The organism is Halomonas aquatica (genome assembly GCF_040196335.1).
Classification (GTDB): domain Bacteria; phylum Pseudomonadota; class Gammaproteobacteria; order Pseudomonadales; family Halomonadaceae; genus Halomonas; species Halomonas aquatica.
This window is the reverse complement of record NZ_JBEGCJ010000004.1, coordinates 227146-337548: the sequence shown is the minus strand read 5'-3', so window position 1 is coordinate 337548 and position 110403 is coordinate 227146. Positions and strand designations below refer to the sequence as shown.

The following is a 110403-nucleotide window of genomic DNA, read 5'->3' as shown; positions in this document are numbered from 1 at the left end:
GGGTCTGGACGTTGCCGCGCAGACTGAGGACCTCGAGGTCCGGGCGCGCCTCGCGCATCTGCAGGCCGCGGCGCAGGCTCGAGGTGCCGATGCGTGCCCCTTCGGGCAGCTCATCCAGGGAGGCGTAGTGGTTGGAAACGAAGGCATCGGTGGGTTCGGCGCCCTCGAGGATCACGGATAGCCCCAGGCTCTCGGGGAAGTGCATGGGCACGTCCTTCATGGAGTGCACGGCAATGTCGGCGCGACCGTCGAGCATCGCTTCTTCCAGCTCCTTCACGAACAGCCCCTTGCCACCGACCTTGGCCAGCGGCGTATCGAGGATCTTGTCGCCGCGGGTGGACATCGCCACCAGCTCCACCTGCAGGCCGGGATGCGCGGCCATCAGGCGATCACGGACATGCTCGGCCTGCCACATGGCCAGTTGACTCTTTCGGGTGGCGATACGCAGGGTGTTGATGGCTTGCACGTGGTTCTCCCGTACCGGTTGGCCTGCCGATGGCGCACATGGCGCCGGCGCCCGGTGATGACATTGATGTGCCTCATCATAAAGCACCGCACGAGGCAGGAAAAATCGTGTCGTGCCGCGACGACGTTGCACTGCCGGCCCTCGCCAGTCCGGCGGACTCTGGTACACTTTCCGCCATGTGAAGACAGCACCGCCCCGGCGGGGCTGCGGCCGGTCCGCCGGTCGTCACCCACCCCTATCGTCAAGCAGGATGCCCAGTCCGATGAGCCCGAGTCCTTCCAACCCCGGCACCAATCAGTCCTGGGGGGGCCGCTTCAGCGAGCCCACCGACGCCTTCGTCGAACGCTTCACCGCCTCGGTCGACTTCGACCAGCGCCTCGCCCTCCACGACATCCAGGGCTCCGTCGCCCACGCCACCATGCTGGCCAGGGTCGGCGTGCTGACCGACGCGGAGCGCGATGCCATCATTGAGGGCCTGGGCGAGATCCGCGGCGAGATCGAGCGTGGGGAGTTCGAATGGTCGGTCGCCCTGGAAGACGTGCACATGAACATCGAGGCGCGGCTCACCGACAAGATCGGCATCACCGGCAAGAAGCTGCATACCGGCCGCTCCCGCAACGACCAGGTGGCCACCGACATCCGCCTCTTTCTGCGTGACGAGATCGACGTGGTCGCCGCCGAGCTGTCGCGCCTTCGCGAGGGGCTGATCACGCTGGCCGACCGCGAGGCCGACACCATCATGCCCGGCTTCACTCACCTGCAGACCGCCCAGCCGGTGACCTTCGGCCATCATCTGCTGGCCTGGCAGGAGATGCTGGCCCGCGACCATGAGCGCCTGCTCGACTGCCGCAAGCGGGTCAACGTGATGCCGCTGGGGGCGGCCGCCCTGGCCGGCACCACCTACCCCATCGACCGTCACGTCACCGCCGAGCTGCTGGGCTTCGAGCGGCCCGCCGAGAACAGCCTCGACGCGGTGAGTGACCGGGACTTCGCCATCGAGTTCACCGCCTTCGCCAGCATCCTGCTGATGCATCTGTCGCGGATGAGCGAGGAGCTGGTGCTCTGGACCAGCGCCCAGTTCGACTTCATCGACCTGCCCGATCGCTTCTGCACCGGCTCCTCGATCATGCCACAGAAGAAGAATCCCGACGTGCCGGAGCTGGTGCGTGGCAAGACCGGCCGCGTCTATGGCCACCTGATGGGTCTGCTGACCCTGATGAAGTCACAGCCGCTGGCCTACAACAAGGACAACCAGGAGGACAAGGAGCCGCTGTTCGACACCCTGGACACCGTCAAGGGCTGCCTGCGCGCCTTCGCCGACATGGCGCCGGCCATCGAATCGAAGAAGCCAGGCATGGCAGAGGCCGCCCGTCGTGGTTTCTCGACCGCCACCGATCTGGCCGACTACCTGGTGCGCAAGGGAGTGGCCTTCCGCGACGCCCACGAGATCGTCGGCCAGTCCGTGGCCTTCGGCCTCAGGGAGAAGAAGGACCTCTCCGAGATGAGCCTCGAGGAGCTCCGGCAGTTCTCGGACACCATCGAGGCGGATGTCTTCGAGGTGCTCACCCTCGAGGGCTCGGTGGCCGCGCGCAACCACATCGGCGGCACCGCCCCGGACCAGGTGCGGGCCGCGGCCCAACGGGCGCGTGATGCACTGGCAAGCCTGGAGGGCCAGGCCTGATGCGACGGCTCCTCCCCGCCACCCTGGCGCTCGGTCTTGTCCTGCTGGCCGGCTGCGGCCAGAAGGGCCCGCTCTACCTGCCCGGCGATGAGGCGGCCGCCGAGCGCTATGACCCTGCCGGCCAGCAGGCGACGCCGGATGATGGTGCGCCCCGGCAGGACGACGACACCGCCAGCGACGACGAGAGCTAGCATGGACCACTTCGAATACCGCGACGGCGTCCTCTACGGCGAGGACGTGCCGCTTAGCCGAGTCGCCGAGCAGTTCGGCACGCCCTGCTATGTCTACTCACGGGCGACCCTGGCTCGTCACTTTCGCGCCTACACCGAGGCGCTGGGCAGCCACCCGCACCTGATCTGCTACGCGGTCAAGGCCAACACCAACCTGGCGGTGCTGGGACTGCTGGCGAGGATGGGCTCCGGCTTCGACATCGTCTCCGTGGGGGAGCTGGAGCGCGTCCTCGCCGCTGGTGGAGACCCCGCCCGGGTGGTCTTCTCCGGTGTGGCCAAGCAGGAGGCCGAGATGGCCCGCGCTCTGGAAGTGGGCATCAAGTGCTTCAACGTGGAATCGCGCCCCGAGCTGGAACGTCTCGATGCGGTGGCGGGGCGGCTCGGCAAGGTGGCGCCGGTATCGCTGCGGGTCAATCCGGACGTCGACGCGGGCACCCACCCCTACATCTCCACCGGGCTCAAGGACAACAAGTTCGGCATCCCCGTGGACGAGGCACTGGCCGCCTACGAACTGGCTACCGAACTGCCTCACCTGAAGGTGGTTGGCCTTGACTGCCACATCGGCTCCCAGCTCACCGAGATCTCGCCGTTCCTCGACGCCCTCGACCGACTGCTGGTGCTGCTCGAGCGCCTGCGCGAGTGCGGCATCGAGGTCGAGCACCTGGACCTGGGCGGCGGCCTGGGGGTGCCCTACCGCAACGAGCACCCCCCGTCTCCCTTCGACTACGCCACCGCCCTGCTCGAGCGTCTGTCGAAGTGGCCGGGCAGCGAGCGCCTCACCCTGCTCTTCGAGCCGGGTCGCTCCATCGCCGCCAACGCCGGGGTGCTGCTGACCCGGGTCGAGTTCCTCAAGCCCGGCGAGACCAGGAACTTCGCCATCGTCGATGCCGGAATGAACGACCTGATCCGTCCCTCCCTCTATCAGGCCTGGCAGGCCATCCTGCCGGTGGACACGCGCAAGCCCCGTGATACCGCCACCTATGACGTGGTCGGCCCGGTCTGCGAGACCGGCGACTTCCTGGGCAAGGACCGCGCCCTGGCCATCGCCGCCGACGACCTCCTCGCGGTGCGCTCCGCCGGGGCGTACGGCTTCGTGATGGCCTCGAACTATAACAGCCGCCCGCGTCCCGCCGAGGTGATGGTGGACGGCGACCGGGCCCATCTGGTGCGTCGCCGCGAGCGCCTGGAGGAACTGTGGGCCGGCGAAGCCCTGCTCCCCGAAGACGAGGGGGGGAGCCGCTGATGCTGCTGCACTTCACCAAGATGCAGGGTCTCGGCAACGACTTCATGGTGGTCGACCTGGTCACCCAGCGGGCGCGCCTCGTCGACGACGAGATCCGCCGCCTGGCCGATCGTCGCTTCGGCATCGGCTTCGACCAGTTGCTGGTCGTCGAACCGCCCCGGGACCCGGAAATGGATTTCCGCTACCGGATCTACAACGCCGACGGCAGCGAGGTGGAGAACTGCGGCAACGGCGCGCGCTGCTTTGCCCGCTTCGTGCGAGACCAGCGACTGACTCACAAGCACGAGATCCACGTCGAGACCGCCGGCGGCCCGCTGACCCTGACGGTCGAGAACGACGGACAGGTCAGCGTCGACATGGGTGCGCCGCGATTCACCCCCGAGACGCTGCCCTTCGACGCCGCCGAGGACCGGGTCCTCCATGCACTGGACGTGGACGGGGAGCGGCTGGAGGTGGGCGTGGTCTCCATGGGCAACCCCCATGCCGTGCTGCGGGTAGAGGACGTTGACAGCGCCCCCGTCGAGCGGCTGGGTCCGGCCATCGAGGCCCATCCGCGCTTCCCGAAACGGGTCAACGCCGGTTTCATGCAGGTGGTGTCCCGACACGAGATCCGCCTGCGCGTCTACGAAAGGGGCAGCGGCGAGACCCTGGCCTGCGGCACCGGCGCCTGTGCGGCCGTGGCCAGCGGCATCCGCCAGGGGCTGCTGGAGAGCCCTGTCACCGTGCATCTGCGCGGCGGCGACCTGCGCATCGAGTGGGCCGGCGGCGATGCCCCGCTGAGCATGACCGGTCCCGCCGAACGCGTCTTCGACGGCCGCGTCGTCCTGAACTGAGTCGCCCTCGCCACAAAGGAGAAGCCCCATGACCGGTGCCGCCCCAGACCCGCGCAAGACCCTCGACCCCGACCGGGTGGCCCAGTGGCTGGCCTGTCACCCTGACTTCTTCGTCGGACGCGAGGGGCTGCTGCAGCAGCTGAAGGTTCCCCACCCCGAGTCCCGCGGCGCCACCTCGCTGCTGGAGCGCCTGGTCCATGACCTGCGCTCTCGCGCCGAGCAGGCCGAATGGCGCCTGGAGCAGCTGCTGGAATCGGCGCGCCACAACGAGGGCCAGTATCGCCGCACCCGCGAGCTCGTCCTCGCGCTGCTCGAGGCCGAGGACAACGACGCCCTGGGCCAGGCGCTGGCCACACAGATGAGTGAGCACTTCCACACCCCGGCGGTGGCGATGTGGTGCCCGGCCAGCCTCACCGACGCCGAACCCATGCCGCCCCAGGCGCCGCGTCAGATACTCGACGACCACGCCGGACAGCGTCTCGCGGCCCTGCTAGATGGTCGCCCCAGCCGCTGCACGCGACTGACCCCCACGGACTGGAAGCGTCTCTTGCCCCACGTCCCGGCGCCCAGCAAGGCCGGCTCCTGCGCGCTGTCGCGGCTGACCCTGGGTGAACCGCTGGGCTACCTGGTACTGGCCAGCCCCGACCCGGACCACTTCCGCGCCAGCATGGATACCCTGTTCACCGAGTACGTGGGCGAGGTGGTGGCACGCCTGCTGGTCAGCCGGGCGCCCTCCTCGCCGTGACCGGACGCACGCTGGACCGCGAGGTCGAGGCCTTTCTCGCCAGCCTGGCGCGGACTGCCAGCCCGGCCACGGCGGACGCCTACCGACGCGACCTCTCGGCCCTGAGGGCCTTCCTCGAGGCAGAGGCCATTGACGACTGGGCCCGCCTCGATGCCGCCCTGCTGCGCCGCTTCCTCGGCGGCGAGCGCATGCGCGGGCTGGCGCCGCGCAGCCTGGCCCGGCGGCGGGCGGCCATCTCGCGCTTCGCCGCCCACCTGGTGGACGCGGGGCGACTGGCCCACAACCCGGCGACCCTGGTGCACGCTCCACGCCAACCCCGGCACCTGCCACGGCCGCTGGACGTGGACCAGCTGGCCCGCTTCCTCGATACCCCCCACGATGGCTCGCCCCTGGCACGCCGCGACCAGGCGATGCTGGAACTCTTCTACTCCAGCGGACTGCGCTTGGCCGAACTGGCGGCACTGGACCTCGGGGACCTCCAGCCGCAGCGGGTCAGGGTGCTCGGCAAGGGCGGCAAGCCCCGCCAGGTGCCCGTGGGCCGTCGGGCCCGCCAGGCCCTGGACGACTGGCAGGCCGTGCGCGGCCAGCTGGCCGACCGTGACACGCGGGCGCTGTTCGTGGGGGTCCGCGGGGTGCGACTGGGGCATCGTGCCATCCAGCTGCGCCTCGCCGAGCTGGCGAAGACCCGCGGGCTCGCCGAGCATCTCCATCCGCACCGGCTGCGTCACTCCTTCGCCAGCCACCTGCTGGAGTCGAGCCAGGACCTGCGGGCAGTGCAGGAACTGCTGGGCCATGCGGATCTCGCCACCACCCAGGTCTACACGCGACTCGACTGGCAGCATCTGGCGGCGAGCTATGACGCCGCCCACCCACGGGCCCACCGTCGCCGCAGCGACGACGGCGAGTCGTCATGAGCCTGCGGGCGATCACCTTCGATCTGGACGACACCCTGTGGGACAACCGCGGGGTGATGGAGCGTACCGAGACCGGCCACTATGCCTGGCTCGACGAGGCACTGGCGTCATGGCTGACCCGCCGTGGAACGACGCAACTCGGGCGCTTCGCGGACCGCTACCCCCTGGCGGCCTACCAGGCCGCTCGCCGCCGACTGGCCGAACGATACCCGCTGCGGCGTGGCGACTTCAGCTGGCTGCGGGAACGCGCCCTGGTGGAGCTGCTGACGGCATTCGGACTCCCGCGCAGCGCCGCCTGGCTCTGGGCACCCGCCACCATGTCGCGTTTCCATGCGCTGCGTCTCGACGTCTCGCCACACCCCGAAGTCGAGCCACTGCTCGAGGGGCTCGGCGGCCGCTATCGGCTGGGGGCCATCACCAATGGCAACCTGGCGGTGCATCGCCTGGCGCTTCACCGCCACTTCCGGGTGACCATCGCCGCAGGAGAGATTCAGGCCCCCAAGCCGGATGCTCGCCCCTTCCTGGCCGCCCTGGCCCGCCTCGAGACGGCGCCTTCTCGGGCGCTTCATGTGGGGGATTCGTGGCAGGAGGATGTACTACCGGCACTGCGCCTGGGCATGCGGGCCGCCTGGATCGCCCCGGACACGCCCGCTGCCGGCGAGTTGCCAGAGGGCGTTCATCGCCTGGGCCATGTTCGGGAGCTGCCGGCCTTGCTGGAAAGGCTGGAGGCGCGCTAGTCAGTCGCCGGCGGGCTCCCGCTCATCGAGCAGCCATTGATCGAGACGCTCATGCACCTCCTCGACGCCCTGTTTCTTGAGGGCAGAAAAAAGCTGGATGCTCACCAGGTCTTCCCACTCGCGGAGCCGCGAGCGCACCTGCTGAAGGGCGCTCTTCGCCGCCCCGCTCTTAAGCTTGTCGGCCTTGGTCAGCAGGATATGCACCGGCATGTCCGACTCGTCGGCCCAGCCCAGCAGGGTCTGGTCGAACTCCGAGAGGGGATGGCGAACATCCATCACCAGCACCAGGCCACGCAACGAGCCACGACGCCGAAGGTAGTCGGAGAGATGGCGTTGCCACTCCAGCTTGACCTGCTCCGGCACCTTGGCATATCCATAACCAGGCAGATCGACCAGCCGATGGTCGGCATCCTCGCCCAGCACGAAGAAGTTGATCAGCTGGGTACGCCCCGGGGTCTTGGAGGTACGGGCCAACGCCTTCTGCTGGGTCAATGCATTGATGGCACTGGACTTTCCGGCATTGGATCGGCCGGCAAAGGCCACCTCGGCACCGTCATCCGGTGGGCACTTGGCCAGGGTCGGGGCGCTGGTGAGGAAGCGGGAAGTCTGATAGTTGAGTCGCGACATGGCGAGGAAATCCTGACGTTGATCAAGGGCGCCACGGCTTGCATTCCCGCGGCTGGGGTGTTCCGTTATAATGCAGTGTCTTTGTCTGCGACCCGGGGCGCACGAGTATACCACCGTGCTCCGGCCGCCAGCGACCGACCAGAGGGCGTCGGCGACGACCGGCCACAGGGCACCCGGACCAAGCCCGGGCAGCACTCGGGGTACGTACCGGCCAACAACGTAACGGGATAGTGGAACAGCGATGAGAAAGCTACTGGCAAGCCTGGCAATCACCATGGGCGCGGTCGGCATGGCCCATGCGGACCTTCAAGCGGATGCCGATGCGGCAGCGGGTCGGGACAAGGCGCAGGCCTGCGCCGCCTGTCATGGACAGGAGGGCATCAGCCCATCCGGCATCTTCCCCAACCTGGCCGGCCAAAAGACGTCCTACCTGGCCAAGCAGATCATGGACATCCGCGACGGCAACCGCATGGTGGCGCAGATGGCCGGCCAGGTGGACAACTACTCCGACCAGGATGCCTGGGACGTGGCCAAGTACTTCGCCGGGATGGATCCCGCCCTGGGCCAGGCCGACGCCGACGAGGCACTGGTCGAGCGTGGTCGCCAGCTCTACCGTGCCGGTGACATGGCCAAGGGCATCCCGGCCTGCGCGGCCTGCCACACGCCTACCGGTGAGGGCATCGGCAGCGCGGTCTATCCGGCCCTCTCGGGCCAGAAGAGCGACTATGTGGTCTCCACTCTGCAGGCCTTCGCCGCCGGCGAGCGGGCCAACGACCCGGCCGCCATCATGCGCGACATCGCCAGCAAGATGAGCGATGGCGACATGAACGCCGTGGCCAACTACGTGCGCGGCCTGCACTGAGCCCAGACAGCCTGTCGCAACCCGGGACCCCGAGGGCGGCCTTTGGCCGCCCTCGGCATTTCCGGGGAACCCGGCCACCAGTGGGACATCAAACCCAGCGATGTGCCGCCCGCCGGCACCCGGATCATGTTTCATTCAAGCTGTTGCACCCAAGGAGATCCCATATGCTGAAGACCCTGATGGTAGCCCTGGCCGGCCTCGGCCTGTCATCCCTGGTATCGGCCGCCCCCCTTGTCGAAGGCCAGCATTACACGTTGCTCGATAACCCGGTGGAGACCCAGGTCGATGACGGACACATCGAGGTGACCGAGGCCTTCTGGTACGGCTGCCCGCACTGCTACAACCTGGAAGACCCACTCAACGCCTGGGTCGCCGAGCAACCGGAGGGCGTGGCCTTCCAGCGAATGCCAGCCACCATGGGCGGCGACTGGAACACGCATGCCTTCGCCTTCTATGCGGCCCAGCAGCTGGGCATCCTCGACGACCTCCATGATGACTTTTTCCACGCCATCCACGAGGAGAATCGTAGCCTGACGGCACCCGACGATATCGCCGCCTTCTTCAGCGAGTATGGCGTCAGCGAGGAAGAGGCCCTGGCGGCGCTGGGCTCCTTCGGGGTGAAGGGCAAGGTGAACCAGGCCCATGCCCGCATGCGCCAGATGCAGCTGATGGGCGTGCCGGCACTGATCGTCGACGGCCGCTACCTGGTGTCGCCGAGCACGGCCGGTAGCCTCGACAACATGCCACAGATCGCCGGGGCGCTGGTCGAGAAGGTTCGCGAGGAGCGCGCTGACTGAGATGACCCAACTGGCCGAGGCACGGACACGGCTGCTCGACGGCGGCCACCTGAAACTGCTCACCTTCAACCTGCAGGTGGGCATACAGACCTCGGCCTACCATCATTACCTGACGCGCAGCTGGCAGCACCTGCTGCCGCACCCGAAACGCCTGCGACGCCTGGACATGATCGGTGAAGTGCTCGGCCGCTTCGACATCGTCGGGCTCCAGGAGGCCGACGGAGGGAGCTTCCGCTCGGGCCATGTCAACCAGGTGGAGTACCTCGCCACCCATGCCGGCTTTCCCCACCACTTCCAGCAGCTCAACCGCAATCTGGGCCGCATCGCCCAGCACAGCAACGGGCTGCTGTCGCGGCTGACACCGGCCAGTATCGAGGAGCATCGCCTGCCGGGCACCCTGCCCGGTCGCGGCGCCATCCATGCCCGCTATGGCGAGGGGCCCGACGCCTTTCACCTGTTCGTCGCCCACCTGGCGCTGAGCCATCGTGGCCGGGTGCGACAGCTCGACTACCTCAGCGAGATCATACGCCCCCTGCGCCATGTGGTGGTGATGGGTGACCTCAACTGCACGCCGGACCAGCTACACGGACACGAGCGCTTTCGCTCCTCCCTGCCGCTAAACCCGGTTCGCCCTCCCCTCAGCTACCCCTCCTGGCAGCCCCGCCGGGCCCTGGATCACATCCTGCTGTCAGATTCCCTAAAGGCGGACGAGGTGCGGGTGCTCGAACACCTCTTCTCGGATCACCTGCCCATCGCCGTGGACGTGCGGCTGCCCGATGCCTGCCTGGATGCCTGCCTGGATGCCTGCCTGGGCGCCGGCCGGCGCGAGGTCGAGCGAAAGCAACCCTGACGAGTACCGGCCCCATACCGTATAGCCCAGACCTTAATAGCCAGGGTCAGGAGGAGTGGGCGGCAGGTCCGAGAGTATGCGATCATATGCCCCCTCAAAAACGTCCAGACTGATACAACGAGACCAATCCCATGGCCCAATCCCGCGAGCTGCCGGGCGTCATCGCCTGGCTCGACAGCGCCTCGGAACGGCTAGGCCGAAGCCTCTCCTGGCTGGTCCTGGCCATGATGCTCATCCAGTTCCTGATCGTGGTGCTGCGTTACATCTTCAGCTTCAACAGCATCCCCATGCAGGAATCGGTGATGTACATGCACGCCGCGGTGTTCATGCTGGCCGCGGCCTGGACACTCAAGCACGACGGCCATGTGCGTGTGGACATCTTCTATCGAGCCATGACGCCGAAGCGCAAGGCACTGGTCGACCTCTGCGGCACTCTCTTCCTGCTGCTGCCGGTAATGATCTTCGTGATCCTGTCCAGCACTGGCTATGTGAGCAAGTCCTGGGTGATCCTCGAGGGCTCTCCTGACTCCGGCGGCATCCCCGGCGTCTTCCTGCTCAAGACGCTGATCCCGCTGTTTGCCGGCCTGATGATCCTGCAGGCCCTGGTCGAGGCCGTGAAGAACCTCTACGTGCTGACCGGTCGCATCGCCGCGGCCCATGAAGACGAAGCCCATGAGGAGCACCTGTGATGCTGGAGTTCATGCCGCTGGTCCTCTTCGTCGTCATCTGCATGGTGCTGATGGCCGGTTACCCGGTCGCCCTGTCGCTGGCCGGCACGGCCCTGGCCTTCGCGGGCCTCGGCCTGGGGCTCGAGACCCTGGGCATCGATGCCAACTTCGATGCCGGTTACCTGGGCGCCTTTCCCAACCGCCTCTACGGCATCATGACCAACCAGACCCTTCTGGCGGTGCCGCTGTTCGTGCTGATGGGCGTGCTGCTGGAGAAGTCGAAGGTCGCTGAGACTCTGCTCGAGGCCATGGCTCTGCTGTTCGGCTCGCTGCGCGGCGGGCTCGGCATCTCGGTGACCCTGGTCGGGATGCTGCTGGCGGCCTCTACCGGCATCGTCGGCGCCACCGTGGTGACCATGGGGCTGATGTCGCTGCCTACCATGCTCAAGCGCGGCTACAGCATGCCCCTGGCCACCGGCACCATCTGCGCCACGGGCACCCTGGGGCAGATCATCCCACCGTCCATCGCCCTGGTACTGCTCGGTGACGTGCTCTCCTCCGCCTACCAGCAGGCACAGCTTTCCATGGGTATCTTCAGCCCCAAGACGGTCTCGGTGGGTGACCTCTTCATGGGCGCCCTGGTGCCCGGCCTGTTGCTGGTGGTGTTCTATATTGCCTATGTCGCCATCACCGCCTGGCTCAAGCCCAGCGCCGCGCCGGCCGTCGACCGCCGGGAACTGATGGAAGAACTCGGCCACGAGGGCGGCCTAGGCCTGCTGCTGCTCAAGGGGCTGGTGCCGCCCATCGTGCTGATCGTGGTGGTGCTGGGCTCTATCCTCGGCGGCTTCGCTACCCCGACCGAGGCCTCGGCCGTGGGGGCCTTCGGTGCCCTGGTGCTGGCCCTGGCCTACCGGCGCCTGGACCTCACCACCCTCAAGGAGGTGCTGCGCTCCACGACCAATGTCACCACCATGGTCTTCCTGATCCTGATCGGTGCCGCGCTCTTCTCGCTGGTGTTCCGTGCCTATGGCGGCGAGGAGCTGGTCACCCACCTGTTCGATAACATGCCCGGGGGCGTGGTCGGAGCGACGCTGATCGTGATGCTGGTGATCTTCCTGCTCGGCTTCATCCTCGACTTCATCGAGATCACCTTCGTGGTGGTGCCCATCGTAGGTCCGATCCTGCTGGCCATGGGCCTCGACCCCATCTGGCTGGGCATCATGATCGCCATCAACCTGCAGACCTCGTTCCTGACACCGCCCTTCGGCTTCGCACTCTTCTACCTGCGGGGCGTGGCGCCGGAGTCGGTGCCCACCTCGGCAATCTACAAGGGCGTCATGCCGTTCATCGCGCTGCAGCTGGCCATGCTGTTGGCTCTGGCCTTCTTCCCGGGGCTCGCCACCTGGCTGCCGGCACAGTTCTAGCCACCCCCGCCCGCGCCCTCCCCGGGTGGTGCTCTGCCTGAGGCAGAGCGTGGACTGAGAGTTAGCGACCGGGAGGGCCTGGTTCGCTACAGTGCCCCTGCCCTGATCCGGCGTCATCGAGCGCCGTTCAAGGCGGGCACGCCCAGCCCCTTGGCAAGCCAACTGCCCAGAGGGGCTTCTCGATACCTATTCTCATAACACAACGAGAGGAATTGCATGAAACTCAGATCTCTCACCATGTCCGTGGCCATGGCCGGGGCCGCATCCGGCCTGATGCTGATCTCCAGCGTCGACAACACCGCCCAGGCGCAGGAGACCTTCGAGTGGAAGATGGTCACCTCCTGGCCGAAGAACTTTCCAGGGGTGGGCCAGGGGCCCGAGCGCCTCGCCAAGCTGGTCGATGAGATGTCCGACGGCCGCCTGACCATCGAGGTCTTCGGGGCCGGCCAACTGGTGCCGGGCTTCGAGGTCTTCGATGCCGTCTCCGAGGGCACCGCCGAGATGGGCCACTCCGCTTCCTACTACTGGAAGGGCAAGGCCCCGGCCGCTCAGTTCTTCGCCGCCGTGCCTTTCGGCATGAACGCCCAGGAAATGAACGCCTGGCTGCATTACGGAGACGGCCTGGCGCTGTGGAACGAGCTATATGACGACTTCGGCATCGATGTCATGGCCGCCGGCGCCTCCGGCGTACAGATGGGCGGCTGGTACAACAAGGAGATCAACTCCGTCGATGACCTGGATGGCCTGAAGATGCGCATGCCGGGCCTCGGCGGCGAGGTGATGAACCGCATGGGGGTGGCCATCGTCAACATGCCGGGCGGAGAGATCTTCACCTCCCTGCAGTCCGGCGCCATCGACGCCACCGAGTGGATCGGCCCCTACAACGATCTGGCCTTCGGCCTGCATCAGGCCGCCGACTACTACTACTACCCCGGCTGGCACGAGCCGACCGTGATGTTCGAGGCGATCGTCAACGAGGAGGCCATGGCCTCTCTACCCGCCGACCTGCAGGCGATCGTGCGCACTGCGGTGCGTGACGTGAATGCCGACGTGCTCGACGAGTACACCGCGCGCAACAACGACGCCCTCGAGACCCTGGTCAACGAGCACGACGTGGAACTTCGCCGCCTGCCTGCCGACGTGCTGGCTCAGGCCAAGGAGCACTCCGCCGATGTGGTCGCCGAGCTCGCCGAGTCCAGCGAGATGGCCAAGAAGATCTACGACTCCTATGAGGCCTTCCAGGACAAGGTCGTGAACTATCACGCCATCTCCGAGCAGGCCTACTACAACGCCCGCAACCCGGAGGGCGACACCACCAGCGAGTGATCTCGCCGGTACCGTGTTGACAGGGGCCGCCTTCGGGCGGCCCCTTGTCGTTTCAGGCGCACAGTGGGGCCAGCCAGGCGCCGGCCAGACACAGGACCAGGGCATAGCGCGCGCTCTTGGCCAGGGCGATCAGCAACGTGGCCCGCCACCAGGGCAGCCGCAGGATCCCGGCCAGCACGGTGAGCGGGTCGCCGACCACCGGCACCCAGGAGGCCAGCAGGCTCCACTCGCCGAAACGGAGGTACCAGCCCTCGGCACGCGCCAGCCCCTGGCGAGAGACGGGAAACCAGCGCCTTTTCTCGAAATGGCGCGCATAGCGACCCAGCCCCACGTTGACCAGACTCCCCAGGGTGTTGCCGACACTGGCCACGGTCCAGAGCAGCCACCATGACTCCCCCTGGCACCAGAGCCGCGCCAGCCACACCTCGGAGCCGCCTGGCAGCAGGGTGGCGCTGGCCAACGCCACCAGGAAGAGCATCAGCATGGCACCGCCCCCCCTGCCTGCAGTAGGCTGTCGGCCACCTTCGACCGCAATGACGTGACGATGATGGCCCACCCCCGTCTCATACCCAACTCCCTGACCATTGCCGGTTCCGACCCCGGCGGCGGCGCCGGCATCCAGGCCGACCTCAAGACCTTCTCGGCCCTGGGCAGCTATGGTACCAGCGTGATCACCGCCCTGACGGCCCAGAACACTCGCGGCGTCGCCGGCGTGCATCCTGTGCCCGCCGACTTCATCGGCGCCCAGCTCGACACCCTGCTCGACGATATCGACATCGACGCGGTGAAGGTCGGCATGGTGGCCAGCCGCCAGGTCGCCGAGGTGATCCGGGATGCACTGGCCGCCAGGCGTCCGCGCTGGGTAGTACTCGACCCGGTGATGGTGGCCAAGAGCGGCGACACCCTGGTCGACGACGCCGGCATCGCCGCGGTGCGCGATTGCCTGGTGCCACTGGCCGATCTGATTACCCCGAACCTGCCGGAAGCGGCCGTGTTGCTCGACCGCCCGGTACCGCAAGACCGCGGTGGCATGGAGGCGATGGCCCCTGCACTGCGAGCCTTGAGCGCCGGGGCCGTGCTGCTCAAGGGCGGCCACCTGAGGGGCGAGGCGTGCCCCGACCTGCTGATCACGGGCGAGCGCCTCAGGTGGCTGGAAGGGCCGCGCATCGACACCGGCAACCTGCACGGCACCGGCTGCACTCTCTCCTCGGCGATCACCGCGCGCCTGGCCCTGGGCGACACCCTGCCCGATGCGGTGACCGCCGCCAAGGCGTGGCTGTCTCGGGCGCTCGACCAGAGCCATCGACTCGACGTGGGTCAGGGGCACGGCCCGGTGCATCACTTCCACGCCTGGTGGTAGACCACTCGCCTTGCGCCCTCTCCCGGGTTCACCCATGCTGAGCCCCTGGAATCTATACAGAACCTTGACGCGGTTTGAGTGTCTGTACGGACTACTCCCCGTCGCGTGAGGTCCACCATGTCCCTGCCCTGTATCCGCGGTGCCCTGCTGCCAATAGCCCTGGCGACCGCCCTGCTCGCTACCGCCTTGCCATCGGCCGCCCAGTCCGTCGAATCCGTAGAGATCGAGGGCGCCCGCTTCTCCGCCACCCTGGAAGTCGACGAGCGCCGCTACGAACGCATCGGCCATGGCCTCTTCCGCTACATGATCTGGGATGCCTATGCCGGCGCCTATTATCAGGCCGTCGGCTATCCCGTTCCTGCCCCGCAGTCGGATGTGCCGCGACGCCTCGAGCTGGAGTACTTCCATGGCATCGAGGCCGGCGACTTCGCCAAGGTCACCCGCGAACGCGTCGAGCAGGCCCTGCCCCGCGACGAGTTTGCTCGTCTAGCGCCGAACCTGGAGGCCTTCAACGAACGCTACCGCGACGTCTCGCCCGGTGACCGCTACGCCCTAGGCTGGGATGGAGACGCCGTGACCCTCGCCTTGAATGGCGAAACCCTCTACGCGGGCGGCGACCCGGCGCTGGCCAGCGCGCTCTTCGGCATCTGGCTGGGAGAAGATCCGCTGGGCGAGGGCTTCCGGGACGACCTGCTGGGGCGCTGAGGTCGCGTCATCCAGGTCGACGCCATGCTAGGCTGGGCCGCCCCGGACATCACCAGCAAGGAGACCCCGCCCGATGAAGGCCCTGATCCAGCGCGTGCGAAGCGCAAGCGTGGAGGTAAGCGATCGCGAGGTGGGCGCCATTGGCCCGGGCCTGTTGGCACTGGTGGGTGTCGAGAAGGGAGACGACGAGGCATCGGCAGACCGCTTGCTGCACAAGCTACTGCACTATCGGGTCTTCGCCGATGCGGACGGCAAGATGAACCTCAATGTTCAGCAGGCCCAGGGAGGGCTACTGCTGGTCTCCCAGTTCACCCTGGCCGCCGACACCCGCAAGGGACTGAGGCCCAGCTTCTCCCGTGCCGCTCCCCCCGCCGAGGGCGAACGCCTCTTCCACTACCTGCTCAACCGCGCCAGGGCGTCCTGGCGCCAGGTGGAGAGCGGCGAGTTCGCCGCCGACATGCAGGTCTCGCTGGTCAACGACGGCCCAGTGACCTTCCTGCTGGAGAGCTGACGGCGCGCCGAGTGCACCGCGGGATGACATCCGGCGCTGCGGCGGCCTGAACACCGGGCTCAGGCCTCGTTGAGCGCCGCCTCCATGGCCTCCAGAGCCTCCTCGGCATCGAGCCAGGCCTGCTCCAGGGCCTCCAGCCGCGACTTCAGCTCGCCCTGGCGGCCCAGCTGTTCGGTGAGTTCCTCCTTCCTCGCCGGGTCGGTATAGAGTTCGGCATCCCCCAGGCCCTCCTCGACGTCGGCGAGCTCGGCCTGGACCTTCTCCATCGCCTTCTCGGCCCGGTCTCGGTCGCGCTTCAACGGGCGCAGCTTCTCGCGCAGATCCGCCGCCGCCCGGCGGGCCGCCTTGCGATCCTCCCTGGGGGCGGCACCCTCGGTCTGGCGTTCGGCCTTGTCGGCCCGGGCCTCGCGACGTTCCCCCTCCAGCCGGCTCTTGAGCCAGGCCCGATAGTCCTCCAGGTCGCCGTCGAAGGGCGTGACGTGATGGTCGGCCACTCGCCAGAATTCGTCCACGGTGGCCCGCAGCAGGTGCCGGTCGTGGGAGACGATGATCACCGTGCCCTCGAAGCTTGCCAGTGCCTCGGTGAGCGCCTCGCGCATCTCAAGATCCAGGTGGTTGGTGGGCTCATCCAGCAGCAGCAGGTTGGGCTTCTGCCAGGCCACCAGGGCCAGCGCCAGGCGTGCCTTTTCCCCACCGGAGAAGCGCCCCACCTCGGCGAAGACATCGTCGCCATGGAAACCGAAGCCCCCCAGGAACTTGCGGATGTCCAGATCCGCGGCGGTGGGCGAGAGGCGCTGCACGTGCTGGAACGGGGTGGAGGCCAGGTCAAGACCCTCCAACTGGTGCTGGGCGAAATAACCGATGGCCAGGTGCTCGCCGGGCACCCGCCTCCCGTTCAGCAGCGGCAGATCGCCGGTGAGCGACTTGATCAGGGTGGACTTGCCTGCCCCGTTGGGCCCCAGCAGGCCGATGCGCTGCCCCGGCAGCAGGGTCACCTTGACGTCAACAAGCTGCGGCGTCTCCCGGCCGCCCTCGTCAAGATAGCCCAGCCGCGCCTCGTCCAGCACGAGCAGGGGATGGGAGGCGCGATCAGCCGAGGGAATGGTGAAATGGAAGGGCGAGTCGGCGTGGGCCACGGCGATGTCGCCCATGCGCTCGAGCATCTTCAGCCGGCTCTGGGCGGCGCGCGCCTTGGTCGCCTTGTAGCGAAATCGCGCCACGAAGCGCTCGATCTCCTCCCGGCGGGCCTGCTGCTTGGCGGCCTCCGCCTGCTGCAGGGCCAGCTTCTCGGCACGGGTCCGCTCGAAGGTGGAATAGTTGCCGCGGTACAGCACCAGCGTCTGACGGTCGAAGTGCACGATGTGATCACACACCGCATCGAGAAAGTCTCGATCGTGGGAGATCAGCAGCAGGGTACCGGGGTAGCGAGTGAGCCACTGCTCGAGCCACAGCAGCGCATCCAGATCCAGGTGGTTGGTGGGCTCGTCCAGCAGCAGAAGGTCGGACGGCTTGAAAAGGGTACACGCCAGGTTGACGCGCATGCGCCAGCCGCCGGAAAAGGCCGACAACGGCCTATCCAGGTCGGCCTGAACGAAGCCCAGCCCTACCAGTAGCTGGGCGGCCCGTGCCGGGGCGCTGTAACCGTCCAGCGCCTCGATGGCCCCATGCAACTCGGCCTCGCGATGGGCCTCGCCCCGCTCGCGGGCACGCTCGAGGGCGGCTTCTGTCCGGCGCAGCTCACGGTCGCCGTCGAGCACGTAGTCGACGATGGAGCGCTCCAGTGCCTCCACCTCCTGGTCCATGTGGGCGATGCGCTGACCGCCGCTCATCTCCACCTCCCCCTTGTCCGGGGAAAGCTCGCCGAGCAGCAGCTTGAACAGGCTGGACTTGCCCGCGCCGTTGGGTCCGACGATCCCCGCCTTGTGGCCGGCATGCAGGGTCAGGTCGGCCCCCTCCAGCAGGGTCTGGGTGCCGCGTTGCAGGGAAACTTGGCGCAGTGCGATCATGCAGGCTCCACTCGGCAGTCTGTGAGGCCGCCGCCCACGGGGACGACAGCATGTCATGACCCACGATTCTACCGAATTGCCCTCCGCTCTGCGGGACCGACTGCAACAGGCCCCGCTGTGGGAGTTCGCCATGGCCCTCTACGGCCGCGAGGGGGTCGAGGCAGCCTGCCTGGCGCTTCAGGACGAGGCCGGCATCGATGTCTGCGAGCTGCTATGGCACTGCTGGCTGCATCATCATGGCCTGGCCTGCAACGCGCGCCCAGACGAGGCCCGCCGCTGGCAACGGGATGTCACGGCCCCTCTGCGCCGCCTGCGTCGGGCCCTGAAGCCCGAGGCCCTGGAACACGAGGGCGTCGCCGAGCTTCGCCGCACGCTCCAGCAGGCCGAGCTACAGGCCGAGCGCGAGACGCTGTCTCGCCTGGAACGGCTGGCACTGTCCGGCAGCGGGATTTGCCGACTTCCCACGCCTCCTCCCCGCCTGGCAGATATCCTCGTTGGCCGCCTGCAACTGCTGCAAAAACCCCATCTTAGCGCCCTTAGGGCTCTGGAACGCCAGCTTGACCGCTCATAGGCGCCACGCTAGCCTGAGACTAACTGCGTGAATGTGATGTTCACCGGACGCCTGTTGTTGGAGTCACCCCATCACGGGCCAAACCAGAAGAGGAAACACAAGAATGAAGTCACACAAGCTGTTGACTAGTGCCGGTATCGGCGCCCTGATGTTTGGCATGTCCACCGCTGCCTTCGCCGATAACTGGCGCTATGCCCATGAGGAGTACGAAGGCGATGTGCAGGACGTATTCGCCGTCGCCTTCAAGAACTATATCGAGGAAAACTCGGACCATTCCCTGCAGATCTACCGCTTCGGCGAACTCGGTGAGTCCGACGACATCATGGAGCAGACCCAGAACGGCATCCTGCAGTTCGTCAACCAGTCTCCAGGCTTCACGGGCGCCCTCATCCCCGAGGCACAGATCTTCTTCATCCCCTATCTGATGCCCACCGACATGGGCCAGGTGCTCCAGTTCTTCGACGAGAGCAAGGCCATCAACGAGATGTTCCCTGAGCTCTATGCCGAGCAGGGCCTGGAACTGCTCCAGATGTATCCGGAAGGCGAGATGGTGGTCACCGCCGATGAGCCAATCACTTCGCCGGCGGACTTCGAGAACAAGAAGATCCGTACCATGACCAACCCGCTGCTGGCGGAGACCTACAGTGCATTCGGCGCGACACCGACGCCGCTGCCCTGGGGCGAGGTCTATGGTGGCCTGCAGACCGGCATCATCGACGGCCAGGAGAACCCGATCTTCTGGATCGAGTCCGGCGGTCTCTATGAGGTCTCTCCGCACCTGACCTTCACCAAGCACGGCTGGTTCACCACCGCGATGATGGCCAACCAGGACTTCTTCGATGGTCTCTCCGAAGAAGACCAGGATCTGGTGCATGCGGCCTCCGACGCGGCCTACGACCACACCATCGATCACATCCAGGGGCTCGCCGATGAGGCGCTGGCCAAGATCCAGGAAGCCTCCGACGAAGTCACCGTGACACGCCTCACCGATGAACAGATCCAGGCCTTCAAGGATCGTGCTCCCCAGGTGGAGGAAGAGTTCATCAACATGACCGGCGAAGGTGGCAAGCAGCTGCTCGAGCAGTTCAAGGCCGACCTCGACGCCGTGAGCGCAGAGTAAGCACCACAGGCTTCGGCCTAGACAGGGGGGTGGCCTGCCCGGGCCACCCCCCTTTCGTTTCCAGACGCAGACAGAGCGTGCACCCAGCGTTGATGCCTCCGGCCTCAGAGCCCGGCACCGGCGCGTATGCTGAGTGTCTGGGAGCCCTACTTTCCCGCATCGCATGCTGAGGAGTGCGGACATGACCGAAGATGAGTCCGAAAAGCATTACCGCTCGGGGTTGCCGGGTTTTCTTGGCACCATCGATACCTTCATCAGCAAGCTCGAGGCGGTCATCCTGGCGCTCGGCGTGCTGCTGATGGCCTTCAACACGATCGCCAACGTCATCGCCCGTTTCGTGTTCGGCGACAGCATCTACTTCTCCGGCGAGATCAACCGTATCCTGATCATCATGATCACCTTCGCCGGCATCGGCTATGCCGCCCGACATGGCCGCCACATCCGCATGTCGGCCATCTACGATGCCCTGCCCGTCGGGGGTCGAAAGGTGCTGATGGTGGTCATCGCGTTCATCACCTCCCTGGTGATGTTCTTCCTGCTCTACTACTCGGTCATCTACATCCTGGATCTCTACTCCAAGGGCAGGATCCTGCCGGCGCTGGGCTTCCCGATCTGGACCATCTACGTCTGGGCACCGCTCGGTTTCCTGATCACCGGCATCCAGTATCTGCTCACCGCGATAAAAAACCTGACGTCACGGGACGTCTACCTGTCGACCGGCGTGCTCGACGGTTACAAGGATACGGAAACGGAAGTCTGACGGAGGGCAGAAGGCCCGGGGGAAAGCACGATGACGACAATAATGGTTACCACCATGATCGCCCTGCTGCTGCTGGGCTTTCCCATGATGATCCCGCTGATCACGGCGGCGGTCATCGGTTTCTACATGATGTTCAATGGCCTGGGTCAGATGGACACGCTGATTCAGCAGATGATGGCCGGCATCCGGCCTGCCTCGCTGATCGCGGTACCGATGTTCATCCTCGCCGCGGACATCATGACGCGGGGCCAGTCGGCCGAGCGCCTGATCAACATGGTGATGTCCTTCATCGGACACGTGAAAGGTGGCCTGGCGGTCAGCACCGCCGCTTCCTGCACGCTGTTCGGGGCGGTGTCGGGCTCCACCCAGGCCACGGTGGTGGCCGTTGGCTCCCCCCTGCGCCCAAAGATGCTCAAGGCCGGCTACTCCGACTCCTTCACCCTGGCGCTGATCATCAACGCCAGTGACATCGCCTTCCTGATTCCGCCGAGCATCGGCATGATCATCTACGGGGTCATCTCGGGCACCTCCATCGGCGAGCTGTTCATCGCCGGGATAGGTCCGGGGATGTTGATACTGCTGATGTTCTCCATCTACTGCGTGATCTACGCCACCGTGCGCAACGTCCCCACCGAGCCGAAATCGAACTGGGGCGAGCGCTTCTCCGCCGTCCGCCTGGCACTCTGGCCGCTGGGCTTCCCGGTGATCATCGTCGGCGGCATCTATGGCGGCATCTTCAGCCCCACCGAGGCGGCGGCGGCCTGTGTGCTCTATGCCGTCTTCCTGGAGTTCCTGATCTTCCGCTCCCTGAAGATCAACGACATCTACGCCATCGCCAAGTCCACCGGCCTGATCACCGCCGTGGTGTTCATCCTGGTGGCGGTGGGCAATGGCTTCTCCTGGATCATCTCCTTCGCCCAGATCCCTCAGGAGCTCCTGGAGGCCGCGGGTATCAACGAGGCCGGCCCCACAGGCGTGCTGATCGCCATCTGTATCGCCTTCTTCGTGGCCTGCATGTTTGTCGACCCCATCGTGGTGATCCTGGTGCTCACACCGATCTTCGCGCCGGCCGTCGAGGCCACGGGGCTGGACCCGGTGCTGGTCGGCATCCTGATCACCCTGCAGGTGGCCATCGGCTCGGCGACCCCGCCCTTCGGCTGTGACATCTTCACCGCGATTGCCATCTTCAAGCGGCCCTACCTGGACGTGATCAAGGGGACCCCCCCCTTCATCCTGATCCTGCTCCTGGCGGCGACACTATTGATCCTGTTCCCGCAGATCGCTCTCTTCCTTCGCGACCTGGCTTTCAGGTAAGCATCGCTTTCCGGCCTCAGGAGTACGATGACCATGTTCAATCGCATACTGGTCCCGGTGGACGGTTCCAAGGGCGCACTGAAGGCTCTGAAGAAGGCCGCGAGCCTGCAACTGCTCACCGGTGCCGAGCTCTACATCCTTTGTGTCTTCAAGCATCACAGCCTTCTCGAGGCCTCGCTCTCCATGGTGAGGCCCGAGAAGCTGGACCTCCCCGACGACGTGCTCAAGGAGTACGCCACCGAGGTCGCGGTTCATGCCAAGTCCCAGGCTCTGGAGCTCGGGGTGCCGGCCGAGAAGATGCGCGCCTTCGTCAAGGGGGGCAGGCCGTCACGTACCATCGTGCGTTTCGCCCGCAAGCGCGAGTGTGACCTGATCGTGATCGGCTCACAGGGCACCAACGGCGAGACGGGCCTGCTTCTAGGCAGCGTCGCCCAGCGGGTGGCAGGCTCCGCCCATTGTCCGACCCTGATCATCTGACTCAGACGCGTCACCCGCCGGGCCGGCTTCCCCCGCATTTGCTGCGGGTGCGGAACCGGCCCGGCCCTGTTAGAGTCCCATGATTCCGCTACTCCTTTCCTTATGACATTCACCCAAGGCGCCACGCCGCCGGACCACAAGGTTTCTTCATGAAGACACTGCTGACCACCGCTTCTCTCGCTGCCCTCCTTACCGCCGCCCCCCTGGCACTGGCCGCCCCGGAAACCGACAACGAGAAGCTGGGCTACAGCCTCGGCGTCACTCTGGGCCAGAGCATCCAGCAGGATGTGGCGGATCTGGATATCGACGCCTTCACCCAGGCGGTTCGCGACGTCTTCGGGGGCGAAGAGCTGGAGATGAGCGACCAGGAGATGGCCGAGGCACTGACGACGTTTCAGCAGCAGGCCATGGCCGCCCGGGAGGCCGAGGCCAAGCAGAAGACCGAGGCCAACCGCGCCGAGGGCGAGGCCTATCTTGCCGAGAATGCCGAGCAGGCGGGCGTGACGGTCACCGACTCCGGCCTGCAGTATCGCGAGCTGGAATCCGGCGACGGCACCACTCCCGAGGCCGACGACAAGGTCGAGGTCCACTACGAGGGTACGCTGATCGACGGTACCGTCTTCGACAGCTCCTACGAGCGTGGCGAGCCGGTGAGCTTCCAGGTCGGCCAGGTCATCGAGGGCTGGCAGGAAGCCCTGCAGCTGATGAGCGTGGGCGATACCTGGGAGATTGTGATTCCCTCCGACCTCGCCTACGGCTCTCAGGGCCAGGGCCCCATCGGTCCCCACGCGACCCTGATCTTCAAGGTCGAGCTGCTCGATATCGCCGGTGAATGATCTGGCAACGATTAACACCACCCGGTGCCTGCTGGCCGCCTGCCTCTCTCTGAGCGTCGGGCTGGGGCTAGCCTCCCCACTGGCCGCTCAGCCAACCCCGGATGCCCTGCCCCGCCTCGCGGTCGACCCGGGTGACACCAGCGTGCTCGGCGTCTCCTCGGGGGGCTACATGGCCACTCAACTGGCGGTGGCCTGGCCGGAGCGTTTCACCGGGCTGGGCGTCCTGTCGGCAGGCCCATGGGCCTGCGCCCGTGGCTCCCTGGGGCTTGCCCTGGGTCAGTGCATGGGGACACACAAGGGCCTGCCGGACCCGACGGAGCTGGCAGACCGGTACCGCGACTATCGCCAGCGCGGTCTGGTCGGTGAGGCCGAAGCACTCGACGACCTCAGGGTCTTCGTCTGGCATGGCGGCCAGGACAACGTCGTCGACCCTTCGCTGGGAAGCGCCCTGGCCGAGCAGTTTCATGGCTGGCTGGCCTCTCCCGGTGACCAGCTGAGGTTCATGGAAAGCGAGGAGGCCGGCCACGGCTGGCCGGTGGCGGCAGGTGCGGATACCCCCGTGCAAAGCCTCGCGGACTGTCACAGTGGCGGCGGCACGCACCTGTTGGCCTGCGATCTGGACATCGCCGGAGAAGCGCTGGGCTGGCTGCATGGCGAACTCGCTTCGCCACGGGCGGGGGAAGCTGGCGGCAGACTGGTCGCGTTCGACCAGTCTGACTTCGATGCCCGGGGGCTGGGTGACACCGGCTACCTGTTCGTGCCGGAAGGCTGCGAGGCAGGCGGCTGTGATCTCAGCGTGGCACTGCACGGCTGCGCCATGAATGTCGAGCAGATCGGCGAGGCCTTCTTGCGCCACAGCGGCCTGAATGCCTGGGCCGCCAGCAATCGGCGGGTGGTGCTTTATCCCCAGACGGAAACCAGCCTGCCCAACCCCCAGGGCTGCTGGGACTGGTGGGGCTTCGCCGAGAGCGCCTGGCAACTCGACCCCATGCATGATACCCGCCAGGGCAACCAGACCGGCGCGCTGATGACCATGATCGAACGACTGCAGGCGTCACCCGACGAGCGGTGACCGGCTCACCCCTGCCATGTCCCAGCCTTACAAGAGGGCCTTCTCCAGAGCGGCCTGAAGCGGCCCCGAGGTGGGTGAGTGCAACACCCGACGAAGGATCTCGCCGTCACGGTCGACCAGGAAGAGCGAGGCGCTGTGATCGATGGTGTAGTCCATGGCGGAGTCAGGGGTCTCCACCTTTCGCCAGATCACGCCATAGCGTCCGGCCAGCGCCTCGAGCGCTTCCGGGCCGGCGGTGGCACCGATGAAGTCGTCGCCGAAGAACCCCAGATACTCCTCCAGCCGAGCCAGGGTATCCCGCTCGGGATCCAGCGAGACCATCAGCGGGACTACCCGGCGACGCTGTTCCGGGTCCAACCGCCCCATCACTTGCCGAACCACGGCGAGGCTCATCGGGCAGACATCCGGGCACCAGGTATAGCCGAAGAAGACCACCGCCAGCTGGTCGTCCTCAAGCTGGCTCAGGGAGAAGTCACCCTCGGTCGATGGCAGTTCGATCGGTCCGCCCCGTGGCTCGCCGCTCGCCTGCTGCATCTGCTGCTGGTAGAAGGCCACGCCTAACGCCACCAGCATCACCAGCACCGCACCCAACCCTATCCGGATTCGTCGTAGGTTCATCATCATCGTCTCTGCACCTCGAAGTCGAACCAGCTTCCCAGACGCCCGCGAGGGGTGTCCAGCACTACCTTGGCTCGCCAGGGCATGATCTCCTCAGAGCAGATCGACACCTGCCCCTCACCGCGGAAGATGCCTTCACCCTTGGCCCCGAGAGGAAACCGATGCAGCCCCATGTCCATGTCGCGGCCCACGAAATCGACCCGCACGGACTCGGCCAGAATCCCTGACACGCGCACCTCCAGAGGCAGGCGCTGGAGGGCGCGGATGGGGCCGTTCGTCACGACCGCCAGGCTGAGTTCGACACCCTCTCCCAGGGGCACGCTGCAAGGAGCCACGTGAAGGTCGCAGCCGGCCCCCGCCGGCGGGGGGTACCAGCGTACCTCCGCCTCGTCGCGCAGGCTGTAACTGGTCAGGTACCAGAGCGCCACGGCCAGGGTCAGCAGGGTGACGGTGATCAGCACGCGCAGCAATGGCAGGCGTGCCGCGCCGCTCGAGGACAGGGTGCGCTGGGGCATGGCGGAGAGCGGAGCCTCCATCGATGGCAGGATGCAGGTAAGCTTATCAGTATTTGCCTGCGGCGAAGTATGCAAGGATGTCGCAGGGAGGCCACCATGAGGAGGTGTCATGGAAGACATTGGCAATGCACTGGGGCCCCTGTTCCTGCTGATCCTGCTGGGTGCCGGACTCGGCTGGTGGCGCCAGCCGGGAGGCGACTTCTGGCCCCGCATGGAGCGCCTGATCTACGTCCTGCTCTTCCCCGCCATGCTGGTGTCGACCCTGGCCACCGCCGAGGTCGATGAGGTGCCGGTGGCTCGCCTGGCGCTGGTGCTGCTGGGGGCGTTACTCGCCTTCGCGGCGCTGCTGTGGCTGGCCCGCGACCGGCTGCGGTTGACCATGCCGGCCTTCACCTCGGCCTTCCAGGGAGCGCTGCGCTTCAACACCTATGTCGGCGTGGCCGGGTCCGCCGCCCTGCACGGCAGCGCCGGAGCCACGACGGCCGCCGTGGCGGTGGCGCTGATGGTGCCGGTGGTCAATGTGCTGTGCGTGGCGGCCTTCATCTCCGCCGGCACCCTGGGCTCGTCGAGCCTGGGCCAGAGCCTGTCCGCCCTGACCCGCAACCCGCTGATCCTCGCCTGCCTGGCCGGCATCGGCCTGAACCTCAGCGGCATCGGACTGCCCGGCTGGAGCCAGCCGGGCATGGAGCTGCTGGGCCGTGCCGCCCTGCCGCTGGGCCTGGTGGCCGTGGGCGTGGCGCTGCGTCCGACCGCGTTGCTGAGGGTGGATCGTGGCGTCTGGGCCGCCAACCTGATCAAGCTGGGACTGATGCCGGCGGCGGTGCTCGCATTGGCCCATCTGCTCGGCCTGGACCCGGTGACCCGGGACGTGGCCCTGCTCTTCGCCGCCCTGCCCACCGCCACCTCGGCCTATATCCTGGCCCGCCAGCTGGGCGGCGACGCCGAGTTGATGGCGGCATTGATCACCGGCCAGACGCTGCTGGCCATGCTGACCCTGCCGCTCTGGCTGAGGCTCGCCGGTTGAGCGCGCCTGGGGGTCACGAGCGGTCAGTCGACCCGCTGGAAGATCAGATCCCAGACGCCATGGCCGAGCCTCTCGCCTCGTGCCTCGAACTTGGTCAACGGACGGAAGTCGGGGCGGGGCACGAAGGGGGCCGTCTTGGTAGCGGCGGTGTTCGCGAAGCCGGGGGCCGCCTGCATGACCTCGGCCATCCACTCGGCATAGGCCTGCCAGTCGGTAGCCATGTGCAGGGTACCGCCCGGCTTGAGCCGGGTGCGGACCAGTTCGACGAAGGCCGGCTGCACGATGCGCCGCTTGTGGTGCTTCTTCTTGGGCCAGGGGTCGGGGAAGAACAGCTGGAGGGTGTCGAGGCTCGCCTCGGTTAGGCACTGCTCGAGGACGGCCAGGGCATCCTCGCGATAGACCCGGAGATTGGTCAGGCCGCGCTTGTCGGCCTCGTCTAGCAGCTTGCCCACGCCGGGCGCATGCACCTCGATACCGATGAAGTCGGTATCGAGGTGGCGCTCGGCCTGCTCGACCAGCGAGGCGCCCATGCCGAAGCCGATCTCCAGCACCCGAGGGGCATGGCGTCCGAACAGGGGATCGAGGTCCTGAAGGCCATCGGCCAGCGTCAGCCCCAGGCGCGGCCAGACCTCCTCGAGCCCGCGGGTCTGGGCCTGGGTCATGCGGCCGGCACGCAGCACATAGCTCTTGATGCCGCGTCGATGCAGCGGGGCCTCGGGCCCCTCGGGGCCGTTCGTCTTGTCGTCGTGTCGCGGGTCGCTCATGGGCTGGAGGAAACTCGTTGCCAGAGGTGAATCGGGGGCGACATTGTAGCGACTTACTCGCGCCCGGGGTACGGTGAGCGACCAACCGGCAACCCGGGAAGAACACGGAGACGCATCCATGCAGGACAGAGGCTGGTGGTTCGGGAGCGCCCTCTCCGGCGCCCTGGTGGTGTTAGCCGGCGCCTTCGGCGCCCATGCGTTGGCAGGGCAGCTGACGCCGCGGCTGATGAGCGCCTTCGAGACCGGCGTGCGCTACCAGGCCTGGCATACCCTGGCCCTGCTCGCCGTGCTGGCCTGGAGGGCCTCGAGGCCGCTGGCCGGGCAGCGACTCGCCCTGGGCCTGTGGGGGGCAGGCATGCTGCTCTTCTCGGGCTCGCTCTATGCCATGGCATTCACGGGCATGCGTCAGCTGGGCATGGTCACGCCGTTCGGCGGGGTGCTGCTGATGGCCGGCTGGCTGGCCCTGGCGGCGTCGGTGCGGCGCGCCCGGCCCGGCGATCAGTCGCCATCAGGCAGCGCATAGGTTGCCGTGACCAATGCCACCGGGCGATCATCGCCCGCCGAGAAGAGCTGCACCTCCCCCACCGCCAAGCGTCGACCCAACTTGAGGATGCGGGCATTGGCGATGACATCGCGATCGCCACGGGGCCGGCGAAGGAAGCGGCAGTGCAGGTCGCTGGTCACGGCCATCGGCTCGGGGCCGATCTGGGCGAGGATCGCCACATAGAGGCAGACATCGGCCAGGCCCATCAGGGTGGGGCCGGAGACACTGGCGCCGGGCCGCAGGTGCTCGTCCTCGATGGCCAGGCTCATGGTGGCCCGCATCTCGTCGACGCCCTCGATCGTCCCGGTGCGCTGGGGAAATATCTCGTCGAGGAAGTCCTCGATGGCGGCGGCGGTCATCACGGTCATGGCTGGGCTCCCGGCGGGGGTGGTCAAGGCGGGCCCCTACCATAGCGAAGCCCGCTCGCGCTCGACAGTGGCCAAACGTCGAGCGCGTCAACGCCATACGCGCACGAAAACGCCCCCATGGCAGCACCATGGGGGCGTGTCGGTTCGGGCCCGGGGTGGGCCCGTTACTGCCCGCGGCGGACTTACTTGGCCTTGTGCACCGCGCGCCAGTGGTGCAGCAGCGGCTCGGTATAGCCGGCGGGCTGCTCGCGGCCCTTGAAGATCAGGTCGCTGGCCGCCTGGAAGGCGGTCGAGGCGGTGAAGTCAGCGCTCATCGGCGTATACTCCGGGTCGCCGGCATTCTGCTGGTCGACCACCTTGGCCATGCGCTCCAGGGTCTCCTTGACGCGGGCGGCATCGACCACGCCGTGGTGCAGCCAGTTGGCGATGTGCTGACTGGAGATGCGCAGGGTCGCACGATCTTCCATCAGGCCCACGTCATGGATGTCCGGCACCTTGGAGCAGCCCACGCCGTGCTCGACCCAGCGCACCACGTAGCCGAGGATGCCCTGGCAGTTGTTGTCCAGCTCCTGCTGGATCTCCTCGTCGCTCCACTCGGGCTTCTCGGCGACCGGCACGGTGAGGAGATCATCGAGCAGCTTTTCGCGGTGGGCAGTATCGCCCTGGCCTTCCATTTCGCGCTGCAGGGCCGCCACGTCCACCTGATGGTAGTGCAGGGCATGCAGGGTCGCGGCGGTCGGCGACGGCACCCAGGCGGTGTTGGCCCCGGCCTTGGGGTGGCCGATCTTCTGCTCGAGCATGGCGGCCATCAGGTCCGGCATGGCCCACATGCCCTTGCCGATCTGGGCGCGGCCGCGCAGGCCGCAGGCCAGGCCGACCTGGACATTGTTCTTCTCGTAGGCCTGGATCCAGGCGGACCCCTTCATGTCGCCCTTGCGGATCATCGGGCCCGCCTCCATGGCGGTGTGCATCTCGTCGCCGGTGCGGTCGAGGAAGCCGGTGTTGATGAACACCACCCGGGAGGGCGCCTCGGCGATGCAGGCCTTGAGGTTGACCGAGGTGCGACGCTCCTCGTCCATGATGCCCATCTTCAGGGTGTCACGATCCATGCCGAGGATGTCCTCGATGCGACCGAACAGCGCATTGGAGAAGGCGACCTCCTTCGGGCCGTGCATCTTCGGCTTGACGATGTACATGGAGCCGGTGCGGGAGTTGCGCGGCTCGCCCTCGCCCTTCTTCAGGTCATGCAAGGCAAGCAGGCCGGTAACGATGCCGTCGAGGATGCCCTCGGGCAGCTCGTTGCCCTCGGCGTCGAGCAGCGACGGGGTGGTCATCAAGTGGCCCACGTTGCGCACGAACATCAGCGAGCGCCCAGGCAGAGTGACGGTGCCGCCGTCGGTGTTGTGCCAGGTGCGATCGGCATTGAGGCGACGGGTGATGGTCTTGCCGCCCTTCTCGACCTGCTCCTCCAGGTCGCCCTTCATCAGGCCCAGCCAGCTGGCGTAGACACCGACCTTGTCCTCGGCGTCCACCGCCGCCACGGAGTCCTCGCAGTCCATGATGGCGGTCAGCGCGGCCTCGACGATGACGTCCTTGACGCCGGCCGGGTCGGTCTTGCCGATCGGGTGGCTCGGATCGATCTGGATCTCCAGGTGCAGGCCATGGTTGACCAGCAGGATGGACTCAGGACTGTCGGTGGCGCCGCTGAAGCCCACCAGCTTGCCCGAATCCTTGAGGCCGGTCTCGCGGCCGCCCTCCAGAGAAACCACCAGATGGCCGTCACGCAGCACGTACTTGATGGCATCGTGGTGGGAGCCGGTGGCCAGCGGGGCGGCACGGTCCAGCACGCCGCGGGCATAGGAAATGACCTTCTCGGCACGCTTCGGGTTGAAGCTTGCGCCCTTCTCGGCACCATCGTCCTCGGAGATGGCGTCGGTGCCATAGAGGGCGTCGTAGAGGCTGCCCCAACGCGCGTTGGCGGCGTTGAGGGCATAACGGGCGTTGTTGACAGGCACCACCAGCTGCGGGCCGGCCTGGGTGGCGATCTCGTGATCGACATTGGTGGTGGTCACGCCGACCTTGGCCGGCGCCTCCACCAGGTAGCCGATCTCCTTGAGGAAGGCGCGGTAGGCGGCCATGTCGCGGACAGGGCCCGGGTTCTCTCGATGCCAGGTATCGAGCTTCTCCTGGAAGCGGTCACGCTCGGCGAGCAGCTGGCGGTTCTGCGGGGCCAGGTCATGGAAGAGGGCATCCACGCCGCTCCAGAAGGCTTCGGGGTCGACGCCGGACCCGGGCAGGGCCTGTTCGTTGATGAAGCGGTCCAGCTCGGCGGCCACCTGGAGGCGATGGCGAGTAATGCGTTGGGTCATGGGTCGTACTCCTCATGCTTGGCTGTTCGGTGCCCCCTGGCACCGACCGGCCGGACAGGGAAAGATGACTGCGTAACACCGATTTTGTGGAAATTGCTTCCACATGTAAAGCCGCAGCCGCCATGAGGGGCCAGAAGCTAGACCAAATGATGAGGCCCATGGCCCGTCCTCTCAGGCTTCGCTGGTGGAGCCGCCGGCTTGGCGCTAGCATGAACGGGCATTGCGGAGAAACCGATGAGCGACTTTACCCCCCTGCAGGCCCTGGGGCCCCTCGCCCCCGCGGACCTATCCGGTCAGGCCCTGGAACGCTATCTGGGCCACTATGGCCTGGCACCCCTGCTCGCCGAGCGGGTAGGCCTCTACGTGGGCTATCTGGAGGCGGGCGACTTTCGCCTCTGGACCCAGGTCTGGAGTCCCGAGTCGCCCATCGGCACGGCCTTCATCGTGCACGGCTACTTCGACCACCTCGGCCTCTACCGCCACCTGCTGGAACGCCTGCTCGCGCGGGGCTGGCGGGTCGTGCTCTGGGACCTGCCGGGTCATGGCCTCTCCAGCGGCCGGCGCGCCTCCATCGACGACTTCAATGACTATGGCAGCTGCCTGCAACGGCTGCAGCAACATCTGCAGGACGAGGGGCTGGCGCCACGCCCGTGGCTAGGCATCGGGCAGAGCACCGGGGCGGCGATTCTCGCCACCGACGCCCTGACCCGCGGCGACGACGGCCACTGGTCGGGACTGGCGCTGCTCGCACCGCTGGTTCGCCCCTGGGGCTGGAGCCAGTCGAACTGGTTGCACCTTCTGGTGGGCCCCTTCGTGAACTCTGTGCCGCGCAAGTTCCGCGCCAATTCCACGGATGCCGATTTCGCGGACTTCCTGCGCGACGGCGATCCCCTCCAGGCGGACCGCCTGGTGATGGACTGGATCGGTGCCATGCGCCGCTGGATGCCGCAGCTGCTGGCGCTGCCACCGAGTCCCGTCCCAACCCTGATCCTGCAGGGCGAGCAGGACCTGACCGTGGACTGGGAATGGAACCTCACGGTGCTGGCACGTAAGTTCCCCAACGCCGAGATCCATCGCCACCCCGAGGCCCGCCACCACCTGGTCAATGAGGCCGAGCCTATTCGCCGCGAACTGTTCTCGGTACTCGACCGATTCGTCGCGACGCTGGAGCCTTCCGGTGCCCCGAAAGGCGAGGGGAGTGCGCCATGCGCTACCTGACCCTGCTGCTGACCCTGCTGCTCGCCGGCTGTGCCGGCTCCCCGCAGCAGCCGGCTACCGCGCGCCAGGCCCTGCTGGGATTGAGCGAACGCGCCGCCGATCAGGTCACGGCGACGCCGCCCCTGGCGCGTCCGGCCGTCGATCAGGTCCTGCTGCTGGCCATGCCGGAGGTCGACGCCAGGCTGGGGTTCACCGACGAGCGCCTGCTCGAGAGCCTGACTCGGGCCCTGCTGGCGGTCTCGAGTGGCCCCCAGGTGCTGGAATGGCGTGAGGCCATGGCGCAGGGCGGCCACGACAACCAGTGGCGACTGGACACCCGCCTGATGGCCGACGGCCCCCGCCTGAGGCTCTCGGATCGCGAGTTGCTGCCCTATCGCCTGAACCTGGAGCTGCGCCGCACGGGACGCGACGAACCCGCCTGGCGCGCGGAGATCAGCGGAGCCCTGGACGCCACGGCGCTCTGATCGCGGTGCCCGTCATCGCTTCAGCAGCCGGTCGAGTTGACGATAGCCGATGGCCTCGATCAGCTGATCGCGCCCGGGGCGCCCCTCGCCGGCCAGGTCGGCCAGGGTCAGGGCCACCCGCAGCACCCGATGGTAGGCCCGAGCCGACAGCTTGAGCCGCTCCAGCACACCGGCCAGCCAGGCCCGATCCCCTGCCCGAAGGGCACAGGCCTCCTCCAGGGCTCGTCCGGCCAGTTGCGCATTGAGCACCCCGCGCGTCGCCTGTCTCGCCCGCGCCGCCAGCACCCGCTCGCGCACCACCATCGAGGACTCGCCCGGCTCACGGGAGGTCAACTGCTCCGGCGCCAGCGCCGGCACTTCCACCTGAAGGTCGATGCGGTCGAGCAACGGGCCGGAAAGTCGTGCCTGATACCGCTGGATCTGGGCAGCGGTGCAGTGGCAGGGCTGGCGTGGGTCGCCCAGATGCCCACAGGGGCAGGGATTCATGGCCGCTACCAGCTGAAAGCCGGCAGGAAAGCGTCGTTCGTGGCTGGCCCGGGCGATATGGATCTGCCCCGACTCCATGGGCTCGCGCATCACCTCCAACACGTGTCGAGAGAACTCCGGCAGTTCGTCCAGGAACAACACGCCACGATGGGCCAGGGAGATCTCGCCGGGGCGCGGCTTCGAGCCGCCGCCTACCAGGGCCACGGCGCTGGCGGTGTGGTGCGGGGCACGGAAGGGGCGCACGCCCCACTGCTCGGCATGCGCCAGCCCGCTGACCGAGCGGATCGCCGCCACCTCCAGGGCCTCCTGCTCGGAGAGCGGCGGCAGGATGCCCGGCAGGCGACTGGCCAGCATGGTCTTGCCGGTCCCCGGCGGGCCGGCGAACAGCAGGTTGTGACCGCCGGCGGCGGCCACCTCCAGCGCACGCCGGGCCTGATGCTGCCCCCTTACCTCGGCCAGGTCGGGGCCCGGCTCCGTCGAGGGGGCGGGACCTGACGAACGGTGCGGGAGAAGGGGCTCCTGGCCCAGCAGGTGGGCCACCACCTCGAGCAGGTGATCGGCGGGCAGCACATCGAGGTCGCCTGCCAGGGCGGCTTCGTCGGCGTTGGCCCGGGGCACGATCAGCCGGCGGCGCGCATGGCATGTTGCCATGGCCATCGGCAGTACCCCGGTCACCGGCCGCAGCCGACCATCGAGAGCCAGCTCCCCGGCGCACTCTATCCCCTCGAGGGCCTCGCGCGGCACCTGGCCCGAGGCGACCAGCAGCCCCAGGGCGATGGGCAGGTCGAAGCGGCCGCCCTCCTTGGGCAGATCGGCGGGGGCCAGGTTGAGGGTGATGCGTCGCAGGGGGAAGTCGAAGCCGGCATTGATCAGGGCACTGCGTACCCGCTCGCGGCTCTCCTTGACGGCGGCCTCAGGCAGCCCCACCAGGGTAATGCCGGGCAGGCCATTGGCCAGATGCACCTCGACCAGCACCTCGGGCGCCTCGAGTCCGAGGCTGGCCCGGGTGTGGATGATTGCCAGCGTCATGCGCGATCCCTCGCCGCCTGTCTGACTTCAGGCTAGTCCAGGCCGGCGGGGTGCGCCCGGGCACGATTGATAGGGGACAGGGCAGGCAGAGGATCAGCGGTCGGTCTCGCCGGCGCCGGCGTCCTCCTCGGGGCTCGACTCGGCGCTTGGTGTCTCCGGCAGCGCCTCTGCAGGCTCGCTCGGTGAAGTCTCCCGAGAGGTGGCTCCATCCAGCCCCTCCTCCAGCGCCGCCACCTGCTGCTCCAGCGCCTCGACCCGCGCCCGGGTGCGCTGGAGCACGTCCATCAGGATGTCGAAGTCCTCCCTGGACACCAGCTCCAGGCGGTCGAAGGCGCCCTTGACCACCTGCTGGATGCCCTTCTGTACCTCTTCCGGCGCCTGGGAAGCACCCTGCAGCCGGTCACCGATCTGCTGGGCCAAGCGACTGATGCGATCATGGCTCACCATGGTGTCTCTCCTGAAACGTGATTGGATGCCTGACAAGAGGATACGCAAGCCTCCGGCACCACGCATCACCCTTCTATGCTCACTTATGGTGCGCAGTCATTCTGATAAATGCACCACAATGAATCATCATCGCCATCGACCTCGTTCGTCCCGCCGCCGTCCACACACAATAACTCGTCACATCCATATGATTTAAAATGAAAATTTTAAAATCTGGCATGGTTATCGCTTAAACAGGGCAGCCACTTGTCGGGCGGCACCATGCCAGCCCATATTCCAGCAAGGGAGATTCGGAATGAAGCTGATCACCGCCATCATCAAACCATTCAAGCTCGACGACGTCCGTGAGGCACTCGCCGACAACGGCGTCCAGGGCATCACCGTTACCGAGGTCAAGGGCTTCGGCCGCCAGAAGGGCCATACCGAGCTCTATCGTGGCGCCGAGTACGTCGTCGACTTCCTGCCCAAGGTCAAGGTCGAGATCGCGGTTGACGACTCACGACTCGAAACCGTGCTCGATGCCATCTGCAGTGCGGCCAACAGCGGCAAGATCGGTGACGGCAAGGTCTTCGTCACGCCTCTGGAGGACGTGATCCGCATCCGCACCGGTGAACGCGGTGCCGATGCCGTCTGACCACCCCTTCCCATTTCTGACGTGGAGAGACACCCATGAGTGAACTACCCGAGCTGAGCTATGCGCTCGATACCTTCTACTTCCTGATCTGCGGCGTGCTGGTGATGTGGATGGCCGCCGGCTTCTCGATGCTCGAGGCAGGCCTGGTGCGCTCCAAGAACACCGCCGAGATCCTGACCAAGAACATCGCCCTGTTCGCCATCGCATGCACCATGTACCTGCTGGTGGGCTACTACCTGATGTACTCCAGCGATGCCGGCGGCTTCCTGCCTAGCCTGGGCGCGCTTATCGGCAGCGAGAACGGGGTCGAAGCGGTGCTCGCCGGCGGCGATGGCGCCCCCTACTACTCCATGCGTTCGGACTTCTTCTTCCAGGTGGTGTTCGTGGCGACCGCCATGTCCATTGTCTCCGGTGCCGTCGCCGAGCGCATGAAGCTGTGGGCCTTCCTGGCCTTCGCCGTGGTCATGACTGGCTTCATCTATCCGGTGTCCGGCTACTGGACCTGGGGCGGTGGCTGGCTGGCCGAGGTCGGCTACTCCGACTATGCAGGCTCCGGCATCGTGCACCTGGCCGGTGCGGCCGCGGCCCTGGCAGGCGTGATGGTGCTCGGCCCGCGTAAGGGCAAGTACGGCAAGGACGGCAGCATCTATGCCATCCCCGGCGCCAACCTGCCGTTGGCCACCCTGGGTACCTTCATCCTGTGGATGGGCTGGTTCGGCTTCAACGGCGGCTCTGAGCTGAAGATGTCTGACGTGTCCTCCGCCAACAACGTGGCCCAGGTATTCGTCAACACCAACGCGGCCGCCGCCGGCGGCGTGATCGCCGCGCTGATCCTGGCCAAGATGTGGTTCCGCAAGGCCGACCTGACCATGGCCCTGAACGGCGCCCTGGCTGGCCTGGTGGCCATCACCGCCGATCCGCTGTCCCCCAGTGCGCTGGGCTCCGTGTTCATCGGCGCCGCGGGTGGCCTGCTGGTGGTGATCGCCATCGTGGCCCTGGACAAGCTGAAGCTTGATGATCCGGTGGGTGCCATCTCCGTACACGGGGTGGTGGGCATCTGGGGCGTGCTGGCCGTACCGCTGACCAATAGCGGTGCCAGTTTCGGTCCGCAGATCATCGGTATCCTCGGCATCTTCTTCTGGGTGTTCCTGGCCAGCCTGATCGTATGGTTTATCCTCAAGGCCGTGATGGGCATCCGGGTCACCGAAGAGGAAGAGTACGAAGGGGTCGACCTGACCGAGTGCGGCCTGGAAGCCTACCCCGAGTTCAGTGCCTCCAAGAAGTAAGACACCTACGCGAGTGAGCCCACGCTCCTCCTGGCCCCCTTCGGGGGGCTTTTTTTATTCCTCCCGCAGCGGGTGTATGCTCTGGCACAATGAACGCAGCCAGGGTGGCGTCCAACGCCACCGACCAACGGACAGGACGAGGATCAAGACCATGAAACTGGTGACCGCCATCATCAAGCCGTTCAAGCTCGACGACGTCCGGGAATCGCTCTCCGAGATCGGCGTCCAGGGCATCACCGTTACCGAGGTCAAGGGCTTCGGCCGCCAGAAGGGCCACACCGAGCTCTACCGCGGCGCCGAATACGTCGTGGACTTCCTGCCCAAGGTCAAGCTCGAGGTGGCCGTGGATGACGACATGGCGGTGAAGGTGATCGATGCCATCACCCAGGTGGCCAACTCCGGAAAGATCGGCGACGGCAAGATCTTCGTCACCGCTCTGGAGCAGGTGATCCGCATCCGCACCGGCGAGACCGGCAAGGACGCAGTCTAAGCGCGTAGCGCCGCAGACTGCTGTCATCGGCATTGCCGATAGCAACGCAAAACCCCGCCGGATTCGATCCGGCGGGGTTTTCATTTTTCCATCTCGATACCTGCCGCCCATGACCGGGCGGCTTGGCGCTGCTCACTTCTCGACGAACGCCCGCTCGATCACGTAGTCGCCGGGCTCACCCATGCGCGGCGAGATGGTGAAGCCGAGCTCGTCGAGCAGGTGGCTGGTGTCGTCGAGCATCGCCGGGCTACCACAGATCATGGCGCGATCCTGCTTGGGGTCGATGGCCGGAAGCCCCGTGTCCTCGGCCAGCTTGCCGCTGCGGATGTGGTCGGTCAGCCGCCCCATGGTGTGGAATTCTTCCCGGGTCACCGTGGGGTAGTAGACCAACTTCTCGCTGATCTCCTCGCCCAGATACTCATGGGCGGGCAGGTCCTTCTGGATGAAGTCGGCGTAGGCCAGTTCGCTGACGTTGCGGACGCCATGGACCAGCACGATCTTCTCGAAGCGCTCGTAGGCCTCAGGATCCTGGATCAGGCTCATGAACGGCGCAAGGCCGGTCCCGGTAGAGAGCAGGTAGAGGTTACGCCCCGGCAGAAGGTCATCGGTGACCAGGGTACCGGTGGGCTTGCGACTGACCATGATCTGGTCGCCGACCTCGAGGTGCTGGAGGCGCGAGGTAAGGGGACCATCTGGCACCTTGATGCTGAAGAACTCCAGATGGTCCTCGTAGTTGGGGCTGGCAATGGAGTAGGCCCGCATCAGCGGCTTACCGTTCACCTCGAGGCCTATCATGACGAACTGGCCATTCTTGAAGCGCAGGCTGCGCTCCCGGGTGGTGCGGAAACTGAACAGGGTGTCGTTCCAGTGATGCACACTGAGAACGTCCTCAAGCGCGAACTTGCTCATCCCGACTCCTTTTATATTCTATAAACGAATAAATAAGCCAAATATATTGTTAAGGCAATTCTAAGGGCCGGAAGGTTATCTGTTAAATGGATTGTATGGATAATACTTATCTATAATTTCGATATCATAGCCTGCGAGAAACGTCATGCGTTATACACTGCGCCAGCTGGAGGTCTTCGTTGCCGTCGCCCAGAACGAGAGCGTCTCACGTGCGGCCCGCTCCCTGGCGCTTTCCCAGTCGGCGACCAGCACCGCCCTGGCCGAGCTGGAGCGCCAGTTCGACTGCCGGCTGCTGGATCGCATCGGCAAGCGCCTGAAGCTCAATGCCCTGGGCTTCCAACTGCTGCCCAAGGCGGTGGCCCTGCTCGACCGCGCCGAGGAAGTGGAGGAACTGCTGCGTGGACAACAGGGAATCGGCACCCTGGACGTGGGCGCTACCCTGACCATCGGCAATTACCTGGCGACCCTGCTGATCAGCGACTTCATGCAGCGCCACCCGGGCAGCCGGGTACGGCTCTCGGTGCGCAACACCCGAACCATCATCGAGAGCATTCGCCAGCATGAGCTCGACCTCGGACTGATCGAGGGACAGTGCGAGGAGGAGGACGTGATCACCCAGCCCTGGGTGGAAGACGAGCTGGCGGTATTCTGCTCACCGCGCCACCCGCTTGCCACCACAGGCCCAGTGGAGCTGGATCGCCTGCTGCGCGAGGCCTGGATCATGCGAGAGCAGGGCTCCGGCACTCGGCTGACCCTGGAACAGGCCGCCCGGCATCGTCGCGGGCGCTTCAACATCCTGCTCGAACTGGAGCACACCGAGGGCATCAAGCGAGCGGTAGAGTCGGGGCTCGGCATCGGTTGTGTCTCGAGGCTCGCCCTGCGCGACGCCTTCCGCCGCGGCAGCCTGGTACCCATCGTCACCCCGGAGCTGGACCTGAGTCGCCAGTTCAGCTTCATCTGGCACCGCCACAAGTACCTGGCCACCGGCATGCGCGAATTCCTCAAGCTGTGCCGCCAGATGACCGAGGGCGTTCGCCGCAGCGATCAGATCGACCTGCCCCAGGTCCCCTGACGCAGGACGGCCCGGCAACAGGGCCGGGCCGCGAGTGGATGACACGGGCAGGCACTAGCGGAGGTCGCTGACCGCCTCCTGGATATCGGCGAGGGAGGCCTTGGTGAGATCCTTGGCCAGGGTATGGATCACCAGCTTGGCGGTCGGGCCGTCGACCTTGTCGCGCAGTTGACCGAGGAAACGCGGCGGGGCGACCAGGATCAGCTTCTCCATGCGATTCTCGACCCGGGCGCGATAGAGCCGATCGGCGACCTGGCGGGCGAAGACCTCCTCGTGGTGCTGGGTGGCCACGCTCTCCCCGCCGGCACTGCGGCCCGTGGTCGACTCGCGGACATCGCCCTCCCGGTCCGTCACCAGATCCCCCTCGTGCAGGCGACCCTCGGCATGGAGCAGGCCGTCCGTCTCGCTGATATTGATGCCATCACGAGTAAACAGGCGGGCCCGCGCCGCATCAGCCACCACGATATAGGTAGTCATAGCCGCTCCTCGATAAAGGTGAGTCGACGGAAGTCCGCCCGTCGGGACACCGACCTCCGCCTCTCATTCAACATTGGCAAGCCCCCCGGGGTTGGTCAACCTGAGACGATGACGGCATGACAGGACTGCAGGACAACGGAATCTGGGGTAGCATCTCGCACCGACCGACACGGAGGTCGGTGCGACTCATCGTGACGTTGTGCATTCTCCGGGAGGACCCCGATGCGACAGTTCCTGTTTCCCCGCCGGCCATTGGCCCGCGCCACCGTGCTGAACTGCCATCTGCTGCTGCAGCTCGGCCTGCTGGGCGCGACCGCCCTGTGGCTGGTGCCCCGCCTGTCCTGGCTCAGGCCGTCCGTAGAGGCGAACAGCGCCTGGCCGACACTTGCCATGGCAGGAGGACTCTGGCTGCTGGCCGCCGTCACCCTGCGCCTTTTGGCCGAACTCTGCCTGTTGCCACACCACATCAAGGCGCAGCGTCCCGGCTTCGCCCCCGGCGCCGTGGTCACCCGCTCCTGGGAGCGGCGACCGGCGGTTCATGACAACGAGGCGGCCTGGACCAGCGAGGCACGACATGTCGATGCCGAAGAGGAGAGCGCGCTGGGCAGCCCTCGGGTGGTTAGACCCGCCGAGCGCTACCGGCCGCCGAATTACCCCGGCGAGCCCGCCCTGGACCTGGCGCTGGGCGATCAGCCGGAACCAGCATGGTCAGCTCAACCATTACCCGGATGGGACACAGAGCCGGCACCGGCGTGGGCAGCTCAACCAGTACCGGCATGGGACACACAGCCATCACCCGCATGGGACGCGCAGCCGGAACCGGTAGCGACCCGCGAACCGCTGATCTAGGCCCAGTGCCGTTCGGCCGGCCCTAGGCCGAGCGACGAAGACAGAAGCGGCGAAAGGTCTGCAGCACCAGCACCGCAAATGCCGCCCCCAGGCCGTTAGCCAGGATATCGCGCCAGTCTCCTCCGAAGCGTCCCGGCACAGGAATCTGGGCAAACTCGATGGCCACCCCGTAAAGGGTGGCGACGAGGAAGGCCAGCGGCAGACGGACCCCGGCAAGCCCGATCAGGCCCGCCAGGCCGGCGTAGGCGATGAAGTGGCTGGCCTTGTCCCAGGGCAGCGTCTCGGGAAGCTCGCTGCTCGGAGTCAGGCTTCCCCAGGCGATCACCACGAACGCCAGCACGGCCAGCACTACCCAGAGGGGGCGCCACTCTCTCCCGCCCCCCCAGGGCAAGCGCTGCCACCAGGGCGCGTCAGTCATGGGCGATGTTGCGGTGGTAGGAAGGGCTCAGGTCATGAAGGGCATCCATGAAGGCCGTGACATGGTCCGGATCGGTGAACTGGTTGATCCCGTGCCCCAGGTTGAAGACATGCCCGGGGCCATGGCCGAAGCTGTCGAGGGTACGTGCCACCTCGGCGCGGATCGCCGAGGGATGGGCGAAGAGCACGTTGGGATCCAGATTGCCCTGCAGGGCGACGCGATGGCCGACCCGGGCGCGAGCAGAAGAGAGCTCGGTGGTCCAGTCCAGGCCCACGGCATCGGAACCTGCCGCCGCGATGTCCTCGAGCCACTGGCCACCGTTCTTGGTGAAGAGGATCACCGGGACCCTACGCCCCTCATGCTCGCGGATCAGACCGGCCACGATCTGCTCCATGTAGCGCAGGGAGAACTCCAGGTAGGCCGGAGTGGAGAGGGCGCCGCCCCAGGTGTCGAAGATCTGTACCGCCTGAGCGCCGGCACGGATCTGGGCGTTGAGGTAGTCGGTGACCGCGTGGGCCAGCATGTCGAGCAGCCGGTGCATGGCGTCCGGTGCGTCGTAGAGCATCGTCTTGACGTGACGGAAGTCCTTGCTGGAGGCGCCCTCCACCATGTAGGTGGCCAGGGTCCATGGGCTGCCGGAGAAACCGATCAGCGGCACACGGCCGTTCAGTTCACGACGGATGGTCGAGACGGCTCGCATCACATAGTCCAGGTCTCGCTCCGCATCGGGCACCGCCAAGGCGTCCACCTCCGCCGCGGTGCGCACCGGCTTGCGGAATTTCGGCCCCTCGCCGGTCTCGAAGTAGAGCCCCAGCCCCATGGCATCGGGGATGGTGAGGATGTCGGAGAATAGGATGGCCGCATCCAGCGGGAAGCGCTCCAGGGGCTGCAGGGTGACCTCGCAGGCCAGCTCCTGGTTGCGACAGAGGTCCATGAAGCTGCCTGCCTGGCCACGCACCCTACGATACTCCGGCAGGTAGCGGCCGGCCTGACGCATCATCCAGACCGGAGTGCGGTCGACGGGCTGACGCGCCAGGGCGCGCAGAAGGCGGTCGTTCTTGAGTTCCATGCGGGCGCTCGTCCACGGAAAATGTGAGCAACATTGTACCCCATCGCGCAAGCCGGGGATGAGCCCCGTGATGCACACGGTGAGCCCGCCCGGCCTTCCTGATAGACTGAGCATCCACCCTTCGGCAATGCCGTGGTCTTCCACTGAGGTACATCGTGACGATTCGATTCATCGCCGCCTCCCAGCTGCCTACCCCCTGGGCCACCTTCATCATGCACGGCTTCGAGGATGAGGCGACCGGCAAGGACCATATCGCCCTCACCCTGGGCGACGTGGCCGATGGTGAGCCGGTGCTGGGCCGGGTTCACTCGGAGTGCCTGACCGGCGATGCCCTTTTCTCCATGCGCTGTGACTGCGGCTTCCAGTTGCAGGAAGCTCTCAAGCGCATTGCCGAAGAGGGACGAGGCGTGCTGTTCTACCTGCGCCAGGAGGGTCGCGGCATCGGCCTGCTCAACAAGATTCGCGCCTACCAGCTGCAGGATGCGGGGGCCGACACCGTGGAGGCGAACGAGCAACTGGGCTTCGCCGCCGACCTGCGCCGCTACGATCTCTGCGTGCCGATGCTCGACCATCTGGGCATCACGTCCCTGCGGCTGATGACCAACAATCCCCGCAAGGTCGACGCCCTGACTCAGGCCGGTGTGGTGGTGATGGAACGTGTTCCGCTGACCACAGGTCTAAACCCGCATAACGAGCAGTACCTATCCACCAAGGCCGGCAAACTGGGCCACATGATGGCGCTGGGCGACTTCACCCAGGCCAGCGATGTGGATATCGAACGCAAGCCCTGAGCCACCGGGTCGCACGGCCCGACATCGGGGCGGCTCCTCGGCAGGAGGCTTCCCGATGACCCACTCCATCCCCCATGGCGAGAAGCCCGTCCGTGTCCTGGACGAGACGCCCTTCAGTGTCCTGGAAGAACTGCTGCACAGCATCAGCCACGGTATCGGCGCGGCGCTCAGCCTCGCCGGGGTAGTGGTCTTGATCGTGCTGGCCAGCCTGGCCGCCCAGGTCGACCCCTGGAAGATCGTCGGCATCAGCTTCTACGGCGCCAGTCTGGTGCTGCTCTACACGGCTTCCACCGTCTATCACGGCGTTCGCCATCCGCGCCTGAAGGGCCGATTCCAGTCCATGGACCACTGTGCGATCTATCTGCTGATTGCCGGCACCTACACGCCCTTCCTGCTGGTCAACCTGCGCGGTCCGACGGGCTGGACGCTGTTCGCCACCGTCTGGACGCTGGCCCTGGCGGGCATCGCCTGCAAGCTGGCCTGGCCCCACCGCTTCGCCACCTTGCGGGTCGCCCTCTACCTGCTGATGGGCTGGCTGGTCGTCCTGGCCGGCGATGAGCTGGCGGCCAGCCTCTCCACCACCGGCCTTGCCCTGCTGATCGCCGGCGGCATCACCTACACCCTGGGCGTAGCCTTCTATGCCATCAGCGCCATCCCCTTCAACCACGCGATCTGGCACCTGTTCGTCATGGGGGGCAGCACCTGCCACTACTTCGCGGTCTACACCGATGTGCTGCCCTTCGGGGCCTGACCCGGACTCATGCCGACTCGGCAGCGGTGCGCTCCCGCCCCACCGCCGGAGCCAGTGCCGGACGCGCCGAGGCGCGCTGCCGATAGGCCTCCAGCGCCGCCGGCAGGCGCATCTTGAACTGCACGGCCCAGCTCAGGGTATGGGCCAGCAGAAGGTCCGCCAGGGTGAAGTGATCCCCCACCAGCCAGCCCTCGCCGTCGAAGCGCCGCTCTAGGGCCCTGACCGCCCGCTGGAACTCCCAGGCAGCGGTAGGCAGTACCGCCGGCACCCGCTGCTCCCCGGGCAGCACGAACTTGTGCTTGGCCTGGGTCCAGAGCGCCTGCTCCAGCTCACCGATGATGAAGAAGAGCCACTGGTCGACCCGGGCGCGATCCTCGACGGAGGCCGGCAGCAGGCCTCCCGGTTCGCCGTAGCGCTCCGCCAGGTAACGGCAGATCGCCGCCGACTCGAACAGCGTCAGCTCGCCATCCACCAGTACCGGGACCTTGCCGTCGGGATGGCGAGCCAGGAAGGCCTCCGTCTGACCTTCCCCGCCACCCAGGTCCACATGGCGACACTCGTACTCCAACCCCAGCTCCTCGAGGGCCCAGGCCACCCGCAGCGAGCGGGAGGCGGGAAAGCTGTAGAGGGTGATCATCGGGCGACTCCTTCACGGTTCACGGTGCATCGATGCTGACACGCTAGCGCACCCCAGGCCCCATGACGATCACTATCACCGGCTGGACAGGGTCCCGTCATGAGCATCCTTCGCCGCCAACGATGAACATGAGCGTCTGTCCCGTGAGGCCACCAGTCGAGGCCTCACCAGGAACGCACTCGCCAGTAATGCAAAAGCCCCCGGAGATCCGGGGGCTTTTGCATCGGGTAGGAGCCGGCATGCACGCCGACCCCTCCAGGCGGGCAGGGATCAGGCGGCCTCGCGCGCCTTGCGGATACGCTCATAGGCGTTGCCGATCTCGCCGGTACGCTCCTTGGCCACCTCCCGCATGCTCTCGGGCAGCCCCTTGGCGGCCAGCTTGTCGGGATGGTTCTGGCTCATCAGGCGACGATAGGCCTTCTTGACCTCGGCGTCGCTGGACTCGGCGTCGACCCCCAGCACCTGGTAGGCATCCTCCAGAGAGAGGCTGTGCCCACCGGCCGCCTCGGGACCGCCGCGCAGCATGGCCTCGATCTGGGCGATCTCGGCCTCGGAGCAGCCCAGGCCCCGGGCCACGCGAAGCAGCATGTCATGCTCGGCGGGGTGCAACTCACCGTCGGCGGTGATCGCCTCGAGCTGGACCTGCAGGAACACCTGCAGCAGGGCATGCTGGCGGCCCACCACCTTGCGGACCCTGGCCAGCTCCGCCTCAAGGTCGAAGTCTTCACCCTTGCCACGGGTGAAGGCGGCGCGGGCCTCGGCACGCTGGGCCTCGTCGAGCCGCAGGCGGTCCCATAACCGCCGGGAGGCCTCCAGCTCGGCCTCGGTGACCTGGCCATCGGCCTTGCACATGCAGCCCATGACCGCAAAGGTCGAATCGAGGAACTGGGCCCGGGCCCCGGCCAGCTGACCCAGCACACTCCTGCGCAGTCGCCGTACGAGCCAGTAACCGAGGCCACCCCCGACCAGCAGCCCCAGAGGACCGCCGATCAGGAAACCCAACAGCGCACCGAACAGTATCAGGAAGAACATCTCAGCCTCGCAAAGAAAGGGTGAAGGATCAGGATAATCGGGCGCGGATCGACGCCTCGATGCCATCGGCGTCAAGGACACACTCGGTGAGCAGCTCGGCGGGCTTGCCGTGCTCGACGAAGGCATCGGGCAGTCCCAGGTTGAGCACCTCAACCTGCACACCCTCGGCCATCAGCAACTCGTTGACGGCGCTTCCGGCTCCGCCGGCGACCACGTTCTCTTCCAGGGTCACCAGCAGGTCGTGTTCGTCGGCTGCCGCCAGCACCGCCTCGCGATCCAGCGGCTTGACCGACCGCATGTTGAGGTGGCCGGCCTCGAGCCGCTCCGCCACCTCCGCCGCCGCGCCGTTGAGGCTGCCGAAAGCCAGCAGGGCCACCCGCCTCTCGGGGCCAGTGCAACGCCGCCGCCACTCGGCCCGGCCGACCTCGATGGGATCCAGGTGGTCGGGTGTCTGGACCCCCGGCCCGGTACCGCGGGGGTAGCGCACCGCCGCCGGACCGGGATGGTGGTAAGCGGCACTGAGCATCGCCCGGCACTCTGCCTCGTCGGCGGGCGCCAGCACCACCATTCCCGGGATGCAGCGCAGGTAGGACAGGTCAAGGCTGCCATGGTGGGTGGGGCCGTCCTCGCCCACCAGGCCGGCGCGATCGATGGCGAAGGTGACGTCAAGCTCCTGCACCGCCACGTCATGGATCAACTGGTCGTAGCCACGCTGCAGGAAGGTGGAATAGATCGCCACCACCGGCTTCATGGACTCGCAGGCCAGGCCCGCGGCCATGGTCACCGCGTGCTGCTCGGCGATGGCCACGTCGAAATAGCGCTCGGGGTACTCCTTCGAGAAGCGCACCAGGTCGGAGCCCTCCCGCATCGCCGGAGTGATGCCGACCAGCCGCTCGTCCACTGCCGCCATGTCGCACAGCCAGTCACCGAAGACACGGCAGTATTTCTGCTTGTGGCTCGCCTGCTGGCTGGCCGGCTTGAACGGCGGGGGCGTCTGGCCATTCTTTCCCGGCTCGCTCTTTTCCAGCTTCGTGATGGCGTGATAGCCGATGGGGTCGGCCTCGGCGGGCAGGAAGCCCTTGCCCTTGCGGGTCTTTACGTGCAGGAACTGCGGCCCCTCCAGGTCACGCATGTTACGCAGGGTATGGACCAGCAGCGGCAGGTCGTGGCCGTCGATGGGCCCGATGTAGTTGAAGCCCAGCTCCTCGAAGAGCGTGGCGGGGCTGATCATGCCCTTCATGTGCTCCTCGGTGCGCCGCGCCAGCTCCAGGGCGCCGGGCAGGTGGGAGAGCACCTTCTTGCCGCCCTCGCGCATGCTGGTGTAGGGCTTGCTGGTGAGGATGCGCGCCAGGTAGCTGGCCATGCCACCGACGTTCTCGGAGATCGACATCTCGTTGTCGTTGAGCACCACCAGCAGGTTGGCATCCACGTGGCCGGCATGGGCCAGAGCCTCGAAGGCCATGCCCGCAGTCAAGGCTCCATCGCCGATCACCGCACAGACCCGGCGCGACTCGCCGCGGGTTCGAGCGGCCAGCGCCATGCCCAGGGCCGCCGAGACCGAGGTGCTGGAGTGACCGACGCCGAAGGTGTCGTATTCCGACTCGGCCCGCCGGGGGAAGGCGGCAAGGCCGCCGTACTGGCGAATGCCGGTCATCGCCTCACGGCGACCGGTGAGTATCTTGTGAGGGTAGGCCTGGTGGCCGACGTCCCACACCAGTCGATCATGGGGCGTCTCCAGGGCCTGGTGCAGGGCCACGGTGAGCTCCACCACGCCCAGGCCGGCCCCGAAGTGGCCACCCGAGACGCCCACGCTGTAGAGCAGGTAGGCGCGCAACTCGTCGGCCACCCGGGCCAGCTGGCCGGCGTTCATGGCACGCAGCGCGGCCGGCGTATCCAGGGTATCGAGCAGCGGCGTGGCCGGACGCTCGTCGGGAATCTCATCGAACAGCTTCATGTGGGCCCTGTGGTGTCAATGGTCACGCTCGATCATGTAGCGGGCCAGGTCGGCCAGGGGATGGGCGCTCTCGCCCAGCGGCGCCAGGGCCGCCACGCCCGTCTCGACCAGGTCGAGGGCCCGGCGGCGAGCCCCCTCGAGCCCCAGCAGGCTCGGATAGGTCGGCTTGGCCCTGGCGGCATCGGCCCCGGAGGTCTTGCCCAGGGTAACGGTGTCGCCGGTCACGTCGAGGACATCGTCGTGGATCTGAAAGGCCAGCCCGATGGCATCGGCATAGGCATCCAGGGCCGCCAGCCGCGGGTCGGTCTCGTCGACCGCGACCAGCCCGCCCAGGCGCACCGCCACGCGGATCAGGGCCCCGGTCTTGTGGCCGTGCATGGCCGCCAGCGCGGCCACTTGCGGATGCCCTCCCACGGCGGCCAGGTCCAGTGACTGGCCGGCCACCATGCCATCGCGCCCGGCGGCCCGGGCCAGGCTGGCGACCAGGACGCCTGCTCGCGGGTGGGCGCGTGCCGCCAGCACCTCGAAGGCCAGGGCCTGGAGCGCATCGCCGGCGAGAATGGCGGTGGCCTCGTCATAGGCCCGATGCACCGTGGGCTGGCCACGACGCAAGTCGTCATCGTCCATGGCCGGGAGATCATCGTGAACCAGCGAGTAGGCATGGACCAGCTCCAGCGCCATGGCGGAGGCATCCAGATCGTCATCCACGGCGCCCAGGGCGCGGCCGGCCGCGTAGACCAGCAGCGGTCGCAGCCGCTTGCCGCCCACCAGCAGGGCGTGGTGCATGGCCGACTCCAGCCGTGGCGAGGGCGCCGCACGCTCGGCGAAGAGCGACTCGAGACGGGCATCGACCCGGGCACGGTCCGCGGCCAGACGGGCCGCGAGCTCGTCAGCGGTCACCATCGTCCTCCGCAGGCGGCGCCGCGAAGGGCTGCAGGTCCACGCCGCCCGCCTCACCCTCGGTTAGGGTGCGCACCCGGAGTTCCGCCTCGTCGAGCCGACGCTGGGCGTCGCGTGTCAGGCGCACGCCCTGCTCGAAGGCCGCGAGGGAGCCTTCCAGCGACAGTTCGCCGGACTCCAGACGCTCGACGAGCTGCTCCAGCCGCTCGACGGTGGCAGCGAAGTCGGCCGGTGCCGGCTCGTCACCGTCCCCGCCCCTGCCTTGACTGTGATGTTCCGCCATCGCCTAATCTCGCCGGTGGATGATCCTGGGGCGGACAGTATACACGCTCTCCCCGGGGGGTCGTCTGCCCCGGGGACCGGCACAACATGCATGCCGCTCATCCGGGGCACACAGCATTTTCATCGTGGCTCATGCCGGCTGTGGTAACATGCGTGCCCTGTTTCGAGCCTGTCTTGCCCCGGGCCAAGTGTCACCGGCAGGCCCCAGGCTCATGGCATCTTCATGACACATGCATGCGGCGCGCGCCGAAGAAGGGGTTGAATCGACCATGGCCAAAACGTCCCTGGACAAGAGCAAGATCAAGATCCTGCTGCTCGAGGGCGTCCACCAGAGCGCGGTGGACAATCTTCTCAATGCCGGTTACACCAACATCGAACACCTGCCGACCTCGCTGGACGAGGCGTCGCTGATCGAGAAGATCCGCGACGTACACTTCATCGGCATCCGCTCGCGGACCCAGCTCAACGAGCGCGTCTTCGATGCCGCCGAGAAGCTGGTGGCGGTGGGCTGCTTCTGCATCGGGACCAACCAGGTCGACCTCGACGCCGCCCTGGTGCGCGGCATTCCGGTATTCAACGCCCCCTTCTCCAACACCCGCTCGGTGGCGGAGCTGGTGCTGGCCGAGGCCATCATGCTGCTGCGCGGCATCCCCGAGAAGAGCCACCACGCCCATCAGGGCGGCTGGCAGAAGTCGGCGAAGAATGCCCATGAGGCTAGGGGCAAGACCCTGGGGATCATCGGTTATGGCAGCATCGGCTCCCAGCTCTCGGTGCTCGCCGAGTCGCTGGGCTTCGAGGTCATCTACTACGACGTGGTGACCAAGCTGGCCATGGGCAACGCTCGCCAGGTGGCCAGCCTGAAGGACCTGCTGGCCCGCGCCGACGTGGTCAGTCTGCATGTGCCGGACCTGGCCTCCACCCGCTGGATGATCGGCGAGGCGGAGATCGCCCTGATGAAGGCCGGCGGCATCCTGATCAACGCCTCGCGCGGCAGCGTGGTGGTGATCGAGGCCCTGGCCGAGGCCCTGAAAAGCGGGCGTCTCGCCGGCGCGGCCGTCGACGTCTTCCCCGTGGAGCCCAAGGGCAACGACGAGGAGTTCGTGAGCCCCCTGCGTGGCCTGGCCAATGTCATCCTCACGCCGCATATCGGCGGCTCCACCCTCGAGGCCCAGGAGAACATCGGCATCGAGGTCTCAGAAAAGCTGGTGACCTACTCCGACAACGGCACCACCGTGAGCTCAGTCAACTTCCCCGAGGTCGCCCTGCCGGCTCACCCGGACAAGCATCGCCTCCTGCACATCCACGAGAACGTGCCCGGGGTGCTCTCCGAGATCAACCGAGTGCTCTGCGAGAACGACATCAACATTCTCGGCCAGTACCTGCAGACCAACGAGCGCATCGGCTACGTGGTCATCGACGTCGACAAGGACTATGGCCCCAGGGCCCTGAAGGCCCTGAGTCAGGTGGCCCACACCAAGCGGGTGAGGGTGCTCTACTCCGAATCCAGCCTAGAGGGGTAGCGGTGTAAACCCACCCGCCCGTTTCCGCCGGCGAGGGAGCGGCCCAGACTCGGCCAGGCCGTCAGAAGCAGGTCTCGAGGACCTCGACCACCTCGAGGCCCTCGTTGACCCGGCAGAGGCGCCGCCACTTGTCGAAGGTCAGGCAGGGGTGGGAGATGCCGAAGGCGACGATGTCGCCAACGCTCACGTCTCCGGTGCCATCGGGCAAGGCCAAGAAGGCGTGCTGGTCCATCAGCTTCGTCACCCGCCAGCCATCGACCGCCAGGGTCTGGTCCGGGGCGCCGCCTTCCCGGTAGCGACGCAGCGCCAGCGGCAGGCGGTCGCCACCGACATCTCGACGGCCCATGGCGACAATGGCGAGTCCCGGCTCGGGCAGCGACTGGACCTAGGCGAAGACCTCCAGAGCCGGGCGCAACCCCTCTCCAAGTGCCGGGCGCCGACCCAGTACCCGAGCCTGGGACTCGCCGTAGAGGCCGTGATCGTGGGTCACATAGCAACCGGGGCGCATCACGCGCCGGACCCGCTGGTCCAGCCTGGCATCGCGGAAGGCCTCGGCGACGAGGTCATGCCAGGCAGAGCCAGAGGCGGTGACCAGCGGCCGCTCCACCGCCAGCCAGCCGCCTTCATCCAGAGCCGCCAGGATGTCCACCACTTCCGCTGCATAGGCCGCCACCGCGGCCTCCCGGGAGACGCCTGTCTCGGCCTGGACCAGGCCCTCGTAACCTTCCAGCCCGGCTAGCACCAGGCCGGGTTGGTCGGCCACCACCTCGGCCAGCGCCATCACCTCACCGCGGTCACGGCACCCACAGCGCCCACCGGGCACGCCTCGCTCGATCAGCACCGGCAGGCGCAGGTAGCGCTCGGCGAAGAAGCTCCCCAGTGCTCGAACGTTGGACACGGAGTCCACCAGCACGTAGAGCTCAGCGCCGGCCTCGAGCAGCTCGGCGACGATGGCCATGTTGGCCCGCCCCACCAGCTGGTTGGCCAGCAGCAGGCGCGTCACGCCATGGGTGAAGGCGGCCCGGCACTGGGGGGCGGTGGCCAGAGTGATGGCCCAGGCACCAGCCTCGAGCTGGCGATGAAAGAGGGCCGGGGCCATGGTGGTCTTGCCGTGGGGGGCCAGGCTCGTCCCATGGGCGTCGCAGAATCCCTGCATCCAGGCGAGGTTGTGGGCCAGCGGCGCCTCGTGCAGCACCGCCGCCGGCAGGCTCACATCCTCCAGCAGCCGGGCGCCGGTCTCGGGCAGGCCCTTGTGCTCGGCGCGGGCGGGATCCGCCATGAGGGCGATGGACGTGGGAGAAGGATCGCTCATGGGTACTCCTGGAAGGGGACCGTCTTTGGTCGCAAGACTAACGAAAGCGGTGCGCCTGGCGCTAGGCTGGAGGCTGTTCCTTACCCCGGAGACCCCACGATGCAGGACGACACCCCCCTGGTACGGCGCCACGATCTCGAGGGCGTCACGACCCTGACGCTCAACCGCCCGAGGCAGTTCAACGCTCTCTCCGAGGAGATGCTCGAGGCCCTGGGCGGAGAGCTCGACCGGCTGGCCGGCGAAGAGCGCCTGCGCTGCGTGGTGGTCGCCGCCGAGGGCCGCGCCTTCTGCGCCGGCCACGACCTGAAGCAGATGCGCGCTTCCCCCGACGAGGCCTACTACCGGCGGCTCTTCGCACGCTGCTCGGCGGTGATGCAGGCCATCGTCGCCCTGCCGGTGCCGGTGATCGCCCGGGTCCAGGGACTGGCCACCGCGGCGGGTTGCCAGCTGGTGGCGAGCTGTGACCTGGCGGTGGCGGCCCGCTCGGCGCGCTTCGCCGTCTCGGGCATCAATGCCGGGCTGTTCTGCTCCACCCCGGCAGTGGCCCTCTCGCGCAATGTCGGCCGCAAGCGGGCGATGGAGATGCTCTTCACCGGCGAATTCATCAACGCCGATCGGGCGCGCGACTGGGGGCTGGTCAACCGTGTCGCCGACGACGAGGCCCTCGACGAGGAGCTAGGCGCGCTGACCGCCAGCATCTGCGCCAAGAGTGCGGTCGCGGTGCGCACCGGCAAGGCGATGTTCCACCGCCAGCTCGCCCTGCCGCTGGACGAGGCCTACGCCTATGCCGCCGAGGTGATGGCATGCAACATGATGGCCGAGGATGCCGGCGAAGGGATCGATGCCTTCATCGAGAAGCGTCCGCCCGAGTGGCGACACCGCTGAGGTCACGGCATCATCGCCGGATGGAAGCCATTTCCGAAACCGCGACATCACCCCGCCGACTCGGTATCCTAGGCCCGATCCAGCATGCGACAGGAGAGAACGGGTGAGCGAAGGAAAGCGCAGGACGGCGGGACGTCCCGCCGGTTCAGGCAAGAGCACCAGCGGCCACAGCCAGTCACTGGTTCGCGGGCTCAACCTGCTCGAGCGCCTGGCGGCGAGCCCCGGCGGCCTGGCCCTGTCTGAGCTGGCCGAGGAGGCGGGCTTCGCACCCTCCACCACCCACCGGCTGCTGCAGGCCCTGCAGAGCCAGGGTTTCGTCAGCCAGGACAGCGAGCTCGGCGTGTGGAAGATCGACGTCAAGACCTTCCGCATCGGCAACAGCTTCCTCGAGGCGCGCGACTTCGTCGGCACCAGCCGCCCCTTCCTGCGACACCTCACGGCCCAGACCGGCGAGACGGCCAACCTCGGCGTGCGCGATGATGGCACGGCGGTGTTTCTCGCCCAGAGCGAGTCACCGCAGATGATGCGCATGATCACCCGGCTCGGCTCCCGGGCGCCGCTGCATGCCTCCGGCGTGGGCAAGGCTCTGATGGCCTGGCTGCCCGAGGACGAGGTCGAGCGCATCCTCGACGAGCGGGGCCTGGCGCGACTCACAGAGAACACTCTGCACAGCCTCGAGTCACTGCGTGAGGGGCTGGCCGAGATACGCCATCAGGGCTTCGCCTGCGACCGTGAAGAGCATGCCATCGGATTGCACTGCGTGGCCGCCTGCATCCACGACGAGCACGGCATCCCGCTGGCCGCCATCTCCGTCTCCGGGCCGGTGGCGAGGATTCCCGAGGAGCGGCTGCTGGAACTCGGCCAGCTGGTGCGCGAGACCGCCGCCGAGATCACCGCGAGACTGGGCGGGCGGGTGCCGGAGGCCTGGTAGGCGACCGGGGTACCCGTGTCGCGAGATGGCTGAAGCCCTTTCCCCAGGGCGTTACACTAGTGCCCGTTCCCCTTACCGAGGCCGCCGTGATGTCCCACCTGCTCTCCATCGACTCCCTGTCCCGCGACGACATCGACCACCTCATGCGCGTCGCCGGGCAGATGGAGCCCATCGCCCAGCGGCGCAAGATCACCCGGGTGCTGGAAGGGGCGGTGCTCGGCAACCTCTTCTTCGAGGCGAGTACCCGTACCCGGGTCAGCTTCCATGCCGCCTTCTCCCGGCTCGGCGGCAGCGTCTGCGACACCACCGGCTTCACCTTCTCGTCCATGGCCAAGGGCGAATCACTCTATGACACCAGCCGGGTCATGAGCGGTTATTGCGACGCCATCGTCATGCGCCACCCGGACCAGGGCTCGGTGGCGGAGTTCGCCGCCGCCACCCACGTGCCGGTGATCAATGCCGGCGACGGCCCGGGCGAGCATCCCAGCCAGGCGCTGCTGGACTTCTACACCATCGACAAGGAGTTCGCCCTCCAGGGCAAGACGCTCCAGGATGCCCACGTGCTGATGACCGGTGACCTGAAGTACGGGCGCACCGTTCACTCGCTGATCAAGCTGCTGGCGCGCTACGCGCCGATGCGCATCACCCTGGTGGCCCCGCCGGGTCTGGAGATGCCGCACCACCTGATCGAGCGCGTCAGCCGCCAGGGGCTGACCGTGGGGGTCCGCGAGAGCCTGGCCGGCGACTTCTCAGACGTTGACGTGGTCTACACCACCCGGATCCAGAAGGAGCGCTTCACCGCCGAGATGAGCGAGAGCTTCAACCTCTCGCGCGACTTCACCGTGGACCGCGCCTTCCTGGACAGCCGTTGCAACGCCTCCACCATCGTCATGCACCCGCTGCCCCGGGACAGCCGGCCCGAGGCCAATGATCTCGACGTGGACCTGAACGGTGACCCGCGCCTGGCGATCTTCCGCCAGACCGACAACGGCATCCCGGTGCGCATGGCGATCTTCGCCACCCTGCTCGAGGTCGAGGAGCACATCGAGCGAGACCTTCGCGACGTTCCCTGGTACGTGCCCCCGACAGTGGGCGTTGAAGACGCCGCCTTCTGAACAGCCTGCACGTCGTGGCCGATCACCTATGCTGCGGGGACTACAATCCGCGTCGCCGACCATGGCGACCAGACCTGGAGACGCAAGACCGATGAACCTTAACCGTGCGTATCTGTTGCTGTGTGGCTTCTACACCCTGCTGATCCTGATCGGCATCATCGCTATGCTGATGGGCGGAGGGTCGCTTACCGCCGTGATCCAGTTGGGCACGGGAGCGGTGGTTGTAATCGGCCTATGGGGGTATTTCCTGGACAGGGGATTCCTTAACCCACGAATGTGGCGGCCCCTGGCAGGACTGCTGGCCCTAGGCATCATCACACAGCTGCTCGCGGTCTTTACGGCGAACCTCTCGGGCACAGCGATGACCTGGAGCCTCACCACGGCCATCTTCTCGGTGTTGCCGATGATCTTTCTGTATCGCTACGGCGACCGTGACCAGCCCCTGTGGGCCACGGCCGAGGAAATCGAGGGTGGTAAAATACTGAGCAAGCTGCTTGAGGAACAGCGCGAGCTGAAGGTCGAGAAACAGGCCCAGGGCAGCCGGGCAATCGTCAGGGTTCGCAAGACAGATGATACCTACCTGGCCAGTGTCGAGCGGGAGCGGGAAGGGAGCAAGGAGGCCTTCGAGGAGCGCTTCCGTTGCCCGGCGACCCTGGCGTTCTTCATCGAGAAGTTCACCTGCCTCACGGTGGGCGACTTCACCACGGAGTACATGGACGCCGGCACTGGCCCGGCCTGATGCTTGATGCCTGATCACCCTGCCTCAGCGAGGCGGTAATCCCTCTCTCCGGGCGAACCAGCTCTCCAGGATCAGTACCGCGGCGATGCCGTCGACGCTGTGTTCCCGGTAGTTGCCGCGGTGGCCGGCCTCCCGGGCGATCGCCTTGGCCTCGCGGGTGGAGCCACGCTCATCGACCATCTCGCAGGGAATGCCGAAGCGGCCATAGAGCCGCTTGCCGAACTTGCGTGCCCGGGTGCTCATGACCGACTCGCTGTCGTCCATGTTGAGCGGCAACCCCACCACGAACAGATCCGGCCGCCATTCGTCCACCAGCCGGGCCACCTGCGCCCAGTCGGGGATGCCGTCCCGGGCCGGCAGCGGCGCAAGCTCCCGGGCACTGCCGAGCAGTTCGTTGCCCACCGCCACACCGATGCGTCGCGTGCCGAAGTCGAAGGCCAGGATCAGGCGCGCGCCGGCGTCGGCCATCAGGTCGCCCCCTTTATCATCAGTTCCCCGAGATCAGGAGTGGCCCGCCTCGCGGGTCATCAGGTTCAGGTCGACGCCCAGGATGCCCGCGGCGGCGCCCAGGCGCTGTTCCGGCGGCACGGAAAAGAGGATCTCGGCGCGGCCCTCGACGGTGAGCCAGGCGTTGTCCTTGAGCTCGTCCTCCAGTTGGCCGGCCTCCCAGCCGGCGCAGCCCAGGCAGACCAGGAACTGCTCGGGGCCCTTGTCGTCCGCCAGCGCCTGGAGGATGTCCATGGAGGTGGTCAGGGCGATGTCCTCGGCGACCTGGATACTGGAATCCCAGGGATCGCTGGACCCACGGTGCAGGATGAAGCCTCGGTCCTTGTGAGTCGGACCGCCATAGTAGACCGGGGCCTCACGATGGGGGCTCTCGTCGCCCCCCAGCTCAAGCTGCTCGAAGAGGGCGTCCAGAGTCAGCTCCAGAGGCCGATTGACGATCACCCCCATGGTGCCGTTCTCGTCATGGTCGCAGAGATAACTGAGGCTGCCGGCGAAATTGGGGTCTTCCAGGTGCGGCATCGCCAGCAGAAAATGGTTTTTCAAGCCGAAGTGTTGCACGGATTGCATGGGACTCCCCGGCGGACCTATTGCACGCCGTAATGATTGCCTTGGCCGAACCGCCAGACCCGAGTGATGGACAGGCTGTCCAGGTTGCCCATGCCCCGGTCGAAGGGCCGGTAGGGGGCGGCGCCGTGCACCGTGTCCAGGGCCGCCTGGTCGAGTTCGGCATGTCCCGAGGATTGTATCACCTCTGCCTGGCGAACCTGACCGTCGCGGCCGATGACCACCCGGATACGCAGCTGCCCCTCCAACTGACGCGGCGCCGGGTGCACGCGGTTACCGTAATCCTCGACCCGGCGGGTCCAATCGTCGATATAGCGGGCCTCGGCCGCCTGCCGTGCGGCCTGGCGCCCCTCGCCCGGCTGCTCGCCCGCGAAGTCGGGCGAGAGGCCCTGATCACGGATGCTGGAGGTCGCCTGGGCGAGCAGGTCGCGCCCGGAGGCCGAGGGGGCCGCGGCGGTGAGCAGTGCCGAGGTGTCGGCCGACTGCGGAGCGCTGTCGCGTGGCTCGGGGATCGCCTGGGCCTCGTGGGGAACCTCGGCGGCCGATGGCTCGGGCGCCTCGGTGGGAAGGTCGGGATCCAGGCGCGCGTCACTTTGCGGCTCGGTCGGCGTGGCCGGGTCCACCTCGGGCTCGGCCGCCGACAGCTGGGGCATCTCGTCCATGGGAGCGGCCCGGGCCTCGGCGGGTGCCTGATCCTGAGGCGTGCCGGCGGCATCCTGGTCGGCCTCGGCGATGGCCTCGGCCTCCACGGGAACCGGCGCCGGGCGACTCACCAGCACCACATCGACACTGGGCTGCTCCACGGGGGCCGGGGCGAACTGACGGCTCGCCACCACCCCGATCACCACCAGATGCAGCAGCAACGCCAGCGACCAGGCCAGCCTGTGCCGGTGCGGATGAGTCACCGGCGCATACTGGATGGGGTCGCTGAGGTTGCTGGTCATGGTCGCCGACCTCCCGGGTCAGCCCCGCTCGCCGAGACGGCGCTGGATGGCATCCATCAGCAGGCCGGCGATGTCGGTGCCGCGCTGGTCATCGATCTCACGCACGCAGGTGGGGCTGGTCACGTTGATCTCGGTGATGTAGTCACCGATCACGTCGAGGCCGACGAACATCAGCCCCTTCTCGCGGATCACCGGCTGCACCTGCTCGATCAACCAGTGGTCTCGGGCGGTGAGCTCGCGGCTGACCCCCGTGCCGCCGGCGGCCAGGTTGCCGCGAGTCTCGCCGGCCATGGGCACCCGTGCCAGACCGAAGGGCACCGGCTCACCGTCCACCAGCAGGATCCGGGTGTCGCCCTCGCTGATCTCGGGGATGTAGCGCTGGGCCATGATCTGTCGCTGGCCACGATCAGTCAGCATCTCGATGATGGATCCGAGGTTGCGGCCCTCGGGGCTCACGTGAAAGATCCCGCTGCCGCCCATGCCGTCCAGCGGCTTCAAGATCACGTCGCCATGCTCGGCATGGAAGGCCCGCAGCACGGCTGCATCGCAGGAGACCACGGTCGGGGTGCAGCACTGGGGAAACTGCTGGGCGAACAGCTTCTCGTTGCATTCCAGCAGCGCCTGGGTGGGGTTGACCACCAGCACGCCCTCGCGCTCGGCGAATCCCAGCAGGTAGACGGCATTGAGGAAATGGCCGTCTACCGGGGGGTCCTTGCGCATCAGGATGACGTCGAGCTCTGCCAGCGGCCCCACCTCGGGCTTGCCCAGGTCGAACCAGTGCCCGGGGTCGCGATGCACCTCGAGGCGTCGCAGCCGACCGAAGGGGCGCCCCTCGCGCAGGAAGAGGTCTTCCTGCTCCAGGTAGTGCAGCGACCAGCCACGGTCCTGAGCGGCCCACAGCATGGCCAGGCTGGTGTCCTTCTTGTAGGTGAGATCGGCGATGGGGTCCATCACCACGCCGACCTTCACAGGGCGTTCGCTCATCGGGCAGGGCTTCCAGGGTTCAGGGAATGGATGCCCGCAGTATGCCGCAGGGCCCGGGACAACACCAAGGCGCTCAGTCGTCCTCCGCTCCCTCACCACTCGGTGCCAGGCGGATCCCGCCGGGCTCCAGGGTGATCCGGCGATGCTTGTAGAGCCGCCCGATGGCCTGCTTGAAGGCGTTCTTGCTCACGCCCAGCCGCGCCTTGATCTCCGCCGCCGAGGAGGCGTCGCACAGCGTCAGGTAGCCGCCGCTCTCGCGCAAGGCCTTGAGCACCTGCTCGCCGACCACATCGAGACGCGTCGGGCCTGGCGGCAGCAACGACAGGTCCAGGCGACCATCATCACGGCGCCGCTTCACATAACCGATGAGCCGCTGGCCGCGGCGCAGCGGCCGGTTTGCGTCATCGCGGTAGAGCAGTCCCCAGAAACGGTGATCCACCGCCACCTTGTACCCCAGGTCGGTCTGATCGGCGATCACCAACGCCACCTCGTCGCCCGATGCCAGGCCCTCGGACTCATCCGCCAGGAAGCGATCCAGGCGCTGGGAGGCCACCGGCCGGCCCTGCTGGTCCTCATAGATCATCACCAGCACCCGCCGGCCCACGCTGGGGCGGAAACGCTGCTCGCCATAGGGCAGCAGCAGGTCACGGGGGTGGCCCCAGTCGAGGAAGGCGCCCGTCTCGTTGACGGTCACCACCTCCAGATAGGCCACCTCCCCGACGACGGCCCGAGGGGCGCGATGGTGGCGAGCCCCTGCAGGACGCGACGAGCGATGGTCTCGGGAATCGGGCATGGGGGGCTCCAATGAAGGGTGGCCGCGTCGGCACGGGGGCTCAGATATCCCCGAAACGGAACTGCAGCAACGACAGTGCCACTACCGGCGCGGTCTCGGTACGCAGGATACGCGGACCGAGAGAGAGGGGGGAAAAGCCGGCGGTGCGGGCGGCCTCGATCTCGGCCTCTGCGAGCCCGCCCTCCGGGCCGATCAGCAGGGCGGCGGTGGCAGGGGCCTCTGCCTGTGCCAGGGCCCCTGAGGTGCCGGGATGCAGCACCAGGCGAAGCGCCTCGTCGCGACCGGCGAGCCAGTCGGCCAGGCCGGTCGGGGCATGCACGGGCGGGAGGGTCGCGCGGCCGCACTGCTCGCAGGCACTGGCGGCCACGGCTTGCCAGTGAGCCAGCTTCTTCGCCTCGCGATCGCCCTTGAGTCGCACGTCGCCGTGCTCGGTGTAGAGCGGGGTGATGGCCGCGACCCCGAGCTCGACCGCCTTCTGGATGGCGTAGTCCATGCGATCCCTCTTGGAGATCGCCTGGCCGAGGTGAACCGACAGCGGCGCCTCGCCGCGCCCGCTCTCGACGGCCTCGACCCGCGCCAGCACCCGCTTGCGGGAAGCCTCGACGATCACCGCCCTGGCCTCCTGGCCCCGGCCATCGAACAGGCGCAGCTCGGCGCCCTCACCCAGGCGCAGCACTCGGGCCACATGGCGGGCGGGACCCTCGGGCAGAACGACATCGCCGCCAACCTTGAAGTCGGCGGCGACGTGGATGCGCGGGGCCTTCACGGGCGGCAATCGATCACGATGAGGCGCCCCGGCTTACTGGGTCGCCTGCTCGCCCGACGGCTGGCCCTGCTCGGCCTCGCGCTTCTTCTTCTGGGCGTAGATTGCCTCGAAGTTGACCGGTGCCAGCATCAGTGGCGGGAAACCGCCCCGGTTGACGAGGTTGTCGATGCACTCGCGGGCATAGGGGAACAGCACGTTGGGGCAGAAGGCCCCAAGCGTATGGTCGAGCTGCTGCCCCTCGATGCCGCTGATGCGGAACAGGCCCGCCTGCTCGACCTCGGCGAGGAAGGACGTGGTGCCCTCCTCGCTGTGGTTGACCTGGGCGGTGACCTTGATCACCACCTCAAAAAGACCTTCACCGACCTGCTGATGGGTGGTGTTCAGGTCCAGGCCTACCTTGGGCTTGAACGGCTGCTGGAAGATCGCCGGCGAGTTGGGCGCCTCGAAGGAGAGGTCCTTGACGTAGATGCGTTGCAGGGCGAACTGCAGCTGCGGCTTTTCCTGCTGGCCGGCCGCCTGGCCGTTGGCGCCGGCATTCTGGTTGTTCTCTTCCGCCATGGGAAAGGTCCTTAATATGCGATGAATAGGTGACGGTGATGCGTCGCTGATGCAAGACGCCTATTTCTTGACGACCGGCAGGCCATCCGCCTGCCACTGGGCCATGCCGCCCCTGAGCTTGAGCACCCGCTCGAAGCCGGCCTTGGTGAGCTTGGCCTGGGCGACGCCGGAGCTCTGGCCGTGCTTGCAGGCGACGATGATCGGCTTGGCCTTGAACTTCTCGAGTTCGCGTATGCGATCGTCGAGCTTGCTCTGGGGAATGTTGCGCGCCCCGGCGATATGACCCGCCTTGAAGTCACCGGCCTCGCGGAGGTCCAGCACCACGGCGTCCTCGCGATTGACCAGCTGGGTGGCCTCGCCTGAGTTCACGCCTCCGGTGCTGCTGTTGCGGACCTCATAGGCGATCCAGGCGGTCAATACCACCAGGAAGGCCCCCACCAGCAGGGGATGATTCTGCACGAATTCGAACAGCTGATCGATCATGGGTTCGGCTAACTCTTTATCGGGTGCACGGTAAACGGGGCCGGACAGTCGCGGCGGCGCTCAGTATACACGAAGCCACGGCGAGCCGCGGCCCGGGCGCCGGCCAAAATGACGGCCGGCGGTGCCGTGCGATATGATGCCGCAAGCAGATGCAAGTCGCGACCCCGTTGACGGCCCATGCGGCTGCCGGGGGGCGACCACGACAACGAGGCCCTCCCCATGACCGAACCCCGTACCCCGCGTCCGGTAGCCCTGATCATCCTCGACGGCTACGGCCACAACGAGGAGCCCAACGACAACGCCGTCCTCGCCGCCCACACCCCCGTGATGGACCGGCTATGGCAGGAACAGCCCCATACCCTGATCCATACCGATGGCCGCTACGTGGGCCTGCCGGATGGCCAGATGGGCAACTCCGAGGTCGGACACATGAACTTGGGGGCCGGTCGCATCGTCTACCAGGACTTCACGCGCATCACCAAGGCCGTCGAGGATGGCGAGCTGGACACCATCGACGCGCTGACCGCGCCGATCGATGCCGCCGTGGCCTCGGGCAAGGCCGTGCACCTGCTGGGTCTGCTCTCGCCGGGCGGCGTGCACAGCCACGAGGAGCACTTCCTGGCCATGGCCGAGATGGCTGCTCGTCGCGGGGCCCGGCGGATCCTGGTCCATGCCTTCCTCGACGGCCGCGATACGGCGCCGAAGAGTGCCATGGGATCGCTTGCGCGCACCAATGCGCGCCTCGCCGAGCTGGTGGGCCCAGACAACGGCTTCGTGGCCTCGATCATCGGTCGCTACTTCGCCATGGACCGCGACAACCGCTGGGACCGCGTCGAGAAGGCCTACCGCCTGATCACCGAGGGCGAGGGCGAGTTCACGGCGCATAGCGCCGAGCAGGGCCTCGAGCAGGCCTACGCGCGCGACGAGACCGACGAGTTCGTCACCGCCACCAGCATACGTCCCGACGGTGCCCAGGTGGCCATGGCCGATGGCGATGCGGGCATCTTCATGAACTTCCGTGCCGACCGAGCCCGGGAGCTGACCCGCGCCTTCGTCGAGGACGGCTTCAGCGGTTTCCAGCGTCATGCACGGCCGGCCCTTGCCACCGATGGCCTGGTGATGCTGACCCGGTACGCCGCCGACATCCCGGCCCCGTCCGCCTTCCCCCCGGCGGAACTCGTCAACACCCTGGGCGAGGTGATGGAGAAACGTGATCTCACCCAGCTGCGCATCGCCGAGACCGAGAAGTATGCCCACGTCACCTTCTTCTTCTCCGGCGGCCGCGAGGAGGAATACCGGGGCGAGCAACGGGTGCTGGTTCCCTCTCCCCAGGAGGTGAACACCTACGACGAGAAGCCCGAGATGAGCGCCGTGGAGGTCACCGACCGCCTGGTGGAGGCGATCGATTCCGGAAAATTCGACCTGATCGTCTGCAACTATGCCAACGGCGACATGGTCGGCCACACCGGCAAGTTCGACGCCGCCGTCAAGGCCATCGAGGCCGTGGACACCTGCGTCGGCCGGGTGGTGGAGGCGATCCAGCGCGCCGGGGGCGCCTGCCTGGTAACCGCGGATCATGGCAACGCCGAGCAGATGATCCATCCCGAGACCGGGGCGCCCCAGACCGCCCACACCACCTTCGAGGTGCCGCTGGTCTACGTCGGACCCTGCACGGCGCGCCTGCACGACGATGGCAGGCTCTGTGACATCGCGCCGACCCTGCTGACGATGATGAACCAGCCGATTCCCGAAGAGATGACCGGCCGGGTATTGATCGAGCTCGACTGAGCCAGGCACAGGAACCAGAGGATGGCGACGGGTCCCGCGACGCCGGTTGGGATGCTGCTGGGTGCATGCCTGGCCTTGGGCTTGTGCCTGGCATCGCCACTTGCCGCCGAGCCTTCCGAGCGGGAGGCCCAGGCGCGCCTTGATGCCCTCGGCGAGGAGATCCGAGCCGCCTCAGGACAGCTCTCCACCACTCGGGAAGCACGTGACGAGGCCAACGAGGCCCTGCGCGAGGTGGAGACCACACTGGCCGAGACCCATCGCCGTCTCGACACCCTCCAGGCCGAGCGCCGCGGCCTGAATGATGAGATCGCAGACCTCGAGGCGCGACGCGAGCAGCTTGCCGACGAGCGCCTCGAGCAGGTCGAGTCGCTGAGCGTCCAGCTCGACGCCTTCTACCGCCTTGGCCTGACCCCTCAGCTCAAGCTGCTGCTCAATCAGGACGACCCGGCCAGGCTCGACCGCCTGCAGCAGTACCTCAACCGCCTGGCACGCGCTCGGCACGAGCGCCTCGATGCGATCCAGGACCTAGATGAGGAACTCACGGCCACTCGCCTGGCACTGGAACAGCGCGGTGAACGCCTGGAGGCCGTGGTGGAGGAAGTTGCAAAGCGCAGCGCAGCGCTGGCCGAGCAGGTGGCGGAACGGGCCTCACTGGTGGCCAAGCTGGACGATCGCTTCACGACCGAGCAGGCCCGGCTTTCGACGCTGGCCCAGGATCGCGCCCATGCCGAGCGGACTCTGCGCGAGGTGCAGGAACGACTGGCGCGCCTCGATCGCCCGCCTCCCTCCACCGCCATCGTGCAGACTCGGGGCGAACTGCCCTGGCCGGTGCAGGGCAGCATCGCCTCCTCCTTCCACAACGGCGATGGCGTGCACCTCAATGGCCTGCTGATCCGCGCCGCCGAAGGTACCCCAGTCAAGGCCGTGCATCCGGGCAGGGTGGTCTTCGCCGACTGGATGCGCGGCTTCGGCAACCTGCTGATCGTCGATCACGGTGACCAGGTGATGACCCTGCATGCTCATCTGCAGCACTTCACCGCCGCAGTCGGTGCGGCGGTCTCCCGTGGCGACCCACTGGGCGCCGTGGGGGCCAGCGGCGGCCAGAGCCAGCCGGGACTCTACTTCGAGGTGCGCCGAGGCGGCGAGCCCATCGACCCACAGGGCTGGATCGCCAACCAGCCGTAAGGTCCGGCTATTCCAAAGATGCCGGGGCGCGAGCTATGCTGGGATGCCCTCAACGGAACCGCGAGAGTCTGCATGCCCCAACGTCCCGCCGCACTGTCCACCGTGATGCACCGCCTGGTGTCGGTGCTGCTGCCGGCCGCCCTGCTGGCCGTCGCTCCCCTTCCCGTCGTCGCCCAGGGCGCACCGGCGGATCAGGACGATGAGCTGCCGGTGGCCGAGATCCAGGCCTTCGCCGAGGTATTCGAGCGCATCAAACGCGCCTACGTTAAGGAGGTCGAGGACAAGGACCTGCTGCGCAATGCCATGCGCGGCATGCTCAGCGAGCTCGACCCCCACTCCTCTTATCTGGACAGCGAGGATTTCGAAAGCCTGCGCGAATCCACCCAGGGCGAGTTCGGGGGCGTGGGCATCGAGGTGGGCATCGAGGAGGGCCAGCTGACGGTGGTCACCCCCATCGATGACACCCCGGCATCGAGGGCTGGCCTGCTGACCCGCGACAGGATCCTGCGCATCGACGACACCCCCACCGACCGGCTCTCGCTGCAGGAGGCGGTCAACCTGATGCGCGGCGACCCGGGCACCGAGATCCGCCTGACCATCCTTCGCCAGGGCGAGAGTGCTCCGCTGGAGGTCAGCCTGACCCGTGAGGTCATCCGCACCCAAAGCGTGAAGAGCGAACTGCTGGAGCCCGGCTACGGCTACCTGCGGGTCAGCCAGTTCCAGACCCGCACCGGAGAACAGGTCGGCAATGCCCTGCGACGACTGGAGCGAGACGGTCCCCTCGATGGCCTGGTGCTAGATCTGCGCAACAACCCCGGCGGGGTGCTGCAGGCCGCGGTGGATGTGGCCGATGCCTTCCTCGACAGCGGTCTGATCGTCTACACAGAGGGGCGCCTGCCGGACAGCGCGATGCGCTTCTCCGCGGGCCGCGAGACCGCGGCCACCGAGGTTCCCCTGGTGATACTGATCAACGGCGGCAGTGCCTCGGCGGCGGAGATCGTCGCCGGCGCCCTGCAGGATCAGCGCCGCGGCGTGGTAATGGGCACCCAGAGCTTCGGCAAGGGCTCGGTGCAGCAGATCATGCCGCTGGGCAACGGCGAGGGGCTCAAGCTCACCACGGCGCTCTACTTCACGCCCGACGGCCGCTCGATCCAGGCCCAGGGAATCGAGCCGGACGTGGAGGTGATCCGCGGTCGCCTGCAGGTGGCCGAGGGCAGCGGCCTGAACGTCCGGGAATCGGACCTCGAGGGCCACCTGAGCGCCCCGGATGCGCAGCGCGCCCGCAGCAAGGTGAGCCAGCGGCTGCGCGAGGACTACCAGCTCGGCGAGGCCCTCAACCTGCTCAAGGCCCTCGAGGTGCTCAGCCAGCGTCGCGGCGGCTGAGCGGGCGACAGGAGGCGGGAAGGCGACCGCGATGTCCGGTCGCCTGCTGCATCAACAACCGCTTGAGCGGCCCAAGACGGTCCACCCCGGAGAGCCCCAGGTTGCGCGCCAGCATCAGGGCCGGATGGCGCGCCCCGAACAGCAGCCGGAAGCCGTCCATCAGCGCCAGCATGGCCGCGTTGTCGCCGCGGCGCCGACGGGCATAGCGCACAAGCACATGCTCGTCTCCCGGTGACAGACCCCGGCGCCGGCCCTCGACCACCTCCTCGGCCAGCACCGCGGCATCCATCAATCCCAGGTTCACCCCCTGGCCCGCTAGCGGGTGAATGCTGTGCGCCGCATCCCCCACCAACGCGAATCCCGGTCCAGCGTAGCGCTCGGCGTGACGCTGGGTGAGCGGCAATGCCAGGGCCTGGTCGACCACCGTCACCTCCCCCAGTCGATGCTCGATGGCCGCACCCAGCTCCCGACCGAGATCCTCCTCCAACACGGCCGTCAGGCGCTCGGCCTCGGCCGGCGTTGTGGACCACACGATGGAGCAGTGACGATCATTGCCCTCGACGTGCAGCGGCAGGAAGGCCAGTGGCCCCGTCGGCAGGAAGACCTGGCGCGCCACGCCGCCATGCCCGAGGCGCGTGCATACGGTAGTGACCACCGCCACCTGGCCCGTGTCGCGCGCGCTGACGGCGATGCCGGCCATCTCGCGCAGCGGAGACCGGGCACCGTCGGCGGCCACCACCAGGGGGGCCTGGAGCCAGTTGCCATCCTCAAGTACGACTGCTCGCTTCTCGCCATCCGTCTCGAGTCCGGCCACCCGGGCACCGAACTGCACCTTGACCGTCGGCAGCTCGGCCAGGCTCGCCTCCAGCGCTGCCAGGGTGACGTCGTTCTCGACGATATGCCCAAGCACCGGCACCCCGGCCTGGTCCGCCGAGAAGTTCACCTCGCCACTGCCCTCACCATCCCAGACCTGCATGTAGCGATAGGGGCTGACTCGACGGGCGGTAATCCCCTGCCAGGCGCCCAGCCCCTCCAGAAGTTGCCGGGACACCGGGGTAAGGGCGCTGACCCGCATCGAGGGACGCCCCCGACCCACGGCGTCTCGATCGAGCGGGGCCTCGCGGGCGTCCAGCAGGACCACCGACAGCCCCGCCCTACCCAGCAGGCAGGCCATGGTGATGCCCACCATGCCGCCACCGACGACGATCACCTCGAACGGCCCGGACGGGGGGCCCTGCTCCTCCCTGGTGAGCGCTTCGGTAGTGAGTCCTTCTGTCATGAGCTCTACGGCCATGAGTGCTGCTCCTCGTGACGGCGCCGGATGCGATGTCGGCGGTCGTGCTGTGGGTTCAGTTTCCCGCTCTATCGCTCAAGACCCATGGCCCGGCGCGCCAGGGTGCGGCGCAGCGGACCCACCAGGTTCAACCCCATGAGTCCCGCCGCCCGGGCGTGGGAGAGCAAGGGGTTGTCGAGGCCGAATAGCCGTATCAGGCCGTCGCTGAAGCGGATGACGTCATGACGGTCACTGTCGCGGCGTGCCTCGAAGTCCTGCAACACCGCCGGGCTCCCAAGCCACTCATCCCGCTCGCTGCCGGCCTCGATGGCCGCCACCAGGTCCATGACCCCGCGCAGCGCCAGGTTGAAACCCTGACCGGCCACCGGATGCAGCGAATGGGCCGCATTGCCGAGCACCGCCAGGCCCGGGCGCACGGTCTCCCGGGCAGTGATCAGCGAGAGCGGATAGGCATTGCGGCGACCGACTCGCCGGAAGTGCCCGGCGCGGTCGCCGAAGGCACGCTGCAGCTCGGCCAGGAAGTCGCCATCTGAAAGCGCGAGACGTCGCTCCTCCTGGCCACGTTCATGGGTCCAGACCAGTTCCATGGCCTGCCCCTGGAGGGGCAGCAGAGCGATGGGGCCCTCGGGAGTGAAGCGCTCGTAAGCGACGCCCCCGTGAGGACGGCTGACCTCCACGCTGGCGATCAACGCCACCTGGTCGTAGGGCCGCTCGCGGCTCTCGATCCCCAGACGCTCCTTGAGACCCGAGCGACCACCGTCGGCGAGCACCGTCAGGCCGGCCTGGAGCTCACCGCCGTCAGACAGCCGCAGCCGGTGTCCCTCGGCAAGAGGCTCGATCTCCTCCACCGTCGCCGGACAGTGCCATGCCAGGGGCAGCTCGCCCAGTCGGCCATGCAGTACCCGCCCCATCCATGCATTGGGAATCACATAGCCCAGTGCCTCGACCCCCAGCTCCGCGGCACGCATCCGGGTCGCCCCCAGGCGGCCTCTCTCGCTGACGTGGATGGTGCGGATCGGCGCCGCCATCTCGGCCATGGCGTGCCACACACCGAGGGTCTCGAAGTGGCGGGCCGAGCCACAGGCAATGGCGCTGGCCCGGGCATCGAAGCTGGGCTGCCAGGGCTCGGCCAGTTGCCGGTCCAGTGGCGCCGCCTCGATCACTGCCATGCTGAGTCCCATCTGCTCGATCCGCCGTGCCAGGGCACAGCCCAGGCTGGCCCCCACCAGGCCGCCGCCGATGATGGCAATATCCACCCGCTGCTCCCGTGTAGACGTCATGGCAATCATCCTGCTGTTTCGTAATGTACATTACATAAATACATCGAGACCCTCACTCATGCTGGTCACTCAGTGTCCATCAGGGCCTCGATGTCGGCTACCCGCTTGGGCACCGCCGAGGTCAACACCTCGTGTCCCTCGGGGGTGACGGCCACATCGTCCTCGATGCGGATGCCGACTCCCCGGAACGCCTCAGGCATATCGTCGGCGTCGGGCACGTAGAGCCCCGGCTCCACGGTGAGCACCATGCCGGGCAGCAGGGCACGGGGCTCGCCCTGGAGGCGGTAAGCCCCCACGTCGTGCACGTCAAGGCCCAGCCAGTGGGAGGTCGAGTGCAGGTAGAAGCGCTTGTAGTCGCCGTCGGCGATGCGCGCCTGGACATCACCCTCCAGCAGTCCCAGCTCGATGAGCCCGGCGGTGAGGTCATGCACCACACCCTCATGGATCGTCACCAGGGTGGCACCGGGGCGGACCGCCTCGACGGCACGCTCCTGGGCGGCCAGCACCACCTCGTAGAGGGCCTGCTGGGCCGGCGTGAAGCGACCGTTTACGGGGAAGGTGCGCGTGATGTCACCGGCATAGAGATCGAACTCGGCGCCAGCATCGATCAGCACCAGCTCTCCGTCACGGAGAGGAGCGTGATTCTCGATGTAGTGCAGCACACAGGCATTGCTGCCGCCACCGACGATGCTGGCGTAGGCCGGCCCGCTGCCGCCCTGCCAGCGGAACTCGTGCTCGAGCTCCGCCTGCAGCTGACGCTCTACCAGCCCCGGGCGGGAGGCACGCATGGCGCGCACATGGGCCCGGGCGGAGACCTCTCCGGCATGACGCATCAGTGCCAGCTCCGCCTCGCTCTTGACCATACGCTGTTCGTGGACCAGCCCGCTGACATCGGCGAAGACGGTCGGGGCTACCGCCCCACGGCGCGCGCGCCCGGAAAGCTCGCCGCGCACCTCCTCGGCGAGTTGCAGGGCCCCGGCATCGTCCAGGGGCAGGTAGAGTGCCTTGCGACCATCCAGCAGCCCGGCCAGCCGCGCGTCGCGCTCGGCATTCTCGAAGGCCTGGTCGATGCCGTGTTCGCGCACGGCGCCCTTGGCGCCCAGGCGAATGCCGGTCCAGGCCTCCAGCGCCGGGTCGCGATCCTGACAGAACAGTACGCTCTCGCCGTCCTCTCGGCCGGGCAGCAGCAGCAGCAGCGCATCCGGCTCGGGAAAGCCCGTCAGGTAGTGGAAGTCGCTGTCCTGGCGGAAGGGGAACTCGCTGTCACGTGAGCGGGTGACCAGCGAGGCTCCCGGCAGCAGCACGGCGCTGTCGGCGGACAGTCGCTCCATCAGCACCCGTCGGCGGGCTCGGTATTCGGCATGGGTGATCTGGGCGGGGCGAGGCAGGATCACGGGATGCATCACGGCTCCTGAAAGAGTGGGTGAGTCGGCCGGGTCAGTGGCGCGTCGGCTCATCGACCTGCTCGACCTGGGGCTTGCCGGGGTGCTGCTCGGTATACAGCAGCATGGCGGCCATGCGGGCATGCTCGGTGAGGGCGAAGAGGTCATTCTCGTTCTCGGGACTGTCCTCGAGGTCGGTCTCGATGGCGGTCAGGCCCTCGAGGTCCTCCAGGGCCTCGCGCAAGGCCGAAGACCAGGCACGACGCGGCTCGTCACCGGCATCGGCCACCACCTCGAGGAGGCCGAGGGTCCACTCCTGCAGGCCCCGAGCCCGCTCGGCGAGCGAGAAGAGCTCATCCGGGAGTAGCGGCTCGAAGTTGAGTTCAGCAGCAGACAGGGCATCGAGGGTCTGTCGCCGCCAGCCCAGCAGCCGTTCGGCGCTGGGCTCGTCGCGAGGCTGCTCGACTCCGAGACTCAGGCTGACCTCCTCCAGCCAGGCCTCGGGGCTGATGTCATGCAGGGCGAGGGAGGCACAGAGACGACCGTCGAGGAAGGCCGGCGACTGCATGCTACCGTGGAGCAGGAAGGTGTCGGCGATGGTCGAGAAGTCCTGGCGCTCGTTGATCAGTGACATGGCAAGATCCGTTGGTGGGGCCGCAGGGCGCGTTGACCGCCCGCAAACCGCTCTCTTATAGTGACTGACATTAATCTTCAGGCCTTGATGTTAACGCATCGGCCCCCCGTGACGCGCACCCGGTGTGCACTCACCCTGCCACTGGCCCTTGCCGGAGCCTGACATGACCGAGCCTAAACGGCCGACCACCGAGATCACCCTCCTGGAGCGCAGTTACTCCATTGCCTGCCCGCCGGAGGAGCAGGACAAGCTCGAGCGGGCCGCCCGATACCTCGACCGAGCCATGCAGGGCATCCACTCCCGGGGCAGGGTGATCGACCGAGAGAAGATCGCCATCATGGCCGCCCTCAATATTGCCCACGAGTTGCTCGAGGCCCTCGACGACCAGCGCGCCGGCGAGGAGAACCTCAACGACCTCGCCGCTCGGCTCGACAAGGCGCTGGACGCCGTCCCCACCCGCTAGCCGGCGCGCAATCATCCCTTTGGCCCCGCCCGCGGCTCTGTTAGGATGGAGGGGTTCCCTGGGGTGTTTGCCAGTCGTTATCGTCCCTCGAGCCTATGCGCATTACCCAGGGGGCCAAATGCTAGCCGAACCCGTGTGCATGTCCGTGCGTCGGAAAGCCTGACGGTTTGGCTGCGGCCACCCACCTTGAACCACTGGGTTCAAGGGCCAGAACGACAGCGGCACTCTGGGGAACCCCGATCCGACATGATACCCATGCAGGATATCGCCGCACCCGCCCCGACCGACGACGACCGTCGCCGGCTGAGACGTGAACTGCGTCGCTGCCGACGCGAGCTGCCCCCCCGGCAACGCCAGGAGGCCTCAGAGCGACTGTGCAGACGACTGCGCCGACTGCCCGAGCTCCAGCGAGCCCGTCGCGTGGCACTCTACCTGCCCAATGACGGCGAGATCGACCCAACCCCGCTGATAGACTGGTGCGAGAGCCGCGGCTGCCGCGTCCACCTGCCGATCCTGAAACCGCTCTCCTGCAACCAGTTATGGTTCGTGCACTACCATCCCGGCACGCCCATGGTGACCAACCGCTTCGGCATACCCGAACCCGAGACCCGTCACGGGGCACACCGTGCCCGGCGAACGCCAGCCTGGGCCCTGGACCTTATCCTGCTGCCCCTGGTGGGCTTCGACGATCAAGGACACCGCATGGGCATGGGCGGCGGCTTCTACGACCGCACCCTGGCCTTCACCCGCCGCCCGGGGCCACGTCCCCGGCTGGTCGGCCTGGCCCATGACTGTCAGCGGGTCGCGCGACTGCCTGCTGCCCCCTGGGATATTCCCCTGGATGCCATCGCAAGCGATGCCCGACTGATTCGACCCTGACCTGACCGCCCTTGGTCACAAAAATGACGACGGCCGATGCAGATGCATCGGCCGTCGTCAGGCGGCGTCGGTCAGATCGATGAGTCACCTCAATCCCGCGGCCTCAGGCTCCCGCCAGTGCCTGGGCATAGCCGGTCGCCACGACCCCGATACCGAAGACCAGCACCAGTGCCATGACCAGATCAGGCTTGCGCTTCATTGTGGACTCCGTTGGAGACAGGACCATGAAGGCCCGTTGTGGACGTTTGCCGTAGTGTCGCCTACGTGGTGGCGACAGTCGGGTAACTATAGGGCCTCGCGGCTGCCCATGACAACTGACCTGGGTCAAGAGTTACATCACGAAACACTTTGGCCAGAGGCTCCACGGTAAGTCAGCGCTTACTATGCATCAACGGGCCTCCCCAGACCTCAGGCCATGAAGAGCCGGTAGGCCGGGTTGTCGCTCTCCTTCCAGTAGCGATAGCCGATGGCGTCGAAGTATTCCTCCACATGGGTACGGTCGTCGTTGGGCACCTGCATGCCAACCAGCACCCGACCATAGGCCGCCCCGTGGTTGCGATAGTGGAACAGCGAGATGTTCCAGTCATGGGGAAGGTTAGTGAGGAAGTTCATCAACGCGCCGGGGCGCTCCGGGAACTCGAAGCGGTAGACCTCTTCGTCGAAATGCTCCTTGGGCCTACCTCCACCCAGGTGGCGAATATGCAGCTTGGCCAGCTCGTTGTCGGTGAGGTCCTCCACCGGGTAGCCGGCACCGCGCAACTTGTCGATCACCGCCTGGCGATCCTCGCCGCCGGGCTTTACCTGGACGCCGACGAAGATGTGGGCCTTCTCCGGGTCCGCATAGCGATAGTTGAACTCGGTGACCATGCGCTTGCCGATGGTGCGACAAAACTTCTTGAAGCTGCCGGGCCGCTCGGGGATCGTCACGGCGAGGATCGCCTCGCGTTGCTCGCCCAGTTCGGTGCGTTCGGCGATGTGTTGCAGGCGGTCGAAATTGGTATTGGCCCCGGAGTTGATGCACACCAGGGTCTCCCCCTCGGCACCGGTCTGCTGGATGTACTTCTTCAGACCGGCCAGCGACAGTGCCCCGGAGGTCTCGGAGACCGCCCGGGTATCCTCGAAGATGTCCTTGACCGCGGCACACATCTCGTCGGTGTTGACGGTGATAACGTCGTCGACTAGGTCGCGCAGGATCGAGAAGGGGATCTCGCCGATCTGCGCCACGGCCACGCCCTCGGCGAACACTCCGACCTGGTCCAGCACCACGCGCTCGCCCGCCGCCAGCGCCGCCTTGAGGCAGGCACTGTCCTCGGACTCCACGCCGATCACCTTGATCTCGGGCCGCAGGTACTTGACGTAGGCGGCCATGCCGGCGATCAGGCCACCCCCACCGACCGGCACGAAGATCGCATCGATGGGTCCACTGTGCTGACGCAGGATCTCCACGGCGATGGTACCTTGCCCGGCGATGACGTCGATGTCGTCGAAGGGCGGAATATAGGTGTAGCCGTGCTCCTTGATCAGTTCCTGGGCATGCGCCGCCGCCTCGGCGAAGGCATCGCCCTTGAGGACCACCTTGGCCCCTCGCGCCCGCACCGCGGCGACCTTGATCTCCGGGGTGATGCGCGGCATGACGATCACCGCCTTGACGCCCATCAGCTTCGCCGCCATGGCCAGGCCCTGGGCGTGATTGCCCGCCGAGGCAGCGATCACGCCATTGGCCTTCTGCTCATCGTCGAGCTGAGCCATCTTGTTGTAGGCACCACGGATCTTGAAGGAGTAGACCGGCTGCAGGTCCTCGCGCTTGATCAGGATCTGGTTGTTGAAACGTCGGGAAAGGAAGGGTGCCGGCGAGATGGGGGTTTCCCGGGCGGCCTCGTAGACCCGGGCCTGGAGAATCTTCTTGACGGTAGCTTCGAGCATCCTGATATCCCAGAAGTGACGCGAGGGGCACCTGAGCGGCGCCGCGAGGAACCCTTATTGGTAGCATTCCCGCGGCCGTGGCGTCCAGCATCCATCGGCGGCATGGCCTATAATGGCGCCGCATTCGCCACCCACCAGACAACGAGCACGACATGACCCAGGACGAACTCAAGGACGCCGTGGCCGCCGCCGCCATCGACGAGATCCGCCCGCATCTCGGTAATGACATCGTCATCGGCATCGGCACCGGCTCCACTGCGAACCGTTTCATCGACCGGCTGGCCGAGTTGCGCGGCGACTTCCGCGGCGCCGTGGCCAGCTCAGAGGCCACTGCCGAGCGCCTGCACCGCCACGGCATCGACCTCTTCGAGCTCAACGAGGTGGGAACGCTGCCCGTCTGTGTCGATGGCGCCGACGAGGTGAATGCGCATCTCCACATGATCAAGGGCGGTGGCGCGGCGCTGACCCGCGAGAAGATCGTGGCCGCCTGCGCCGAGCGCTTCATCTGCATCGCCGATGGCTCGAAGAGGGTCGCGACGCTGGGCGACTTCCCGCTGCCGGTCGAGGTGATCCCCATGGCGCGCTCCTACGTGGCCCGAGAGCTGGTCAAGCTCGGTGCCGACCCGGTCTATCGCCAGGGCGTGGTCACCGACAACGGCAACCAGATCCTGGATTGCTTCGAGTTCATGATCGAGGACCCGCTCACCATGGAGGCACGCCTCAATGCCATCGTCGGCGTGGTCACCAATGGTCTCTTCGCCGCCCGGGGCGCGGACCTGCTGCTGCTCGGCACTGACCAGGGCGTGGAGCGCCTGCTACCCGCCTGACGCCGAGCCGAAGTGAGTGATCACTTCGGCAGCATACGCGCCAGGCCATACAGGGTGCGCTCGAGAGCTCCTCGATTGGCCATCACCACGGCACGGCCAGCCTCGGCAAGACCATGGCGAGACGGCTCGTCGTCGAACAACCGAACCAGGGTGTCGGTCAGCGCCTTGCCATCGGCCACCTCCGTCAGGGCGCCCGCCTCACGCATCACCTCGGCCACATCGCTGAAGTTGGCAAGCTCGGGGCCGGTGAGCACCGGCACACCCAGGGACGCCGGCTCCAGGAGGTTGTGTCCGCCGATGGGCACCAGGCTCCCGCCCACGAAGGCCAGATCCGCCGCGCCATAGAGTTCCAGCAGCTCGCCCATGGTGTCCCCCAGGTAGACGGCGGTATCTTCCCGGGGCCACTCGTCGAGGGAGCGGCGGGCCACCGAGAGGCCCGTCTGACGGCAAAGCTCGGCCACGGCATCGAAGCGCCGGGGATGGCGCGGCACCAGCACCAGCAACGCATCGGGCAGGCGCCTCAGCAGGCTCGCATGGGCGTCCAGCAGTTGCTCGTCCTCACCCGGGTGGGTGGAGCCGGCCACCCAGACGGGCCGGCGGCCCAACCGTGCGCGCAGGCGCTCACTCACCTCACGGGTCTCTCCATCGACGGCGATGTCGAATTTCAGGCTCCCCACCACCTCGCTCCTGTCGACAGGCATGCCCAGGTCACGGAACCGCCGGGCATCCTCCGAGGACTTGGCCGCCAGCCAGGTCACATGGCCCAGGGCATCCTTCATCAGGGGCCCCAGGCGGCGATATCCCTTCCAGGCACGGGGCGAGAGTCGTCCATTGACCACCGCCACCGGCACATCGGTCCGGTCGCAGGCGGCCAGCAGATTGGGCCACAGCTCGGTCTCGAAGAAGATCGCCAGTGTCGGGCGCAGCCGGGCGACGAAGCGGCGCGCGACGCCGGGGAAATCCAGCGGTACGAAGTGATGACTCACTTCGCCAGCAGCCCCTTTCTGACCGACCGTTTCTGCCAGGGCCAGCACCCGCTGGGCGCCGGTAGCGGTCATGGTGGTGATCACCAGGCGATACCCGGGCCAGTGTTCGCCGAGTGACTCGATCAGCGGGCGGGCGGCCTGCACTTCCCCCACCGAGGCACAGTGAAGCCAGATGACACGCTCGTCCTCGCGGGAATGAGGAATGAGCCCCAGCCGCTCAAGACGACTGCGTCCGGGAAGCTGCTCAGGCCAGACACGCTTCCAGATCAGCGGGGCGAGGAGATAGAGGGCCGCCGAATAGACGCGGCGGGCCCAGGAGTGCGATACCGCCGCCATCAGGTCTCGCGGTCGAGGATGGTGGAAATCATCGCGGTCGTGGAGACGCCATCCTCGAAGCCCAGCACCTTCACCTCGCCCCCCGCCTCGCGCACGGCCGCGCCTCCGGCGATCTCCTCTGGCCGGTAGTCACCGCCCTTGACCAGCACGTCCGGCAGTACCGTCTCGATCAACCGCTGGGGGGTGTCCTCGCCGAAGGGCACCACCCAGTCGACGGCACCCAGGCCGGCCAGCACCTGCATGCGCCGCACCAGGGGGTTGATGGGGCGCTTGGAGCCCTTGAGACGGCCGATGGAGGCGTCGTCGTTGACCGCCACCACCAGGCGGTCGCCGAGACGACGGGCCTGCTCCAGATAGGCGACATGGCCGGCATGCAGGATATCGAAGCAGCCGTTGGTCATCACGACCCGCTCGCCTCGGGCCTGGGCGGCCCGCACCGCCTCGATCAGGGGCGCCTCCTCGATGACCCCGAACTCGGCCAGCTTGTCGCCGTGCAAGGCGGTATAGAGCTCGGCGATGGACAGGGTCGCAGTGCCGGGCTTGGCTACCACCAGGCCGGCGGCCAGGTTGGCCAGGGTCATCGCCTCGGCGAAGCCGTGCCCGGCGGCCAGTGCCAGACCCAGCACGCCGATCACGGTGTCACCGGCACCGGTAACGTCATAGACCTCGCGGGCCCGAGTGGGCAGGTGAAGCGGCTCATGTCCCTCGCGGATCAGCGTCATGCCTCGCTCGCTGCGGGTGATCAGCAGGGCCTCGAGCTCGAGTTCGGCGCGCATCGCCTCACCCCGGGCGGCGAGCTCGGCATCGTCCCGGCAGTGGCCCATGACCGTTTCGAACTCACCCAGGTTGGGGGTCATCACACTGGCGCCGCGGTAACGGCGGAAGTCGCTGCCCTTGGGATCCACCAGCACCCGCTTGCCGGCGCTCCTGACCAGCCGAATCAGCTCCTCGACACGGTTCAGGGTCCCCTTGCCATAATCGGAAAGGATCACCAGGTCACAGTCGGGCAGGGCCGCCTCGACCTGCGCCAGCAACCCCGAGGTATCGACATCGCCGAGCCCCTCCTCGAAGTCCAGACGGATCAGCTGCTGGTTGCGGCTCATCACCCGCAGCTTGGTGATGGTGGGAATACCGGAACTACGTGAGAAGTGAGTGCTGACCCCGGCACCCTCGAGCCGAGACACCAGCCGGTCGGCGTTGTCGTCGTTTCCCACTAGGCCGGCCAGGGCGGCATGGGCTCCGAGGGAGGCGATGTTGAGGGCCACGTTGGCGGCACCGCCGGGGCGGTCCTCCGACTCGTTGACCCTGACCACCGGGACCGGGGCCTCGGGTGAGATTCGCGAGGTGCCGCCATGCCAGTAGCGGTCGAGCATCACATCACCCACCACCAGCAGGCGGGAGTGCTCCAGGGCGGTCAGATCAAGCTTCATCGGGAGACTCCGTCTCGTTGGGGGGCTCGGATGGGGCCAGCAGCGCCTCGAGGCGGTCGATCACGTCCTCGGCACGAATCAGCGACATGGCGTCGGGGTGACGGACCCGCGTGCCCCAGGGGAGTTCCGCAGGGGACTTGTGCAGGTAGGTCCGCACTGCCTCGGGATAGCGGTCGACCACGAACTCCCGCCAGCAGTAGGGCCCGGCACGGTCAGGATTGGTGGTGGCGTAGAGTCCCACCACCGGGGCGCCCAGGGCATTGGCCATATGCACCGGCCCGGAATCAGGAGCGATCACCGCCCGGGCTTTCTGGATCAGTGCCAGCAGGCCCTTGAGCGAGGTCTCGCCGATGACATCGATTACCACCCTGGGGGAGCAGAGGGCCTGGATACGTTCACCGAGCTCGCGCTCCTGAGTGCTGCCGCCACCGGTCAGCACCGTCGTGAGGCCGTGCTGGCGCCAGGCATGCTCGATCACCGCCGCATAGCCCTCCGCTGACCAGTTGCGGAAGTTGCGCAGTCTGGGATTGGCGCAGGGGCTGATCAGCAAATAGGGCGCCTCCCCGGTGATGCCGCGCGCCTCCTCGACGGCGGCCTCTGGTACAGGGAGGTCCCAGGCCAGGGAGAGGTTCTCGACACCCAGCAGGCGCGCGAAGTCGAGGTAGGACTCGAGCACATGGGCACCTGGATGGGGCGCCAGCTGCCGCTGGGTGAACCAGTGCTGGGCGTCCTTGGCGCGGGCCTTGTCGTAGCCCACCCGCACATCGGCCTTTAGCCCCAGGGAGAGGATGCTGGCACGCAGGGCCTGCTGCATGTGCAGCAGCAGGTCGAAGCGGGTATCAGAGAGCTCCCGCCACAGGGCCCGCATGCCGGCAAGCCCCGTCGACTTGTCATAGACGATGAACTCGACCCCGGAGAGGCCCGACAGTAGACTGTGCTCGCCCTTGCCGACGATCCAGGTGATCCGCGCCTCGGGCCACTGGCGCTGCAGGGCACGCACCGTCGGCACCAGGTTACAGACATCACCCAGGGCGGAGAGTCGCAGTACGCAGATGTGCTGGGGCCGATCGGGCAGAGGATGCTTCATGCGGTTGGCAACGTATCGAGCGGGAAAGAGTTGCATTCTATATGATGCGGACAGTTTATGTGACGCCGACCGGCGGCCACAAACCGGCCCGCCCATGACCCCGAATTGCTTCGAACCCACCTGGTGGCGTGACGCCGGCCGGGTCACCGGCGAGGCCCCGGGACGCGGCGCCAGCCTCTTCCTGGATGCCGGCGAGGGCGCCGAGTGGGTCCTGCGCCCCTATCGCCGCGGGGGACTGATCGCCCGGCTCAGCGATGCACGCTACCTCTGGACCGGCCTGGAACGGACCCGGTCTTTCCGCGAGTTGCGACTGACCGCCCATCTGTATGGACGTGGCCTGCCCGTGCCCCGCCCGGTGGCGGCCCGGGTGGCGCGCTGGGGGCTCACTTACGAGGCGGCGCTGATCACCGTGAGGATACCCGGCGCCCGTGCCCTGGCCGATCTCCTCCTGCAGCGACAGGCCGATGACGCCCTGCTCGGCCGGGTCGGCGCCACCGTCCGCCACTTCCACGACACCGGCCTCGACCACGTCGACCTCAATGCCCGCAACCTGCTGGTCGACCCCCAGGGCGAGGTCTGGCTGATCGACCTGGACCGCTGCCGGCTGAGAAAGCCGGGGCGGTGGCACAAGGGAAACGTGGAAAGGCTGAAGCGCTCCATTTTGAAATTTACTGATTCCGAGCATACAACCAGGATCGCTATGACGAACTTCGAAAATGGTTACAAAAAAGCGAAAATCTAGTGAGGCAGCCATGAAAAAAAATGTTGTAGCCCTGTTAAGAAACCGTCCATTCTTTGGTTCAAGGTTGACTTCCCTGCCAGCCCTGTACCAATTAAAGCAAGCATTTCCTGACCATAGGCTTATGCTGGTCGGTCGTGGCAACGATTCCTCTTTCTATTCACTATTTGACTGGGTCGATTGTGTCATAGAGAGCAAGACCCTTGCTAACGACATTATAAAAATCCCGCATAAGCCTGATGTTATGGTTTCCTTTCAACCCAGCTCTGAAAGGGGTGCGATAACCAAAATATTTAAAAAACCGGCCTTATCGGCTGGATTCTCGAAAAACAAAAACATCCTTTCTCATATATGGGATAAGCGAATTTGTTTTAACAATAAAGAATACAGAGCGACTCACTACTTGCAATTGCTTGACACCATGACTCCTCATGGCATAAACATCCACCAATCTCTAAAGGCACCATTCTTAGATTTGGCCAGCAGCGACCACTTGCAGACAGAGAGCTTGGGAAAAAAATTCAACATTGTGCTTATGCCAGGTGGTGGCGCGGGCGAGTTCAAAAAATGGGGGTGCCAGAGCTTTATACAAGCAGCACTTTTTCTAGCGAAAACAATAGACACAAAGGCACAAATTCATGTAATCCTTGGGCCTGCGGAAACTGCGGAAGTAAACGCCCTTGGAAAAATGAAAACAGGAAATATTAAAACCCACCACTCACCCAACATCTTCTCCCTATGCAATATAATATCAAAATCAAATTTGGTCATAGCAAACGACTGCGGGCCTTCTCACATTGCTCAGTGCTTAGGCTTGCCTTATGTCGGCATTTATTCCCACAACAATACAGAATGGTTCAGGGTGACCGATAGATCTGTCATGATAACGCCCGAAACAGGTCAAGACATCAAAGACATCAGCCAGGATAGGGTTATAAAAGCAGCCCTCTCAGTTGTTTAATCCAACCTAGCGCTTGCTATTCGAAATTAAGCATAGCTCTTTCTTGACAGAAAATAATGAATCGGCATGATTCTTTCCATGTGCTTTTTCTTTCCACCATTTTTCATGAACACCCAAAACACGCACAACAACTTGCTTTACCCCAACAATTTTCGCCATTGCCAGTCTATGTAGTCCACGATTAAGTTTCATAAGCTGGCCTTCACGCCTGATAGCAACACCTAACCTATCCCTGCCAAGAGTCGCATCAAAACCATTTTCCTGCTATCTTTCATATAATTTAAGTACTTGTTCAGGTAGACAACCTACCTTAAAGGGAGTATTCAAGCAAATGCCTGCCTGATGAGAGCGGAAAGTCTCACCATCTTCCAGTTTCCTTATAAGGTCAAGGTAGGCGTTGCTGCGATACAGATTTTCCCAGACATCAAGAACAAAGGGATATATATTGATCCCGGCTTATTCATGAAGCCGGCCTGAAAACAAAGATAGCGGATGGTATTCTCTTAAGAAATCAGAGCGTTACGGCAAGTACTTGGTTTCAGAGGACCATCCGCTATAGGTGAAAGCGTATCTCCCTGGATTCCGTCCTGCAAAGGGTCCATCCGCGTTGAGCTCAACGGCCAGCGCACCAGCAACGACAACGGCGCTCTGCTGCTGCGTGAAGCCCTCGACAACAGCGTCGTGATCGATGCAATCTGGTCAATCGGCACCACCCGCTGCGCATCCGTCATTCGCTGGCCAGTCAGCTGCGCACCCTGGTGCTTCAGCGGGCGATGGGCTGGATCGATCTCAGCGATACCGACAGGCTGCGCCATGACCCGCTCTGGCAACTGGCCTGCAGCGATGCGCGCGAGATGACGCCCCTGGCCCTGGTCCAAGATCGACCATCTCAGGCCACACTGTCGCGGCTGCTGACCTGCCTGGGTCACGACGACAACATCGATGCCGTGCACGAAGGCCTGCTGCGGCTGGTGGTCTGCCGCCTGACCTCGCTGAAGAACGGTGAGCGCCCCAAGCAGTTGACTCTCGACATCGACGGCCTGCCGATCGAAGTCCACGATCACCAGAGTGGCTCGGCCTATCATGGCCTTTACGGGGCACGCATTTATTCACCGCTGGTCGCCTTGCTGGCCGAGAACGCCGATACCTGGATCCCGTATCTGGTGCGACGCCTCAACGAGAGCACCGGGGCCCAGGTTCGGGTGCGCATCGATGGCGAGGCGAAACGGCAACATCCCGGTCGGTGGAGCGGTGCCATCCGCAACTGGTCACCGCGCCGGACGGTCTGGCTGAACCCTGACCAGGAAGACCCGCTGGTCCAACGCGATCAGCGATTAGAAGCTGCCTGATTCCAGACGCCAACAAGCTTGACAGGCATCGCTCGGGAGCGGTGCTACGACCTGGAGTATCAAGCGGGTACCTGGCCGGCGCCGCGGCGCGTGGTGCTGGTGGTGCTGGTGGTGCTGGTGGTGCTGGTGGTGCAGGAACGCCCCGATGACCTGCTGCTGCATGCCTTCAGCAAGTTCGACTGGCCGCCGGAGAAGGTCTTGGCGCTCTAACGCAAGCGCGGCAGTGCCGAGGCGCACATGGACGAGGTGAAGTCGGGGGTGGATGTGCACCTCTCGTCGACGGATCGCAGCGCTTCCACCGTCCAGGACGTGATGGCGCGCAACGAAGTAAGTCTGCTGCTTAGCCTCTACGCCTACCAGATCCTGCATGGCCTGCGCTGCCTGCTGGAGCGTCAGACCCGGCAAGGCTGGAACCTGAGCCGGCTGCGCGAGCAGGTGCTCAAGGTCGCCGCCACGCTGTCGCTGCACGCCCGGCGCATCACCATTCACCTCGGCGCCGCCGCCAAGTGGTGGCCGATGCTGCTTAAGGGGCTGCCGAAGTTGACCGCGCTGAGCTGACGTTCGGCGAGACTGTCATAGCACCAAAGATCGAGCGACCGCAGCGGCGGCCGGTGGTCACGGCTGCTTTAACAGATGGGATTGATTCCTGAAAGTTATAGAAAAGCGGCAACACAGCAGCATTCAGGCATTTCTGAGCAGGCTGCTACGCCAGCGGTGTGGAACCTGATCAGCGATGCTGCCGATCAGCAGCTACAGACCGCCAATCAGAGCCCTCAAGAATGAGGCGGGCTTACGGCTCCTGTCGAAAAATGGACTCATAGATCGAAATATAGCTATCAGCCATTGCTTCGGGACTAAACCTATCCAGCTGCTGCTTTGCTGATTGACTCAGCTGAGCCCTCAATGACTCAGAGCGATAGAGCCGCGTGAGTGCATCGCTCAGAGCAATTGCGTCATCCTTAGGGACCAGCAGTCCGGTTTTGTTATCTTGGACTATATCGGGTATGCCGCCGACGTCCGTTGCCACTATCGGTACTCCGACGTTCATCACATCTAGCAGTACGGAGCCCAGCCCCTCGTTGCGTGAAGGAAAGGCAAACATATCCAGCCCAGCCAGATAGTCGCCGATATTTTCCTTGAAGCCCAGCCAGGCCACATTGGGTTGATCCGCTGACTCTCGCTCAAGCATCTCGCGATCCTCACCGTCACCCAAGAAAACAAATTGCAGTTCGGGGAGCCTGGTTTCCAGCAAGCGTGCGGCTTCGAGCAGCACACGCTGACCCTTATGGCGATCCACCAAGGCCCCTGCATGGCCCACCAGGAATTTTCCTGCGAACGTATCATGGAATCGACGGGTCGCTTCCTCGCAAGTGGGCAGGCCGGAAAAGGCGCTGGGAATAAGATCGACGCCACCCCAGCCTCGCATCTCGAGCTCTCGCATTATGACCCGAGAAATGGCTACCCTTCTCACCGCCCGGCGGTAACACCAGCGGTTGCTGGGCCTGTCCTTGACCGGAGTATCCACTCGACGCGTCACGATGTAGGGCACGCCTTTCAACCCATGATGCAGAAAGGCCCAGTGTACGGCCTTGGCTTCATGGGCGTGAACGGTATCAGCCTTCCTCACACTTCCGTGGCCGGCCAGCTGATGGTTTGCCGAAACGAACCTCAGGCCGCTAACGTCGCGAAGCACTTCACGAAGGGGAGAGTCCTTTCGACACACCAAGGTTTGTTGTAGATTGCCACGGCTAGCCAAGGTTTCGATCAGTAGGGCCGTCTGACGCTCCCCACCTCGGAACCCCTTGGCCAGATTCACATGTACGATTCTCAAGGCGCTGACACACGACGTTGCTTACGGGTAATAAGCATAGCAGTGCCGTCACTCTGGTCATATCCCTGCGCCTTGCCGCACGGTACGAAACAGGACACCGGCATGATTCACGGTATCAGCGTCGTCATCATCACTCGTAACGCCGGAAAAACCCTGCAAAGAACACTATCGTCGCTCAACGCGTTCGATGATATCGTCGTCTATGACAATGGTTCGGCTGACGACACCCTTGCCATTGCAGAGCGTTTCACCAATGTCCGGCTCTTTTACGGCGATTTCCTCGGCTTTGGCCCCACCAAGCAACATGCCGTTTCGCTCGCCCGCCACGACTGGATCCTCTCACTGGATGCAGATGAGGAGCCAGACCCGGCACTGGTTCATGCACTGAGCTCCTGGGATACCGCTACAACACGAGATGCCGCCGGCAGAATTTGCCGTGACAACCTCTTGCTTGGCAAGGTCGTCCGCCATTCGGGGTGGGGAAACGACTGGCTGATTCGCCTTTTCAACCGTCGCTTTTGTCATTTCAACGCCGCCATGGTGCATGAGTCCGTCCAGACATCACCCGATACACAGGTAAAACGCCTGCCCGGGGTCATCGTGCATCACGCCGTCACGGATCTATCGCAATTCCTGGAAAAGGTTAACCGTTACTCCTCTCTGCGGGCAGACACTAGCCGTCGATGCCTTTCCCCCTGGCTGATCCTGGCCAAGAGCGCCTTCGCCTTCCTTCGCACCTACCTCCTTCGACGCGGCTTTCTAGACGGTTGGCGAGGCCTTGTCATCGCGTTCTCCAACGCCAATGGCGTATTCTGGAAATACATGAAAGCCTACGCACAATCCAAGACCTCCCCGCGAGGTCCCGACTAAGCGCCTCGCTCTGCGGTCTTCTCTTATCCGACTGTTTAGAAACTGTTATCCATGACACTACATTCGTGCCGCCACTTGCTTGCACACCCTCGTTGGGTGGTCTTGCTAGTTATCGGCCTGTGGCTGGGGTATGCCCTGGCCATGATCACCCGACTGCCGACCTGGGCTATTCCCGCCGTCACCGTCGGCTGGCTGATCCTGGCTCGCTGGCGGCGCTGGGGAGCTCCCGCCCGCCCCAGGCCACTGGCACGCGTCTGGCCCTGGTCGCTGGCTCCCCTGGCCCTGTGGGGCGTCTATGTCTACCTGGCGGCCAGCTTCGGCGAGGTCGACCTCGGGGCGGTGTTCTTTCATCTCCAGGCCGGCATGTCGGAGCATGGGGGTGGAGGGCGGATCGTCTCCGCCCTTCTGCATACCCTGGCCATGCTGCTGCTGCTCGCCTCATTCACCTGGCTGGTGCGTGTCGACCACCGCTGGCGACCCGCGGAGCACATGCTGGCGGTGGTGCTGCTGGCCGGCAACCCCATGCTCTATGGCCTGGGCCAGCGTGGGGCCGCCGTCGTTACCGATGATGGTGCCTGGCTGGACAGGCAGTACGTGACGCCGGTCGTTCTCGAGACCCCTCCCTCTCCGCCCAACCTGCTGCTGCTCTACCTCGAGAGCCTCGAGCGAACCTATGCCGACCGGGAGCGCTTCGGCAATGCCTATGCGCCCCTGGCGGCCCTGGGCGAGCAGGCCGTGGTCTTCGAGGGCATTCGCCAGCTCGACAACACCGGCTGGACCATGGCCGGCATGATCGCCAGCCAGTGCGGCACGCCGCTGATGCCGGCCGGCCTGCTCCACGACAGACAGTTCGAACCGCTCGGCAAGGTGGTACCGGGGATCGACTGCCTGGGGGACCTGCTTGCCGATCGGGGCTATGCCCTCACCTACATGGGCGGGGCCAGTACCAGCTTCGCCGGCAAGGGCGTCTTCTACCGCGATCATGGCTTCGACCGGGTACTGGGGCGGGAAGAGCTGGAACCGCAACTCGAGGAGCCCGACTACGTCAACAGCTGGGGCCTTTACGATGACACCCTCTATGACCTGACGGTCGAGGAAATTCGTCGACTGGAGCGGCAAGGCGGGCCCTGGGGGCTGATCAACCTGAGCATCTCCGGCCATGCCCCCAACGGCTACCCGGCTAGGGCATGCCGGGAGCGTCAGGGCGAGTTCGACGGTACCGACATCCTCTATTCGGTCGAGTGCTCGTCATGGCTGGTGAGCCGCCTGGTGGAGCGACTCCGGGACGAGGGGCTGCTGGAGAATACCCTGGTGGTGGTTGCCAGCGATCACCTGACCATGCGCGTCTCCGCCTGGGAGCAACTGGTCACCACCGAGCGGGAAAACACCTTCATGCTGCTCGGTGAGGGGATCGAACCACGCCGGGTCAGGGTCGAGGCGTCGACCATGGACGTCCTGCCCACGCTACTGGAGGCCATGGGGTTCGTCATCGACTGGCACCGGGCCGGGCTCGGCGTGTCTCTGCTCTCCGGCGAGCCGACGCTGATCGAGGAGCACGGGCTGGAAACCGTCAATGCACGACTGCGGGCGGAGACCGCGCTTCAGAAGCGCCTGTGGGAGGGTCTGGCACCTCCACAGGTCACGACGCCGGCCGACTCAGTCGCCGGCCAGGTCATCGAGACACCCGAGGAGACGATCGCAGAGGCCCTCGAGGAGCTGCCCTAGGGGGTCGTCGCCAGCACCGCCTGCAGAACACGCTCGGGAGCGAGCTGTTTCAGACAGTTCGTATGTCCCAGCGGACAGATGCGCTCGAAGCAGGGCGAGCAGTCGAGGTCGAGATAGTGGATCTCGGCAAGGTCGGTCAGCGGCGGCGTGTAGGCCGGCGACGAGGAACCGAAGAGGGCCTGCACACGGGTTCCCACCGCCGCGGCCACATGCATCAGCCCGGAGTCATTGGTCACCACCTGCCGGCAGTCACCCAGCAGGTCGACGGCATCCGCCAGCCGGGTCCTGCCGCAGAGGTTGTGGATATGAGGGAGCCCGTCGGAGATCACCTCGCCCGCATCGACATCCTTGGGTCCGCCCAGCACCCTGACCTCGAAACCCTCCCTCACGAGGGCACTGGCCAGCTCACGGAAATGATCGAGCGGCCACTGCTTGGCGGGGCCGTACTCGGCCCCCGGCATCATGCCGATAGCCGGGCGTGACGACAGCCCCAACGCGACCCGCTGCTCGACCAGGTTGTCGATATCCAGGCGCAAGGAAGGACGAGGAATGGCGAAGTCGCCCGCCTCGGCCTCCTCCCGGGGCAGTCCCAGCGACACGAAGCGCTTGACTGTCTGGTCCAGCGACGCCTTGTCGAGGACACGCCGGTCGTTGAGCAGCCCATAGCGCTGCTCGCCGGTAAAGCCGGTCCGCAGGGGAATACGCGCCATGAGGGGCACCAGCGCCGACTTCCAGGAACGCGGCAGCACGATGGCCCGATCGAAGCGCCCCTTGAGGGAGGCGGCCAGCTGCCGGCGGCTTGCCAGGCCAAACTGTCCGTGGCCCACCTCGAGGCCCGCCACCTCATCGACCTCCTCCATGCGCTCGAGGATCGGTCGTGACCAGGTCGGCGCCACGACACCGATGCGACAGCCCGACCCTCGGGCCTTGAGCGTCTTGAACAGGCTCTGGGCCATGACCATGTCGCCGACCCAGGACGGACCCACCACCAGGATGCGCTCCCCCTCCCTGGCGACATGCTGTCCGGACTCAGCCATTCAACCACTCCAGGTAGGCACTCACCCCCTCGGCGACGGTGTGGAACTCGCGGTCGTAGCCTGCCTCGCGCAGGCGAGTGATGTCGGCACGCGTATAGCTCTGGTAGCGCCCCTTGAGCTCATCTGGAAAGTCGATGTACTCGATCTCGCCGCGACCATAGTGATCGATGACCGCCTCGCCGATGGCCTTGAAGGGCTCGGCCCGGCCGGTGCCCAGGTTGAAGATGCCGGAGGCCTCCGGATGGTCGAGGAACCACAGGTTCACGTCCACCACGTCACCCACGTAGACGAAGTCGCGACTCTGCATGCCGGCCTCATAGCCATCCCAGGCGCCGAACAGTCGGAGGTTGTGCCCATCGCGGATCTGAGTGTGGTTGTGGTAGGCGACGCTTGCCATCTTGCCCTTGTGCTGCTCCCGCGGGCCGTAGATGTTGAAGTAGCGGAATCCCACCACCTGGCTGTCGAACTGGTCGTGTCGGGCACGCACGTACTGGTCGAACAGCAGCTTGGAATAACCGTAGACGTTGAGAGGCTTCTCGTGCTCCGGGGCCTCGTAGAACACCTCGCTGCCGCCATAGGTGGCCGCCGATGAGGCGTAGAGGAAGGGAATGCCCTCGCGCTGACAGAAGTGCAGCAACACCTTGGAGTACTCGAAGTTGTTCTCGAGCATGAAGCGGCCATCCCACTCGGTGGTGTCCGAGCAGGCCCCCTCGTGGAAGACCGCCTCGATGGGTGGCAGGTTCGACTCCTCACCGTTCATCACCGCCTTTACCCTGGCCAGGAAGTCATTCTTGTCCAGATAGTCGCCGAGCGTGCAGTCGGCCAGATTGACGAACTTGGTGCCGTCACTGAGGTCGTCGACCACCAGCACATCGTCGTGGCCACGGGCATTGAGTGCCTTGACCAGATTCGAGCCGATGAAACCGGCCCCGCCTGTTACTACGATCATGGGAATCCTCTCGTCTCCGGGCCTGCGCCTATAACCGATCTGCCTGTGATTGTATACTTGACGGCTCGTGAATTCATGGCCAACGGTGCTTCCGAAATGACTCTCTCGACATCCCCGTCGATGCCAGACGTGACAACCTTTCAGGGCCTGATCCTCGCCCTGCAGCAGTACTGGGCCGAACAGGGCTGCGTGATCCTCCAGCCCCTGGACATGGAGGTCGGTGCCGGCACCTTCCATACCGCCACCTTCCTGCGCTCCATCGGCCCCGAGACCTGGAACGCCGCCTATGTGCAGCCGTCTCGCCGCCCCACCGATGGCCGCTACGGCGAGAACCCCAACCGCCTGCAACACTACTACCAGTTCCAGGTGGTGATGAAGCCCTCGCCCACCGAGCTTCAGGAGCTCTATCTGGGATCCCTGAAGCGTCTGGGTCTCGACCCGCTTGTCCATGATATCCGCTTCGTCGAGGACAACTGGGAGTCTCCGACCCTGGGCGCCTGGGGACTGGGCTGGGAGGTCTGGCTCAACGGCATGGAGGTCACCCAGTTCACCTACTTCCAGCAGGCCGGCGGCCTCGAGTGCTACCCGGTCACCGGCGAGCTGACCTACGGCCTCGAGCGCATCGCCATGTACCTGCAGGACGTCGACAGCGTCTACGATCTGGTGTGGGCGGTGGCACCGGACGGCTCGAAGGTGACCTATGGCGACGTCTACCTGCAGAACGAGCGAGAGCAATCGGCCTACAACTTCGAGCATGCCGATGTCGACTTCCTGTTCGCCTCCTTCGACCACCAGGAGCGCGAGTGCACCAAGCTGCTTGAGGCCAGCCTGCCACTTCCTGCCTACGAGCAGGTCCTCAAGGCGTCCCACACGTTCAACCTGCTGGATGCACGTCACGCCATCTCGGTGACTGAACGCCAGCGATATATCCTGCGCGTGCGCACCATGGCCCGAGGCGTGGCCCAGGCCTACTACCAATCGCGCAAGGCCGCAGGCTTCCCGTTGGCCCCCGAGGCCCTGCGTCATGAACTACTGGCCGACGAGCCGCTTGCCGAACAGGGAGATGACTGATGGCTGCCAACACCCTACTGGTCGAACTGGGCGTCGAGGAACTGCCGCCGGGCGCCATCGATGAGCTTTCCGACGCGCTGGCCGAAGGAGTTCGCCGGGGCCTGACCGAGGCCGATATCGATGCTGGCGAGGTGTTCGCCTACGCGAGCCCCCGTCGTCTGGCCGTTCAGGTCCACGACCTCGACGACAAACAGCCCGACCGTGACATCGAGCGCCGTGGTCCAGCGCTGGCCGCGGCCTTCAAGGATGGCCAGCCGACCAAGGCCGCCGAGGGATTCGCCCGCTCCTGCGGCGTCACCGTGGACCAACTCATCCACCTGGAGACCGACAAGGGAACCTGGCTGGGCTATCGGGAACAGCAGCAGGGAGAGGCCACCACCAGCCTGCTGCCGGCAATCGTCCAGAAGGCCATCGATGCCCTTCCGGTGCCCAAGAACATGCGCTGGGGGGCCTCACGCGTCGAATTCTCTCGCCCCGTTCACTGGCTGGTGATGCTCTACGGGAACCAGGTGGTCAAGGCCAGTGCACTGGGCCTCGAGGCCGGCCGCACCACCCGCGGTCACCGCTTCCACGCCCCCGAACCCATCGAGCTGGCCCATGCCGACGATTATCTCGCGGCCCTCGAGGGTGCCTGGGTACTGGCCGATCGCGACCAGCGCCGCGAACGCATCCGCGAACAGGTGCTTGCCGAGGCCGAAGTCCTCGACGCCGAGGCAGTGATCGACGAGAACCTGCTCGTCGAAGTCAGCGGCCTGGTGGAGTGGCCCGTTGCATTGACCGGCAGCTTCGACGAGCGCTTCCTCGAGGTACCGCCCGAGTGCCTGATCTCTTCGATGAAGGCCAATCAGAAGTACTTCCACCTGTTGGATGAGGAGGGCCGACTCAAGCCCTTGTTCATCACCGTCTCGAACATCGACAGCGCCTTTCCCGATCAGGTGATCCAGGGCAACGAGAGAGTGATCCGCCCTCGCCTGGCCGACGCCGCCTTCTTCTATGATACCGACCGCAAGCGCTCCCTGGGCGACCGCGCCCCGGAGCTGGCCGGCGTGGTGTTCCAGAAACAACTGGGCAGCCTGTCCGACAAGGCCCACCGCAATGCCGCCGTGGCCGCTTTCATCGCTGGCGGGATCGGTGGCGACGTGCACGATGCCCGGCGTGCCGCCGAACTTGCCAAGTGCGACCTGGTCACCGAGATGGTCCTGGAGTTTCCGGAGCTCCAGGGCATCATGGGACGCTACTATGCCACCTACGACGGCGAGCACCACGAGGTGGCCCTGGCTCTCGAGGAGCAGTACCTTCCACGTTTCGCTACCGACGCAATACCCCAGGGCCGGACCGGCCTGGCCCTGGCACTCGCAGATCGCCTCGACACCCTGACCGGCATCTTTGGCATCGGGCAGCGCCCCAGTGGCACCAAGGACCCTTTCGCCCTGCGCAGAGCGGCCATCGGCGTGATCAACATCCTGGTCAAGGGGGAATTGAACCTCGACCTGCGCGAGCTTCTGGAGCTGTCGGCTGCCCAGCATCAGGAGCTTCCCTATGCCGAAGGGCTGGTCGATGAGGTGCTCGCCTACATGCTTGATCGCTTCCGCGCCTGGGCAGCAGACGAGGGCATCGAGGCCGAGGCCTACCTCTCCGTGCGTGCCCGGCCGGTGACAGAGCCGCTCGACTTCGCCCGTCGACTGCGTGCCGTACAGGGATTTACTCGTCGAGAGGAAGCCGCTGCCCTTGCCGCCGCCAACAAGCGTGTCTCCAACATCCTCACCAAGCAGGAGCATGATGGCGACATCCGGGTAGATGCCGCCCAATTGCAGGAACCCGCAGAGAAGACGCTCTACGAAGCAGTGGAGTCATGCCGTGACAAGGTCATGCCGCTGTTCGCCGAGGCGCGCTACAGCCAGGCCCTGGATGCACTGGCGACCCTTCGCGAGCCGGTAGACCACTTCTTCGATCAGGTGATGGTCATGGCCGAAGACCCGGCCGTACGCCGCAATCGCCTGGCGTTGCTTGCCGGGCTCCAGGCTCTTTTCCTGGAAGTGGCCGATATCTCCCTGCTCCAGCAGTAGCATGACCACCCCCCTTCAGGGGGGATATAAGAGGCCGGCGATCAAGACGCCGGCCTTTTTTTCATACCCGACCTTCATGCCAGATAAAGCCCCGAGCTGTTATGAATGTTCCACGTGGAACACCTGACACTTCCACCCCCCGATATCCGGGTGCTACACCCATTCGGGCACCGTGTCCAAATCCGGGCTCTTGGCAGACAATGTTCCACGTGAAACACTCCTGCCATATCCTGTCTGCTGCCGAACTGGTCTGACACATGTATCGTCCCAACAAACTAGTGATCCTCGATCGCGACGGCGTCATCAACCATGACTCCGATGCGTTTATCAAGTCCCTGGACGAATGGGTGCCCTACCCTTCATCCATCAAGGCCATTGCCAGGCTAAGCCAGGCCGGCTGGGCCGTGGCGGTCGCCACCAACCAGTCCGGGATCGCCCGAGGCTATTACAGCGAGGCAGTGCTTGAAGCCATTCATGAACGACTCCGTCACTTAGTCCATCAGGCCGGTGGAGAGATAGCACACATCGCGTACTGCCCTCATGGGCCCGATGATCAATGCGCCTGCCGAAAGCCTCTACCGGGGCTTCTGGAACAGATACGCCAGACTCTGGGCCTGAATACACTCACTGGCAGCTGGATGGTTGGAGATAGCCTTCGCGACCTTCAGGCAGGAAAACCCTTGGGCTGTCACCCGGTTCTGGTCAGGACCGGAAAGGGGAGTAGCACGGAAGAGAAGGGAGAGGGTCTTGGCAACGCCGAAGTCTTCGATGACCTCGCGGCCTTCGTGGACTGGTTGTTGGCCTCCGAGGAGCGGGCCACATAACCAGGGCATGGCCCGGCATGATGGCGTCTCAGAAACGCAACGAGGCCGGCTTGATAGCCGGCCTCGTCGTTCATGCCGCTGCGCCCAATGTTCCACGTGGAACATTGGGCGCAGCGTTCAGATATCCAGGTTCGCCACCAGGGCGTTGCGTTCGATGAAGTCACGCCTCGGTTCAACCTCATCGCCCATCAGGGTATTGAACATCATATCAGCTGCGACAGCATCCTCGATGGTAACCCGGAGCATGCGACGGGTATCGGGATTCATGGTGGTATCCCAGAGCTGATCCGGGTTCATCTCACCCAACCCCTTGTAACGCTGAATGGACAGGCCCCGCTGAGCTTCAGCCATGAGCCACGCCAGGGCGTCATAGAAGCTCGTTACAGGCCTCTGGCGCTCGCCACGGGCAACGTAACTCCCCTCCTCCATCAGGCCATCCAGGGTCTCTCCCAACGCCGCCATGGCGCGGTAATCGGCACTGGTAAAGAACTCGACACCCCAGACATAGTCGGTAGTGACACCATGGGCGGTCAACGACACTGCCGGCAGGTAGAAGCCACGTTCGTCATCCTGCTCGAGGCGGAAGGTGTAGCGTGGCCCGCCTTCGTAGGAGACCAGGGCATCCATCTCCTTCTGCAGGTAGTCGATCCAGTGCTGCATGGTGCCCCGATCACGCAGGCTCTGCTCGCCATCGAGATGGGCTGCATGGACGATCTTGCGCAATACGACGTCGGGATAGACACGTGACAGACGGTCGATGCGCTTCATGACGTCACGGTATTGATCGACGAGCGCCTCGAGGTGGGTTCCAGCGATGCCCGGTGCATCGGCATTGACATGCAGCCGGGCTCCGTCCAGGGCCGTCGTCGTCAGGTAATCGACCATCGCCTGCTCATCCTTCAGATAGAGCTCCTGCTTGCCTCGCTTGATCTTGTAGAGCGGCGGCTGAGCGATGAAAACGTGTCCCCGCTCGATGAGCTGGGACATCTGGCGGAAGAAAAACGTCAGTAACAGTGTGCGAATGTGCGAACCGTCCACATCCGCATCGGTCATGATGATGATCGAGTGATAGCGCAACTTGTCGGGGTTGAACTCCTCCCGACCGATGCCACAGCCCAGGGCAGTGATCAACGTGCCGACCTCCGCCGATGACAGCATCTTGTCGAAGCGCGCCTTCTCCACATTGAGGATCTTGCCTTTCAGCGGCAGGATGGCCTGGGTGCGACGATCACGCCCCTGCTTGGCACTGCCTCCGGCAGAGTCGCCCTCGACCAGGAAGAGCTCGGAGAGGCTGGGATCCTTCTCCTGACAGTCAGCGAGCTTTCCGGGCAGTCCGGCAATATCGAGGGCACCCTTGCGGCGAGTCATGTCACGCGCCTTGCGTGCGGCCTCGCGGGCTCGAGCCGCATCCAGCATCTTGTTGACGATGGCCTTGGCCTCGTTAGGCTTCTCGATCAGGTAGTCCGAGAACAGGCGCCCCATCTCCTGCTCCACCGCAGTCTTCACCTCGGAAGAGACCAGCTTGTCCTTGGTCTGGGCCGAGAACTTCGGGTCCGGTACCTTGACCGATATGATCGCCGTCAGGCCCTCGCGCGCATCGTCACCGGAGGTGTTGACCTTTGCCTTCTTGAGCAGCCCCTCGGCTTCGATATAGTGGTTCAGCGAGCGGGTAAGCGCGGCTCGAAAACCGGCCAGATGGGTGCCGCCATCCCGCTGGGGAATATTATTGGTATAGCAGAAGATATTCTCGGTGAAAGTGTCGTTCCACTGCATCGCCACTTCCACACCGACGCCGTCCTCGCGCTCGGCATTGAAGTGGAATACCGGATTTAGCACAGTCTTGTTGGTGTTCAGGTGATTGACGAAGGCCTTGAGACCACCCTCGTAGTGGAACAATTCCTCCTTTCCGCTACGCTCGTCCATCAGGCGAATTGCCACGCCAGAATTGAGAAAAGACAGCTCTCTCAGACGCTTGGCGAGGATGTCGTAGTGAAATTCGATGTTGTGGAAGGTCTCGGGAGAGGGCCTGAAGTGAACACGGGTACCACTCTGCTCCGTCTTGCCAACCACTGCCAGAGGTGAGTCGGGAACGCCATGGTGGTAGAGCTGCTCATGCACCTGGCCTGCTCTCCAGATAGTCAGCTTGAGCTCTTCGGACAATGCGTTGACCACCGACACTCCAACGCCATGCAGGCCTCCGGATACCTTGTAGGAGTTGTCATCGAACTTGCCGCCGGCGTGCAGCACCGTCATGATCACCTGGGCCGCCGAGACGCCTTCTCCTTCATGGATATCGGTAGGAACGCCGCGACCATTGTCGGTGACGGTGACCGACTCATCAGGGTGGATGATCACCCGGATCTCGCTGCAGTGTCCGGCCAGAGCTTCATCGATGGAGTTGTCCACCAGCTCGAACACCATGTGGTGCAGGCCCGTCCCGTCATCGGTGTCGCCGATGTACATGCCCGGCCGCTTTCGTACGGCATCCAGGCCCTTGAGAACCTTGATGCTCGATGAGTCGTAAGCCTGTTCGCTCATTGACTACTCCGTCATGAAGTCTGTCTGTCCATTGGCAGCAACTGCCCCTGGCCCGATTCGGAATGTTCCACGTGAAACATCGCCAGATGGGTGTCCGCCTCCCATAGGTCCATCAGGGCCTCGGGATCAACACTGGTGATGAATACCTGACACTGCATGCGCTCCAACCACTTGCAGAACACTCGCCGGTGCCCGCTGTCCAGTTCGGCAGGAAGGTCATCGATCAGGTAAATGCATGTCCGGCCGGTCAACTGCTCCAGAAGGCGCCCCTGGGCCAGCTTCAGCGCGCTTACCACCAGCTTTTGCTGGCCACGGGAGAGGACCTCTGCCGCCGGCCGCTTGTCGAGACGGATGCCCAGTTCGGCACGTTGCGGCCCCTGCTGGGTAAAGCCCATCTGGTGATCGGTGTCGCGTGCCTGGCGCAGGATATCGCTCAGCCCACGTTTGCTGTCCCAACCACGGGTGTAGCGCAAGGCAAGCCCGGGAAGCGAGATGAGTTCCCGAAGAGTGTCCTCGAATACCGGCAGGAACATCTCGACCCAGTCACGGCGCATTTCGTCCAGCTGCTCGCTCCAGTGCACCAACTCCTGCTCCCAGGCATCCAGGGAAGCATCAGATATTCTACCATGCCTGAGAAGGGCGTTCCGATGTTTCAGCGCTCTCCGGAAGCGTCGCCATGTATCGAGAAAATCATGTTTCACGTGAAACACGCCCCAGTCCAGAAACTCACGACGCCCGGCAGGAGGGCCTTCGAGCAGACGGAAGGCGTCGGGGTTGATCAGCTGAAGGGGAAGGCTTTCCACCAGGCGCGAGACCCGATCCAGGCGTTCACCGGAAAGGCGCAACTCAAGTTCACCGCCCTCGCGGTGCCGTCGCACACCGATGGTTACGGCAGGTTCACCAACGAGCCTGCCGTGAAGCGTCATGGCATCGGCTCCATGGGCGATGGCGTGACGAAGCTGGCGAGCACGGAAGGAGCGCCCCATGCCGAGCACATGAATACCCTCGAGCACGCTGGTCTTGCCACTGCCGTTGGCACCGGTGAGGAGATTGATTCGCGGACCTGGCTTGAGGTCCACGGCCTGCAGGTTGCGCAGGCCCTGGAAGGTGAGACGATCGATAGACATCAGGCAGGTTCAACGGCGTATGGGGTGGCGCCCATGCCAGGCGCCGCCGCCTGACGACGTATCAAAGACGCATGGGCATGACGACGTACATGGCATCGCCACCACCGGGTTCTTCCATCAGCGCACTGCTGTTGGGGTCGGCAAGGGTCATCTGTACCCGATCTTCGTCCAGGACGCTGAGGACGTCCACGAGATAGCCGACATTGAAGCCGATCTCCATGGCCGGGCCGCTGTACTCTATCGCCACGTTCTCTTCGGCCTCTTCCTGTTCGGGATTGTTGGCCATCACCCGGAGATTGCCCTCCTCGAGATTCAGGCGCACCCCACGGTACTTTTCGTTGGACAGGATAGCCGTCCTCGACAGGACCTGGCGAAGCTCGGCACGGTCGGCGATGAAGACCTTGTCGCCCCCGCGTGGCACCACCCGCTCATAGTCGGGGAACTTGCCGTCCACCAGCTTGGAGGTGAAGGTGAAATCACCGGTGTGAGCACGCAAGTGGGTGGCGCCGAGGGTCAGGCTCACTGGCTCCTCGCCATCGTCGAGCAAGCGGACTAGCTCGAGTATCCCCTTGCGAGGAACGATCAGCTTCTGGGACGGCTCCACCTGGATGTCGGCAGACCGTGAGCACACGGCCAGGCGATGACCGTCGGTCGCCACGGTACGAACAAGATTGGTCCCCATCTCCAGCAACATGCCATTGAGGTAATAGCGCACGTCCTGCTGGGCCATGGCAAAGGAGGTCGTATCGATCAGGTGCTTCAGCGTTCCCCGCGGGAGACTCAGCTCTACATTACCCTGGTCATCCTCGATGTTAGGGAACTCAGCGACCGGCAGGGTCGACAGGGTGAAGCGTGACCGACCACTGCGCAGCACAGCCCTGCCCTCTTCGAGCGACAGCTGTATCTCCGACTGGTCCGGCAGCGACTTGCAGATATCCATCAGCTTGCGAGCCGGCACCGTGGCGGAACCCGCCTGCTCCACCTGGCTGGCCACGGTACGGCCGATCAGCTCGACCTCGAGATCGGTGCCCGTTAGCGATACCTGATCCTGATCGACCTGAATCAGCACGTTGGAGAGTACCGGCAAGGTCTGGCGTCGCTCTACCACGCCGGCTACCAGCGTCAGCGGGCGCAGCAGCGCTTCTCGGGAGATGGAAAATTTCATGTCGACTCCACTTCTTGTCCTGGAGGGATTGAGGCCGGCGCGTCCCCGACCGCTGGTGTTCCGTTCAGCTAGTCAACAGCCGCAGCAGATTCTTGTAGTCCTCACGGATATCAGAGCTCTCTTCCTGCAAGGTCTTCACCTTCCGGCAGGCATGGAGCACCGTAGTGTGATCACGGCCACCGAAGGCGTCACCGATCTCCGGCAGGCTATGATTAGTGAGCTCCTTGGCCAACGCCATGGCCACCTGACGGGGACGGGCCACCGAACGAGAACGACGCTTCGATAGCAGATCGGACAGCTTGATCTTGTAGTACTCGGCCACTGTGCGCTGGATATTATCCACCCCGACCTGCTTGTCCTGAAGCGCCAGCAGGTCCTTGAGAGACTCGCGGATGAAATCCTGAGTGATCGTCTTGCCCATGAAGTGGGAATCGGCGATCACCTTCTTCAGCGCCCCCTCCAGCTCACGAACATTGGAGCGAATCTTCTGGGCAATGAAGAAAGCGGCATCATGAGGCAAATCGACCTTGGCCTGGTCGGCCTTCTTCATCAGGATGGCCACCCGGGTCTCCAGCTCCGGTGGCTCGATGGCCACCGTCAGCCCCCAGCCGAAGCGGGACTTCAATCGCTCCTCTACACCACTGATTTCCTTAGGGTATCGGTCAGATGTCAGAATCATCTGCTGACCGCCTTCAAGCAGAGCGTTGAAGGTGTGGAAGAACTCCTCCTGAGAGCGCTCCTTGCCCGCGAAGAACTGAATGTCATCGATCAGCAGGGCATCGACGCTGCGATAGAACCGTTTGAAGTCATTGATCGCATTGAGCTGCAGCGCCTTCACCATATCGGCCACGAAGCGCTCCGAATGGAGGTAGACGACACGCGCGTTCTCACGTCGGGTCGCCAGTCCATTGCCGACGGCATGCATCAAGTGTGTCTTACCCAGGCCGACGCCGCCATAGAGAAACAACGGATTATACGCCCCTCCGGGATTCTCGGAGACCTGTCGGGAGGCGGCGCGCGCCAGCTGGTTGGACTTGCCCTCGACGAAGGTCTCGAAGGTGAAGTTGGGGTTGAGTCCGCTACCGTGCTTGAGACTTCCTTCCACCTGCACCTGTCGCTGGCCGGAGAGGCGCTGGCCGGAGCTCTCCTCCCGCAACTGGTCGATCTCTCGCTCATCTCCCACGTCTCCCCTGGGCGCCACCTGGACGGCCGGTGCGGCAGGAGCTCGTGCCGTTGCCGAAACGGGATTACCCAGCTCACGGGGCTGCGGGTTCGGCGACGCAGCGCGCCGACTGCCCACGGTCAGCATCACCTTGGGCGGCTTGGCCGGCGAGAGCTCACGCATCAGCTCACTGATCCGTTTGGCATACTTGTCGCTGACCCAGTCACGCACGAAACGATTCGGCGCCAGCAGGCATAACTGGTTGGACTCCCCTTCTTCCGCCTGCAGCGGACGAATCCAGGTGTTGAACTGCTGTGAATTCAGTTCATCCTGCAGGGTATCCAGACATTGTTGCCAAAGAGCCAGTGACACGCGACCTCACCTTTGCATTGAAAACGATCGTGCATTGTATCGTTCGAACCACGAGTTATCCACACGGGCACCTCCTTCCTCACCCTGTGGAAAACCGCCTTGGATAACGGATCACGAGCTGATGAAGGCGACAGTAGATACGGCTCCTCCGATCAGGCCGACGCGGGCCCACCAGCGAGCTGGCTGCCATCATGGATCTCCCCTCTCGATCCCCACTTTATCCACAGCTATTATATAACTTCAGAGCTTTGATATTTATAAATTATAAATGATTATACACAAACACCGTCCCCAATAGTGACCACAGGAATCCAATCATCGCACCGACCCCGCAGCGCCTAGCGAACCGATGACCGGACAGGCAAGATTAACGGGCGGCTTCGAAACGCACGCAAGAATTGCACCTCGCGGCTGAAATCACTACAATTTCGGGTCTTGAGTCGAATACCCCCGGATCCGCATGTGACATCCGGATGTCTACGAGTGATCAAATCATTCAGAAAACCACGTGGGAATAACGAGTTATGAAACGTACTTTTCAACCCAGCGTTCTCAAGCGCAAGCGCGTGCATGGATTTCGCGCGCGTATGGCCACCAAGAATGGTCGTGCCGTGCTGGCTCGTCGCCGGGCCAAGGGCCGCAAGCGCCTGAGCGCCTGAACGCGGCCCTAGCGTGTCCAGTCAGGGCTATCCCCGGCAGCTGAGACTGCTGACTGCCGGGGACTACAGACGTGTCTTTGAAACGGCTGAATTCAAGGTCCATGGCAAGGGGCTGATGGCTCTGGCCTCGCCCAATGCGTTAGGCCATCCGCGACTCGGCCTGATCTTCAGCAAGAAGAATGTTCGCAGGGCCGTCGACCGCAACCGCCTCAAGCGTCTAGTGCGTGACTCCATCCGGCTTCAGCAGCAGCGCCTTCCCGCCGTTGACATCGTGGTACTGGCAAGACGGGGAGTCCATGAACTGGATAACGCCACCGTGCATCGTCAGCTCCACGGGATGTGGCGTCGCCTTGAGCGTGAGATGCAGAAGTCGATCGGTAATGAGTAACGTGCACGGCCAGAGGAGCGGAGGCACGAGACGCGAATGATGACCGCTGCCACCGAGTGCCAGCGCATCCCGGAGCCTGCATGAACATGACCACCGCCCTCTTCGCCGCAACCCTGCACACCGACGCGTCGGATGCAGACTGCGTGTGTGCGTTACCCAGCCTTCCTGCGGCAGGCTTTCGTGTTTCTCGGGTGTGCGACCTGCGTTGCGCCATCGGAATGTTCACTACCCATCGGGCAGACCCCTCATGGACGTAAAACGACTACTCCTGCTGATTCCCCTGGCGTTACTCGCCTACCTGATGATCGTCCAGTGGAATCAGGACTACGGACAGGCAACTCCTGAGCCCCAGGCTCCCGCCGTGTCCAGCAGCGCTGCGGACGGCAACCGCCAGGCAGCCTCCGGCGGCGATGATCTCTCGGTACCCGCAGCCGTCACTTCGGGTGACGACGTGACCGGCGGGATTCCAGGCACGCCAGACACGCCGTCAGGCAGCCGCGATCTGGTGGCAGTGGTCACCGACGTACTTGATGTGCGCATCGACCCTCAGGGCGGTGACATCGTCTATGCGGCACTGCCTCAGCACAGCTTCAGCCTCGGCTCCGATCGCCCCTACGTGCTGCTATCCGACAGCGAGTCTCGTAGCTACGTGGCACGCTCTGGGCTTCAACTCGAAGGCCATGAGGGACGCATCACCTTCACCCCAGAAGCGACCGAGTACCGGCTGGGCGAGAACGACGACCGTCTCGACGTGGATCTGGCCGCCGAGGTCAATGGCGTGGAGCTGATCAAGCGCCTGTCTTTCGAGCGTGACAGCTATGCGGTCGACGTGAAGTACTACCTGGCCAATAACAACGAGGAGCCGCTCACTGCACGCTTCATCGGCCAGCTGGCACGGGACAACAGCAGCGACCCCTCCAGCGGCCCGAAGATGGGCATGCGCTCCTATCTCGGTGCCGCCTACTCCACTCCGGAGGACCGCTACCTCAAGGTCGACTTCGATGAGATCCAGGAAGGCGCCTTCAACAACCGCGACGTCGAGGGGGGCTGGGTAGCCATCATCCAGCACTACTTCACTTCGGCCTGGGCTCCTGCCCAGAACCAGCAAAACCTCTATTACGCCACCACCGATGCCCGTGGCCGAAACGTGGCCGCCTTCGCGGGCCCGACCAGCAACGTAGCAGGCAACGGCGAGGCGACACTCGGGGCGACCCTCTACATGGGTCCCAAGGTCCAGGATCGCCTGGAAGCCGTGGCGCCCAACCTGGAGCTGACGGTGGACTTCGGCTGGCTGTGGTTCATCGCCAACCCGCTGTTCTGGCTGCTCGACCATATCCACGACCTGATCGGCAACTGGGGCTGGTCCATCGTCCTGCTGACCATGCTGGTAAAGACGGCCCTGTGGCCCCTCTCCGCCAAGGCCTACAAGTCCATGGCTCGCATGCGCAAGCTGGGCCCGGAAATGCAGCGTCTCAAGGAGCAGTTCGGCGACGATCGCCAGAAGATGTCCCAAGAGATGATGAAGTTCTACCAGAAGGAGAAGATCAATCCTCTGGGTGGCTGCCTGCCGATCCTGGTGCAGATGCCGGTGTTCATCGCCCTGTACTGGATGCTGCTGGAGTCCGTCGAGCTGCGCCACGCGCCCTTCATGTTCTGGATCCAGGACCTGTCGGTGAAGGACCCGTATTTCATCCTTCCGATCCTGATGGGCGCCTCGATGTTCGTCCAGCAGTTGCTCAACCCAACGCCTCCGGACCCCATGCAGGCGAAGATCATGAAGATGCTGCCGATTGTCTTCACCTTCTTCTTCCTGTGGTTCCCGGCGGGCCTGGTCATCTACTGGGTGGTCAACAACTGCATTTCCATCGTTCAGCAGTACACGATCACCCGCAAGATCGAGGCCGATCCGAGTATCGGCAAGGGCATGAAGACCAAGTAGCCTGGTCCCTCCCCTAGCCTCCAGACCCCCGCCCCGGCGGGGGTCTGGCGTTTAGGGGCTAGTGTTTAGGCCCCCTGCCCCGGACAATGTCACCATTCCGTCCGACTCTTTGACCACAGCACTTTGACCAAAGCCCTTTGCCCACAGGAACCGTCCATGGCCGCCAGCCTCAATGATCAGGACACCATCACTGCCCTGGCCACCCCGCCGGGGCGCGGCGGGGTGGGCATCATCCGCGTATCCGGCCCCGCGTGCGAACCGATCGCCAAAGTCATGCTGGGCCACTGCCCCAACCCTCGCCAGGCCCATTACGGCCCCTTCCGGGGTGCCCGGGATGTCATCGACGAGGGCATCGCGCTGTTCTTCGCCGGCCCCCACTCCTTCACCGGTGAGGACGTGCTGGAGCTTCAGGGCCATGGGGGGCCGGTAATCATGGACCTGCTGCTCGAGCGGTGCGTGGAGCTCGGTGCCCGATTGGCGCGGCCCGGGGAGTTCTCGGAGCGGGCCTTCCTCAACGACAAGCTGGACCTGGCCCAGGCCGAGGCCATCGCCGACCTGATCGAGGCCAGCTCTCGTGGCGCCGCCGAGAACGCGCTGCGCTCCCTGCAGGGCGAGTTCTCACGCCGCGTGGAGACGCTGGTCCAGCGGCTGATCGAGCTGCGCATGTACGTGGAGGCGGCTATCGATTTCCCCGAGGAAGAGATCGACTTCCTCGCCGACGGACACGTGGCCGGCAAGCTGGCCGGTATCCAGAGGGACCTTGCCGAGGTTCGGGCCGCCGCCGGCCAGGGAGCGCTGATGCGGGAGGGCATGAGCGTGGTGATCGCCGGGCGACCGAATGCCGGCAAGTCGAGCCTGCTCAATGCGCTGACGGAGCAGGACACCGCCATCGTCACCGACATCGAGGGCACCACCAGGGACGTGCTGCGCGAGCACATCCACCTGGACGGCATGCCGCTTCACGTGATCGATACCGCCGGCCTGCGCGACACCCCGGATGCCGTGGAGAAGATCGGGGTGGCGCGTGCCTGGGAGGAGATCGAGCAAGCCGATCGGGTCCTGCTGATAGTGGATGCCGCCACCACCGATGCCATCGACCCCATGGCCATCTGGCCGGAGTTCGTCGCTCGCCTTCAGGATCCCTCGCGGCTGACCCTGGTGCGCAACAAGATCGACGAGAGCAACGAATCACCCGGCATCGACAACTCCACCGACAGGCCGGTGATACGGCTGTCGGCGAAGAGTGGCGCGGGAGTCGGCAGCCTCAAGGAGCACCTCAAGTCGGTGATGGGCTTTGCGGCCACCACCGAGGGCCGCTTCTCGGCCCGCCGACGTCATCTGGACGCTCTGGACCGTGCCGGCAAAGCCCTTGGCAACGGCGAGATACAGCTATCGGGCCATGGTGCCGGGGAGTTGCTGGCAGAGGATCTGCGAGATGCCCAGCAGGCCCTGGGCGAGATCACCGGCGAGTTCAGTGCAGACGACCTGCTCGGCGAGATCTTCGGCAGCTTCTGCATCGGCAAATAAGAAGGAAAAAGTGGCCAATCCCCCTACTCCCCCGCCAACCAGTCACCGCGATGGCGGCTGGCCTCGCCAAGTAGCGGCAGGATCCTCTCCATGGATGCCCCCAGGCGTTCATCGAGTCCCCAGGGCGGATTGATCACCAGCATGCCGCTGCCGATCATGCCGCGTTCGCCCTCCTGGGGCTCGCGAAGCCTCAGCTCGCTGCGCCAGACCTTGCGGACCCCGCCCTCGCGCAGACCTTCCAGCAGCTCCAGGTGACGGCCCGCCGGCAACAGGGGATACCACACGAGCATCACCCCGTGGCGAGCCTTGCGCATGGCCTGGAGCACGGCCTCGGCCACCTCGGCATATTCCGTCTTGAGTTCATAGCTGGGATCGACCAGCACGCAGAGTCGCGGCGTGGGCACCGGCAGTCGCTTCACCAGGCCTTCCAGTCCGTCGCCATGGATGCACTGCACGTTGTCCGGCAGAGCCTGCCGGACGAGATGGCCATGCTCCCCGGAATGGAGTTCGAAGAGCATCAGCCGATCCTGGGGACGCAACCGCTCCACCAGCCACCAGGGCGATCCCGGGTAGTGGTCGAGCCCGGTCTCACGGGACTGAACCCGCGCCACGGCGCATAACCAGTCGCTGAGCAACGTATCATCATCGAGGCGTTCCCGTGCCTGCCAGAGACGTGCGACACCCTCACGGTACTCCTGCAGCTTCGCCGTCTCATTGGCCGCCAGGGGATAGAGCCCGCGACCGGCATGGGTATCGATATACGTAACTGGTGACTTCTTACGTAACAGATGGTCGGTGACGGCAAAAAGCGTCAGATGCTTGTGAACGTCGGCGAAGTTGCCGGCATGATAGGCATGCTGATAGGAAAGCATGGAAGGCAGTCCGTGAGTCGACAAGACAAGAGGGCCCGCCACTTTCGCAGTGGCGGGCCCGAGTGGTATGGCGTGATGCAACCAGGTGTTACTGCTGCTGGAAACGATCCTGAATCGGCGTCAAGGTGATCTCCACACGGCGGTTCTGGGCACGCCCCTGCTCGTTATCGTTGCTGGCGATAGGCTGGCTCTCGCCGTAGCCCGTCATGTAGAGGCGACTGCTCGACACGCCTGACCGGGCAAGGTAATTGCCCACCGCATTGGCCCGGCGCTCGGAGAGCCGCTGGTTGTATCCGGCATCACCGGTGCTGTCGGTATGGCCGGCAATGTTGACGCGCGTGTCCGGATACTGCTGGAGTACCGCGGCCACGTTATTGAGCGCGTCACCTGCACTCATGGTCAGGTCGCTGGAATCGAAGCCGAAGGTCACCTGGCTCGGCATATTGAGCACGATATCGTCTCCGCGACGATCCACGCCGATACCCGTGCCCTGCATGCTCTGACGCAGTTGCTCCTCCTGACGATCCATGTAGACGCCGATGCCGCCACCGGCGGCCGCACCCACGGCGGCGCCGATCAAGGCCCTATCGCGCCGGCTTGTGCTGCCGTCACCACTGAGCGCACCAGCGGCGGCACCGATGGCCGCTCCGATGGCGGCACCCGTCCCGGTCTGGCTTCGCTGGGTCTCTCCGGTATAGGGATCGGTGGTGGTACAGCCCACCAACAGCACCGCTGCGGCCAGGGGGGCCACCAGTCGAATTGATCTTCTCATCGCGTGCTCTACTCCTTGGGTTGGCAAGTCTCGTCCTTCACTGGCCCGATATCATCGATCATCGCCAGTAACTCATTCAAGAATAGTAGACCCTGAGGCGATGACCTAAGCCAGTCGGCATCTTCCACAAGAAGTCCTTTTTCCCGAGCCGCCACTAGCCTGGACAATAGCGCCTGTGGCCCGCGCCCGGTATTGGCATGCCATGTCGACAGAGGCACACCCTCCACGAGACGCAGGGCATTCATGGCGAACTCGAGGGGCAGTTCCCCCTCATCGATGGTGGCTCGACCGGCGACGAAGCCGCGCAGGTCGTTGGCCCGGCGAAGGTAGGCCTCGGGGAGCCGCGATTTCCAGCGGCGTTCGATCTGCAGACCCTCACTGCCCGGCCAGCTTAGCTTTCCGTGGGCACCGGCCCCGATGCCCAGATAATCGCCGAAGCGCCAATAATTGAGGTTGTGACGCGACGACCGGCCTGGACGAGCATAGGCGGAAATCTCGTAGCGTTCGAGACCGGCGGCTTCGAGACGCTCGTGCCCATGATCCTGAATGTCCCAAAGCACTTCCTCCTCCGGAAGGGCCGGCGGGAACGAATGGAATTCGGTGTTGGGCTCCAGGGTCAGCTGGTACCAGGACAGATGCTCGGGAGAGAGGGAGAGGGCCTGGTCCAGATCGGCCAGCGCCAGCGCCGGGGTCTGCCCGGGAAGTCCGTGCATCAGGTCGAGGTTGAGGTTGTCAAAGCCGGCCCTGCGCGCCTCGTCGACGGCTGCAAGGGCATCGTCTCCGCCGTGGATGCGTCCCAGGGCCGACAGCTGCGCATCCTGGAAGCTCTGCACCCCCAGCGACAGCCGGTTGATACCCGCCGCCCGATAGCCGGCGAAACGGCCACGCTCCAGGGTGCCCGGATTGGCCTCCAGGGTGATCTCGATGTCCGGCGCCAGCGGGAGTCGGCTGGCCACGGCCTGCAGCAGCCCCTGGTAGAAGCCGGCCGACATCAGGCTCGGGGTGCCTCCACCGATAAAGATGCTGACCAGCTCACGACCCGCGGCGAGGGGCAGGTCACCCTCGAGATCGGCCACCAGGGCGTCGAGGTAGGCGGCCTCGGGGAGATCGGCACTCCGCCCGACGCCATGGGAGTTGAAGTCGCAGTAGGGGCACTTGCGAACACACCACGGCACATGCACGTAAAGCGACAGCGGCGGCAGGTCGGTCGAGGCGGGGATGGGTCCGCTCATGGCCGGCCGGGCTCCTTGTCCATGGCCGCGACCAGCGCCTGAAGGGCCCGACCCCGGTGGCTGTTACGGTTCTTCTGCTCGGCATTGAGCTCGGCGGCCGAGGCCTGTTGCTCGGGTACCCAGAACAGCGGATCGTAGCCGAATCCGCCGTCGCCGCGAGGAACCTGCAGGATCTCACCCTCCCAGCTGCGCTGGACGATCAACGGCACGGGATCTTCGGCATGCCGGAGCAGAACAAGTACGCACCAATACCGTGAGCTCCGGCGTCCCTCCGGCACCTCGGCCAGGGCATCGAGCAGCCGGGCGTTGTTACGGGCATCGCTCCTGGGCTCGCCGGCATAGCGGGCCGAATGGATGCCGGGGGCCCCCGCCAGGGCATCCACCTCCAGGCCGGAATCGTCGGCCAGGGCGGGCAAGCCACTGAGGCGGCTGGCCTCCCGGGCCTTGAGCAGGGCGTTCTCGACGAAGGTCAGGCCGGTCTCATCGACATCGGCCACCCCATAGTCGGCCTGGGCTCGCACCTCGATGCCCAATGGCGCGAGCAACTGATGAAACTCGCGCAGCTTGCCGGCATTGCCACTGGCCAGAACCAGCAGGGCTGGACTCATGATCGATTCCCCATGCAATCAGAAGCACTCATTCTACGAGCCCAATCCACCAAGGGAAACGGCCGGATCAAGTGCTGAGCATATGACATGCATGGATGACGACCTATGGCATGCCGGCATCGGATAACCACCTGGAGGATGACAATTCCCATCGTGAAGTCCCATGAAACGTATCCCTGTAATCCTGTGTAACTTATTGTTTTTGTGACACCACAGGATGATTAAAGTGAAAATGAATAAAAAAATGTATTGATATCGCCATAAGTTAGTAACTAAAATTTACATTCTGTCCGAGACTTAACATCCTGGATTCAGAGTGAGGACCATTCCACGCTCGTCTGATTGCCTCACGGACTGTACTCATCTCACTTGCGAAGGGAGGTCGGGATCATGGAAGAGGGGCAAAGCCTGGTAGTGCTGGTCAGCGCCAACAATCCTCAGTCACAAGTCTTCATCGACTATCTCCACCGGCAGCTCGATTGTCAGGTCGTGCTCGTCGCGCCGAACACGGAATGGAAGGGCAAGGATACGTCGCCAACCGTGGTCCTTCTCGATGCGGATCACGTCGATGAAGCCACCACGCAACATTGGCATGTCAAGGCGGCCGAGGCCGATGACATGTCCTTGGCCACCTTCAACCTGCGTGACGAGGAACATGCGATCGAGTTCCTGTCGGCCATGAACCTGCAGGGTGTCTTCTATCGTGGGGATTCCCTGGAGATGATCTGCAAGGGACTGAAAATACTTCTGGATGGCAACCTGTGGATGTCTCGTTCCTTGATGACCCGGTTGATCCAGTTCTTCCGTCAACGGCAACTCAACTCGTACAGGCCGGTCTGCGGTCTGACACACCGGGAACTGGAAATCATCGCCCTGCTGGGCACGGGAAACACGAACATCGAGATCGCCAACCAGCTTTTTGTCAGCGAACACACCGTGAAGTCCCATCTCTACAACATCTTTCGCAAGATCAATGTGCATAACCGCCTGCAGGCAGTGAACTGGGCTCGACAGAATCTCGGCGCTCCCCCCTCACCGCTGGTCGGGCGACGCCAGCGGGATACCGCGTAAAAGGCCTTCACGCAACACTCCTGGGGGCTTCGTCAGGTCAATCGCACATGATCCTGAATGAGACCTGCCAGGGTCTCGGCGGCGTTGTGCGCCGTGGTATCGAGATGCAGCAGGTGAAGACGTTCCTCATCACCGACGGCCTCGAAACCAGCCTGCTGGCGAGCCAGTATCGCCAGGCTCTCCTTTGCTTCGACGCCCTGTCGCCCGGCCCGCTTCTCGATGCGTCGGCGCAGCGTGGCATCATCGGCCTCGAAACTGACCAACAACACGGGCAAGCCTCGGGCCTCGGCCTGCTGGCGCAGGAGGTCGCGCTGTTCCCTCTTCAGGAAGGTCCCGTCGACACAGGCAGGAAACCCGGCCTCCAGGAGCGTACCGGCGCATTCGGCCAGCCGCAGGTAGGTGCGTTCTGTGGTATCCCGGGAAAAGATATCCACAGCCGATGGGGTCGAAGGGTCCTGTGGATCGATGCCGTGTAGTCGCCTTCGCTCGACGTCCGAGCAGACCCTTACAGCCCCCAGTCGGCCGACCAGGGTGCGCGTGAATCGGCTCTTGCCGCTGCCCGAGACGCCGAAGCCGATCACCAGCGGGGGAAATCGGAACTCGGCATAGGCTTCGGCAAGCGCAAGATGCCCATGACATGCACGCATGGTTTCGGCCAGCAATGCCGGACGTTCCGCATCCTCACCCGCCGCACGACGGCGCTCCAGGGCGCGGCGCGCCCCCGCCAGGGCCTCGACGACACGAAAGACCGAGAGCAGACGAGCCAGCCCGTAGTCCCCTGACAGGCGCAGGTAGCGGTCTAGAGCCTGGCGGGCCAGCCCGGACTCGCCACGTGCATCCAGCCCCACCAGCAGCGCGGCGAGGTCATTGCCGGGGTCGAGGACACCATCGCCCCCAGGCCCCTGCAGGTCACGACCGATCGCATTGGCCAGCAACACCCGTCCCTGATCGCACAGCCGGCTATCGGAATGCTCCGAGGCCCAGCTGGCCGACAGCAGTCGACCCCGACGGCTCAGGAAGATCGGCGCCAGGCGCTGGATATCCTGCTCGAGCCACTCCCGTAGAGAGGAAAGACGATGGCGATCCTCCTCCCCGGTGAGCAACGGCTCGAGGGCCGCCACCTCGTCAGCGATCCTTTCCCGAAAGGCGGTAAGCCCGGCATCCTCATGAAAGCTCTCGCCGCTGTCTCGGCAGTGAAATGCCACCAGCCGGTCGATCAGTTCATCCAGCTTAAGGGCATCCTCACTGGAGGCCACATGTTGCGCATCTCTCTGGCTCATCTCGGGTCTACCGGTTGGTGGAAGGGGAGGTCAGGAGCGTTGCATCAACGCAAACGCCTTCTCGGCAGCATCCAGGGTCAACTGGATGTCTTCCGGGGCATGGGCACTGGACATGAAACCGGCCTCGAAGGCCGACGGCGCCAGATAGACTCCCTCATCGAGCATCGCGGTGAAGAAGCGGCGGAAGGCATCCCCGTCGCAGGCGGTGGCCTGGGCAAAGTTGTCGACCCGCCGCTGGCCGGTGAAGAAGATCCCGAACATGCCGCCGGCACGCTGGGTGATCATGTCGATGCCGGCGGCATCGGCACGCTCCTGAAGCCCGTGACAGAGGGTCTCGACCCGCTGAGCCAGGGCATCGTGGAAGCCCGGCTGGCGCAACTTGTTCAGCAGGGTGATACCTGCCGTCATCGCCAGCGGATTGCCCGACAGGGTACCGGCCTGATAAACCGGGCCCAGCGGCGAGACGATCTCCATGATCTCGCGACGACCGCCGAAAGCGCCCACCGGCATGCCGCCGCCAACGATCTTGCCCAGGCAGGTCAGGTCGGGTTCGATGCCATAGTGAGCCTGGGCGCCCCCCAGCGCCACCCTGAAGCCGGTCATCACCTCGTCGAAGATCAGCAGGCTGCCGAACCGGTCGCAGACCCGGCGCAGGGTCTCCAGAAAGCCCGGTTGGGGCGGAATGCAGTTCATGTTGCCGGCCACCGGCTCGACGATGATGCAGGCCACCTCGCTGCCGATCTCCTCGAAGCACTGCTCCACAGCATCGGGATCGTTGTAGGAGAGCGTCACGGTGTGCTCGGCCAGGGAGGCCGGCACCCCCGGCGAACTGGGCTCGCCGTGCGTCAGGGCCCCGGAGCCGGCCTTGACCAGCAGAGAGTCGGTGTGGCCATGGTAGTTGCCTTCGAACTTGACGATCTTGTCTCTACCGGTGAAGCCCCGGGCCAGGCGGACCGCCGACATGGTGGCCTCGGTCCCGGAGTTGACCATGCGCACCATCTCGATGCTCGGAATCATCTCGCAGATCAGGTCGGCCATGGTGGTCTCGATAGCCGTGGGCGTGCCGAAGGAGAGACCATCATCGAGTCGCTCACGTACCGCGCCCAGCACCTCGGGGTCGGCATGTCCGGTGATCATGGGGCCCCAGGAGCCGACGTAATCGACATAGCTCTTGCCCTCCACATCGAAGAGATAGGCGCCCTTGGCACGCTCCATGAACACCGGGGGACGATCCATCCCCTTGAAGGCGCGAACCGGCGAGTTGACCCCGCCAGGAATATGGCGGCAAGCCTGTTCGAAGAGCTGTGCGGATGTGGTCATGTCAACCTCTTGCCCTGTTGATGCCTGCCCGGCCGGACAGGCTGTGGATAGTTCTCTGGATAACCTTGTGGCTGGCAGTGAAAAACCGGTAAAGGTCGTCAAGAGACAGGCGACCGCCGGGCCGCCGGATTCGTCCCCATTCTCGTCTGCCGACGGGTCGATGACCAGCCCGTCCCTGCATCACCGCCCAGTCGCGACACCGGGAGCGAGAAAGGAAGGCAACGCCGGCAACTGCCAGAGGCGGCGTGGAAGCTGTTGATCGTCTCCGGGTTGCCAGCCATGGGCCAGCGCCTGCCAGGTGAAGGCCTGGGCCTGTTCGCAGGCCGTGACCAACGACTCTCCCGCCGCCAGGCGCGACGCCAGCGCGCTCGCCAGGGTACAGCCGGAGCCATGAAAGACGCCTTCGAGCCGCGGCCAGGTCCACTGGCGGCTGGTGTCCGGGGCATGAAGGGTGTGCTCCACACGATCGACCGGCACCCGCCCCGTGGGATCATCCGTGCCGGTGACCAGCAGCGCCTGGCAGCCGAGAGACATAAGGGCCACCGCCCGTTCGGTATCGTCGCAGAATTCGGAGCCGGCGAGACGAGCCAGCTCCTGCCGATTGGGCGTCAGGATATCCACGAGGGGCAGCAGATGATGGCGGATGCCATCGATCAGCTCGATTGTGGACAACTCACTGCCCCCACCGGCCTTAAGCAATGGATCCATCACCACCGGCACGCCCGGACGCCGCCGCAGGATATCCACCACGGCATCCAGCGCGGCCCCATCCGGGATCAATCCGATCTTGATGGCGGCAATCTCGATATCATCGAGGGCCGCCGCCATGGCGCGCAGGTCATCAGCAGGCACGGCATGAACCGCGATCACGTCTCGACAGTTCTGTACCGTCAGTGCCGTAGGCAGCGTCAGCGCCCAGCCGCCACAGGCGGCCACCGCTTCGCTATCGGCGACCAGGCCTGCACCGCCCGTAGGATCATGCCCAGCCAGCACCAGCACCGTCGGCAGGTGGGGGCTCAGTTCAAGGTTAGCGCCCATCAGAAGGGTTTCAGCACGGCGAGGAAGATGATCAGCAGCAGGCCGATCACCGGCAGCTCGTTGAACCAGCGGAAGAAGACATGACCGCGTCGGCAACGCGACTCGGCGAACTGCTTCAGATAGATCAGGCAGGCATGGTGGTAGCCCACCAGCAGCAGCACCACCACCAGCTTGGCATGGATCCATCCCTGACCGAGCCAGGCAGGATTGAGCACCAGCATGACGCTACCAAAGAGCAGCACGGCGATCATCGAGGGAGTCATGATGCCGCGATAGAGCTTGCGCTCCATGACCACGAAGTGGTCCATCGCCTGCTGCTCCCCGCGGTCCCGGGCCAGGGCGTGGTAGACATAGAGACGCGGCAGATAGAAGAGGGCAGCGAACCAGGTCACCATGGCCACCAGATGCAGGGCCTTCATCCACAGATACATGTCGACTCCTCAGCCGTGGGGAGAATCGGAAAAGCGGTAATGACGCTCGATGGCCTCGCGGGTGATGATACCGGAAATCCGCTTGTTCTTTGGCCGATGGCCATGTTCCACGTAGAGGGCATCCACCGCCTTGTCGTTGAGGCGATCGAAGGCCTCCGTGAGCGTCGCCTGGAGGTGGATCGGCGCCATGTCCAGGCGCTGGCCGGGGATCTCGAGCAGGTCCAGCAACGCGCTGTCGTCAGCCTCCGGCTCATCTTGCTCCATCAGCCAGCGGGCCAGGTCGGCGGCCTTGAGGGCCAGCAGCGGCTTGTTCGCGGTGGAGCGCTCGATCAGCACCCAGGCAGGATTGGACTCGAGCAGGGCGCTGGCCTGGTCGCGGGTCACCATGCGCGAGGTTCGCACCAGGCTGCGCTCCATGACGGCCGGTACCGACACCCGGGACAAGGCCTGCATCAGCGGCTGCTGCAGCGGGTGAAGGCCGTGCCGGGTGACGCTGATGAAGAGGCCGTCGCAGCGACACAGCTGGCGTGAGGTCAGTCCCGCCACCACCACCGCCAGCATGCCCGGCAGAATGATGTTGGGATTGTTGGAGAGCTCGAGCAGTGCCATCAGCGCGGCCAGGGGAGCCTGGAGCACCGCCCCCATCATGGCCGCCATGCCCAGCATGCCGTAGATCTCGGGACCGGCGGCAAGGCTCGGCATCAGATGAGCACCGAGCAAGCCCAGCAGGGTACCGGTCGCGGCCCCCACCACCAGCACCGGCCCGATGATGCCGACGGGAATCCCGCAGGCCAAGGCACCAGCAGTGAGCAGCAGCTTGCCGATGACCACCGCCATAAGCACATCCAGCGGCAGTCCGCCCGCCAGGATAAGGGCCAGGGTGTCGTAGCCCATGCCCTGCACCTGGGGATACCACCAGGCAACGGCGCCCACCATGCCTCCGACCAGTGCAAAGCGCGCTCCCCAGGGA

At 65.5% G+C, this 110403-nt stretch carries 111 protein-coding genes, 1 other RNA gene and 2 pseudogenes (2 of these 114 cut by a window edge); 60 read left to right on the top strand and 54 right to left on the bottom strand.

Going from position 1 to position 110403, the window contains the following annotated elements; genetic code table 11:
- Positions 1 to 466, bottom strand: partial view of a hydroxymethylbilane synthase gene (hemC, locus tag ABE960_RS10610; protein WP_349762235.1) — the start only. The gene continues 476 nt to the left of window position 1, outside the view; only the first 466 of its 942 coding nucleotides appear in the window; the start codon lies at positions 464 to 466; its stop codon lies beyond the left edge, outside the window.
- A 262-nt stretch (positions 467 to 728) separates the two neighbouring features.
- Between hemC and argH the strand changes: the two genes are divergently transcribed.
- The 7 genes from argH to ABE960_RS10575 are packed head-to-tail and all read left to right on the top strand — an operon-like array spanning position 729 to position 6849.
- Positions 729 to 2147: an argininosuccinate lyase gene (argH, locus tag ABE960_RS10605; protein WP_349762234.1), complete on the top strand. Its 1419-nt coding sequence runs from the start codon at positions 729 to 731 to the stop codon at positions 2145 to 2147.
- A complete protein-coding gene (gene lptM / locus ABE960_RS10600; protein WP_349762232.1) occupies positions 2147 to 2338 on the top strand; it encodes an LPS translocon maturation chaperone LptM in 192 nt (63 codons plus the stop codon). Before argH ends, lptM begins: the two co-directional genes overlap by 1 nt.
- Position 2339: 1 nt before the next feature.
- Entirely contained in the window at positions 2340 to 3620 is a 1281-nt protein-coding gene (lysA, locus tag ABE960_RS10595) for a diaminopimelate decarboxylase (protein ID WP_349762231.1), read from the top strand.
- The gene (dapF, locus tag ABE960_RS10590) at positions 3620 to 4453 is read left to right on the top strand and encodes a diaminopimelate epimerase (protein WP_349762230.1); all 834 of its coding nucleotides are present in this window, start codon (positions 3620 to 3622) and stop codon (positions 4451 to 4453) included. Before lysA ends, dapF begins: the two co-directional genes overlap by 1 nt.
- Before the next feature lie 28 nt (positions 4454 to 4481).
- On the top strand, positions 4482 to 5198 hold the full coding sequence (locus ABE960_RS10585) for a DUF484 family protein (protein ID WP_349762229.1): 717 nt from the start codon (positions 4482 to 4484) through the stop codon (positions 5196 to 5198).
- Entirely contained in the window at positions 5195 to 6112 is a 918-nt protein-coding gene (locus ABE960_RS10580) for a tyrosine recombinase XerC (RefSeq protein WP_349762228.1), read from the top strand. The genes ABE960_RS10585 and ABE960_RS10580 overlap by 4 nt, the downstream gene beginning before the upstream one ends.
- Positions 6109 to 6849 carry an HAD family hydrolase gene (locus ABE960_RS10575; RefSeq protein ID WP_349762227.1) on the top strand — a complete coding sequence of 247 codons (741 nt, stop codon included), beginning with the start codon at positions 6109 to 6111 and terminating at the stop codon, positions 6847 to 6849. The genes ABE960_RS10580 and ABE960_RS10575 overlap by 4 nt, the downstream gene beginning before the upstream one ends.
- On the opposite strand, the gene yihA is transcribed toward ABE960_RS10575, so the two are convergent.
- On the bottom strand, positions 6850 to 7476 hold the full coding sequence (yihA, locus tag ABE960_RS10570; RefSeq protein WP_349762226.1) for a ribosome biogenesis GTP-binding protein YihA/YsxC: 627 nt from the start codon (positions 7474 to 7476) through the stop codon (positions 6850 to 6852).
- Between the two features lie 241 nt (positions 7477 to 7717).
- On the opposite strand from yihA, the gene ABE960_RS10565 reads away from it, so the two are divergent.
- The 6 genes from ABE960_RS10565 to ABE960_RS10540 all read left to right on the top strand — a co-directional run bounded on the left by ABE960_RS10565 (position 7718) and on the right by ABE960_RS10540 (position 13403).
- Positions 7718 to 8338, top strand: coding sequence for a c-type cytochrome (locus ABE960_RS10565; RefSeq protein ID WP_349762225.1), 621 nt, complete (start codon positions 7718 to 7720; stop codon positions 8336 to 8338).
- Between the two features lie 164 nt (positions 8339 to 8502).
- Entirely contained in the window at positions 8503 to 9135 is a 633-nt protein-coding gene (locus tag ABE960_RS10560; protein WP_349762224.1) for a thiol:disulfide interchange protein DsbA/DsbL, read from the top strand.
- A 1-nt stretch (position 9136) separates the two neighbouring features.
- Positions 9137 to 9985 (top strand): endonuclease/exonuclease/phosphatase family protein, encoded by an 849-nt coding sequence (locus ABE960_RS10555; RefSeq protein WP_349762223.1) that lies wholly within the window; start codon positions 9137 to 9139, stop codon positions 9983 to 9985.
- Positions 9986 to 10116: 131 nt separating this feature from the next.
- The gene (locus ABE960_RS10550) at positions 10117 to 10674 is read left to right on the top strand and encodes a TRAP transporter small permease subunit (RefSeq protein ID WP_349762222.1); all 558 of its coding nucleotides are present in this window, start codon (positions 10117 to 10119) and stop codon (positions 10672 to 10674) included.
- Positions 10674 to 12077: a TRAP transporter large permease gene (locus ABE960_RS10545; protein ID WP_349762221.1), complete on the top strand. Its 1404-nt coding sequence runs from the start codon at positions 10674 to 10676 to the stop codon at positions 12075 to 12077. Before ABE960_RS10550 ends, ABE960_RS10545 begins: the two co-directional genes overlap by 1 nt.
- Positions 12078 to 12293: 216 nt before the next feature.
- A complete protein-coding gene (locus ABE960_RS10540) occupies positions 12294 to 13403 on the top strand; it encodes a TRAP transporter substrate-binding protein (RefSeq protein ID WP_349762220.1) in 1110 nt (369 codons plus the stop codon).
- A 52-nt stretch (positions 13404 to 13455) separates the two neighbouring features.
- Here ABE960_RS10540 and ABE960_RS10535 read toward each other — a convergent pair whose 3' ends face one another.
- Positions 13456 to 13887: a YqaA family protein gene (locus ABE960_RS10535; protein ID WP_349762219.1), complete on the bottom strand. Its 432-nt coding sequence runs from the start codon at positions 13885 to 13887 to the stop codon at positions 13456 to 13458.
- Positions 13888 to 13947: 60 nt separating this feature from the next.
- Here ABE960_RS10535 and thiD (ABE960_RS10530) point away from each other — a divergent pair, with 60 nt between their 5' ends.
- The 3 genes from thiD (ABE960_RS10530) (at position 13948) to dtd (ending at position 15979) form a co-directional block, all read left to right on the top strand.
- A complete protein-coding gene (gene thiD, locus ABE960_RS10530; RefSeq protein WP_349762218.1) occupies positions 13948 to 14763 on the top strand; it encodes a bifunctional hydroxymethylpyrimidine kinase/phosphomethylpyrimidine kinase in 816 nt (271 codons plus the stop codon).
- 117 nt (positions 14764 to 14880) lie between these two features.
- The gene (locus ABE960_RS10525) at positions 14881 to 15468 is read left to right on the top strand and encodes a chalcone isomerase family protein (protein WP_349762217.1); all 588 of its coding nucleotides are present in this window, start codon (positions 14881 to 14883) and stop codon (positions 15466 to 15468) included.
- Between the two features lie 73 nt (positions 15469 to 15541).
- Positions 15542 to 15979, top strand: coding sequence for a D-aminoacyl-tRNA deacylase (gene dtd, locus ABE960_RS10520; protein WP_349762216.1), 438 nt, complete (start codon positions 15542 to 15544; stop codon positions 15977 to 15979).
- Between the two features lie 59 nt (positions 15980 to 16038).
- Here the strand turns inward: dtd and ABE960_RS10515 are convergent, their stop codons facing one another.
- Complete coding sequence (locus ABE960_RS10515) at positions 16039 to 17985, bottom strand: ABC-F family ATP-binding cassette domain-containing protein (protein WP_349762214.1); 1947 nt, start codon at positions 17983 to 17985, stop codon at positions 16039 to 16041.
- Between the two features lie 55 nt (positions 17986 to 18040).
- Between ABE960_RS10515 and ABE960_RS10510 the strand changes: the two genes are divergently transcribed.
- The 7 genes from ABE960_RS10510 (at position 18041) to ABE960_RS10480 (ending at position 24135) form a co-directional block, all read left to right on the top strand.
- A complete protein-coding gene (locus ABE960_RS10510) occupies positions 18041 to 18556 on the top strand; it encodes a TIGR02444 family protein (RefSeq protein WP_349762213.1) in 516 nt (171 codons plus the stop codon).
- A gap of 103 nt (positions 18557 to 18659) precedes the next feature.
- Positions 18660 to 19676: a TRAP transporter substrate-binding protein gene (locus ABE960_RS10505; RefSeq protein WP_349762212.1), complete on the top strand. Its 1017-nt coding sequence runs from the start codon at positions 18660 to 18662 to the stop codon at positions 19674 to 19676.
- 181 nt (positions 19677 to 19857) lie between these two features.
- Positions 19858 to 20436 (top strand): TRAP transporter small permease, encoded by a 579-nt coding sequence (locus ABE960_RS10500; protein WP_349762211.1) that lies wholly within the window; start codon positions 19858 to 19860, stop codon positions 20434 to 20436.
- Positions 20437 to 20466: 30 nt separating this feature from the next.
- On the top strand, positions 20467 to 21750 hold the full coding sequence (locus ABE960_RS10495) for a TRAP transporter large permease (RefSeq protein ID WP_349762210.1): 1284 nt from the start codon (positions 20467 to 20469) through the stop codon (positions 21748 to 21750).
- Between the two features lie 33 nt (positions 21751 to 21783).
- Positions 21784 to 22227 (top strand): universal stress protein, encoded by a 444-nt coding sequence (locus ABE960_RS10490; RefSeq protein WP_349762209.1) that lies wholly within the window; start codon positions 21784 to 21786, stop codon positions 22225 to 22227.
- A 149-nt stretch (positions 22228 to 22376) separates the two neighbouring features.
- Positions 22377 to 23063, top strand: a complete 687-nt coding sequence (gene bamJ, locus ABE960_RS10485; protein ID WP_349762208.1) for a BamJ family beta-barrel-assembly machinery protein — start codon at positions 22377 to 22379, stop codon at positions 23061 to 23063.
- Positions 23056 to 24135: a poly(3-hydroxybutyrate) depolymerase gene (locus ABE960_RS10480; RefSeq protein ID WP_349762207.1), complete on the top strand. Its 1080-nt coding sequence runs from the start codon at positions 23056 to 23058 to the stop codon at positions 24133 to 24135. Before bamJ ends, ABE960_RS10480 begins: the two co-directional genes overlap by 8 nt.
- Before the next feature lie 27 nt (positions 24136 to 24162).
- Here ABE960_RS10480 and ABE960_RS10475 read toward each other — a convergent pair whose 3' ends face one another.
- Both ABE960_RS10475 and ABE960_RS10470 read right to left on the bottom strand, forming a co-directional pair.
- Positions 24163 to 24753: an SCO family protein gene (locus ABE960_RS10475; RefSeq protein ID WP_349762206.1), complete on the bottom strand. Its 591-nt coding sequence runs from the start codon at positions 24751 to 24753 to the stop codon at positions 24163 to 24165.
- A 2-nt stretch (positions 24754 to 24755) separates the two neighbouring features.
- Entirely contained in the window at positions 24756 to 25268 is a 513-nt protein-coding gene (locus ABE960_RS10470) for a hypothetical protein (protein ID WP_349762205.1), read from the bottom strand.
- A 109-nt stretch (positions 25269 to 25377) separates the two neighbouring features.
- Here ABE960_RS10470 and ABE960_RS10465 point away from each other — a divergent pair, with 109 nt between their 5' ends.
- Complete coding sequence (locus ABE960_RS10465) at positions 25378 to 26292, top strand: AEC family transporter (protein WP_349762204.1); 915 nt, start codon at positions 25378 to 25380, stop codon at positions 26290 to 26292.
- A gap of 23 nt (positions 26293 to 26315) precedes the next feature.
- Here ABE960_RS10465 and trmB read toward each other — a convergent pair whose 3' ends face one another.
- The gene (gene trmB, locus ABE960_RS10460) at positions 26316 to 27056 is read right to left on the bottom strand and encodes a tRNA (guanosine(46)-N7)-methyltransferase TrmB (RefSeq protein ID WP_349762203.1); all 741 of its coding nucleotides are present in this window, start codon (positions 27054 to 27056) and stop codon (positions 26316 to 26318) included.
- A 118-nt stretch (positions 27057 to 27174) separates the two neighbouring features.
- Here trmB and ABE960_RS10455 point away from each other — a divergent pair, with 118 nt between their 5' ends.
- Positions 27175 to 27579 carry a DUF423 domain-containing protein gene (locus ABE960_RS10455; RefSeq protein ID WP_349762202.1) on the top strand — a complete coding sequence of 135 codons (405 nt, stop codon included), beginning with the start codon at positions 27175 to 27177 and terminating at the stop codon, positions 27577 to 27579.
- Here the strand turns inward: ABE960_RS10455 and ABE960_RS10450 are convergent.
- Entirely contained in the window at positions 27555 to 27968 is a 414-nt protein-coding gene (locus ABE960_RS10450; RefSeq protein WP_349762201.1) for a PaaI family thioesterase, read from the bottom strand. The two genes, ABE960_RS10455 and ABE960_RS10450, sit on opposite strands and share 25 nt — an antisense overlap.
- Before the next feature lie 182 nt (positions 27969 to 28150).
- The gene (locus tag ABE960_RS10445) at positions 28151 to 30337 is read right to left on the bottom strand and encodes a malate synthase G (protein ID WP_349762200.1); all 2187 of its coding nucleotides are present in this window, start codon (positions 30335 to 30337) and stop codon (positions 28151 to 28153) included.
- 234 nt (positions 30338 to 30571) lie between these two features.
- On the opposite strand from ABE960_RS10445, the gene ABE960_RS10440 reads away from it, so the two are divergent.
- Together ABE960_RS10440 and ABE960_RS10435 are read left to right on the top strand one after the other, a co-directional pair.
- A complete protein-coding gene (locus tag ABE960_RS10440) occupies positions 30572 to 31555 on the top strand; it encodes an alpha/beta hydrolase (protein ID WP_349762199.1) in 984 nt (327 codons plus the stop codon).
- Positions 31543 to 32019 carry a hypothetical protein gene (locus ABE960_RS10435; RefSeq protein ID WP_349762198.1) on the top strand — a complete coding sequence of 159 codons (477 nt, stop codon included), beginning with the start codon at positions 31543 to 31545 and terminating at the stop codon, positions 32017 to 32019. The genes ABE960_RS10440 and ABE960_RS10435 overlap by 13 nt, the downstream gene beginning before the upstream one ends.
- A gap of 12 nt (positions 32020 to 32031) precedes the next feature.
- Here ABE960_RS10435 and ABE960_RS10430 read toward each other — a convergent pair whose 3' ends face one another.
- Together ABE960_RS10430 and ABE960_RS10425 are read right to left on the bottom strand one after the other, a co-directional pair.
- Positions 32032 to 33534: a YifB family Mg chelatase-like AAA ATPase gene (locus tag ABE960_RS10430; protein WP_349762197.1), complete on the bottom strand. Its 1503-nt coding sequence runs from the start codon at positions 33532 to 33534 to the stop codon at positions 32032 to 32034.
- A gap of 93 nt (positions 33535 to 33627) precedes the next feature.
- A complete protein-coding gene (locus ABE960_RS10425; protein WP_349762196.1) occupies positions 33628 to 33981 on the bottom strand; it encodes an accessory factor UbiK family protein in 354 nt (117 codons plus the stop codon).
- Between the two features lie 295 nt (positions 33982 to 34276).
- Between ABE960_RS10425 and ABE960_RS10420 the strand changes: the two genes are divergently transcribed.
- The 3 genes from ABE960_RS10420 (at position 34277) to ABE960_RS10410 (ending at position 36391) form a co-directional block, all read left to right on the top strand.
- Complete coding sequence (locus ABE960_RS10420) at positions 34277 to 34615, top strand: P-II family nitrogen regulator (RefSeq protein ID WP_349762195.1); 339 nt, start codon at positions 34277 to 34279, stop codon at positions 34613 to 34615.
- A gap of 35 nt (positions 34616 to 34650) precedes the next feature.
- Positions 34651 to 35901 carry an ammonium transporter gene (locus ABE960_RS10415; protein ID WP_349762194.1) on the top strand — a complete coding sequence of 417 codons (1251 nt, stop codon included), beginning with the start codon at positions 34651 to 34653 and terminating at the stop codon, positions 35899 to 35901.
- A gap of 151 nt (positions 35902 to 36052) precedes the next feature.
- Positions 36053 to 36391, top strand: a complete 339-nt coding sequence (locus ABE960_RS10410) for a P-II family nitrogen regulator (RefSeq protein ID WP_349762192.1) — start codon at positions 36053 to 36055, stop codon at positions 36389 to 36391.
- Positions 36392 to 36523: 132 nt separating this feature from the next.
- On the opposite strand, the gene ABE960_RS10405 is transcribed toward ABE960_RS10410, so the two are convergent.
- Positions 36524 to 37300 (bottom strand): ferredoxin--NADP reductase, encoded by a 777-nt coding sequence (locus tag ABE960_RS10405; RefSeq protein ID WP_349762191.1) that lies wholly within the window; start codon positions 37298 to 37300, stop codon positions 36524 to 36526.
- A gap of 145 nt (positions 37301 to 37445) precedes the next feature.
- On the opposite strand from ABE960_RS10405, the gene ABE960_RS10400 reads away from it, so the two are divergent.
- Complete coding sequence (locus ABE960_RS10400; protein WP_349762190.1) at positions 37446 to 38372, top strand: LysR family transcriptional regulator; 927 nt, start codon at positions 37446 to 37448, stop codon at positions 38370 to 38372.
- Positions 38373 to 38426: 54 nt separating this feature from the next.
- Here ABE960_RS10400 and ABE960_RS10395 read toward each other — a convergent pair whose 3' ends face one another.
- The gene (locus ABE960_RS10395; RefSeq protein WP_349762189.1) at positions 38427 to 38849 is read right to left on the bottom strand and encodes a host attachment protein; all 423 of its coding nucleotides are present in this window, start codon (positions 38847 to 38849) and stop codon (positions 38427 to 38429) included.
- A 222-nt stretch (positions 38850 to 39071) separates the two neighbouring features.
- Here ABE960_RS10395 and ABE960_RS10390 point away from each other — a divergent pair, with 222 nt between their 5' ends.
- On the top strand, positions 39072 to 39698 hold the full coding sequence (locus ABE960_RS10390) for a hypothetical protein (RefSeq protein ID WP_349762188.1): 627 nt from the start codon (positions 39072 to 39074) through the stop codon (positions 39696 to 39698).
- A gap of 22 nt (positions 39699 to 39720) precedes the next feature.
- Here ABE960_RS10390 and ABE960_RS10385 read toward each other — a convergent pair whose 3' ends face one another.
- The gene (locus tag ABE960_RS10385) at positions 39721 to 40116 is read right to left on the bottom strand and encodes a VanZ family protein (protein ID WP_349762187.1); all 396 of its coding nucleotides are present in this window, start codon (positions 40114 to 40116) and stop codon (positions 39721 to 39723) included.
- Entirely contained in the window at positions 40109 to 41185 is a 1077-nt protein-coding gene (gene hemE, locus ABE960_RS10380) for a uroporphyrinogen decarboxylase (RefSeq protein WP_349762186.1), read from the bottom strand. Before hemE ends, ABE960_RS10385 begins: the two co-directional genes overlap by 8 nt.
- 155 nt (positions 41186 to 41340) lie before the next feature.
- On the opposite strand from hemE, the gene ribA reads away from it, so the two are divergent.
- Both ribA and trhA read left to right on the top strand, forming a co-directional pair.
- On the top strand, positions 41341 to 41976 hold the full coding sequence (gene ribA / locus ABE960_RS10375; RefSeq protein WP_349762185.1) for a GTP cyclohydrolase II: 636 nt from the start codon (positions 41341 to 41343) through the stop codon (positions 41974 to 41976).
- A gap of 55 nt (positions 41977 to 42031) precedes the next feature.
- Entirely contained in the window at positions 42032 to 42727 is a 696-nt protein-coding gene (gene trhA / locus ABE960_RS10370) for a PAQR family membrane homeostasis protein TrhA (RefSeq protein ID WP_349762184.1), read from the top strand.
- Positions 42728 to 42734: 7 nt separating this feature from the next.
- Here trhA and ABE960_RS10365 read toward each other — a convergent pair whose 3' ends face one another.
- From ABE960_RS10365 to ABE960_RS10345, 5 genes are all read right to left on the bottom strand, one after another.
- Positions 42735 to 43364 (bottom strand): glutathione S-transferase family protein, encoded by a 630-nt coding sequence (locus tag ABE960_RS10365; protein ID WP_349762183.1) that lies wholly within the window; start codon positions 43362 to 43364, stop codon positions 42735 to 42737.
- Positions 43365 to 43634: 270 nt separating this feature from the next.
- Positions 43635 to 44396 carry a co-chaperone DjlA gene (djlA, locus tag ABE960_RS10360; RefSeq protein WP_349762182.1) on the bottom strand — a complete coding sequence of 254 codons (762 nt, stop codon included), beginning with the start codon at positions 44394 to 44396 and terminating at the stop codon, positions 43635 to 43637.
- Positions 44397 to 44424: 28 nt separating this feature from the next.
- Complete coding sequence (gene dxs / locus ABE960_RS10355) at positions 44425 to 46350, bottom strand: 1-deoxy-D-xylulose-5-phosphate synthase (RefSeq protein ID WP_349762181.1); 1926 nt, start codon at positions 46348 to 46350, stop codon at positions 44425 to 44427.
- 15 nt (positions 46351 to 46365) lie between these two features.
- Complete coding sequence (locus ABE960_RS10350) at positions 46366 to 47253, bottom strand: farnesyl diphosphate synthase (protein ID WP_349762180.1); 888 nt, start codon at positions 47251 to 47253, stop codon at positions 46366 to 46368.
- Positions 47240 to 47533: an exodeoxyribonuclease VII small subunit gene (locus ABE960_RS10345; RefSeq protein ID WP_349762179.1), complete on the bottom strand. Its 294-nt coding sequence runs from the start codon at positions 47531 to 47533 to the stop codon at positions 47240 to 47242. Before ABE960_RS10345 ends, ABE960_RS10350 begins: the two co-directional genes overlap by 14 nt.
- Positions 47534 to 47801: 268 nt before the next feature.
- Here ABE960_RS10345 and serA point away from each other — a divergent pair, with 268 nt between their 5' ends.
- On the top strand, positions 47802 to 49052 hold the full coding sequence (gene serA / locus ABE960_RS10340) for a phosphoglycerate dehydrogenase (protein WP_349762178.1): 1251 nt from the start codon (positions 47802 to 47804) through the stop codon (positions 49050 to 49052).
- 61 nt (positions 49053 to 49113) lie between these two features.
- Here the strand turns inward: serA and ABE960_RS10335 are convergent, their stop codons facing one another.
- Together ABE960_RS10335 and ABE960_RS10330 are read right to left on the bottom strand one after the other, a co-directional pair.
- Positions 49114 to 49428 carry a type III PLP-dependent enzyme domain-containing protein gene (locus ABE960_RS10335; RefSeq protein WP_349762357.1) on the bottom strand — a complete coding sequence of 105 codons (315 nt, stop codon included), beginning with the start codon at positions 49426 to 49428 and terminating at the stop codon, positions 49114 to 49116.
- Positions 49429 to 49437: 9 nt separating this feature from the next.
- Positions 49438 to 50364 carry an alanine racemase gene (locus tag ABE960_RS10330; RefSeq protein ID WP_349762177.1) on the bottom strand — a complete coding sequence of 309 codons (927 nt, stop codon included), beginning with the start codon at positions 50362 to 50364 and terminating at the stop codon, positions 49438 to 49440.
- A gap of 99 nt (positions 50365 to 50463) precedes the next feature.
- Here ABE960_RS10330 and ABE960_RS10325 point away from each other — a divergent pair, with 99 nt between their 5' ends.
- From ABE960_RS10325 to ABE960_RS10310, 4 genes are all read left to right on the top strand, one after another.
- The gene (locus tag ABE960_RS10325) at positions 50464 to 51249 is read left to right on the top strand and encodes an enoyl-CoA hydratase (protein ID WP_349762176.1); all 786 of its coding nucleotides are present in this window, start codon (positions 50464 to 50466) and stop codon (positions 51247 to 51249) included.
- Positions 51250 to 51352: 103 nt separating this feature from the next.
- Positions 51353 to 52180 (top strand): HTH-type transcriptional regulator BhcR, encoded by an 828-nt coding sequence (gene bhcR / locus ABE960_RS10320; RefSeq protein ID WP_349762175.1) that lies wholly within the window; start codon positions 51353 to 51355, stop codon positions 52178 to 52180.
- An 86-nt stretch (positions 52181 to 52266) separates the two neighbouring features.
- Positions 52267 to 53295, top strand: coding sequence for an aspartate carbamoyltransferase (gene pyrB, locus ABE960_RS10315; protein WP_349762356.1), 1029 nt, complete (start codon positions 52267 to 52269; stop codon positions 53293 to 53295).
- A gap of 91 nt (positions 53296 to 53386) precedes the next feature.
- On the top strand, positions 53387 to 54034 hold the full coding sequence (locus ABE960_RS10310) for a hypothetical protein (RefSeq protein ID WP_349762174.1): 648 nt from the start codon (positions 53387 to 53389) through the stop codon (positions 54032 to 54034).
- A gap of 24 nt (positions 54035 to 54058) precedes the next feature.
- Here the strand turns inward: ABE960_RS10310 and ruvX are convergent, their stop codons facing one another.
- The 8 genes from ruvX to ABE960_RS10270 form a co-directional block, all read right to left on the bottom strand.
- Positions 54059 to 54502: a Holliday junction resolvase RuvX gene (gene ruvX, locus ABE960_RS10305; RefSeq protein ID WP_349762173.1), complete on the bottom strand. Its 444-nt coding sequence runs from the start codon at positions 54500 to 54502 to the stop codon at positions 54059 to 54061.
- Between the two features lie 33 nt (positions 54503 to 54535).
- Entirely contained in the window at positions 54536 to 55108 is a 573-nt protein-coding gene (locus ABE960_RS10300; protein WP_349762172.1) for a YqgE/AlgH family protein, read from the bottom strand.
- A gap of 17 nt (positions 55109 to 55125) precedes the next feature.
- Positions 55126 to 56049 (bottom strand): energy transducer TonB, encoded by a 924-nt coding sequence (locus ABE960_RS10295; RefSeq protein WP_349762171.1) that lies wholly within the window; start codon positions 56047 to 56049, stop codon positions 55126 to 55128.
- A gap of 18 nt (positions 56050 to 56067) precedes the next feature.
- A complete protein-coding gene (gshB, locus tag ABE960_RS10290) occupies positions 56068 to 57033 on the bottom strand; it encodes a glutathione synthase (protein WP_349762170.1) in 966 nt (321 codons plus the stop codon).
- Between the two features lie 73 nt (positions 57034 to 57106).
- Positions 57107 to 57826, bottom strand: coding sequence for a CvfB family protein (locus tag ABE960_RS10285; RefSeq protein WP_349762169.1), 720 nt, complete (start codon positions 57824 to 57826; stop codon positions 57107 to 57109).
- A 40-nt stretch (positions 57827 to 57866) separates the two neighbouring features.
- Positions 57867 to 58592: a 16S rRNA (uracil(1498)-N(3))-methyltransferase gene (locus ABE960_RS10280; RefSeq protein ID WP_349762168.1), complete on the bottom strand. Its 726-nt coding sequence runs from the start codon at positions 58590 to 58592 to the stop codon at positions 57867 to 57869.
- Between the two features lie 33 nt (positions 58593 to 58625).
- The gene (secB, locus tag ABE960_RS10275; protein ID WP_349762167.1) at positions 58626 to 59150 is read right to left on the bottom strand and encodes a protein-export chaperone SecB; all 525 of its coding nucleotides are present in this window, start codon (positions 59148 to 59150) and stop codon (positions 58626 to 58628) included.
- 60 nt (positions 59151 to 59210) lie between these two features.
- Entirely contained in the window at positions 59211 to 59633 is a 423-nt protein-coding gene (locus tag ABE960_RS10270) for a rhodanese-like domain-containing protein (RefSeq protein ID WP_349762166.1), read from the bottom strand.
- Between the two features lie 219 nt (positions 59634 to 59852).
- On the opposite strand from ABE960_RS10270, the gene gpmI reads away from it, so the two are divergent.
- The 3 genes from gpmI (at position 59853) to ABE960_RS10255 (ending at position 63989) form a co-directional block, all read left to right on the top strand.
- On the top strand, positions 59853 to 61421 hold the full coding sequence (gene gpmI, locus ABE960_RS10265; RefSeq protein WP_349762165.1) for a 2,3-bisphosphoglycerate-independent phosphoglycerate mutase: 1569 nt from the start codon (positions 59853 to 59855) through the stop codon (positions 61419 to 61421).
- 21 nt (positions 61422 to 61442) lie between these two features.
- Positions 61443 to 62606, top strand: a complete 1164-nt coding sequence (locus tag ABE960_RS10260) for a murein hydrolase activator EnvC family protein (protein ID WP_349762164.1) — start codon at positions 61443 to 61445, stop codon at positions 62604 to 62606.
- Positions 62607 to 62678: 72 nt separating this feature from the next.
- On the top strand, positions 62679 to 63989 hold the full coding sequence (locus tag ABE960_RS10255; protein WP_349762163.1) for a S41 family peptidase: 1311 nt from the start codon (positions 62679 to 62681) through the stop codon (positions 63987 to 63989).
- Here ABE960_RS10255 and ABE960_RS10250 read toward each other — a convergent pair.
- From ABE960_RS10250 to ABE960_RS10235, 4 genes are all read right to left on the bottom strand, one after another.
- Positions 63967 to 65283 carry a UbiH/UbiF/VisC/COQ6 family ubiquinone biosynthesis hydroxylase gene (locus ABE960_RS10250; RefSeq protein ID WP_349762162.1) on the bottom strand — a complete coding sequence of 439 codons (1317 nt, stop codon included), beginning with the start codon at positions 65281 to 65283 and terminating at the stop codon, positions 63967 to 63969. The genes ABE960_RS10255 and ABE960_RS10250 overlap by 23 nt on opposite strands.
- Positions 65284 to 65351: 68 nt before the next feature.
- Complete coding sequence (ubiH, locus tag ABE960_RS10245; protein WP_349762161.1) at positions 65352 to 66563, bottom strand: 2-octaprenyl-6-methoxyphenyl hydroxylase; 1212 nt, start codon at positions 66561 to 66563, stop codon at positions 65352 to 65354.
- A gap of 65 nt (positions 66564 to 66628) precedes the next feature.
- On the bottom strand, positions 66629 to 67966 hold the full coding sequence (gene pepP, locus ABE960_RS10240; RefSeq protein WP_349762160.1) for a Xaa-Pro aminopeptidase: 1338 nt from the start codon (positions 67964 to 67966) through the stop codon (positions 66629 to 66631).
- A gap of 34 nt (positions 67967 to 68000) precedes the next feature.
- Entirely contained in the window at positions 68001 to 68579 is a 579-nt protein-coding gene (locus ABE960_RS10235) for a UPF0149 family protein (protein WP_349762159.1), read from the bottom strand.
- 163 nt (positions 68580 to 68742) lie between these two features.
- On the opposite strand from ABE960_RS10235, the gene ABE960_RS10230 reads away from it, so the two are divergent.
- The 3 genes from ABE960_RS10230 to ABE960_RS10220 all read left to right on the top strand — a co-directional run bounded on the left by ABE960_RS10230 (position 68743) and on the right by ABE960_RS10220 (position 69921).
- Positions 68743 to 69042: a cell division protein ZapA gene (locus ABE960_RS10230; protein ID WP_349762158.1), complete on the top strand. Its 300-nt coding sequence runs from the start codon at positions 68743 to 68745 to the stop codon at positions 69040 to 69042.
- A gap of 52 nt (positions 69043 to 69094) precedes the next feature.
- Positions 69095 to 69279: non-coding RNA, 6S RNA (ssrS, locus tag ABE960_RS10225), on the top strand.
- A gap of 9 nt (positions 69280 to 69288) precedes the next feature.
- Positions 69289 to 69921 carry a 5-formyltetrahydrofolate cyclo-ligase gene (locus ABE960_RS10220; RefSeq protein ID WP_349762157.1) on the top strand — a complete coding sequence of 211 codons (633 nt, stop codon included), beginning with the start codon at positions 69289 to 69291 and terminating at the stop codon, positions 69919 to 69921.
- Between the two features lie 408 nt (positions 69922 to 70329).
- On the opposite strand, the gene ilvA is transcribed toward ABE960_RS10220, so the two are convergent.
- The gene (gene ilvA, locus ABE960_RS10215) at positions 70330 to 71844 is read right to left on the bottom strand and encodes a threonine ammonia-lyase, biosynthetic (RefSeq protein WP_349762156.1); all 1515 of its coding nucleotides are present in this window, start codon (positions 71842 to 71844) and stop codon (positions 70330 to 70332) included.
- 152 nt (positions 71845 to 71996) lie between these two features.
- Here ilvA and rpiA point away from each other — a divergent pair, with 152 nt between their 5' ends.
- Entirely contained in the window at positions 71997 to 72671 is a 675-nt protein-coding gene (gene rpiA, locus ABE960_RS10210) for a ribose-5-phosphate isomerase RpiA (RefSeq protein WP_349762155.1), read from the top strand.
- Between the two features lie 20 nt (positions 72672 to 72691).
- On the opposite strand, the gene waaA is transcribed toward rpiA, so the two are convergent.
- Genes waaA through ABE960_RS10195 form a run of 3 tightly spaced genes read right to left on the bottom strand, consistent with a single transcriptional unit; the run spans position 72692 to position 76510 of the window.
- Positions 72692 to 73993: a lipid IV(A) 3-deoxy-D-manno-octulosonic acid transferase gene (waaA, locus tag ABE960_RS10205; RefSeq protein WP_349762154.1), complete on the bottom strand. Its 1302-nt coding sequence runs from the start codon at positions 73991 to 73993 to the stop codon at positions 72692 to 72694.
- Positions 73993 to 75423, bottom strand: a complete 1431-nt coding sequence (gene hldE / locus ABE960_RS10200; protein ID WP_349762153.1) for a bifunctional D-glycero-beta-D-manno-heptose-7-phosphate kinase/D-glycero-beta-D-manno-heptose 1-phosphate adenylyltransferase HldE — start codon at positions 75421 to 75423, stop codon at positions 73993 to 73995. Before hldE ends, waaA begins: the two co-directional genes overlap by 1 nt.
- On the bottom strand, positions 75413 to 76510 hold the full coding sequence (locus tag ABE960_RS10195; protein WP_349762152.1) for a glycosyltransferase family 9 protein: 1098 nt from the start codon (positions 76508 to 76510) through the stop codon (positions 75413 to 75415). Before ABE960_RS10195 ends, hldE begins: the two co-directional genes overlap by 11 nt.
- Here ABE960_RS10195 and ABE960_RS10190 point away from each other — a divergent pair.
- The 4 genes and pseudogenes from ABE960_RS10190 to ABE960_RS14880 form a co-directional block, all read left to right on the top strand.
- Positions 76509 to 77252: a 3-deoxy-D-manno-octulosonic acid kinase gene (locus tag ABE960_RS10190; RefSeq protein ID WP_349762151.1), complete on the top strand. Its 744-nt coding sequence runs from the start codon at positions 76509 to 76511 to the stop codon at positions 77250 to 77252. The genes ABE960_RS10195 and ABE960_RS10190 overlap by 2 nt on opposite strands.
- Before the next feature lie 10 nt (positions 77253 to 77262).
- On the top strand, positions 77263 to 78210 hold the full coding sequence (locus ABE960_RS10185; RefSeq protein ID WP_349762150.1) for a glycosyltransferase family 9 protein: 948 nt from the start codon (positions 77263 to 77265) through the stop codon (positions 78208 to 78210).
- A 555-nt stretch (positions 78211 to 78765) separates the two neighbouring features.
- A pseudogene (locus tag ABE960_RS14885) lies at positions 78766 to 79421 on the top strand (transposase); the annotation flags it as partial.
- 171 nt (positions 79422 to 79592) lie between these two features.
- Positions 79593 to 80117 (top strand): annotated as a pseudogene (locus ABE960_RS14880) (transposase); the annotation flags it as partial.
- Between the two features lie 232 nt (positions 80118 to 80349).
- On the opposite strand, the gene ABE960_RS10175 reads toward ABE960_RS14880, so the two are convergent.
- On the bottom strand, positions 80350 to 81375 hold the full coding sequence (locus tag ABE960_RS10175; RefSeq protein WP_349762149.1) for a glycosyltransferase family 4 protein: 1026 nt from the start codon (positions 81373 to 81375) through the stop codon (positions 80350 to 80352).
- Between the two features lie 117 nt (positions 81376 to 81492).
- Here ABE960_RS10175 and ABE960_RS10170 point away from each other — a divergent pair, with 117 nt between their 5' ends.
- Both ABE960_RS10170 and ABE960_RS10165 read left to right on the top strand, forming a co-directional pair.
- The gene (locus ABE960_RS10170; protein ID WP_349762148.1) at positions 81493 to 82260 is read left to right on the top strand and encodes a glycosyltransferase family 2 protein; all 768 of its coding nucleotides are present in this window, start codon (positions 81493 to 81495) and stop codon (positions 82258 to 82260) included.
- 51 nt (positions 82261 to 82311) lie between these two features.
- The gene (locus ABE960_RS10165; protein WP_349762147.1) at positions 82312 to 83985 is read left to right on the top strand and encodes a sulfatase-like hydrolase/transferase; all 1674 of its coding nucleotides are present in this window, start codon (positions 82312 to 82314) and stop codon (positions 83983 to 83985) included.
- Here ABE960_RS10165 and waaF read toward each other — a convergent pair.
- Both waaF and rfaD read right to left on the bottom strand, forming a co-directional pair.
- On the bottom strand, positions 83982 to 85022 hold the full coding sequence (gene waaF / locus ABE960_RS10160; protein WP_349762146.1) for a lipopolysaccharide heptosyltransferase II: 1041 nt from the start codon (positions 85020 to 85022) through the stop codon (positions 83982 to 83984). The two genes, ABE960_RS10165 and waaF, sit on opposite strands and share 4 nt — an antisense overlap.
- The gene (gene rfaD, locus ABE960_RS10155; RefSeq protein WP_349762145.1) at positions 85015 to 85971 is read right to left on the bottom strand and encodes an ADP-glyceromanno-heptose 6-epimerase; all 957 of its coding nucleotides are present in this window, start codon (positions 85969 to 85971) and stop codon (positions 85015 to 85017) included. Before rfaD ends, waaF begins: the two co-directional genes overlap by 8 nt.
- Before the next feature lie 96 nt (positions 85972 to 86067).
- Here rfaD and glyQ point away from each other — a divergent pair, with 96 nt between their 5' ends.
- The 3 genes from glyQ (at position 86068) to gmhB (ending at position 89932) form a co-directional block, all read left to right on the top strand.
- Complete coding sequence (gene glyQ, locus ABE960_RS10150; protein WP_349762144.1) at positions 86068 to 87042, top strand: glycine--tRNA ligase subunit alpha; 975 nt, start codon at positions 86068 to 86070, stop codon at positions 87040 to 87042.
- Positions 87042 to 89108 carry a glycine--tRNA ligase subunit beta gene (glyS, locus tag ABE960_RS10145; RefSeq protein WP_349762143.1) on the top strand — a complete coding sequence of 689 codons (2067 nt, stop codon included), beginning with the start codon at positions 87042 to 87044 and terminating at the stop codon, positions 89106 to 89108. Before glyQ ends, glyS begins: the two co-directional genes overlap by 1 nt.
- Positions 89109 to 89365: 257 nt before the next feature.
- Positions 89366 to 89932 (top strand): D-glycero-beta-D-manno-heptose 1,7-bisphosphate 7-phosphatase, encoded by a 567-nt coding sequence (gene gmhB, locus ABE960_RS10140; RefSeq protein WP_349762142.1) that lies wholly within the window; start codon positions 89366 to 89368, stop codon positions 89930 to 89932.
- 117 nt (positions 89933 to 90049) lie between these two features.
- Here the strand turns inward: gmhB and gyrB are convergent, their stop codons facing one another.
- The 4 genes from gyrB to dnaA all read right to left on the bottom strand — a co-directional run bounded on the left by gyrB (position 90050) and on the right by dnaA (position 96296).
- Positions 90050 to 92470 carry a DNA topoisomerase (ATP-hydrolyzing) subunit B gene (gene gyrB, locus ABE960_RS10135; RefSeq protein WP_349762141.1) on the bottom strand — a complete coding sequence of 807 codons (2421 nt, stop codon included), beginning with the start codon at positions 92468 to 92470 and terminating at the stop codon, positions 90050 to 90052.
- Between the two features lie 11 nt (positions 92471 to 92481).
- Positions 92482 to 93597, bottom strand: coding sequence for a DNA replication/repair protein RecF (recF, locus tag ABE960_RS10130; protein WP_349762140.1), 1116 nt, complete (start codon positions 93595 to 93597; stop codon positions 92482 to 92484).
- A gap of 61 nt (positions 93598 to 93658) precedes the next feature.
- Entirely contained in the window at positions 93659 to 94762 is a 1104-nt protein-coding gene (gene dnaN / locus ABE960_RS10125; protein ID WP_349762139.1) for a DNA polymerase III subunit beta, read from the bottom strand.
- A 64-nt stretch (positions 94763 to 94826) separates the two neighbouring features.
- Positions 94827 to 96296: a chromosomal replication initiator protein DnaA gene (gene dnaA / locus ABE960_RS10120; RefSeq protein ID WP_349762138.1), complete on the bottom strand. Its 1470-nt coding sequence runs from the start codon at positions 96294 to 96296 to the stop codon at positions 94827 to 94829.
- A gap of 524 nt (positions 96297 to 96820) precedes the next feature.
- Between dnaA and rpmH the strand changes: the two genes are divergently transcribed.
- From rpmH to mnmE, 4 genes are all read left to right on the top strand, one after another.
- Positions 96821 to 96955, top strand: coding sequence for a 50S ribosomal protein L34 (rpmH, locus tag ABE960_RS10115; RefSeq protein ID WP_010626003.1), 135 nt, complete (start codon positions 96821 to 96823; stop codon positions 96953 to 96955).
- Between the two features lie 13 nt (positions 96956 to 96968).
- Entirely contained in the window at positions 96969 to 97343 is a 375-nt protein-coding gene (gene rnpA, locus ABE960_RS10110; protein WP_349762137.1) for a ribonuclease P protein component, read from the top strand.
- A 247-nt stretch (positions 97344 to 97590) separates the two neighbouring features.
- Complete coding sequence (gene yidC, locus ABE960_RS10105; RefSeq protein ID WP_349762136.1) at positions 97591 to 99282, top strand: membrane protein insertase YidC; 1692 nt, start codon at positions 97591 to 97593, stop codon at positions 99280 to 99282.
- 156 nt (positions 99283 to 99438) lie between these two features.
- Positions 99439 to 100809: a tRNA uridine-5-carboxymethylaminomethyl(34) synthesis GTPase MnmE gene (gene mnmE, locus ABE960_RS10100; protein WP_349762135.1), complete on the top strand. Its 1371-nt coding sequence runs from the start codon at positions 99439 to 99441 to the stop codon at positions 100807 to 100809.
- A gap of 23 nt (positions 100810 to 100832) precedes the next feature.
- Here the strand turns inward: mnmE and ABE960_RS10095 are convergent, their stop codons facing one another.
- From ABE960_RS10095 to rdgB, 4 genes are all read right to left on the bottom strand, one after another.
- Positions 100833 to 101681, bottom strand: a complete 849-nt coding sequence (locus tag ABE960_RS10095; RefSeq protein WP_349762134.1) for a 23S rRNA (adenine(2030)-N(6))-methyltransferase RlmJ — start codon at positions 101679 to 101681, stop codon at positions 100833 to 100835.
- Between the two features lie 88 nt (positions 101682 to 101769).
- Positions 101770 to 102453: a YiaD family glycine zipper/OmpA-like lipoprotein gene (locus ABE960_RS10090; RefSeq protein ID WP_349762133.1), complete on the bottom strand. Its 684-nt coding sequence runs from the start codon at positions 102451 to 102453 to the stop codon at positions 101770 to 101772.
- An 8-nt stretch (positions 102454 to 102461) separates the two neighbouring features.
- Positions 102462 to 103685, bottom strand: a complete 1224-nt coding sequence (gene hemW, locus ABE960_RS10085) for a radical SAM family heme chaperone HemW (protein WP_349762132.1) — start codon at positions 103683 to 103685, stop codon at positions 102462 to 102464.
- Positions 103682 to 104293, bottom strand: coding sequence for an RdgB/HAM1 family non-canonical purine NTP pyrophosphatase (gene rdgB / locus ABE960_RS10080; protein ID WP_349762131.1), 612 nt, complete (start codon positions 104291 to 104293; stop codon positions 103682 to 103684). The genes hemW and rdgB overlap by 4 nt, the downstream gene beginning before the upstream one ends.
- 390 nt (positions 104294 to 104683) lie before the next feature.
- On the opposite strand from rdgB, the gene ABE960_RS10075 reads away from it, so the two are divergent.
- Positions 104684 to 105364, top strand: a complete 681-nt coding sequence (locus ABE960_RS10075) for a LuxR C-terminal-related transcriptional regulator (RefSeq protein ID WP_349762130.1) — start codon at positions 104684 to 104686, stop codon at positions 105362 to 105364.
- A 32-nt stretch (positions 105365 to 105396) separates the two neighbouring features.
- On the opposite strand, the gene ABE960_RS10070 is transcribed toward ABE960_RS10075, so the two are convergent.
- The 5 genes from ABE960_RS10070 to ABE960_RS10050 form a co-directional block, all read right to left on the bottom strand.
- A complete protein-coding gene (locus ABE960_RS10070; protein ID WP_349762129.1) occupies positions 105397 to 106644 on the bottom strand; it encodes a P-loop nucleotide/nucleoside kinase family protein in 1248 nt (415 codons plus the stop codon).
- Positions 106645 to 106674: 30 nt separating this feature from the next.
- Positions 106675 to 107964 (bottom strand): glutamate-1-semialdehyde 2,1-aminomutase, encoded by a 1290-nt coding sequence (gene hemL, locus ABE960_RS10065; protein ID WP_349762128.1) that lies wholly within the window; start codon positions 107962 to 107964, stop codon positions 106675 to 106677.
- 180 nt (positions 107965 to 108144) lie between these two features.
- Entirely contained in the window at positions 108145 to 109002 is an 858-nt protein-coding gene (thiD, locus tag ABE960_RS10060) for a bifunctional hydroxymethylpyrimidine kinase/phosphomethylpyrimidine kinase (RefSeq protein WP_349762127.1), read from the bottom strand.
- Positions 109002 to 109433, bottom strand: coding sequence for a protoporphyrinogen oxidase HemJ (gene hemJ, locus ABE960_RS10055; RefSeq protein ID WP_349762126.1), 432 nt, complete (start codon positions 109431 to 109433; stop codon positions 109002 to 109004). The genes thiD (ABE960_RS10060) and hemJ overlap by 1 nt, the downstream gene beginning before the upstream one ends.
- A gap of 9 nt (positions 109434 to 109442) precedes the next feature.
- Positions 109443 to 110403, bottom strand: the 3' portion of a protein-coding gene (locus ABE960_RS10050) for a chloride channel protein (RefSeq protein WP_349762355.1). It continues 809 nt past the right edge of the window; only the last 961 of its 1770 coding nucleotides appear in the window; its start codon lies off the right edge, out of view; the stop codon is at positions 109443 to 109445.

Excerpts from the sequence above, each read along its gene's own strand:
- ABE960_RS10195 (WP_349762152.1), bottom strand. The coding sequence starts at position 76,510 with ATGAAGCATCCTCTGCCCGATCGGCCCCAGCACATCTGCGTACTGCGA.
- gyrB (WP_349762141.1), bottom strand. The coding sequence starts at position 92,470 with ATGAGCGAACAGGCTTACGACTCATCGAGCATCAAGGTTCTCAAGGGC.
- ABE960_RS10345 (WP_349762179.1), bottom strand. The coding sequence starts at position 47,533 with ATGGCGGAACATCACAGTCAAGGCAGGGGCGGGGACGGTGACGAGCCG.
- ABE960_RS10465 (WP_349762204.1), top strand. The coding sequence starts at position 25,378 with ATGGAAGACATTGGCAATGCACTGGGGCCCCTGTTCCTGCTGATCCTG.
- ABE960_RS10250 (WP_349762162.1), bottom strand. The coding sequence starts at position 65,283 with ATGGCCGTAGAGCTCATGACAGAAGGACTCACTACCGAAGCGCTCACC.
- rpmH (WP_010626003.1), top strand. The coding sequence starts at position 96,821 with ATGAAACGTACTTTTCAACCCAGCGTTCTCAAGCGCAAGCGCGTGCAT.
- gmhB (WP_349762142.1), top strand. The coding sequence starts at position 89,366 with ATGTATCGTCCCAACAAACTAGTGATCCTCGATCGCGACGGCGTCATC.
- rpiA (WP_349762155.1), top strand. The coding sequence starts at position 71,997 with ATGACCCAGGACGAACTCAAGGACGCCGTGGCCGCCGCCGCCATCGAC.
- ABE960_RS10230 (WP_349762158.1), top strand. The coding sequence starts at position 68,743 with ATGACCGAGCCTAAACGGCCGACCACCGAGATCACCCTCCTGGAGCGC.
- ABE960_RS10390 (WP_349762188.1), top strand. The coding sequence starts at position 39,072 with ATGCGACAGTTCCTGTTTCCCCGCCGGCCATTGGCCCGCGCCACCGTG.
- gpmI (WP_349762165.1), top strand. The coding sequence starts at position 59,853 with ATGACCGAACCCCGTACCCCGCGTCCGGTAGCCCTGATCATCCTCGAC.
- ABE960_RS10395 (WP_349762189.1), bottom strand. The coding sequence starts at position 38,849 with ATGACTACCTATATCGTGGTGGCTGATGCGGCGCGGGCCCGCCTGTTT.
- waaF (WP_349762146.1), bottom strand. The coding sequence starts at position 85,022 with ATGGCTGAGTCCGGACAGCATGTCGCCAGGGAGGGGGAGCGCATCCTG.
- dapF (WP_349762230.1), top strand. The coding sequence starts at position 3,620 with ATGCTGCTGCACTTCACCAAGATGCAGGGTCTCGGCAACGACTTCATG.
- ABE960_RS10525 (WP_349762217.1), top strand. The coding sequence starts at position 14,881 with ATGTCCCTGCCCTGTATCCGCGGTGCCCTGCTGCCAATAGCCCTGGCG.
- ABE960_RS10425 (WP_349762196.1), bottom strand. The coding sequence starts at position 33,981 with ATGGTGAGCCATGATCGCATCAGTCGCTTGGCCCAGCAGATCGGTGAC.
- ABE960_RS10535 (WP_349762219.1), bottom strand. The coding sequence starts at position 13,887 with ATGCTGATGCTCTTCCTGGTGGCGTTGGCCAGCGCCACCCTGCTGCCA.
- ABE960_RS10400 (WP_349762190.1), top strand. The coding sequence starts at position 37,446 with ATGCGTTATACACTGCGCCAGCTGGAGGTCTTCGTTGCCGTCGCCCAG.
- ABE960_RS10455 (WP_349762202.1), top strand. The coding sequence starts at position 27,175 with ATGCAGGACAGAGGCTGGTGGTTCGGGAGCGCCCTCTCCGGCGCCCTG.
- thiD (WP_349762127.1), bottom strand. The coding sequence starts at position 109,002 with ATGGGCGCTAACCTTGAACTGAGCCCCCACCTGCCGACGGTGCTGGTG.
- dnaN (WP_349762139.1), bottom strand. The coding sequence starts at position 94,762 with ATGAAATTTTCCATCTCCCGAGAAGCGCTGCTGCGCCCGCTGACGCTG.
- ABE960_RS10075 (WP_349762130.1), top strand. The coding sequence starts at position 104,684 with ATGGAAGAGGGGCAAAGCCTGGTAGTGCTGGTCAGCGCCAACAATCCT.
- ABE960_RS10450 (WP_349762201.1), bottom strand. The coding sequence starts at position 27,968 with ATGACCGTGATGACCGCCGCCGCCATCGAGGACTTCCTCGACGAGATA.
- argH (WP_349762234.1), top strand. The coding sequence starts at position 729 with ATGAGCCCGAGTCCTTCCAACCCCGGCACCAATCAGTCCTGGGGGGGC.
- ABE960_RS10515 (WP_349762214.1), bottom strand. The coding sequence starts at position 17,985 with ATGATCGCACTGCGCCAAGTTTCCCTGCAACGCGGCACCCAGACCCTG.
- trmB (WP_349762203.1), bottom strand. The coding sequence starts at position 27,056 with ATGAGCGACCCGCGACACGACGACAAGACGAACGGCCCCGAGGGGCCC.
- ABE960_RS10350 (WP_349762180.1), bottom strand. The coding sequence starts at position 47,253 with ATGGTGACCGCTGACGAGCTCGCGGCCCGTCTGGCCGCGGACCGTGCC.
- yihA (WP_349762226.1), bottom strand. The coding sequence starts at position 7,476 with ATGTCGCGACTCAACTATCAGACTTCCCGCTTCCTCACCAGCGCCCCG.
- ABE960_RS10495 (WP_349762210.1), top strand. The coding sequence starts at position 20,467 with ATGACGACAATAATGGTTACCACCATGATCGCCCTGCTGCTGCTGGGC.
- bamJ (WP_349762208.1), top strand. The coding sequence starts at position 22,377 with ATGAAGACACTGCTGACCACCGCTTCTCTCGCTGCCCTCCTTACCGCC.
- ABE960_RS10420 (WP_349762195.1), top strand. The coding sequence starts at position 34,277 with ATGAAGCTGATCACCGCCATCATCAAACCATTCAAGCTCGACGACGTC.
- ABE960_RS10540 (WP_349762220.1), top strand. The coding sequence starts at position 12,294 with ATGAAACTCAGATCTCTCACCATGTCCGTGGCCATGGCCGGGGCCGCA.
- secB (WP_349762167.1), bottom strand. The coding sequence starts at position 59,150 with ATGGCGGAAGAGAACAACCAGAATGCCGGCGCCAACGGCCAGGCGGCC.
- ABE960_RS10435 (WP_349762198.1), top strand. The coding sequence starts at position 31,543 with ATGCGCTACCTGACCCTGCTGCTGACCCTGCTGCTCGCCGGCTGTGCC.
- ABE960_RS10220 (WP_349762157.1), top strand. The coding sequence starts at position 69,289 with ATGATACCCATGCAGGATATCGCCGCACCCGCCCCGACCGACGACGAC.
- ABE960_RS10560 (WP_349762224.1), top strand. The coding sequence starts at position 8,503 with ATGCTGAAGACCCTGATGGTAGCCCTGGCCGGCCTCGGCCTGTCATCC.
- ABE960_RS10440 (WP_349762199.1), top strand. The coding sequence starts at position 30,572 with ATGAGCGACTTTACCCCCCTGCAGGCCCTGGGGCCCCTCGCCCCCGCG.
- ABE960_RS10550 (WP_349762222.1), top strand. The coding sequence starts at position 10,117 with ATGGCCCAATCCCGCGAGCTGCCGGGCGTCATCGCCTGGCTCGACAGC.
- ABE960_RS10430 (WP_349762197.1), bottom strand. The coding sequence starts at position 33,534 with ATGACGCTGGCAATCATCCACACCCGGGCCAGCCTCGGACTCGAGGCG.
- rfaD (WP_349762145.1), bottom strand. The coding sequence starts at position 85,971 with ATGATCGTAGTAACAGGCGGGGCCGGTTTCATCGGCTCGAATCTGGTC.
- ABE960_RS10575 (WP_349762227.1), top strand. The coding sequence starts at position 6,109 with ATGAGCCTGCGGGCGATCACCTTCGATCTGGACGACACCCTGTGGGAC.
- dtd (WP_349762216.1), top strand. The coding sequence starts at position 15,542 with ATGAAGGCCCTGATCCAGCGCGTGCGAAGCGCAAGCGTGGAGGTAAGC.
- ABE960_RS10260 (WP_349762164.1), top strand. The coding sequence starts at position 61,443 with ATGGCGACGGGTCCCGCGACGCCGGTTGGGATGCTGCTGGGTGCATGC.
- hemL (WP_349762128.1), bottom strand. The coding sequence starts at position 107,964 with ATGACCACATCCGCACAGCTCTTCGAACAGGCTTGCCGCCATATTCCT.
- hemE (WP_349762186.1), bottom strand. The coding sequence starts at position 41,185 with ATGGAACTCAAGAACGACCGCCTTCTGCGCGCCCTGGCGCGTCAGCCC.
- ilvA (WP_349762156.1), bottom strand. The coding sequence starts at position 71,844 with ATGCTCGAAGCTACCGTCAAGAAGATTCTCCAGGCCCGGGTCTACGAG.
- serA (WP_349762178.1), top strand. The coding sequence starts at position 47,802 with ATGGCCAAAACGTCCCTGGACAAGAGCAAGATCAAGATCCTGCTGCTC.
- ABE960_RS10330 (WP_349762177.1), bottom strand. The coding sequence starts at position 50,364 with ATGAGCGATCCTTCTCCCACGTCCATCGCCCTCATGGCGGATCCCGCC.
- rdgB (WP_349762131.1), bottom strand. The coding sequence starts at position 104,293 with ATGAGTCCAGCCCTGCTGGTTCTGGCCAGTGGCAATGCCGGCAAGCTG.
- ABE960_RS10255 (WP_349762163.1), top strand. The coding sequence starts at position 62,679 with ATGCCCCAACGTCCCGCCGCACTGTCCACCGTGATGCACCGCCTGGTG.
- ABE960_RS10470 (WP_349762205.1), bottom strand. The coding sequence starts at position 25,268 with ATGCCCCAGCGCACCCTGTCCTCGAGCGGCGCGGCACGCCTGCCATTG.
- ABE960_RS10475 (WP_349762206.1), bottom strand. The coding sequence starts at position 24,753 with ATGAACCTACGACGAATCCGGATAGGGTTGGGTGCGGTGCTGGTGATG.
- ABE960_RS10410 (WP_349762192.1), top strand. The coding sequence starts at position 36,053 with ATGAAACTGGTGACCGCCATCATCAAGCCGTTCAAGCTCGACGACGTC.
- ABE960_RS10295 (WP_349762171.1), bottom strand. The coding sequence starts at position 56,049 with ATGACCAGCAACCTCAGCGACCCCATCCAGTATGCGCCGGTGACTCAT.
- ABE960_RS10070 (WP_349762129.1), bottom strand. The coding sequence starts at position 106,644 with ATGAGCCAGAGAGATGCGCAACATGTGGCCTCCAGTGAGGATGCCCTT.
- ABE960_RS10095 (WP_349762134.1), bottom strand. The coding sequence starts at position 101,681 with ATGCTTTCCTATCAGCATGCCTATCATGCCGGCAACTTCGCCGACGTT.
- ABE960_RS10185 (WP_349762150.1), top strand. The coding sequence starts at position 77,263 with ATGAAAAAAAATGTTGTAGCCCTGTTAAGAAACCGTCCATTCTTTGGT.
- ABE960_RS10310 (WP_349762174.1), top strand. The coding sequence starts at position 53,387 with ATGAACCTTAACCGTGCGTATCTGTTGCTGTGTGGCTTCTACACCCTG.
- hemW (WP_349762132.1), bottom strand. The coding sequence starts at position 103,685 with ATGAGCGGACCCATCCCCGCCTCGACCGACCTGCCGCCGCTGTCGCTT.
- ABE960_RS10510 (WP_349762213.1), top strand. The coding sequence starts at position 18,041 with ATGACCCACGATTCTACCGAATTGCCCTCCGCTCTGCGGGACCGACTG.
- ABE960_RS10385 (WP_349762187.1), bottom strand. The coding sequence starts at position 40,116 with ATGACTGACGCGCCCTGGTGGCAGCGCTTGCCCTGGGGGGGCGGGAGA.
- dxs (WP_349762181.1), bottom strand. The coding sequence starts at position 46,350 with ATGAAGCTGTTCGATGAGATTCCCGACGAGCGTCCGGCCACGCCGCTG.
- ABE960_RS10170 (WP_349762148.1), top strand. The coding sequence starts at position 81,493 with ATGATTCACGGTATCAGCGTCGTCATCATCACTCGTAACGCCGGAAAA.
- ABE960_RS10285 (WP_349762169.1), bottom strand. The coding sequence starts at position 57,826 with ATGCCCGATTCCCGAGACCATCGCTCGTCGCGTCCTGCAGGGGCTCGC.
- ABE960_RS10415 (WP_349762194.1), top strand. The coding sequence starts at position 34,651 with ATGAGTGAACTACCCGAGCTGAGCTATGCGCTCGATACCTTCTACTTC.
- ruvX (WP_349762173.1), bottom strand. The coding sequence starts at position 54,502 with ATGGCCGACGCCGGCGCGCGCCTGATCCTGGCCTTCGACTTCGGCACG.
- ABE960_RS10585 (WP_349762229.1), top strand. The coding sequence starts at position 4,482 with ATGACCGGTGCCGCCCCAGACCCGCGCAAGACCCTCGACCCCGACCGG.
- ubiH (WP_349762161.1), bottom strand. The coding sequence starts at position 66,563 with ATGACGTCTACACGGGAGCAGCGGGTGGATATTGCCATCATCGGCGGC.
- ABE960_RS10545 (WP_349762221.1), top strand. The coding sequence starts at position 10,674 with ATGCTGGAGTTCATGCCGCTGGTCCTCTTCGTCGTCATCTGCATGGTG.
- hemJ (WP_349762126.1), bottom strand. The coding sequence starts at position 109,433 with ATGTATCTGTGGATGAAGGCCCTGCATCTGGTGGCCATGGTGACCTGG.
- ABE960_RS10325 (WP_349762176.1), top strand. The coding sequence starts at position 50,464 with ATGCAGGACGACACCCCCCTGGTACGGCGCCACGATCTCGAGGGCGTC.
- ABE960_RS10165 (WP_349762147.1), top strand. The coding sequence starts at position 82,312 with ATGACACTACATTCGTGCCGCCACTTGCTTGCACACCCTCGTTGGGTG.
- ABE960_RS10565 (WP_349762225.1), top strand. The coding sequence starts at position 7,718 with ATGAGAAAGCTACTGGCAAGCCTGGCAATCACCATGGGCGCGGTCGGC.
- glyS (WP_349762143.1), top strand. The coding sequence starts at position 87,042 with ATGGCTGCCAACACCCTACTGGTCGAACTGGGCGTCGAGGAACTGCCG.
- ABE960_RS10090 (WP_349762133.1), bottom strand. The coding sequence starts at position 102,453 with ATGAGAAGATCAATTCGACTGGTGGCCCCCCTGGCCGCAGCGGTGCTG.
- yidC (WP_349762136.1), top strand. The coding sequence starts at position 97,591 with ATGGACGTAAAACGACTACTCCTGCTGATTCCCCTGGCGTTACTCGCC.
- mnmE (WP_349762135.1), top strand. The coding sequence starts at position 99,439 with ATGGCCGCCAGCCTCAATGATCAGGACACCATCACTGCCCTGGCCACC.
- pepP (WP_349762160.1), bottom strand. The coding sequence starts at position 67,966 with ATGCATCCCGTGATCCTGCCTCGCCCCGCCCAGATCACCCATGCCGAA.
- lysA (WP_349762231.1), top strand. The coding sequence starts at position 2,340 with ATGGACCACTTCGAATACCGCGACGGCGTCCTCTACGGCGAGGACGTG.
- ABE960_RS10365 (WP_349762183.1), bottom strand. The coding sequence starts at position 43,364 with ATGATCACCCTCTACAGCTTTCCCGCCTCCCGCTCGCTGCGGGTGGCC.
- ABE960_RS10190 (WP_349762151.1), top strand. The coding sequence starts at position 76,509 with ATGCGGTTGGCAACGTATCGAGCGGGAAAGAGTTGCATTCTATATGAT.
- thiD (WP_349762218.1), top strand. The coding sequence starts at position 13,948 with ATGATGGCCCACCCCCGTCTCATACCCAACTCCCTGACCATTGCCGGT.
- gshB (WP_349762170.1), bottom strand. The coding sequence starts at position 57,033 with ATGAGCGAACGCCCTGTGAAGGTCGGCGTGGTGATGGACCCCATCGCC.
- ABE960_RS10500 (WP_349762211.1), top strand. The coding sequence starts at position 19,858 with ATGACCGAAGATGAGTCCGAAAAGCATTACCGCTCGGGGTTGCCGGGT.
- ABE960_RS10555 (WP_349762223.1), top strand. The coding sequence starts at position 9,137 with ATGACCCAACTGGCCGAGGCACGGACACGGCTGCTCGACGGCGGCCAC.
- waaA (WP_349762154.1), bottom strand. The coding sequence starts at position 73,993 with ATGGCGGCGGTATCGCACTCCTGGGCCCGCCGCGTCTATTCGGCGGCC.
- ABE960_RS10235 (WP_349762159.1), bottom strand. The coding sequence starts at position 68,579 with ATGTCACTGATCAACGAGCGCCAGGACTTCTCGACCATCGCCGACACC.
- ABE960_RS10445 (WP_349762200.1), bottom strand. The coding sequence starts at position 30,337 with ATGACCCAACGCATTACTCGCCATCGCCTCCAGGTGGCCGCCGAGCTG.
- recF (WP_349762140.1), bottom strand. The coding sequence starts at position 93,597 with ATGTCTATCGATCGTCTCACCTTCCAGGGCCTGCGCAACCTGCAGGCC.
- ABE960_RS10270 (WP_349762166.1), bottom strand. The coding sequence starts at position 59,633 with ATGATCGATCAGCTGTTCGAATTCGTGCAGAATCATCCCCTGCTGGTG.
- ABE960_RS10300 (WP_349762172.1), bottom strand. The coding sequence starts at position 55,108 with ATGCAATCCGTGCAACACTTCGGCTTGAAAAACCATTTTCTGCTGGCG.
- ABE960_RS10490 (WP_349762209.1), top strand. The coding sequence starts at position 21,784 with ATGTTCAATCGCATACTGGTCCCGGTGGACGGTTCCAAGGGCGCACTG.
- trhA (WP_349762184.1), top strand. The coding sequence starts at position 42,032 with ATGACCCACTCCATCCCCCATGGCGAGAAGCCCGTCCGTGTCCTGGAC.
- djlA (WP_349762182.1), bottom strand. The coding sequence starts at position 44,396 with ATGTTCTTCCTGATACTGTTCGGTGCGCTGTTGGGTTTCCTGATCGGC.
- ABE960_RS10505 (WP_349762212.1), top strand. The coding sequence starts at position 18,660 with ATGAAGTCACACAAGCTGTTGACTAGTGCCGGTATCGGCGCCCTGATG.
- glyQ (WP_349762144.1), top strand. The coding sequence starts at position 86,068 with ATGACTCTCTCGACATCCCCGTCGATGCCAGACGTGACAACCTTTCAG.
- lptM (WP_349762232.1), top strand. The coding sequence starts at position 2,147 with ATGCGACGGCTCCTCCCCGCCACCCTGGCGCTCGGTCTTGTCCTGCTG.
- hldE (WP_349762153.1), bottom strand. The coding sequence starts at position 75,423 with ATGAAGCTTGATCTGACCGCCCTGGAGCACTCCCGCCTGCTGGTGGTG.
- ABE960_RS10405 (WP_349762191.1), bottom strand. The coding sequence starts at position 37,300 with ATGAGCAAGTTCGCGCTTGAGGACGTTCTCAGTGTGCATCACTGGAAC.